This is a genomic window from Spirillospora sp. NPDC048823 (assembly GCF_043198445.1).
GTDB lineage: Bacteria > Actinomycetota > Actinomycetes > Streptosporangiales > Streptosporangiaceae > Spirillospora.
Genome location: NZ_JBICUT010000010.1, coordinates 109,933 through 225,275, shown reverse-complemented (window position 1 = coordinate 225,275; position 115,343 = coordinate 109,933). Strand labels below are relative to the sequence as shown.

At 71.5% G+C, this 115,343-nt stretch carries 91 protein-coding genes, 4 tRNA genes and 1 pseudogene (2 of these 96 only partly in view); 61 read left to right on the top strand and 35 right to left on the bottom strand.

Annotation, left to right across the window (positions count from 1 at the left end):
- Both nrfD and ACGFK0_RS23580 read right to left on the bottom strand, forming a co-directional pair.
- Positions 1 to 934 carry the 5' portion of an NrfD/PsrC family molybdoenzyme membrane anchor subunit gene (gene nrfD / locus ACGFK0_RS23585; protein WP_392908101.1) on the bottom strand. 110 nt of this gene lie to the left of the window's left edge, so the window shows 934 of its 1,044 coding nt (coding positions 1–934); the start codon lies at positions 932 to 934; the stop codon falls past the left edge of the window.
- Complete coding sequence (locus tag ACGFK0_RS23580; RefSeq protein WP_392908274.1) at positions 931 to 1,749, bottom strand: 4Fe-4S dicluster domain-containing protein; 819 nt, start codon at positions 1,747 to 1,749, stop codon at positions 931 to 933. Before ACGFK0_RS23580 ends, nrfD begins: the two co-directional genes overlap by 4 nt.
- Positions 1,750 to 1,935: 186 nt before the next feature.
- On the opposite strand from ACGFK0_RS23580, the gene ACGFK0_RS23575 reads away from it, so the two are divergent.
- On the top strand, positions 1,936 to 2,337 hold the full coding sequence (locus ACGFK0_RS23575) for a PaaI family thioesterase (protein WP_392908098.1): 402 nt from the start codon (positions 1,936 to 1,938) through the stop codon (positions 2,335 to 2,337).
- A gap of 17 nt (positions 2,338 to 2,354) precedes the next feature.
- On the opposite strand, the gene ACGFK0_RS23570 is transcribed toward ACGFK0_RS23575, so the two are convergent.
- Positions 2,355 to 3,497: an acyl-CoA dehydrogenase family protein gene (locus ACGFK0_RS23570; RefSeq protein ID WP_392908096.1), complete on the bottom strand. Its 1,143-nt coding sequence runs from the start codon at positions 3,495 to 3,497 to the stop codon at positions 2,355 to 2,357.
- Between the two features lie 86 nt (positions 3,498 to 3,583).
- Between ACGFK0_RS23570 and ACGFK0_RS23565 the strand changes: the two genes are divergently transcribed.
- Positions 3,584 to 4,219, top strand: a complete 636-nt coding sequence (locus ACGFK0_RS23565) for a TetR/AcrR family transcriptional regulator (RefSeq protein ID WP_392908094.1) — start codon at positions 3,584 to 3,586, stop codon at positions 4,217 to 4,219.
- Here ACGFK0_RS23565 and ACGFK0_RS23560 read toward each other — a convergent pair.
- The 4 genes from ACGFK0_RS23560 to ACGFK0_RS23545 are packed head-to-tail and all read right to left on the bottom strand — an operon-like array spanning position 4,216 to position 8,104.
- The gene (locus ACGFK0_RS23560; protein WP_392908092.1) at positions 4,216 to 4,815 is read right to left on the bottom strand and encodes an ATP/GTP-binding protein; all 600 of its coding nucleotides are present in this window, start codon (positions 4,813 to 4,815) and stop codon (positions 4,216 to 4,218) included. The genes ACGFK0_RS23565 and ACGFK0_RS23560 overlap by 4 nt on opposite strands.
- Positions 4,796 to 5,170 carry a DUF742 domain-containing protein gene (locus tag ACGFK0_RS23555; protein ID WP_392908090.1) on the bottom strand — a complete coding sequence of 125 codons (375 nt, stop codon included), beginning with the start codon at positions 5,168 to 5,170 and terminating at the stop codon, positions 4,796 to 4,798. The genes ACGFK0_RS23560 and ACGFK0_RS23555 overlap by 20 nt, the downstream gene beginning before the upstream one ends.
- Before the next feature lie 7 nt (positions 5,171 to 5,177).
- Positions 5,178 to 5,621 carry a roadblock/LC7 domain-containing protein gene (locus tag ACGFK0_RS23550; RefSeq protein WP_392908088.1) on the bottom strand — a complete coding sequence of 148 codons (444 nt, stop codon included), beginning with the start codon at positions 5,619 to 5,621 and terminating at the stop codon, positions 5,178 to 5,180.
- Positions 5,618 to 8,104, bottom strand: coding sequence for a nitrate- and nitrite sensing domain-containing protein (locus tag ACGFK0_RS23545; protein ID WP_392908086.1), 2,487 nt, complete (start codon positions 8,102 to 8,104; stop codon positions 5,618 to 5,620). The genes ACGFK0_RS23550 and ACGFK0_RS23545 overlap by 4 nt, the downstream gene beginning before the upstream one ends.
- A 436-nt stretch (positions 8,105 to 8,540) precedes the next feature.
- On the opposite strand from ACGFK0_RS23545, the gene ACGFK0_RS23540 reads away from it, so the two are divergent.
- A complete protein-coding gene (locus ACGFK0_RS23540; RefSeq protein ID WP_392908084.1) occupies positions 8,541 to 10,055 on the top strand; it encodes a M20/M25/M40 family metallo-hydrolase in 1,515 nt (504 codons plus the stop codon).
- An 83-nt stretch (positions 10,056 to 10,138) separates the two neighbouring features.
- Here the strand turns inward: ACGFK0_RS23540 and ACGFK0_RS23535 are convergent, their stop codons facing one another.
- Entirely contained in the window at positions 10,139 to 10,978 is an 840-nt protein-coding gene (locus ACGFK0_RS23535) for an LLM class F420-dependent oxidoreductase (protein ID WP_392908082.1), read from the bottom strand.
- Positions 10,979 to 11,041: 63 nt separating this feature from the next.
- Here ACGFK0_RS23535 and polA point away from each other — a divergent pair, with 63 nt between their 5' ends.
- The 4 genes from polA (at position 11,042) to ACGFK0_RS23515 (ending at position 18,844) form a co-directional block, all read left to right on the top strand.
- On the top strand, positions 11,042 to 13,690 hold the full coding sequence (gene polA, locus ACGFK0_RS23530) for a DNA polymerase I (RefSeq protein ID WP_392908080.1): 2,649 nt from the start codon (positions 11,042 to 11,044) through the stop codon (positions 13,688 to 13,690).
- Between the two features lie 56 nt (positions 13,691 to 13,746).
- Complete coding sequence (locus tag ACGFK0_RS23525) at positions 13,747 to 14,238, top strand: inorganic diphosphatase (RefSeq protein WP_392908078.1); 492 nt, start codon at positions 13,747 to 13,749, stop codon at positions 14,236 to 14,238.
- Positions 14,239 to 14,305: 67 nt separating this feature from the next.
- A complete protein-coding gene (locus ACGFK0_RS23520) occupies positions 14,306 to 15,859 on the top strand; it encodes an FAD-dependent monooxygenase (RefSeq protein ID WP_392908076.1) in 1,554 nt (517 codons plus the stop codon).
- A gap of 138 nt (positions 15,860 to 15,997) precedes the next feature.
- Entirely contained in the window at positions 15,998 to 18,844 is a 2,847-nt protein-coding gene (locus tag ACGFK0_RS23515; RefSeq protein WP_392908073.1) for a hypothetical protein, read from the top strand.
- Positions 18,845 to 18,851: 7 nt separating this feature from the next.
- On the opposite strand, the gene ACGFK0_RS23510 is transcribed toward ACGFK0_RS23515, so the two are convergent.
- The 4 genes from ACGFK0_RS23510 to ACGFK0_RS23495 all read right to left on the bottom strand — a co-directional run bounded on the left by ACGFK0_RS23510 (position 18,852) and on the right by ACGFK0_RS23495 (position 24,605).
- Positions 18,852 to 20,516: an ArnT family glycosyltransferase gene (locus ACGFK0_RS23510; protein ID WP_392908071.1), complete on the bottom strand. Its 1,665-nt coding sequence runs from the start codon at positions 20,514 to 20,516 to the stop codon at positions 18,852 to 18,854.
- A 108-nt stretch (positions 20,517 to 20,624) separates the two neighbouring features.
- Positions 20,625 to 21,857, bottom strand: coding sequence for a beta-1,3-glucanase family protein (locus tag ACGFK0_RS23505; RefSeq protein WP_392908068.1), 1,233 nt, complete (start codon positions 21,855 to 21,857; stop codon positions 20,625 to 20,627).
- 106 nt (positions 21,858 to 21,963) lie between these two features.
- Complete coding sequence (locus ACGFK0_RS23500) at positions 21,964 to 23,661, bottom strand: sulfatase-like hydrolase/transferase (RefSeq protein ID WP_392908066.1); 1,698 nt, start codon at positions 23,659 to 23,661, stop codon at positions 21,964 to 21,966.
- Between the two features lie 101 nt (positions 23,662 to 23,762).
- Positions 23,763 to 24,605 carry an NAD-dependent epimerase/dehydratase family protein gene (locus ACGFK0_RS23495; RefSeq protein ID WP_392908064.1) on the bottom strand — a complete coding sequence of 281 codons (843 nt, stop codon included), beginning with the start codon at positions 24,603 to 24,605 and terminating at the stop codon, positions 23,763 to 23,765.
- A 185-nt stretch (positions 24,606 to 24,790) separates the two neighbouring features.
- Here ACGFK0_RS23495 and ACGFK0_RS23490 point away from each other — a divergent pair, with 185 nt between their 5' ends.
- From ACGFK0_RS23490 to ACGFK0_RS23430, 13 genes are all read left to right on the top strand, one after another.
- Entirely contained in the window at positions 24,791 to 25,252 is a 462-nt protein-coding gene (locus ACGFK0_RS23490; RefSeq protein WP_392908062.1) for an ArsR/SmtB family transcription factor, read from the top strand.
- An 80-nt stretch (positions 25,253 to 25,332) separates the two neighbouring features.
- On the top strand, positions 25,333 to 25,818 hold the full coding sequence (locus tag ACGFK0_RS23485; protein ID WP_392908060.1) for an NADH-quinone oxidoreductase subunit B family protein: 486 nt from the start codon (positions 25,333 to 25,335) through the stop codon (positions 25,816 to 25,818).
- A complete protein-coding gene (locus ACGFK0_RS23480) occupies positions 25,815 to 27,869 on the top strand; it encodes a proton-conducting transporter membrane subunit (protein ID WP_392908058.1) in 2,055 nt (684 codons plus the stop codon). Before ACGFK0_RS23485 ends, ACGFK0_RS23480 begins: the two co-directional genes overlap by 4 nt.
- On the top strand, positions 27,866 to 28,816 hold the full coding sequence (locus tag ACGFK0_RS23475; protein ID WP_392908055.1) for a respiratory chain complex I subunit 1 family protein: 951 nt from the start codon (positions 27,866 to 27,868) through the stop codon (positions 28,814 to 28,816). The genes ACGFK0_RS23480 and ACGFK0_RS23475 overlap by 4 nt, the downstream gene beginning before the upstream one ends.
- Positions 28,813 to 29,472: a hypothetical protein gene (locus ACGFK0_RS23470; RefSeq protein WP_392908053.1), complete on the top strand. Its 660-nt coding sequence runs from the start codon at positions 28,813 to 28,815 to the stop codon at positions 29,470 to 29,472. The genes ACGFK0_RS23475 and ACGFK0_RS23470 overlap by 4 nt, the downstream gene beginning before the upstream one ends.
- Positions 29,472 to 30,959, top strand: a complete 1,488-nt coding sequence (locus ACGFK0_RS23465) for a proton-conducting transporter membrane subunit (protein ID WP_392908050.1) — start codon at positions 29,472 to 29,474, stop codon at positions 30,957 to 30,959. Before ACGFK0_RS23470 ends, ACGFK0_RS23465 begins: the two co-directional genes overlap by 1 nt.
- Positions 30,960 to 30,972: 13 nt before the next feature.
- The gene (locus ACGFK0_RS23460) at positions 30,973 to 32,499 is read left to right on the top strand and encodes an NADH-quinone oxidoreductase subunit C (protein WP_392908048.1); all 1,527 of its coding nucleotides are present in this window, start codon (positions 30,973 to 30,975) and stop codon (positions 32,497 to 32,499) included.
- A gap of 38 nt (positions 32,500 to 32,537) precedes the next feature.
- On the top strand, positions 32,538 to 33,065 hold the full coding sequence (gene uraD, locus ACGFK0_RS23455) for a 2-oxo-4-hydroxy-4-carboxy-5-ureidoimidazoline decarboxylase (protein ID WP_392908045.1): 528 nt from the start codon (positions 32,538 to 32,540) through the stop codon (positions 33,063 to 33,065).
- Positions 33,066 to 33,103: 38 nt separating this feature from the next.
- Positions 33,104 to 34,006: a factor-independent urate hydroxylase gene (pucL, locus tag ACGFK0_RS23450; RefSeq protein ID WP_392908043.1), complete on the top strand. Its 903-nt coding sequence runs from the start codon at positions 33,104 to 33,106 to the stop codon at positions 34,004 to 34,006.
- A gap of 9 nt (positions 34,007 to 34,015) precedes the next feature.
- Entirely contained in the window at positions 34,016 to 35,158 is a 1,143-nt protein-coding gene (locus tag ACGFK0_RS23445; RefSeq protein ID WP_392908041.1) for a glycerate kinase, read from the top strand.
- Positions 35,155 to 36,495: an allantoinase AllB gene (gene allB, locus ACGFK0_RS23440; RefSeq protein WP_392908038.1), complete on the top strand. Its 1,341-nt coding sequence runs from the start codon at positions 35,155 to 35,157 to the stop codon at positions 36,493 to 36,495. The genes ACGFK0_RS23445 and allB overlap by 4 nt, the downstream gene beginning before the upstream one ends.
- Positions 36,492 to 37,628 carry an allantoicase gene (gene alc / locus ACGFK0_RS23435; RefSeq protein WP_392908036.1) on the top strand — a complete coding sequence of 379 codons (1,137 nt, stop codon included), beginning with the start codon at positions 36,492 to 36,494 and terminating at the stop codon, positions 37,626 to 37,628. The genes allB and alc overlap by 4 nt, the downstream gene beginning before the upstream one ends.
- 257 nt (positions 37,629 to 37,885) lie before the next feature.
- Positions 37,886 to 40,780 carry a M36 family metallopeptidase gene (locus tag ACGFK0_RS23430; RefSeq protein ID WP_392908033.1) on the top strand — a complete coding sequence of 965 codons (2,895 nt, stop codon included), beginning with the start codon at positions 37,886 to 37,888 and terminating at the stop codon, positions 40,778 to 40,780.
- Between the two features lie 137 nt (positions 40,781 to 40,917).
- Here the strand turns inward: ACGFK0_RS23430 and ACGFK0_RS23425 are convergent, their stop codons facing one another.
- A complete protein-coding gene (locus ACGFK0_RS23425; RefSeq protein WP_392908031.1) occupies positions 40,918 to 41,496 on the bottom strand; it encodes a class I SAM-dependent methyltransferase in 579 nt (192 codons plus the stop codon).
- Positions 41,497 to 41,578: 82 nt separating this feature from the next.
- Here ACGFK0_RS23425 and ACGFK0_RS23420 point away from each other — a divergent pair, with 82 nt between their 5' ends.
- Entirely contained in the window at positions 41,579 to 42,286 is a 708-nt protein-coding gene (locus ACGFK0_RS23420; protein ID WP_392908028.1) for an AraC family transcriptional regulator, read from the top strand.
- Positions 42,287 to 42,338: 52 nt separating this feature from the next.
- Here ACGFK0_RS23420 and ACGFK0_RS23415 read toward each other — a convergent pair whose 3' ends face one another.
- On the bottom strand, positions 42,339 to 42,920 hold the full coding sequence (locus tag ACGFK0_RS23415) for a DUF4303 domain-containing protein (protein ID WP_392908026.1): 582 nt from the start codon (positions 42,918 to 42,920) through the stop codon (positions 42,339 to 42,341).
- Between the two features lie 259 nt (positions 42,921 to 43,179).
- Here ACGFK0_RS23415 and ACGFK0_RS23410 point away from each other — a divergent pair, with 259 nt between their 5' ends.
- From ACGFK0_RS23410 to ACGFK0_RS23385, 6 genes are all read left to right on the top strand, one after another.
- Complete coding sequence (locus ACGFK0_RS23410; protein WP_392908024.1) at positions 43,180 to 44,286, top strand: DegT/DnrJ/EryC1/StrS family aminotransferase; 1,107 nt, start codon at positions 43,180 to 43,182, stop codon at positions 44,284 to 44,286.
- The gene (locus ACGFK0_RS23405; RefSeq protein WP_392908022.1) at positions 44,283 to 45,329 is read left to right on the top strand and encodes a Gfo/Idh/MocA family protein; all 1,047 of its coding nucleotides are present in this window, start codon (positions 44,283 to 44,285) and stop codon (positions 45,327 to 45,329) included. Before ACGFK0_RS23410 ends, ACGFK0_RS23405 begins: the two co-directional genes overlap by 4 nt.
- A 127-nt stretch (positions 45,330 to 45,456) precedes the next feature.
- Entirely contained in the window at positions 45,457 to 46,755 is a 1,299-nt protein-coding gene (locus ACGFK0_RS23400; protein ID WP_392908020.1) for a nucleotide sugar dehydrogenase, read from the top strand.
- Complete coding sequence (locus tag ACGFK0_RS23395; protein WP_392908018.1) at positions 46,755 to 48,485, top strand: glycosyltransferase; 1,731 nt, start codon at positions 46,755 to 46,757, stop codon at positions 48,483 to 48,485. The genes ACGFK0_RS23400 and ACGFK0_RS23395 overlap by 1 nt, the downstream gene beginning before the upstream one ends.
- 5 nt (positions 48,486 to 48,490) lie before the next feature.
- Positions 48,491 to 49,918 carry a glycosyltransferase gene (locus ACGFK0_RS23390; RefSeq protein WP_392908016.1) on the top strand — a complete coding sequence of 476 codons (1,428 nt, stop codon included), beginning with the start codon at positions 48,491 to 48,493 and terminating at the stop codon, positions 49,916 to 49,918.
- The gene (locus ACGFK0_RS23385) at positions 49,915 to 50,475 is read left to right on the top strand and encodes a hypothetical protein (RefSeq protein ID WP_392908013.1); all 561 of its coding nucleotides are present in this window, start codon (positions 49,915 to 49,917) and stop codon (positions 50,473 to 50,475) included. The genes ACGFK0_RS23390 and ACGFK0_RS23385 overlap by 4 nt, the downstream gene beginning before the upstream one ends.
- 21 nt (positions 50,476 to 50,496) lie before the next feature.
- Here ACGFK0_RS23385 and ACGFK0_RS23380 read toward each other — a convergent pair.
- The 3 genes from ACGFK0_RS23380 to ACGFK0_RS23370 form a co-directional block, all read right to left on the bottom strand.
- A tRNA-Val gene (locus tag ACGFK0_RS23380) sits at positions 50,497 to 50,571 on the bottom strand.
- A 31-nt stretch (positions 50,572 to 50,602) separates the two neighbouring features.
- Positions 50,603 to 50,673: transfer RNA gene (locus ACGFK0_RS23375), tRNA-Cys, on the bottom strand.
- Between the two features lie 40 nt (positions 50,674 to 50,713).
- Positions 50,714 to 50,785: transfer RNA gene (locus tag ACGFK0_RS23370), tRNA-Gly, on the bottom strand.
- Between the two features lie 124 nt (positions 50,786 to 50,909).
- Here ACGFK0_RS23370 and ACGFK0_RS23365 point away from each other — a divergent pair.
- The 9 genes from ACGFK0_RS23365 to ACGFK0_RS23325 all read left to right on the top strand — a co-directional run bounded on the left by ACGFK0_RS23365 (position 50,910) and on the right by ACGFK0_RS23325 (position 61,757).
- Positions 50,910 to 51,614 carry an ArsR/SmtB family transcription factor gene (locus ACGFK0_RS23365; protein WP_392908011.1) on the top strand — a complete coding sequence of 235 codons (705 nt, stop codon included), beginning with the start codon at positions 50,910 to 50,912 and terminating at the stop codon, positions 51,612 to 51,614.
- Complete coding sequence (locus ACGFK0_RS23360; protein WP_392908008.1) at positions 51,611 to 52,627, top strand: chorismate-binding protein; 1,017 nt, start codon at positions 51,611 to 51,613, stop codon at positions 52,625 to 52,627. Before ACGFK0_RS23365 ends, ACGFK0_RS23360 begins: the two co-directional genes overlap by 4 nt.
- Before the next feature lie 7 nt (positions 52,628 to 52,634).
- Positions 52,635 to 53,414 (top strand): aminotransferase class IV, encoded by a 780-nt coding sequence (locus tag ACGFK0_RS23355; RefSeq protein ID WP_392908271.1) that lies wholly within the window; start codon positions 52,635 to 52,637, stop codon positions 53,412 to 53,414.
- 78 nt (positions 53,415 to 53,492) lie between these two features.
- A complete protein-coding gene (locus tag ACGFK0_RS23350; protein ID WP_392908006.1) occupies positions 53,493 to 54,920 on the top strand; it encodes an extracellular solute-binding protein in 1,428 nt (475 codons plus the stop codon).
- Positions 54,892 to 55,854 carry a carbohydrate ABC transporter permease gene (locus ACGFK0_RS23345; RefSeq protein WP_392908003.1) on the top strand — a complete coding sequence of 321 codons (963 nt, stop codon included), beginning with the start codon at positions 54,892 to 54,894 and terminating at the stop codon, positions 55,852 to 55,854. Before ACGFK0_RS23350 ends, ACGFK0_RS23345 begins: the two co-directional genes overlap by 29 nt.
- The gene (locus ACGFK0_RS23340) at positions 55,851 to 56,678 is read left to right on the top strand and encodes a carbohydrate ABC transporter permease (RefSeq protein WP_392908001.1); all 828 of its coding nucleotides are present in this window, start codon (positions 55,851 to 55,853) and stop codon (positions 56,676 to 56,678) included. Before ACGFK0_RS23345 ends, ACGFK0_RS23340 begins: the two co-directional genes overlap by 4 nt.
- Entirely contained in the window at positions 56,678 to 57,793 is a 1,116-nt protein-coding gene (locus tag ACGFK0_RS23335) for an ABC transporter ATP-binding protein (protein WP_392907998.1), read from the top strand. The genes ACGFK0_RS23340 and ACGFK0_RS23335 overlap by 1 nt, the downstream gene beginning before the upstream one ends.
- The gene (locus tag ACGFK0_RS23330; protein WP_392907995.1) at positions 57,790 to 58,986 is read left to right on the top strand and encodes a CehA/McbA family metallohydrolase; all 1,197 of its coding nucleotides are present in this window, start codon (positions 57,790 to 57,792) and stop codon (positions 58,984 to 58,986) included. Before ACGFK0_RS23335 ends, ACGFK0_RS23330 begins: the two co-directional genes overlap by 4 nt.
- Entirely contained in the window at positions 58,977 to 61,757 is a 2,781-nt protein-coding gene (locus tag ACGFK0_RS23325) for an alpha-mannosidase (RefSeq protein WP_392907992.1), read from the top strand. Before ACGFK0_RS23330 ends, ACGFK0_RS23325 begins: the two co-directional genes overlap by 10 nt.
- A 5-nt stretch (positions 61,758 to 61,762) precedes the next feature.
- Here the strand turns inward: ACGFK0_RS23325 and ppgK are convergent, their stop codons facing one another.
- Positions 61,763 to 62,536, bottom strand: a complete 774-nt coding sequence (ppgK, locus tag ACGFK0_RS23320) for a polyphosphate--glucose phosphotransferase (RefSeq protein ID WP_392907990.1) — start codon at positions 62,534 to 62,536, stop codon at positions 61,763 to 61,765.
- A gap of 76 nt (positions 62,537 to 62,612) precedes the next feature.
- Positions 62,613 to 62,822, bottom strand: a complete 210-nt coding sequence (locus ACGFK0_RS23315; RefSeq protein ID WP_392907988.1) for a DMT family transporter — start codon at positions 62,820 to 62,822, stop codon at positions 62,613 to 62,615.
- Positions 62,823 to 63,007: 185 nt separating this feature from the next.
- Here ACGFK0_RS23315 and sthA point away from each other — a divergent pair, with 185 nt between their 5' ends.
- A complete protein-coding gene (gene sthA, locus ACGFK0_RS23310; protein WP_392907986.1) occupies positions 63,008 to 64,411 on the top strand; it encodes a Si-specific NAD(P)(+) transhydrogenase in 1,404 nt (467 codons plus the stop codon).
- A 1-nt stretch (position 64,412) separates the two neighbouring features.
- Here the strand turns inward: sthA and ACGFK0_RS23305 are convergent, their stop codons facing one another.
- Positions 64,413 to 64,826 (bottom strand): SsgA family sporulation/cell division regulator, encoded by a 414-nt coding sequence (locus ACGFK0_RS23305; protein ID WP_392907983.1) that lies wholly within the window; start codon positions 64,824 to 64,826, stop codon positions 64,413 to 64,415.
- Positions 64,827 to 65,099: 273 nt separating this feature from the next.
- On the opposite strand from ACGFK0_RS23305, the gene ACGFK0_RS23300 reads away from it, so the two are divergent.
- The 5 genes from ACGFK0_RS23300 to pglX all read left to right on the top strand — a co-directional run bounded on the left by ACGFK0_RS23300 (position 65,100) and on the right by pglX (position 75,322).
- Positions 65,100 to 65,525, top strand: coding sequence for a TIGR02611 family protein (locus ACGFK0_RS23300; protein ID WP_392907980.1), 426 nt, complete (start codon positions 65,100 to 65,102; stop codon positions 65,523 to 65,525).
- A gap of 61 nt (positions 65,526 to 65,586) precedes the next feature.
- A tRNA-Val gene (locus tag ACGFK0_RS23295) sits at positions 65,587 to 65,658 on the top strand.
- A gap of 113 nt (positions 65,659 to 65,771) precedes the next feature.
- Positions 65,772 to 66,482 carry a hypothetical protein gene (locus ACGFK0_RS23290; RefSeq protein WP_392907977.1) on the top strand — a complete coding sequence of 237 codons (711 nt, stop codon included), beginning with the start codon at positions 65,772 to 65,774 and terminating at the stop codon, positions 66,480 to 66,482.
- A 726-nt stretch (positions 66,483 to 67,208) separates the two neighbouring features.
- Positions 67,209 to 71,636 carry a BREX system serine/threonine kinase PglW gene (gene pglW / locus ACGFK0_RS23285; RefSeq protein ID WP_392907975.1) on the top strand — a complete coding sequence of 1,476 codons (4,428 nt, stop codon included), beginning with the start codon at positions 67,209 to 67,211 and terminating at the stop codon, positions 71,634 to 71,636.
- A gap of 59 nt (positions 71,637 to 71,695) precedes the next feature.
- Complete coding sequence (pglX, locus tag ACGFK0_RS23280; RefSeq protein ID WP_392907973.1) at positions 71,696 to 75,322, top strand: BREX-2 system adenine-specific DNA-methyltransferase PglX; 3,627 nt, start codon at positions 71,696 to 71,698, stop codon at positions 75,320 to 75,322.
- A 71-nt stretch (positions 75,323 to 75,393) separates the two neighbouring features.
- Here pglX and ACGFK0_RS23275 read toward each other — a convergent pair whose 3' ends face one another.
- Together ACGFK0_RS23275 and ACGFK0_RS23270 are read right to left on the bottom strand one after the other, a co-directional pair.
- A complete protein-coding gene (locus ACGFK0_RS23275) occupies positions 75,394 to 75,969 on the bottom strand; it encodes a hypothetical protein (protein WP_392907971.1) in 576 nt (191 codons plus the stop codon).
- The gene (locus ACGFK0_RS23270; protein ID WP_392907969.1) at positions 75,963 to 76,220 is read right to left on the bottom strand and encodes a hypothetical protein; all 258 of its coding nucleotides are present in this window, start codon (positions 76,218 to 76,220) and stop codon (positions 75,963 to 75,965) included. Before ACGFK0_RS23270 ends, ACGFK0_RS23275 begins: the two co-directional genes overlap by 7 nt.
- Positions 76,221 to 76,284: 64 nt before the next feature.
- On the opposite strand from ACGFK0_RS23270, the gene ACGFK0_RS23265 reads away from it, so the two are divergent.
- Entirely contained in the window at positions 76,285 to 77,205 is a 921-nt protein-coding gene (locus ACGFK0_RS23265) for a Scr1 family TA system antitoxin-like transcriptional regulator (protein ID WP_392907967.1), read from the top strand.
- Positions 77,192 to 77,482: a DUF397 domain-containing protein gene (locus tag ACGFK0_RS23260; RefSeq protein WP_392907964.1), complete on the top strand. Its 291-nt coding sequence runs from the start codon at positions 77,192 to 77,194 to the stop codon at positions 77,480 to 77,482. Before ACGFK0_RS23265 ends, ACGFK0_RS23260 begins: the two co-directional genes overlap by 14 nt.
- Here ACGFK0_RS23260 and ACGFK0_RS23255 read toward each other — a convergent pair.
- The 3 genes from ACGFK0_RS23255 to ACGFK0_RS23245 all read right to left on the bottom strand — a co-directional run bounded on the left by ACGFK0_RS23255 (position 77,442) and on the right by ACGFK0_RS23245 (position 81,700).
- A complete protein-coding gene (locus ACGFK0_RS23255; protein WP_392907961.1) occupies positions 77,442 to 79,556 on the bottom strand; it encodes a hypothetical protein in 2,115 nt (704 codons plus the stop codon). The genes ACGFK0_RS23260 and ACGFK0_RS23255 overlap by 41 nt on opposite strands.
- Before the next feature lie 616 nt (positions 79,557 to 80,172).
- Positions 80,173 to 81,198, bottom strand: a complete 1,026-nt coding sequence (locus ACGFK0_RS23250; RefSeq protein WP_392907959.1) for a hypothetical protein — start codon at positions 81,196 to 81,198, stop codon at positions 80,173 to 80,175.
- Between the two features lie 49 nt (positions 81,199 to 81,247).
- Positions 81,248 to 81,700, bottom strand: coding sequence for a hypothetical protein (locus ACGFK0_RS23245; RefSeq protein WP_392907957.1), 453 nt, complete (start codon positions 81,698 to 81,700; stop codon positions 81,248 to 81,250).
- A 168-nt stretch (positions 81,701 to 81,868) separates the two neighbouring features.
- On the opposite strand from ACGFK0_RS23245, the gene ACGFK0_RS23240 reads away from it, so the two are divergent.
- The 8 genes from ACGFK0_RS23240 to ACGFK0_RS23205 all read left to right on the top strand — a co-directional run bounded on the left by ACGFK0_RS23240 (position 81,869) and on the right by ACGFK0_RS23205 (position 96,969).
- Positions 81,869 to 82,240, top strand: coding sequence for a recombinase family protein (locus tag ACGFK0_RS23240; protein WP_392907955.1), 372 nt, complete (start codon positions 81,869 to 81,871; stop codon positions 82,238 to 82,240).
- Positions 82,203 to 82,334: a helix-turn-helix domain-containing protein gene (locus ACGFK0_RS23235; RefSeq protein WP_392908269.1), complete on the top strand. Its 132-nt coding sequence runs from the start codon at positions 82,203 to 82,205 to the stop codon at positions 82,332 to 82,334. Before ACGFK0_RS23240 ends, ACGFK0_RS23235 begins: the two co-directional genes overlap by 38 nt.
- Before the next feature lie 211 nt (positions 82,335 to 82,545).
- Positions 82,546 to 86,394: a PglY protein gene (locus ACGFK0_RS23230; RefSeq protein WP_392907952.1), complete on the top strand. Its 3,849-nt coding sequence runs from the start codon at positions 82,546 to 82,548 to the stop codon at positions 86,392 to 86,394.
- A complete protein-coding gene (gene pglZ / locus ACGFK0_RS23225) occupies positions 86,391 to 89,201 on the top strand; it encodes a BREX-2 system phosphatase PglZ (protein WP_392907949.1) in 2,811 nt (936 codons plus the stop codon). Before ACGFK0_RS23230 ends, pglZ begins: the two co-directional genes overlap by 4 nt.
- The gene (brxD, locus tag ACGFK0_RS23220) at positions 89,198 to 90,544 is read left to right on the top strand and encodes a BREX system ATP-binding protein BrxD (protein WP_392907946.1); all 1,347 of its coding nucleotides are present in this window, start codon (positions 89,198 to 89,200) and stop codon (positions 90,542 to 90,544) included. Before pglZ ends, brxD begins: the two co-directional genes overlap by 4 nt.
- Positions 90,541 to 92,634, top strand: coding sequence for a DEAD/DEAH box helicase (locus ACGFK0_RS23215; protein ID WP_392907944.1), 2,094 nt, complete (start codon positions 90,541 to 90,543; stop codon positions 92,632 to 92,634). The genes brxD and ACGFK0_RS23215 overlap by 4 nt, the downstream gene beginning before the upstream one ends.
- A 253-nt stretch (positions 92,635 to 92,887) precedes the next feature.
- A complete protein-coding gene (locus ACGFK0_RS23210) occupies positions 92,888 to 93,277 on the top strand; it encodes a hypothetical protein (protein ID WP_392907941.1) in 390 nt (129 codons plus the stop codon).
- Entirely contained in the window at positions 93,274 to 96,969 is a 3,696-nt protein-coding gene (locus tag ACGFK0_RS23205) for an AAA domain-containing protein (RefSeq protein WP_392907939.1), read from the top strand. The genes ACGFK0_RS23210 and ACGFK0_RS23205 overlap by 4 nt, the downstream gene beginning before the upstream one ends.
- 280 nt (positions 96,970 to 97,249) lie before the next feature.
- Here the strand turns inward: ACGFK0_RS23205 and ACGFK0_RS23200 are convergent, their stop codons facing one another.
- The 3 genes from ACGFK0_RS23200 to ACGFK0_RS23190 are packed head-to-tail and all read right to left on the bottom strand — an operon-like array spanning position 97,250 to position 101,138.
- Positions 97,250 to 99,262, bottom strand: a complete 2,013-nt coding sequence (locus ACGFK0_RS23200; protein ID WP_392907937.1) for a hypothetical protein — start codon at positions 99,260 to 99,262, stop codon at positions 97,250 to 97,252.
- A complete protein-coding gene (locus ACGFK0_RS23195; RefSeq protein ID WP_392907935.1) occupies positions 99,259 to 100,407 on the bottom strand; it encodes a 5'-methylthioadenosine/S-adenosylhomocysteine nucleosidase in 1,149 nt (382 codons plus the stop codon). Before ACGFK0_RS23195 ends, ACGFK0_RS23200 begins: the two co-directional genes overlap by 4 nt.
- Entirely contained in the window at positions 100,404 to 101,138 is a 735-nt protein-coding gene (locus tag ACGFK0_RS23190; protein ID WP_392907933.1) for an NUDIX domain-containing protein, read from the bottom strand. Before ACGFK0_RS23190 ends, ACGFK0_RS23195 begins: the two co-directional genes overlap by 4 nt.
- 198 nt (positions 101,139 to 101,336) lie before the next feature.
- On the opposite strand from ACGFK0_RS23190, the gene ACGFK0_RS23185 reads away from it, so the two are divergent.
- Positions 101,337 to 101,666 carry a hypothetical protein gene (locus ACGFK0_RS23185; protein WP_392908281.1) on the top strand — a complete coding sequence of 110 codons (330 nt, stop codon included), beginning with the start codon at positions 101,337 to 101,339 and terminating at the stop codon, positions 101,664 to 101,666.
- Here ACGFK0_RS23185 and ACGFK0_RS23180 read toward each other — a convergent pair.
- The 4 genes from ACGFK0_RS23180 to ACGFK0_RS23165 form a co-directional block, all read right to left on the bottom strand.
- Entirely contained in the window at positions 101,549 to 101,914 is a 366-nt protein-coding gene (locus ACGFK0_RS23180; protein ID WP_392907930.1) for a trehalase-like domain-containing protein, read from the bottom strand. The genes ACGFK0_RS23185 and ACGFK0_RS23180 overlap by 118 nt on opposite strands.
- Positions 101,915 to 102,323: 409 nt before the next feature.
- Positions 102,324 to 102,815: a DUF3592 domain-containing protein gene (locus ACGFK0_RS23175; protein ID WP_392907927.1), complete on the bottom strand. Its 492-nt coding sequence runs from the start codon at positions 102,813 to 102,815 to the stop codon at positions 102,324 to 102,326.
- Positions 102,816 to 103,042: 227 nt separating this feature from the next.
- Positions 103,043 to 103,573 (bottom strand): PH domain-containing protein, encoded by a 531-nt coding sequence (locus ACGFK0_RS23170; RefSeq protein WP_392907925.1) that lies wholly within the window; start codon positions 103,571 to 103,573, stop codon positions 103,043 to 103,045.
- Between the two features lie 268 nt (positions 103,574 to 103,841).
- Positions 103,842 to 104,690, bottom strand: coding sequence for a universal stress protein (locus ACGFK0_RS23165; RefSeq protein ID WP_392907922.1), 849 nt, complete (start codon positions 104,688 to 104,690; stop codon positions 103,842 to 103,844).
- A 257-nt stretch (positions 104,691 to 104,947) separates the two neighbouring features.
- Here ACGFK0_RS23165 and ACGFK0_RS23160 point away from each other — a divergent pair, with 257 nt between their 5' ends.
- From ACGFK0_RS23160 to ACGFK0_RS23150, 3 genes are all read left to right on the top strand, one after another.
- Complete coding sequence (locus ACGFK0_RS23160; protein ID WP_392907920.1) at positions 104,948 to 105,658, top strand: DUF4389 domain-containing protein; 711 nt, start codon at positions 104,948 to 104,950, stop codon at positions 105,656 to 105,658.
- Positions 105,659 to 105,869: 211 nt separating this feature from the next.
- On the top strand, positions 105,870 to 106,700 hold the full coding sequence (locus tag ACGFK0_RS23155; protein ID WP_392907917.1) for a universal stress protein: 831 nt from the start codon (positions 105,870 to 105,872) through the stop codon (positions 106,698 to 106,700).
- A 20-nt stretch (positions 106,701 to 106,720) separates the two neighbouring features.
- Positions 106,721 to 107,587 carry a universal stress protein gene (locus ACGFK0_RS23150; protein WP_392907915.1) on the top strand — a complete coding sequence of 289 codons (867 nt, stop codon included), beginning with the start codon at positions 106,721 to 106,723 and terminating at the stop codon, positions 107,585 to 107,587.
- A gap of 144 nt (positions 107,588 to 107,731) precedes the next feature.
- Here the strand turns inward: ACGFK0_RS23150 and ACGFK0_RS23145 are convergent, their stop codons facing one another.
- Complete coding sequence (locus tag ACGFK0_RS23145) at positions 107,732 to 108,148, bottom strand: Hsp20/alpha crystallin family protein (protein WP_392907912.1); 417 nt, start codon at positions 108,146 to 108,148, stop codon at positions 107,732 to 107,734.
- A 295-nt stretch (positions 108,149 to 108,443) separates the two neighbouring features.
- Here ACGFK0_RS23145 and ACGFK0_RS23140 point away from each other — a divergent pair, with 295 nt between their 5' ends.
- From ACGFK0_RS23140 to ACGFK0_RS23130, 3 genes and pseudogenes are all read left to right on the top strand, one after another.
- Entirely contained in the window at positions 108,444 to 109,319 is an 876-nt protein-coding gene (locus tag ACGFK0_RS23140) for a universal stress protein (RefSeq protein WP_392907910.1), read from the top strand.
- A gap of 150 nt (positions 109,320 to 109,469) precedes the next feature.
- A pseudogene (locus ACGFK0_RS23135) lies at positions 109,470 to 109,889 on the top strand (putative PEP-binding protein); the annotation flags it as partial.
- A 190-nt stretch (positions 109,890 to 110,079) separates the two neighbouring features.
- On the top strand, positions 110,080 to 112,770 hold the full coding sequence (locus ACGFK0_RS23130) for a cation-translocating P-type ATPase (protein WP_392907908.1): 2,691 nt from the start codon (positions 110,080 to 110,082) through the stop codon (positions 112,768 to 112,770).
- A gap of 51 nt (positions 112,771 to 112,821) precedes the next feature.
- Here ACGFK0_RS23130 and ACGFK0_RS23125 read toward each other — a convergent pair whose 3' ends face one another.
- Positions 112,822 to 113,214: an STAS domain-containing protein gene (locus ACGFK0_RS23125; protein ID WP_392907905.1), complete on the bottom strand. Its 393-nt coding sequence runs from the start codon at positions 113,212 to 113,214 to the stop codon at positions 112,822 to 112,824.
- 165 nt (positions 113,215 to 113,379) lie between these two features.
- Positions 113,380 to 113,676, bottom strand: a complete 297-nt coding sequence (locus ACGFK0_RS23120) for an SHOCT domain-containing protein (RefSeq protein ID WP_392907903.1) — start codon at positions 113,674 to 113,676, stop codon at positions 113,380 to 113,382.
- A 286-nt stretch (positions 113,677 to 113,962) separates the two neighbouring features.
- Between ACGFK0_RS23120 and ACGFK0_RS23115 the strand changes: the two genes are divergently transcribed.
- On the top strand, positions 113,963 to 114,526 hold the full coding sequence (locus tag ACGFK0_RS23115; protein WP_392907901.1) for a hypothetical protein: 564 nt from the start codon (positions 113,963 to 113,965) through the stop codon (positions 114,524 to 114,526).
- 82 nt (positions 114,527 to 114,608) lie between these two features.
- Positions 114,609 to 115,343, top strand: partial view of a universal stress protein gene (locus tag ACGFK0_RS23110; RefSeq protein WP_392907898.1) — the 5' portion only. It continues 120 nt past the right edge of the window; 735 of the gene's 855 nt are visible here — the first part of the coding sequence; the start codon lies at positions 114,609 to 114,611; its stop codon lies off the right edge, out of view.

The following is a 115,343-nucleotide window of genomic DNA, read 5'->3' as shown; positions in this document are numbered from 1 at the left end:
AGGCCGAGCCCGCCAGGAGCGCCGCCCCGCTGAGCGCCGCCACCGCGCGGCTGCGCCCGCCGAGCAGGGCGCCCCCGGCGGCGCCCGCGGCCGACAGGATCTCTCCCGCGCGCACCAACCTGCCGGCCCTGCCCTCCTTGTACGGCTCGGCGACCACGCCGGCTCGACGCTCCATCACCTTCGCCGCAGCCAGTTCGAGGGCCGTGCCGAGCACCGCCGCACTGCGCATCGGCGCCGTCTCGCGGACCGGGGAGGTGATCAGCGCCATCCCGGACGCGGCGGCCGCGGACGAGCCCACGAACACCATCGGCAGCTCGCGGTGGACGTCGTGCCAGGCGGGCACGGCCGTGTCGGCGGCCAGTGCCGCGGTGTAGGCGGCGACGGCCGGTCCCAGTGCGGCGGCGCCCGCCGTCGCGGTCCCGCCGAGGCGCGGGAACAGCCCGGTCACGTCCAGGACGGCCGCCGCGCCCGCGGCCGGCCCGTAGGCCGCCAGCAGCCAGGAGCCCATGCTCATCGGCGAGGTGGGCTTCATGACGCGCAGCATGTTGGCGAACCGGGCGGGCCGCCCGAGATCGTGGATCAGCGCGGCCGTGGACCCGCCGATGGCCAGCAGCGACGAGACCTTCAGCGCCCGTGCGGCGCCGGGACGCCCGGTGAGCTGCGCGCCGGCGGCCAGCACCGAACCGGCGCCGGCCAGCCCGCCGAGGAAGAAGTACCCGGCGATGTCGTAGGCCTTCCAGACGGGCGGGTTCAGGATGGGCAGGCCGTAGTAGGAGGTGAACTCCGCCTCCGGCACCATCGCCTTCTCGCCCCGGCGCTTGCGGCGCCTCCCGTCCCGGCCGGGCAGGCCCTTGCCGATCTCCGCCTCGCGGCCCGGCCGCTGCCCGCGCATGCCCTCCTTGCCGACACCGCTTTCGTCGCGAGGGTCGCTCATCGCCCGCCTCCGTTGCGGCCGTGGACGGTGAAGACGGCGGCGAGACCGCCGAGCAGCGTGGCGGCCGCCACGCCCGCGTGCTTCCAGATGGACGGCAGGTCGCGGGTGGTGACGACGGGGTCCGGCGGCAGCCCGTACACCTCCGGCTCGTCCAGGAGGAGGAAGAACGCGCCGTCGCCGCCGACGCCGTCGTCCGGGTCGTGCCCGTACAGGCGCGCGTCCTCCACGCCGATGTCGTGGAGCTGCTCGACGCGCAGGGCGGCGCGCTCGCGCAACTCGTCGAGCGGCCCGTACTGGATGGAGTCCGTCGGGCACGCCTTGGCGCACGCCGGTTCCTGCCCCACGCCGATCCGGTCGTAGCACATCGTGCACTTCCAGGCCCGGCCGTCGTCCTTGCGCTGGTCGATGACGCCGTAGGGGCAGGCGGGAATGCAGTAGCCGCACCCGTTGCAGATGTCCTCCTGGACGACGACGGTGCCGAACTCCGTGCGGAACAGCGAACCGGTCGGGCAGACGTCCAGGCAGGCGGCGTGCGTGCAGTGCTTGCACACGTCGGACGCCATCAGCCAGCGCATGTCCGTGGCACCGCCGCCCGTGGCGCCGCCGTGGTCGACGCCGGCCTCGGCGTTCCCCATGGGCTTGTCCTGCTCGATGAACGCGACGTGCCGCCAGGTGTCGGCGCCGAGGCCCTGCGTGTTGTCGTAGGACATGCCGGTGAACTCCAGGCCGTCCTCGGGAATGGCGTTCCATTCCTTGCAGGCCACCTCGCACGCCTTGCAGCCGATGCAGACGGACGTGTCGGTGAAGAAGCCCATCCTGGGGGGCGGGTCGGTGTAGCCCGCGTTCGCCGCGACATCGGGCTCCGCCCCCGCCAGCAGGTTCCGTCCGACCAGGCTGCTCATTCCGCGACCTCCATATCCCGGGGCGCTGGCCACCTTCCCGGGCAGCCGGGCTCTACACCCTCGTTGACGCCGATTTCGGGGGCTGGATAGCTTCTGGGGATGACGGTTGAACGGGTCGGTTACGCGGGTCCGCTGGACAAGACGCTCGGTCTCCTGGTGGTCGAGGCGTCCGAACAGGAGGTCGTGGCCGAACTGGAGGTCACCGACAAGCTCATGCAGGCGTACGGCATCGTCCACGGCGGTGTGTACTGCGCGATCACCGAGACGGTGTGCAGCATGGGTGCCGCGCTCACGGTCGGGCTCGGCAGCCAGGTCGTCGGCGTCAGCAACCACACCCGGTTCATCCGGGCCGTGCGCGAGGGCCGGCTGACCGCCCGCGCCCGTCCGGTCGACCGGGTGGACGACCATGTGACCTGGCAGTCGACGATCACCGACGAGAAGGGCCGCGTGGTCGCCGAGGGCACGGTCAACCTGCTGAAGCTCACCCCGCCCGAAGGCTGAGGGGGACTCGCGGCCGGTCAGCGGGCCAGATGGCGCGAGATCACCAGCCGCTGGATCTGGTTGGTGCCCTCGAAGATCTGCATCACCTTCGCCTCGCGCATGAACCGCTCGGCGGGGAAGTCGCGGGTGTAGCCGGCGCCGCCGAGGACCTGGACGGCGTCCGTGGTCACCTTCATCGCGTTGTCGGTGGCGACCAGCTTGGCGATCGACGCCTCCCGGCCGTAGGGGCGGCCCGCGTCCTTCAGGCGCGCCGCCGACAGGTACGTCGCGCGGGCCGACTCGACGGCGGCGGCCATGTCGGCCAGCACGAACGCCAGGCCCTGGTGGTCGATGATCGCCTTGCCGAACGCCTCGCGCTCCTTGGCGTAGGCGACGGCGGTGTCGAGCGCGCCCTGGGAGAGCCCGGTGGCGACCGCGGCGATGCCGAGGCGGCCGGCGTCGAGACCCGCGAGCGCGATCGACAGGCCCTGGCCCTCGCCGCCGATCAGGTTGCCGGCCGGGACGCGCGCGTCCTCGAAGCGGACGGTCGCGGTCGTCGACCCCATCAGGCCCATCTTGTCCTCGGGCTCGTCGAACTCCAGCCCGGCCGTGCCCGCGGGGACGTGGAAGCACGAGATGCCGCGGGCGCCGTCGTCGGACGTGCGGGCCATGACGGTGTAGAAGTCGGCCTTGCCGCCGTGGGTCGTCCACGCCTTGGCGCCGTTCAGGACGTAGGAGTCGCCGTCCCGGACGGCCCTGGCCCGCATCGCCGCCGGATCGGACCCGGCGTGCGCCTCCGACAGGCAGTACGCGCCGAGGCGCTCGCCGGACAGCATGTCCGGGAGCCACCGGGCGCGCTGCCCGTCCGTCCCGTAGGCGAACAGCGGGAAGCACGACAGCGCGTGGACGCTGACGCCGACGCCGACGCTCGCCCACGCCGCGCCGATCTCCTCAAGGACCTGGAGGTAGATCTCATACGGCTGGCCGCCGCCGCCGAACTCCTCCGGGTACGGCAGCGTGAGCAGCCCCGCCCGGCCCAGCGTCGCGAACACCTCGCGGGGGAACGTCCCGGTGCGCTCGGCGCCGGCGGCCCGCGGCTCCAGCTCCTTCGCCGCGATCTCGCGGGTGAGTGCGATGAGGTCCTCGGACTCGGGTGTGGGCAGGTGCCGGGTGGCGGGCATGGGCGGACTCCTTTCGGCACGCTCACCGTACCAACGGCAGTACTGGCGAACCGATTCTGGTACTGCGTTTTGGTACCGTCTCGGGCATGACCTCGCTGGACGGCGCCCGCGCCACGCCCGCCGCACGGGCCTCCCGCGCCATGCGGCGGCGCGACGTACTCGTCGGCCGCCTCATCGACGTCTTCCTCGACCGCGGCTTCGCCGAGCTGAGCGTCGCGGAGCTGGCCGCCGCCCTGCGCTGCTCGAAGAGCACCCTCTACTCCGTCGCGGCGAGCCGGGAGCAGATCATCGTGACCGTCGTCCGCGCGTTCTTCCGCCGCGCCACCGAGCGGGTGGAGGCCGCCCTCGACGCGGTCACGCGGGCGGGCGCCGACCCGCGCGACCGCGTCGGCGCCTACCTGCGTGCGATCTCCGGCGAACTGGCGCCCGCGTCGCCCGCCTTCTTCGCCGACCTGGACGCCTTCGCCCCCGCCCGCGAGATCTACAAGCGGAACACCGGGTTCGCCGTCCGGCGCGTGCAGGGACTCGTCCGCGAGGCGGCGCCCGGCACCGGCGCCGGGACCGACGCCGCGTTCGTCGGCGCCGTCGCGGGCCAGGTCATGGAGTCCATCCACCGCGGCGAGATCAAGGCGCAGACCGGCCTGGACGACTCCGCCGCCTACGCCGCGCTCGCGTCCCTGATCGTCGCCCGGATGGCCGCCGGCCAGACCGCGCCGGGCTAGACCTTCGACGCCTGCAGCGCGTGCTCGACGAGCGCGACGAGCGCGCCCTTCGCCATGACGGGGTCGCGCACGTCGCAGAGCATGACGGGGACCTCGGGGTCGACGTCGAGGGCGTCGCGGATCTCCTCGACGGTGTAGGCGCGGGCGCCGTCGAACCTGTTCGCGGCGATGACGAACGGGATCTCCCGCTGCTCGAAGAAGTCGATGGACGCGAAGCTCGTGGTGAGCCGGCGGGTGTCGACCAGGACGATCGCGCCGATCGCGCCGTAGGCGATCTGGTCCCACATGAACCAGAACCGCTCCTGGCCGGGCGTCCCGAACAGGTACAGCCGGACACCGCCGGAGAACGTCAGCCGGCCGAAGTCCATGGCGACGGTCGTGGTCGTCTTGCCTTCCACGCCGCCGAGGTCGTCCACGCCGACGGAGGCGTCGGTGAGCGTCTCCTCCGTGCGCAGCGGGTGGACCTCGCTCACCGTGCCGACCAGCGTCGTCTTGCCGACGCCGAAGCCGCCGGCCACCAGGACCTTCAGCGTGTGCAGAGGGATGTCGTCGTCCGCGTCTCGCGGCGGGACGGTCTTAGAGGCGGCGAAGTTCATCGAGCACTCTCATCAGTATGCGGGGGTCGGGGCGTTCGGACGGCCGGTCCTGGTCCGACTCCTCGATCAGGCCGTATTCGCGCAGATCCGCCAGCAGGATCTGCACCACCCGGAACGGCAGGTCGGCCTTCGAGGCCAGGTCGGCGGGGGTGGACGGCCGCCCGCACATCTCAAGGAGCATCCGGTGCTCACGGGACAGCCACACCCGGTCGCCCGGGGTCCGCCCGGTCGCGACGAGGATCGCCACCAGGTCGACGACGGGACCGCGGGCGCGAGTGCGCCCGCGGGTGACCGCGTACGGCCGGACGACCGGGCCGGCGTCCCGCCCGATCCAGCGCTCTCTCGGAGTCTCCACCGTCGGCTCAGCCCGAGGCACCCGAATGCAGCGAGGGGTCCTGCGCGTCGTCCGGGGTCCGGGGCGACGCGCTGAGCTGCCGGCGCACCCGCTTGATCAGCATGGTGGTCTCGTAGGCGACCAGCCCGGCGTTGCCTCCGGCGTCGCTCAGCACCGCCAGGCAGCTGCCGCTGCCGGCGGGGATGATGAAGAACAGCATGCCGTCCAGTTCGACGACGGTCTGCCGCACCTGCTTGGCCTCGAAGTGCTCGCGCGCCCCGTTGGCCAGGCTGTGGAAGCCGGACGACAGTGCCGCCAGGAACTCCGAGTCCTTGCGGGTGACGCCCTTCGACGCGCCCATGACCAGCCCGTCCCGGGACAGCAGGACGGCCTGGTGGACCTCGCCGACCCGTTCCACCAGGTCGTCGAGCAGCCAGTCGAGCTCGCCCGTGGCGTGGCTCTGCCCCATCATGAGTCCCCCCATTCGTCGCGTGGATCGAGATCGCCCGGTTCGTCGTCGGCGTTCCTGCCGCGCAGCCAACCCGACTGTAGTGAGGCCATCAGGTCGCGGCTGAACTCCGGACTGGGCTCGTCGAAGTCGTCGTCGGCCCCCCGGGATGATTCGGCGTTCCGCCGTGCGGGACGCTTGCGCAGCTGAGGTGCCAGGTGGGCACGGCGTACCCGGCGCGGGAGCCTGCCGGTGATCTCGCTGTCCTCGATGCCGCCCGCCTCCGGATCCTCGCCGGACCGGCGGCCGCGGCCGCCGGCGAGCGCATCGCCCGGCTGCGCCGGGTCGTAGGCGGGGCCGGGGCTGAGAACAGGGCCCGGGTCCAGAACAGGGCCCGGGTCGAAAACGCGGCCCGGGTCGAGAACGGGTCCCGGCGGCGGCTCGCCGGACGGTGCGGGCGGCTGGTCGGCGGCCGGGAGCGCCGGGCGGGCCGGGCGGGCCGGGCGGCCGAGCGGCGGCGGGGATCCGGCCGCGGCCGCCGCCCCGACCGGCTGCTGCGTGCCGGCGCCGAGGCCGCGGGAGGAATGCCAGTCGTCGCTCAGGACGACCAGGGAGTGCGGGACGAGGACGATCGCGGTGGTGCCGCCGTACGGCGACGGCTGCAGCGAGACCTTGATGTCGTGCCGGGCGGCCAGCCGCGCGACGACGAACAGGCCGAGACGTTCGGTGTCGACCAGGTCGAACTCCACCGCGCTGGCCAGCCGCCGGTTCAGCTCGTCCCGTTCCTGCGTGTTGAGCCCGAGGCCCCGGTCGACCACCTCCACGGCCAGTCCGTTGGCGACGGTCTCGACCTTGACGGTGACCTCGGTGGCGGGCGGCGAGAACATCGTCGCGTTCTCGATCAGCTCGGCCAGCAGATGGATGACGTCGGCGACCACGCCGCCGGAGACCGCGGCCGACGACTCCCCGGTCAGCTCCACCCGGGTGTAGTCCTCCACCTCCGCGATCGCCGCGCGCACCACGTCCTCGGCCGCGACCGGATGGTCCCAGGCCCGGACGGTCGGCGAGCCGGACAGGATGACCAGGCCCTCGGCGTGCCGCCGCATGCGGGTGGTCAGGTGGTCGAGGCGGAACAGGTCGTCGAGCTCCTCGGGGCTGGAGGCGCGCCGCTCCATCTGGTCCAGCAGCCGCAGCTGCCGGTGCAGGAGCGACTGGCTGCGCCACGACAGGTTGACGAAGACCCGGTTGATGCTCGCGCGCAGGTCCGCCTCACCGATCGCGGTGCTGATGGCCGTCCGCTGGACGGTGTCGAACGCCTCGCTGACCAGGGCCACCTCGCGGGTCCTTCCGGCCGCCGGGCCGGGCGTCTCCGCCTCCAGGTCCACGCGCTCGCCGCGCCGCAGCCGCTCGACGACGCGGGGCAGCCGGTCGTTCGCCAGCTCCTGCGCCGACCGCTGCAGGCTCCTGAGCTCGTGGGCGTGCCTGCGGGCGAACAGCAGCGACAGCGCGATGGACGCGATCACGGCCAGCAGCCCGAGGCCGCCCGCCAGGTAGACCCGCAGCATGATCCGCTGGGCGGCGGGCTCGACCTCGTCGTGCTGGATGACTTCGCCGGCCTTGTAGGTCGTGCCGAGCCATATCTGCCCGGCCGCCTTGACGGCGGCCTGCCACCGCTGCGGGTCGGGGGTCCTGCCCTGCTGCACGACGCCGTTCTCCAGGGCGACGTAGGAGGCGAGGGCGGGGGAGTTCACCAGGCCGCTCATGGTCCGCGCGACCTCGCCGCCGATCCCGGTCTGGCCGAGGTCGAACAGCTCCGCGCGGGTGCCCGCCCACTGGGCGAACGCGGCCCGGCCGCCGGACTTCAGCCGGTTGCCGCGCAGGCTCGTCAGCAGCAAATCCTCGCGCAGCATGAAGTCGCGCGACCAGTACATGTACAGGATGCCGCTGGTCTGCTGGTAGACCTCGATGTCGCCGATGCTCACCAGCGTGCTGAGCAGCCGGACGACGTTGTCGAAGACCTCGCTGTAGGTGTTGATGGTCTCCAGCGCCGAGACGTTCCGGGAGGTGATCTGGGACCGGATGCTGGCCAGCTGGTCGAACTGGTTGCCGACGTTCCGGGTGCGCTGCATCGCCTCGGCGGTTCTGTTCTCCGCGGCCTCGGGGGAGAACGCCGACTTGCGGAAGAGGGCCACCGCACGGTCGGTCTTGGCGGCCTGCGCCTGGAACTTCTGCGTGTTCGCGGGGGACGGCGCCGTCAGCGCGGCGATCCCGGCGGCACGTTCCTCCTGCAGCGCCTGCATGGCGAGGTTGGACGGCTGGCCGACCCGGTCGTGGTTCCCGGCGTACTGGATCCGCTCCAGCGCGTCGCTCAGCGCCGGGACGGCCGAGAACGACCACAGGGACACGAGCGACACCAGCGGGATCGCCAGGAGCAGTGCGATCCTTCGTCCGATCGGGCTCGTCCGGGGGCGTCTCCGGGATCGATGCACCTGTTCGGGACTCGACAACAGCCCACTCCTGATCGTCGGCGGCCACCTGGTAGGGGTCACGAAGCATACTCAGGCCGTTTTGTCCGGGGCCAGTGGTCTCACCTGCTGGAACTCGGGCGCGCCGGGTGTGCCGCGGCTCTCGGCGCCCTGGCCGGCGGGTGCCGTGTGCCCGCGTGCCCCTTCTCGCCGTTCCCGCAGGTCACGGCGTCCGCAGGGGCGGCCATTCCGGCGCTGACCTTGGAGAACGCGTTTCCGTGGTGCCGTCATGATCGACACTAACGGTGGTGGCGAAGGGAACGGACGGTGATCGCGATACGGATGCTGATCTTGTAAATACGGGTTCCGAATGAGACCAATATTGGCCGTTTTGATGCCGAGTCGTGTCTTGTTGCGTGAATTGACGCGTGTCAGGCTTCGGGTTGCTTCGTCCCCCCCACAAAACGGAGACCAAGTCATGCGCAGAACCGCGCTAGCAGCCCTCACCGGGCTGTCACTCGCCGCCACCACCCTGGCCGCGGTACCGGCCCAGGCCGCCGCACCGGCGCACTCCCAACTGGCCCGCCTGGTCAAGCTCAAGAACGTCCGCCACCACCAGCTGAACCTGCAGAAGATCGCCGACGCCAACGGCGGCAACCGGGCCGCCGGGCTCCCGGGCAACGAGATCACCGTCAAGTACATCGCGAACCAGCTCGAACGGGCCGGATACGACCCGACCGTCCAGAAGTTCACGTTCGACTTCTGGCAGGAAATGTCGGAGCCGGTCTTCGAGCAGACCGCACCCGGGCAGAAGACGTTCCAGCCCGGCACCGACTTCGCGACCATGCAGTACTCCGGCGCCGGCGACGTCACCGCCGCCGCGACCCCCGTCGACCCGGGCGCCACCGGGGTCGGCAGCGGCTGCGAGGCCGACGACTTCGCCGGCTTCCCCGCGGGGCACATCGCGCTGATCCAGCGCGGCGGCTGCTTCTTCTCCCTCAAGACCGACCACGCCATCGCCGCCGGCGCCGCCGCCGTCGCCATCTACCAGCTCCCCGACCAGCCGGGACCGGTCGCCGGCACGCTGACCAAGCCGTACGGCATCCCGGTCATCGGCCCGACCAGCGCCGTCGGGACGGCGCTCGTCCAGCAGGCGCAGGACGGCGGAGTGACGCTGCGCGTCAAGACCGACACCTTCACCGAGGAGCGCGGGGCGGCCAACGTCATCGCCGACACCCGCCGCGGCAAGACCGACAACGTCGTGGTCGTCGGCGCGCACAACGACAGCGTCATCGACGGGCCCGGCATCAACGACAACGGCTCGGGCACGGCGGCGCTGCTGGAGATGGCCAAGCAGATCCACAAGCTCGGGCCCAAGCTCCGCAACACGGTGCGGTTCGCGTTCTGGGGCGCCGAGGAGGAGGGCCTGCTCGGCTCCAACCACTACGTGGCCAACCTCCCGGAGGAGGAGCGGGACAAGATCGCGCTGAACCTCAACTTCGACATGATCGGCTCTCCGAACTTCGTCCGGTTCGTCTACGACGGCGACAACAGCGAGGGCCAGAACCCCGTCGAGTCACCCGCAGGGTCCGGCGCGATCGAGAAGGCGTTCAACGACTACTTCGCCAAGCGCGGGCTCGCCACCGACCCGTCGCCGTTCAACGGGCGGTCGGACTACAGCGCCTTCATCGACGCGGGCATCCCCGCCGGCGGGCTGTTCACCGGCGCCGAGGGCATCAAGACGCCCGAGCAGGCGCAGGTGTACGGCGGAACCGCGGGCGAGGCGTACGACCCGTGCTATCACGCGGTCTGCGACCGCTACGGCAACGTCGACCCCCGCGGCCTCGACCAGATGACCGACGGCGCGGCGGCGGTCACCCAGAAGTTCGCCTACAGCACCCTGACCGTCAACGGCAACGAACTCGCCAGAAGGCAGGCGTCGGCCGGCAAGCGCGCCGTGCCGGACATGATCGGCCACTTCGCGACGAAGTAGCGGTCCCAGCCGTTCGACCGGGGGACGCGTCCGCGACCGGGCGCGTCCCCCGCCGTTTCCCCGCGCCTCCCCCCGTTGCGGGGTCAGCGCGGGGAGAGCGTCTCGGTGATCGTCCGCAGCGCGGGACGAGGGTCTGCGCCCTGCTCGGTCAGCACCTGGACGGCGACGTGGTCGGCACCGGCGTCCAGGTGGCCGCTCAGCCGCGCCGCCACCGCCGCCGGATCCCCGTGCGCGACCAGCGCGTCCAGGAGCGCGTCGCTGCCGTCCCCGGCGACGTCCTCGTCGGTGAAGCCGAGCCGCTTGAAACTGGCGACGTAGTTCGTCAGCCGGAAGTAGAAGCCGATCTTCTCCCTGGCCAGCGCGCGGGCGCGCTCGGGGTCGGTGTCGAGCACCACCTTCTGGTCCGGAGCGAGGATCGGGCCGTCGCCGAGCGTCTCCCGTGCCCGGCGCGTGTGCTCGGGCGTGGTCAGGTACGGGTGCGCACCCCCGGCGCGTTCCGCCGACAGCCGCAGCACCTTCGGCCCCAGCGCGGCCAGCACCCGCCTGCCCACCGGAACGTCCGCCGCGTCGAGCCGGTCCAGATACGCCAGGATCGTCTCGTACGGGCTGCGGTACTCCTGCGTCGCCTCCGGATGGCCGATGCCGACGCCGAGCAGGAACCGGCCGCCGTACGCGTCGTCGAGCCGGTGGTACGACGCCGCGACCTCATCGGCGGGCGTGGTCCACATGTTCACGATGCCGGTCGCGATCACGATGCGGTCGGTGGCGGCGAGGAGCCGCTCGGCGACCTTCAGGTCCCCGCGCGGCGAACCGCCGATCCAGATGGTGCCGTAGCCGAGGTCCTCGACGTCCTTGGCCAGCTCGGGGCCGAGTTCGCTCCACGGGCGCCAGATCCCCAGCCTGCCCAGATCGATCTTCGTCATGTCGCCCCCAACACGTCGTCCGGCTGTTTCATGCCACCTTCCCCCGGTGCCAGGATGGGATGCATGACCGACCGGCCCCGCCTTCTTCTCCTGGACGGCCACTCGCTGGCCTACCGGGCGTTCTACGCGCTGCCGGTCGAGAACTTCAGCACCACCGCCGGGCAGCCCACCAACGCCGTGTACGGGTTCGCGAACATGCTGGCCAACGCGCTGCGCGACGAGCGTCCGACGCACGCCGCGGTCGCGTTCGACGTGTCGCGGCGGACGTTCCGGACGGAGGCGTTCCCCGAGTACAAGGCCACCCGGTCACGGTCGCCGGACGAGTTCGGCAGCCAGCTGAGGATCCTGGACGAGCTCCTCGCCGCGATGAACATGCCGGTGCTGCGGGCGCCCGGCTACGAGGCCGACGACGTCATCGCGTCCCTCACCGCCAGGGCCGAGGCGGACGGCCTCCAGGTGCTCATCATCACCGGCGACCGGGACGTCCTCCAGCTCGTCAGCGACGACGTCACCGTCCTGTACTTCTACCGGACGGCCTCGGAGATGATCCGGTACACGCCTGATGCGGTGCGGGAGAAGTACGGCCTGACCCCGGCGCAGTACCCCGACTTCGCGGCGCTGCGCGGCGACCCGTCCGACAACCTGCCGAGCATCCCGGGCATCGGGGAGAAGACCGCCGCGAAGTGGGTCCGCGAGTTCGGCTCCCTCGACGCTCTGCTGGACCGGTCCGGCGAGGTGAAGGGGAAGGCGGGCGAGAAGCTGCGCGCCGCGCTCGACTCGGTGCGGCTCAACCGGCGGCTGACCGAACTCGTCCGCGACCTGGACCTGCCGGTGGAGATCGGGGACCTGCGGCGGCGGCCCTACGACCTGTCCGCGTTCACGTCCCTGCTGGACGAGCTGGAGTTCCGCAACGCCAGCCTCCGGCAGCGCCTGTTCGCCGCCGACCCGGGCGGCGGCCGCGCGCCGGACACCGGGCCGGCCGGGTCGGCCGGGCCCGAGCCGATCAGGGGCCGTGAGCTGGGGCCGGACGAGCTGGCGGGCTGGCTCCGGTCCCACGCGGCCGGCACGGTCGGGCTGGCCGCCGACCACACCTGGGTCCGCGGCGCGGGCGACGTCACCCGGATCGCGCTGGCCACCGGCGAGAGGCATGCGGCCTCGTTCGAACCGTCCGGCCTCACCGAGGACGACGAGCGCGCCTTCACGGAATGGCTGGCCGACCCCGGCCGTCCCAAGGCGCTGCACGACGTGAAGTCGCTGCTGCGCGTGTTCGGTGAGCGCGGCTGGCGGCTCGCCGGGATCGCCGCCGACACCGCGATGGCCGCCTACCTCCTGCTGCCCGGCCTGGCCGCCTACGGCATCGCCGACCTGGCGGGGCGTCACCTCGGGCGCCGTCCGCCCGCCGACGGGGCGGCCGGGCTGATGCTGAGCGCGCGCGCCGTCCTCGACCTGGCGGGCAGGTTCGCCGCCGACCTCGCCTCCACGGGCATGGACGAGGTCCTCCGCGACGTCGAGCTGCCGCTGTCGGGCCTGCTCGCCAGAGCGGAACGTGCCGGAGTCCATGTCGACGCCGGCCTCCTGCACGAGCTGGAACGCCACTTCGCCGACGCGATGGAACGCGCGGCCGGCGAGGCCGCCGACATCGCCGGGCGCCGCTTCAACCCTGGCTCGACCAAGCAGCTCCAGGAAGTCCTGTTCGGCGAGCTGGGCCTGCCCAGGACCAAGAAGATCAAGTCCGGGTACTCCACCGACCTCGACGCGCTGACCTGGCTCGCCACCCAGACCGACAACGGCCTGCCGCAGGTCCTGCTCCATCACCGCGACCAGGCGCGGCTGCGCGCCACCGTGGCCGGGCTGATCAGGGAGATCGGCGCGGACGGCCGGATCCACACCACGTTCCAGCAGACCGTCGCCGCCACCGGCCGCCTCACCTCCACCGAGCCGAACCTCCAGGTCATCCCCGTCCGGACCGAGGAGGGGCGGCGCATCCGCCGCGCGTTCCTGCCCGGCGGCGGCTTCGAGTCGCTGATGACGGCCGACTACGGCCAGCTCGAACTGCGCGTCATGGCGCACCTGTCGCAGGACCCCACGCTCGTCGCCGCGTTCGAATCCGGCGAGGACCTGCACACCACGATGGCCGCACAGGTGTTCGGGGTCGCCCCGGAGGCCGTCACCCCCGACATGCGCCGCAAGATCAAGGCGATGTCGTACGGGCTGGCGTACGGCCTGTCGGCGTTCGGCCTGGCCAAGCAGCTCGGCGTCCCGATGGCGGAGGCGCGTCCGCTGATGGACGCCTACTTCGAGCGGCTCGGCGGCGTCCGCGACTACCTCGACCACGTCGTCGCCGAGGCCCGCGTCACCGGCTACACCCGCACGGTCCTCGGCCGCCGCCGCTACCTGCCGCACCTGACCAGCGACAACCGGCAGCGCCGCGAGACCGCCGAGCGGATGGCGCTGAACGCCCCCGTGCAGGGCTCCGCCGCCGACATCGTCAAGATCGCGATGCTGCGGGTGGACGAGGCGCTGACCGGCGCCGGGCTCGCCAGCCGCCTGCTGCTCCAGGTCCACGACGAGATCGTCCTGGAGGTCGCGCCGGGCGAACGTGACAGGGTGGAGGATCTTGTCCGCACCCACATGACGACCGCGTACCCGCTCTCCGTCGGACTGGAGGTCGCCATCGGCACCGGCCCCGACTGGAACGCCGCCGCCCACTGAACCGCCGCCCGATGAACCACCCGACAGCGGATATGAAGATGCACGGGGAGGCATGCATGGAGATCGAGATGATCGTCGAGATCCCCAGGGGATCGCGCAACAAGTACGAGATGGACCACCGGCTCGGCCGCATCCGGCTGGACCGGATGCTGTTCACCTCGACCCAGTACCCGGTCGACTACGGCTACATCCCGGACACGGTCGCCGAGGACGGCGACCCGCTGGACGCGATGGTGCTGCTGGACGAACCCACCTTTCCCGGCTGCCAGATCACCGTCCGCAGCCTCGGGGTGTTCTGGATGCACGACGAGGGCGGCCCCGACGCGAAGATCCTCTGCGTCCCGTCCAAGGACGTCCGCTACGCCGAACTCCGCGACCTGGACGACGTGCACGAGCACATCCGCAACGAGATCGCCCATTTCTTCGACATCTACAAGAACCTGGAGCCGAACAAGAGCTCCGACGTGCGCGGCTGGCAGGACCGCCAGATCGCCGACCAGACCATCTCCCAGGCCGCCGAACGGGCACGGACCAAGACGACGCCCTGACCGCGGCCACGGCCGCGCCCGGCGTGGCCGCCTTTACGGCGGCGGCCGGGAGGCGCACCATTTTCAGGTGAGCTCCCGGAGCGTGATGGAGCCGGTCGTCATCGTCGGCGCCGGGCCGGTCGGTCTGGTCACGGCGCTGCTGCTGGCGCGGCACGGCGTGCCCAGCGTGGTGCTGGAGGCCGCCGCCCGGCGTGATCCGTCCGGGTCCAGGGCCATCTGCTTCCAGCGCGACGTCCTGGACGTCCTCGACCGGGCCGGCTGCGCCGAGCAGCTGATCGCCCGCGGCGTGACGTGGACGACCGGCCGGACCTACTACCGCGGGGATGAGCTGTTCTCGGTCACCTTCCCCGGCGCCGGGCGCGGCGCCGTCCCGCCCTGGATCAACATCTCCCAGGCGGAGGTGGAGCGGCACCTGCGCGAACTCGCCCTCGCCGAGCCGTTGGTCGATCTGCGGTACGGGCATCCCGTCAGCGGGCTCCACCAGGACGGGCGAGGTGTCGAGGCCGACGCGGGCGTCACCGTCCGGGGCAGCCATCTGGTGGGCGCGGACGGCGGGCACAGCGCCGTCCGGCGGCTGCTCGGCATCGGCTTCCCCGGGCGCACGTTCGCCGACAGGTTCCTCATCTGCGACATCCGGGCCGAGCTGCCGTTCCCGAGCGAGCGGCGGTTCCACTTCGACCCCGAGTGGAATCCCGGCCGGCAGGTCCTCGTCCACCAGTGCCCGGACGGCATCTGGCGGATCGACTGGCAGGTCCCCGCCGACCACGACCTCGACACCGAACGCGCCTCCGGGGCCCTGGACGCGCGGATCCGGAAGATCGTCGGGGACGTCCCGTACGAGATCGTGTGGGCGACCGTGTACCGGTTCCACGAGCGGCGCGCGGCGACGTTCGCCTCCGGCCGCGCGTTCCTCGCCGGGGACGCCGCCCACCTGTACGCCCCGTTCGGCGCCCGCGGGCTCAACTCGGGCCTCCAGGACGCGGAGAACCTCGCGTGGAAGCTCGCGTTCGTCCGGCACGGCCTGGCGCCCGAGGGGCTGCTCGCGTCCTACGACACCGAGCGCCGCGCCGCGGCGGGGGAGAACCTCCGCGTCACCACGCGGACGATGGAGTTCCTCGTCCCGCAGACGCCCGCGCAGCGCACCCACCGGCTGGAGTCCCTGGAGCGGGCGCGGACGCACCCGGAACCCCGCACGATCATCGACTCGGGCAAGCTCGCCGAACCGTTCTGGTACCTGGACTCGCCGCTGACCACCCCGTCCGGCCCGGTGGACGACTTCCCGCTCGAACCGGGGGCCGCCCGCCCGCCCGTGCCCGGAACCCTCTGCCCGGACGGCCCGTGCGCCGTCTCCGGCGAGACCACCCGCCTGCGCCGCCTGTTCGGAACCGGCTTCGTCGTCCTGACGGCGCGACGCCGCGCGCTGGAACCGGAGACCGACGTCCCCCATGAGATACGCGCCTTGGACGACATCGACGTGGACGGGGTCCTGCGGACCACCCTGCAGGCCGGCCCGGACACCGTTCACGTCGTCCGCCCGGACGGCCATCTCGCCGCCGTCCTCCCGTCCTGCGACCCCGCGACGCTGACCGACGCCCTCGACCGCGCCTGCGGCCGCCCCTAGCCCGTCAGGACCACCGCCTGCGATGACGACAGGACGGGGAAAACGGATCGCCGCTTACGGGTACGGGAGCGCATGCGGGCCGGGGTGATCGCCGAAACCCCGTTGGCCCGGGGCGGTCCGGCGGGGATCATGGGGCGGGTGAAGATCCGGCTTGCGTGGGGTGTGGTGGCCTCGGGCCTGTGCGCCTGGGCCGCCCGGCCGCCGGGTCCGGCCCGGCTGCCGGATGAGGCGGACGCCCGTCCCGGGGAGGCCGTCGCCCTGGGGCCCGAGGAGGCCTCCGGGGAGGACGTCGCGCACGCCGTCGCGGAACTGGGCCGGCTCGTCGGGGCCGGGGGAGTGGTCGCGGCGGGAGCGGGCGTCGATCTCGGGGCGGGGTTCCGGTCCGCGCGGCTGGACGGGGCGCGCGGGGACCAGCGGGACGCGGTCCTGGCGGCACTGCGGGCCGTGGGCCTGCGCGAGGCGGGCCAGCTGGGGGACCGGGCGGGATTCCTGGTGGCTCTGTTCGGGCCCGCGGTCACACGACGGGTGGGCGCGGCGGCCGGGCGGGCCGTGGAGGACGGACGGTGGGCGGCGCTGCATCTGGCGGTGGCGGCCAGCGACGTCCTGGGGCCCGAGCAGCTGGAGCGGGTCCTCGCGCTGGAGGCGCCCGAGGGCGTCGACATCGTCCCCGGCGGCCTGCCCTCGGTGCTCGGGGAGCATCTGCGGCAGGTGTTCGAGCCGGTCCCGCGGCCCCGGAGGCTCGACCTGATCCTGGACCTGTGGGAACGGGTCCTGGAACACCATGCGGGGGTGGCGCGGCGGAAGCGGCGGCTGGGGACGCAGGGCCGCCGGGACCGGGTCGCCGATCTGCGTGAGCGGCGCCGTCACTACGAGGACGAATGGATCCTCAACCTGCTGCGGACGTCCCTGGGCATCGTGAGGGACCCGTCGCTCGCGGAGGCCGCGCGCTGGAAGCCGGACGAGCGGTACTGGAGCGACCGGCTTCAGGTGATCGTCCAGGACGCGCTCGGCGCGACGGCGCTGCTGCGGACCGCGACGGCGGTCGCCGACCACGGGCTGCAGGACGGCCTGGACCGTTCGGCGGCCCTCATCGGCGCCGCGGCGGCGCAGGTGAACGACATGACCGCGGCGCAATCGGCGCGCCGCGTGCCGGGGCTCACCGGCATCCCGGCGCGCCCGGCCGCCCACGTCCGCGACATCCACCGCAGGCTCTCCGGCGGCGCCCCGAGGGACGCCAGGTTCGCCGCCCACCTCAGGCCCCGACTGACGTCCGCCCGCGACTACGCCCTCGTGATCATCGAGGACGTCGAGCGGCTGCTGGACGAGATGCGCGGCGTCCGTGACGAGATGCTTCGCGAGTGGGGGGCGACCGGGCTGCGGGACTGGCGCGAGGCCGTGGGATACGAGCGCCCTCCGGGCGAGTGGGCCGGCATTCCGCCCTGGTCGGGCCCCCTGCTGGGCGACACCGCGCCGCTCCACGAGCGCCTCACCGCCACCGAAGAACCGGCCGCTGTGGAAAAGGTCGGCGACCTGCTGTGGTACGCGGATCTGCTCGACGCGCTCGCACGCCTGCACGGGCACGACCGGGCGCAGGGCGTGCCCGGCTTCGGGGCGCCCTGGCTCGACCACGACCCGGAACCGGTCGTCGAACCGCTGGCGCCCCGCCTCGACTCGATCACGCTGGCGGTCTCGGGCGCCGCCCAGCTCGCCGCGCTCGGCGGCGTCCCGCCGCGCGGCGCCCGGACCTGGTCCGCCCTCACCGGCGGGCTGATGTCGGGCACCGCCATCGCCGAGGCGCTGACCGGCGGCTTCGCCGTCCCCGCGCCGCTGCTCGCATGGGACGGCAAGGCCGTCCCGGGCGCCGGGGTCAGGGTGAAGGTCGCGCGCGGCGCACGCGATCTGGCGGAATGGGCCGACCACATGGGCAACTGCATCGCCGGCCCGGCCTATCTCGACGACGCCCGCAAGGGCCGCACCGGCCTCCTCGGCTTCTACGGCAAGCACGGGCTGCTCGTCGTCAACGCCGAACTGGCCCCGCTGCGGCCCGCCTCGCGGGGATGGCGGATCAGCGAGATCGCGGCCAGGTTCAACGACGACCCGGACGAGGAGCTGGAGCGGCGGATTCGCGACTGGGTCGCCGCGATTCCCGGCACCCTCGAAGAGGAGCCCGCTCCTCCTCCCGACGAGCTTCCGCCCGCGCGGCCCGCCCGGCGCCGTGCCGCGCCCCGCCTCGTCGAGGACGCGGGCCCGGCGCTCGGGACGCTTGCGCGCCGGGCCTGGGAGGAGACGGCCCCCGGGGTCCTCGGCGTCTTCGCCGCCGTCGCCGCGACGCCGCCGGACGCCGCTCTCGTCCGGCTGCGCCGCCTGGGCGCCGCCCAGCTGGCCTCCGCCGTCCGGCGAGCGCTCGCCACGGAGCGGGCCGACCTGATCGAACTCTGGGCGGCGACCGGGAACCGTCCCCTCGAAACCGCGCTGGACGGCCTGGACCCGTCGCTCCGCGACCGCTTCGACCAGCTCCCGCTCCTGCTGGGCGAGCCGCCGCTCCCCAAGACGCTGCGCAGGCTCATCAAGGTCCCCGCCATCGCCGACGCCTACAACCTCGACCTGGCGGGACGCCGGACGCGCCGGGCGATCGGGCGGCTGGCCGTCCAGGACGACCCGGTCATCGCCCGCGCCCTCGCGCGGCGCGCGACCGAGCCGCTGCTCTGCGCGCTCATCGTCACCGTCAACTGCGACGCCTCCGGGATCGAGCCGGTGCCCGTGACGGCGCCGCGGAGGGTCAGGGTCCCCGGCTACCCGGCCACCACGCTCAAGGACGGGGACGGCCCGTGGCAGCGCGCCCTGCCCGCCGCCCGCGAACTCGGCGCCGACACCGCCGCCTTCTGGGACGGGATCGCCGGACACGGGCTGCGCGTCCCCGCGTCCTGGCTCGCCTCCGGCGGATGGACGGCGCTGTGGGCCCGTGCCCACGGTCACCGCCGCTGAGCCGCGCCTAGGGGCGGCGGAAGATGGTGATGGAGTGGCCGACCTCGCCGATCCGCTCGCTGGAGCGGATCAGCGGCACCAGCCGCGGGTCCTGCTTGGAGATCCAGCTGTTGGACACCACCAGAAGCCCGTGCACCTCGTCCGGGCGCGCGGTGCGCGGATCGGACGCGTGGACGCCGTAGTAGGCCGGGACGCCGCCGCCCTTGTAGACGAGCCAGACCCTCTCGCCCGGGTGGCGCTCGTGGAGCCGGTCGGCGAGCCGCCAGAGATCCTGCCCCCAGTCGACGTTGGAGTCGTGCAGGTGCAGGCGGGTCTTGGCGGGGCCGCCGAACGCCTCGTTCGAATAGGGCAGGTAGTACGGGAACGTCCGCAGCGAACTGACCGCCACGAACAACACGAGTCCACCGGCGGCGGCCCTGGCCCAGCGCCATCGCACGAGCGTCACTCCGGCTGCCGCCACCGCCAGGAACATCGGCATGAAGATGACGTACCGGATGCCGAAGTCGCGGGTGCCCGTCATCGCCGCCGCCAGCAGGACGGCCGTGGTGCCCAGCACGTACGGCGCGGCGGGCCGCAGCCGCGGCAGCGCCGTCATCGCCGCGATCCCCGCCGCCCACAGGGCGAGCGTCCCGAGCGGTGTCTTCACCAGCAGCGCGGCCGGAAGGTAGTACCAGCGAGTGCCCCGGTAGGCGTCTCCGAACAGGAATCCGCCCCATTGCAGGTCCTCGAAGCCGAACTGGAGGCGCATCCCGTCCCGGAAAGGCTCAGGGAACGGCATGAGGGCGACGGCGAGTCCCCGCAGCCCGTCCACGGCGGGGACGCCGGGGGGCGTCGTCCAGTGCAGCCGCGGATCGACGGCCAGGTAGGACGCCCACACGACGGCGACCGCCAGCGCGGCCACACCGGCCGCCGACGCCGCGGCGGCGCGCACGGAACGGCGCGACGACCACACCGACCCCGCCACCAGTGCCATCAGGACCGGCACGGCGGGAAGCGTGGACATCTTGGTGGCGAGGGCCGCGCCGAGTGCCAGCCCGGCCAGCGGCACATGGAGCCGGGGCCGCCCGCGCGCACGCCACGCCAGCCACGCCGATGTGACCAGAAGGCCGGCCGTGGGCACGTCCAGCGTCGCCAGGGAGCCGTGCGCGATGACGCCGGGCGAGAACGCGTACAGGGCGAGCGCCGTCACCCCGGCGGCCGGGCCGGCGAGGTCACGGGCGAAGGCGAACACGACCAGCCCGAACAGCAGCGTCACGAGGATGACCGGGATCCGCGCGGCCAGCAGCAGCCGCTGCGCGTCATTGCCCGACCCGTAGAGGAGGTGCCGCCCGGCCTGCGTCTGCGAGCCCGTGTAGGCGGCGTCGAAATGCGGGCCGGCGAGCACCGCTCCGGCGCCGATGAGCAGCTTGCCGAGCGGCGGATGCTCCGGGTTGTGGCGCAGGTCGTGTTCGAGGAGGTACTCGACGCCGGCCACCACGTAGACGGGTTCGTCGGAGGTCGGCGACTGCCGCACGGCCGTGGCGGCCATCGCGACGGCCATCTCGGCCAGCAGCGCCGCCACGACGAGCACGAGCAGCCACCGCCGGTGCCGGCGCAGCGCCCCGAAACGGCCCGCCGGCGTCTCGCGGGGAGACGCCGGCGGCCGTCCGGGCTCGGCGGACAGTGAGGTCACCGCATCACCCTCGCATGCTGTGGCTTCTCATCACGGCTCCCACCACGGCGTTTCACGAGGACGCCCTCACCACGGCGCCTTCACCACGGGGTCTTCACCACGGGGTCCTCACCACGGGGTCAGGCCGATCGCTGCGGAGGAGGGGGAGCCGTCGTGGACGAGGGACTCGAACCCGCCGACATCGTCGAACGCGAACCCGTAGGCCCTGCCGTCGACCATGTTCTCGTGGACGATCCGCGAATAGTGGTCGGTGACGTCCCGCGTGTAGAACTGCCCGGAGTCGTAGGTGGGCTGGGTGTGCAGGTGGCCGAGCGTCGAGCGGTGGAACGCCGCGCACAGCGTCCGCGCGATCGGGCCCACCACGGCGTCGTTGGGCGCGTGGAGCCTGCCGTCGCAGCCGAGCACGTCCTTCGTGCCGGGCTTCTCGAAGGAGGCCACGGTGGCGCCCGTGCCGTCGGTGAAGCGCATGACGTCGTCCGCGCCGGTCCGGCCGGTGAACCGCTTCTGCGGCTCGTGCTGGAATGGCACGACGGTCAGCGCGCGAGTCCTGTAGGTGTTCCATGCGCTGCTGATATAGCCGTCGAGATACGCGGGACTGAAAACACCGGCGTCGATGCCCTTCGCCGGAGAAAGGACGCGGAGCCGAAGGCCGTCCGAACGCGTCGTGATCAGACTGGTCCAGTCTCCGGCCTGGCCTTGTACGGCATTGAAGATTCGTTCACGTCCATTCGTGACGAGCACGCCGGTTCGCGTCGTCGAGCCCGCGCCGTTCGTCACCGCGACGGAATGCGGGATGCTGAACATGTCGACCTGGGAACTGTTGAGCCACAGCCCGTCGTCATTGTAGGTGAATTCGCTCCAGTCGAAGAGGACGTCGTGGTTGGGGTCGCCCGGATTCCACGGTGCCGGCTGCACGAGCCCGGTCGGCGTGAGGAAGAACCTGATCTTCTCCCCGAACGAGAAGTAGACGCGCCCGGAGAGTCCGCGCGGGATGCGGAGCGTCCTGGTCGCGCCGTCGGCCGGGCCGCTGATCGAGACGTCGGGGGCGGGGCTCGGCGGGATGGAACCCGCCGGCCACGGCGTGAACGTTCCGGACTCGTCGACGTATCCGAGCCTGCCCGTGTCGATGTCCGTTCCGACGATGTAAAGATGCACCTGGCCGGTGCGCCCGGATTCGTTGGCGACGTGCAGCGGCAGCACGTCTCGCACGGCGGCGCGCACCGGCGAGAACGGGGCGAGGACGAGGAGGCTCGCAATGACCGCGGCGAGCGGGCGGAATGCCTTTCCGGGACGGGACTTCCAGGGCGTGCGGGAATGCGGCCGTCGGGGTGGGTACGGCATGATGGCCTTTCCACAGGAGTTGGCGGGGAGGTGGGTCGGCACCTGCGGATGCTGATCAATTCTGATCAACACTGACCATTCCCGGGATGCCTTCCCGCCAATCCGGTCAGCCGCCGAAAGCCGTGAGGAACCGGTCGCGGAAGTCCTTCATCGGCCATACCGGACCGTTCTTCGCGGGCTTGAGACCGTCCTGCCAGCCCCAGCCGGAGATCCGTTCCAGGACGGCGTCGTCCTTGGCCACGACCGTGATCGGCACGTCGCGGCTCGCGCCCTGGCCGGTGAGGACCGGCGCGGGCTGGTGGTCGCCGAGGAAGACGAGCACGGTGTCCTCGTCGCCGAAGGTCTCCATGAACGAGACGAGGGCGTTCAGCGTGTACTCGACGGACTTGCGGTACTCGCCGCGGATTTCGTCGGGCGGCGGCCACGGCGCGTCGTAGCCCTTGCCCATGCCCTGGAAGACCGAGCCGTCGCCGACCTTGTCCCAAGGGACCATGCGGGGGATCGACGCCCACGGCGCGTGGCTCGACACGAGGGCCGTCTCCGCCATCACCGGGGCGTGGTCGTCCGCCGCGAGTTCGCTGCGCTGCAGGACCGACAGCGTGTACTGGTCGGGCATGGTGGCGAACGCGAAGCGCGGCCCCCGGTACCCGAGGTTGCGGTTGTCGTACACCTTGTCGTAGCCGTAGAACTCGCCCTCCGGCCAGGCCCGGGTGATGGCCGGCATGAGAGCGACCGTCCGCGAGCCGGCGCGGTGGAACGCGTGGTTGAGGGTGAAGCGGTCGCTGTTGACGAGGGTGCGGTAGCGCTGCTGGTTGTCGACCCGCAGGCCCGACAGCAGGGTCGCGTGCGCCAGCCAGCTGCCGCCGCCGGCCGTGGGGGAGGTGAGCCAGCCGCTGCGCGCGGAGAACCCGGCCTCGTCCAGGTGCCGTGTCCCGGCGTCCAGCACCGCGCCGACCTGCCGCGCGTACTCGGGGTGCTCGACCGCCGAACGCCCGTAGCTCTCCACGAACGCCAGGACGACGTCTTTGCCCCGCAGTCCGGTCAGCAGCTTGCCGGGGGGCGTGTCGCGGAAGGCGTCGACGGCGGCGGCCTCGGCGAACTCCTCCCCGTCGTTCAGGCTGGACCGCACCTGCACGGTGTGGTCGTAGGCGAGGACGGCGGTGCTCCGCGACGCGACCGGCACCCCGTCGACGAACTGGGCGCCCATTGCGGCGCACAGGAGCCAGACGGCGCCCAGCACGGCGGCCGAGCCGGCCGCCGTCCTGGTGTGGCGGGCGGCGACGCGGCCGAGCCGCAGCGCCGACAGCGACATGAGCGTGACCGCGGCGACGGCCAGCACGACCGCCAGGATCACGGCGCCGACCGCCCCGGCCCGCCCGGCCGACCCTTCGACGAACTCGATGGCGGGGCTGAGCAGCGGCCAGTCGAGGACGAGGTCGAAGGGCCGGAACATCACGGCCTCGAAACCGAGGTCCAGGACCTTCAGGACGAACAGGAGCCCCAGGACCGCCCCCGCCGCCCCGGCCACGTACCGTCTCGCCCTCGCCGGCACGGCGAGGATCAGAGCGACGCCCGCGATCCCCTCCAGCGGCACCCGCGCGAACGCCGCCGGGGTCAGCTTGGAGGACTCGGCCGGTGCGACGAGCGCGGCCGCCACGAACAGGAAGGCCGCGACGGTGACCGCCCGGCCCGCGGCCCGCCGCCATCTCCGCCGGCCGCCCGGTCCCGGGGCGGTCCCCGCGGCGGTCTCCGCGGCGCCGTCATCGTCTTTCACCCGCTCAAGGCGGCTATCGGTGGTCAGCACGTCCTCCCAGGCTCGGTCCCCCCGCCGCAGACGCGACACCCACTGCACGTGGATGGGGCGCCCACCGGTTCAACGCTCCCACCTGAGGGGCCGGGCGGCCATCACCCTCGCGCGGCGCCGTCGTCCCGGTGGGTGAAGGTGAAGCCCGCGGTGCGCAGTTTCGCGGAGGTGACGGGGACGGACGGGGTCTTGATCTCGCCGCGGTAGGTGAGCGCGGGCAGGTTCGCGGTCTCGCAGATCTCGCCGAAGGCCGCCGCGTTCGTCGGCGGGACGGTCTCGTCCGGGACGGCGTTGTACACGCCGGTCAGCTCGCGGGTCACGACGAAGTCGAGTGCGGCGGCCGCGTCCCGGTAGTCGATGCGGTACAGCAGGGCGTCCGCGGAGAAGGGGACGCTGCCGCCCAGGACGTCGTGCGCGAACTTCACCCGGGTCGGGTAGTCGATGTCGTCCGGGTGGCCGTAGACGTCGGGGATGCGCACCACGGCGCCGCGCGGTGAGGACAGCACGGCCTGCTCCGCGGCGACGAAGTTGCGCGGGGAGGCGTCGGTGTCGGCGGTGGTCGGGGCCTCCTCGTCGAGCAGGGCGCCGTCGCCCGCCCCGTACACCGAGGACGAGCTGGTGAACACCACGCGAGGGTGCGCGGCGACGGCCGTCCGGGCGCTCGCGGTGAGCGTGTCGGCGTATTCGGCGACGCGCTGGGCGGCGTCGAAGGAGCGCTGCAGCCGCGGGCTCACGGTCAGGACGACCGCGTCGGCGCCGTCGGCGGCGCGGGCGACGGCCTCCCGGTCGGCGCCGCGCAGGACGGCCACGCCGGAGCAGATCTGGCCGAGTTCGGCGACCCGGCCGGGCGAGGTGGTGGTGCCGACGACGTGGTGACCGGCGGACGTCCAGCGCCGGGCCAGCTCCGTGCCGATGTGGCCGCAGCCGATGATCAGATACCGCACGCGCGACCTCCATGGGGAAACAGCGTTTCCATAGTGTCATGGATCGCCCGCGGACGTCCGGCGGTGTTGCTAGAATTGGCAATTGCCAATGTAGTAAACCGATGATCGTCCAGCAGGGCGCCGGGTGTGGTTCGTTCAGTGCCACGGGCCGGCCGCTGCGGAAACCCTGTGAGGGGCCGCCCGCCGTGAGCACTCCGCTGTACCAGCTCAAGGCCGAGTTCTTCAAGACGCTGGGGCACCCGGCCCGGATCCGGGTACTGGAACTCCTGAGCGGACGCGACCACGCGGTCGCCGAGATGCTGCCGGAGGTCGGGATCGGGCCGGCGCACCTGTCCCAGCAGCTCGCCGTGCTGCGCCGCGCCGGGCTGGTCGTCTCCCGCAAGGAGGGAGCGACGGTCATCTACTCGCTGACCAGCCCCCAGGTCGCGGACCTTCTCGCCGTCGCGAGGTCGATCCTCACCGGGGTGCTGACCGGGCAGGCGGAGCTGCTGGACGACCTGCGCTCCGGAGGTGCGCCGGCGGGCGGGGAGCGCCCGCCCGGGGAGCGCGCCCGGCATCGAGCCGCGGCCGTCCCGCCTGGGACTCCATCCCCCTCACGGGACGGCCGCCACCCCTCCGGCCACCCTGTCCGACCCACACCTCATTGATTGCTAATATTGGCAATTGCGCAGGACACTAGCTTTCCGGCGCGGGTCACAGCTCTGCCGTCGCATGGTCGGGGAACCGGGTGAAGGATCTACTCCGCAAGATCATGAGGACCGGGCGGGTCGCCGAGGACGCGCCCGCCCGTCCCGAGGGCGCCGTGCCCGAGCGCGCGGCCGAACTGCGGGGATCGGTCCAGCTCCGCCATGTGGACGCCGGGTCGTGCAACGGCTGCGAGGTCGAGATCGCCTCGGCGTTCGGGCCCGTCCACGACGCCGAGCGGTACGGGGCGCGGCTGGTGGCCTCGCCCCGGCACGCCGACGCGCTGCTGGTGACCGGGCCGGTGACGCGCAACATGAAGGTGGCGCTCCGCCGCACCCACGAGGCGGTGCCGGAGCCGAAGGTCGTGGTGGCGCTGGGCGACTGCGCCCGCGGCTGCGGGGTGTTCGCGGGTGCGTACGGGGTGGCCGGTGCCGTGAACGACGTGGTCCCCGTCGACGTCGAGGTGCCGGGCTGCCCGCCGGAGCCGGAGGCGATCGTGGCCGCGCTGCGGGGGCTCACCGGCCGATGACGACTGTGACCGGTGCCGCGTTCACCGCGGCCCTGGGTCTTGGACTGCTCGCCGCCGCGGGGTCGCTGCTGCCGCGCCGGGTGCGCCCGGCCGCCGCCGGGGGCGGGACGGCCGCCGCGGGCGCCGCCGCGGTCGTGGCGGGCCTCGCGGCGATGGCGGGGCACCCCTGGGCGGTGTGGCTGCCGGACCTGCTGCCCCTGGCCGGCGTACGCCTGGCGGTCGACGCGCTGAGCGGGCTCTTCATCGCCGTCACCGGCGCCGTGGCCGTGTGCGCCGCCGTGTACGCGATCGGCTACACCCGTCCGGCCCGCGCCGGGGCGGGTGACGTGCCGGGCCTGGACGGCCGGGCGGTGCAGGCCATGCTGCCGCTGTTCGTGGTGGCGATGCTGCTGGTGCCCGCCGCGGCCAGCGTGAGCACGTTCCTGCTGGCGTGGGAGCTCATGGCGGTCACGTCGCTGCTGCTCGTGGTGGCCGAGCACCGGCGCCGTGCGTCGGTGGGCGAGGCCGGGCTGTGGTACGCGGTGATGACCCACCTGGGACTGGTCACGATCATGGCGGGCCTCGCCGGGTTCGCCGCCGCGTCGCACGACGAGTCCTTCGAGGGCATGCGGGCGGCGGCGGACGGACTGTCCCCGGCCGTGCGGAGCGCGGTGTTCGTGGCGACGCTGGCCGGGTTCGCCTCGAAGGCGGGCGTCGTGCCGCTGCACGTCTGGCTGCCGCGCGCCCATCCCGAGGCGCCCAGCCACGTGTCCGCGCTGATGAGCGCGGCGATGGTGAACATGGGCGTGTACGGGATCGTCCGGGTGGGGCTGGACCTGCTCGGCGGCGGACCCGCGTGGTGGTGGCTGGCGGTGCTGGCCGCCGGCGCCGTGTCGGCCCTGTACGGGGTTCTGCAGGCGGTGGTCGCCACCGACATGAAACGTCTGCTGGCGTATTCGACCTGCGAGAACATGGGTCTCATCCTGATCGGCGTGGGCGCCGCGGGCCTGCTGTCGGTGTCCGGCGCCCGCACCATGGCGGCGCTCGCGCTCACCGCCGCGCTGCTGCACGTGGTCAACCACGCGGGCTTCAAGACGCTGCTGTTCCTCGCGGCCGGGTCCGTGCTGCACGCCACCGGCACCCGGGACCTGGACGCGCTGGGCGGCCTGCGCTCGCCGATGCCGGCCACGACCGCGCTGTTCGGAATCGGGGCGCTGATGGCGTCGGCCCTGCCGCCGGGCAGCGCCTTCGTCAGCGAATGGCTGCTGCTGCAGAGCCTCGTCCACGCACTGCCCGAGGGCGGGACGGTCGCCGCCGTCACCATGCCCGTCGCGGTGGCCGTGGTGGCGCTGTCGGCGGGGCTGGCGATCGCCGCGTTCGTCAAGGCGTTCGGTGTCGGGTTCCTGGCGCGTCCCCGCAGCGCCGCCGCCGAGCGCGCCCACGAGAGCCCCCCGGCGATGATCGCCGGGATGGTCCTCGCCGCGCTGGGCTGCGTCGCTGCCGCGCTGGCGCCGGGTCTGGTCGCCGGCGGCCTCGCACGGGCCGTCGGCGTCGCGGCGGCCGTGGCCGGACCGGCCGGCGGTACCGTCACGGGCCCGGTGACGCTCCGCCCGGCCGGGATGCCGAGCACCATGTCCCCCCTGCTGATCACCGTGGCGCTGCTGGCGGCGGTCGTCGTGCTGATGGCGGTGCTGCGGGCGGTCACGGCCCGCCGCGCCCGCCGCCGGGCCCGGCTGTGGGACTGCGGGGCCGGGCCGGCCTCGGCGCGGATGGAGTACACCGCGACGTCGTTCGCCGAGCCGCTGGTGCGGGTGTTCGACGACGTGCTCGCCCCCGAGACGGACCTGGACGTCACACCGGTCGAGGAGTCGGCGTACCTGGTCGACAGCGTCCGCTACCGGACGCGGGTCGGCGACCGGATCGAGCACCGGCTGTACCGGCCGGTGCTGGCGGCGGTCGACTGGATCGGGCGGGCGGCCCGGCCCCTGGCCAACGGCAGCGTCCACCGCTACGTCGGGTACGGCTTCTACGCCTTCACCGGCATGCTGATCCTGCTGGCGGTGACGAGATGAGCGCGGCCGGAGCCGCCGGGGCGGTCATCCAGGTGGCGCTGGTGGCGTTCGGTGCACCGCTGCTGGTCGGGGTGATGCGGCAGGTCCGGGCCCGCCTTGAGGGGCGGGCCGGCGCGGGCGTCGCGCAGCCGTGGCGGGACCTGCGCAAGCTGCTGCGCAAGGAGCCGATCACCCCGGACGGGACCGGCGTGCTGTTCCGCGCGGCGCCGCTGGTGCTGGCGGGCACGGCACTGGTCGTGAGCGCGGTGGTCCCGATCGTGACCACGGCCTCGCCGCTGGACGGGACGGCCGACCTGTTCGCGGTGACCGCGCTGCTGGCGCTCGGCACCGTGTTCCTCGCGCTCGCGGGCCTGGACACCGCCACCGCGTTCGGCGGCATGGGCGCCAGCCGCGAGATGGTCGTGCTGGCGCTGGTGGAGCCGACGATCCTGCTGTCGGTGTTCGCGCTGTCGGCGCGGGTCGGCTCGACCAACCTCGGGTCGATCGTCACCACCACCCTGCACGAGCCGCAACTCGTGATCTCCCCGGTGAGCCTGCTCGCGGCGGTCGCGCTGGCCGTGGTCACCATCGCCGAGACCGGCCGGATCCCGGTGGACAACCCGTCCACCCACCTTGAGCTGACGATGATCCACGAGGCGATGGTGCTGGAGTACTCCGGGCCGGACCTGGCCCTGGTCGAATGGGCGTCGGCGATGCGGCTGACGGTCCTGCTCGGCCTGTTTGCCAACCTCTTCGCGCCGTGGGGGATCGCCGGGACGTCGATGGCGATGCTGCCCGTCGCGGTGGCGGCGTTCAGCGCGAAGGTCGTCGTCCTGGGCGGCCTGCTCGCCGCCGGTGAGGTGTTCATGGCGAAACTGCGGATGTTCCGCGTTCCCGAGCTGCTGGCCGGGTCGTTCCTGCTGGCGCTGCTGGCCGTCGCCGCGTCCTTCTTCCTGGCGGCCCCATGAGCGAGACCCTCTACGTCCAGCTCCTCGACGTGTCCTGCAGCGCGCTGCTGCTGGCGGGCGTCCTGGCGCTGTGGCGGCGCGACCTGGCGGCCATCGTGCGGCTGTTCGCCGTCCAGGGGGCGGCCCTGGCCGCGCTGGTCGCCGTGCTCGGGCTGCACGAGGGCCACGCGGGGACGATCGCGCTGGCCGCGGGGATCGCCGTCCTGCGCGGCGCCGTCCTGCCGCTGATGCTGCGCCGGGCGATGCGGGCCGGCGGCGCGTTCCGGGAGACCGAGCCGCTGGTGAACGTGGCGTCCTCGCTGGTCGCCGCCGCGCTGCTGGCGCTGCTGTCGTTCGCCGTGATGCGCCCGGTGGTCGCGCTGTCGCCGTCCCCGGCCACCCGCGCCGTCCCGGTGGCGCTCACGGTGGTGCTGCTCGGCTTCTTCGTCCTGGTCACCCGGCGCCGCGCGCTGTCCCAGGTGGCGGGTTTCCTGATGATGGACAACGGCATCACCGCCGTCGCGTTCCTCACCACCTCGGGCGTGCCGCTCATCGTGGAGCTCGGAGTGTCCCTGGACGTGCTGCTCGCGGTCCTGGTGCTGCAGATCCTCACCGCCCGCATCCGCGCCGCGTTCGGCGACAGCGACCTGGACGACCTGCGGGAGCTGCACGACTGATGACGACGACCCTGTTGATCGCCCCCGTCGCCGTGCCCGCCCTGGCCGCCTGCGGCTACGCCGTGTTCGGCTGGCGGCGCGGCACGGCCTGGCTGGCCCCCGCCGCGGCCGCGGGCGTGCTCGCCGCCGCGGTGTTGCTGGCGGTGCCGGCCGCCGGCCGTCCCCGGACCGGCCTCGGCGGGCTCCTGCGCGCCGACGCCCTCACCGCCTACATGCTGATCGTGATCGGCGCCGTGGCGCTGCTGGCGATGCTCGCGAGCCCGTCGTATCTGGCCGCCGAGCGCGCGGCGGGCCACGCCACCTCCGCCGACACGCGCCGGTACGGCGTGCTGACGCAGGGGTTCGTGGCCGCGATGGCGCTGGCCGTGCTGGCCGCCAGCCTCGGCGTGCTGTGGGTGGCGGTCGAGGCCACCACGATCGTGACGGCGTTCCTGGTCGGGCACCGCCGCACCCGCAACGCCACCGAGGCGGCCTGGAAGTACGTGGTGATCTGCTCGGCCGGGATCGGGCTGGCGCTGCTCGGCATCGTCCTGCTGCACTTCGCGGCCCGGCACGCGCACGTCCCGTCGTCGGGCGCGCTGGACTGGGTCCGGCTGGCCGAGCACGCCGCCGACCTGGACCCCGGCGTCACCCGGATCGCGGTGGCGCTGCTGATCATCGGGTTCGGCGCCAAGGCCGGGCTCGCGCCGCTGCACGCCTGGCTGCCCGACGCGCACAGCCAGGCGCCCGCACCGGTCTCCGCGCTGATGTCGGGCGTGCTGCTGTCGGTGGCCCTCTACGCCGTCCTGCGCGTGAAGGTGATCGCCGACATCGCGCTCGGCACCGGCTTCGCCCGGACGCTGCTCCTGATCGTCGCGCTGGCCTCGATCGCGGTGGCCGCCGCGATGCTGCTCGGCCAGCGCGACCTCAAACGGATGCTCGCCTACTCCAGCATCGAGCACATGGGCCTGCTGGCCCTCGGCACCGCGATCGGCACCCGCCTGGCCATGGGCGCGGTGCTGCTGCACATCCTCGGTCACGGGCTGGCCAAGTCGGTCTCGTTCCTCGCCGCCGGACGCATCCACCAGGCCCTGGGCACAAGCCGCATCGACGCCGTCCGCGCACTGGGCGGCCGGGCCCCGGTGCTCGCCGCCGCCCTGGGCGCCGGGCTGCTGGCCCTGCTCGGGTTCCCGCCGTTCACCCTGTTCGCCGGTGAGATCGCCATGGTGCGCGCGGGGTTCTCCGCCGGGCTCGGCTGGGCGGTGACGATCGCCCTGGTCCTGACGCTCCTCATCGTGGCCGCCGTCTCCGCGCGGATGGCCGGGATGCTGCTCGGCTCCCGCCCGGACGGACCCGGAGCGGCCACCATCCAGGCCGGCCTGCGGCCGCCGGCCGCGCTCACCGCGGCGCTGGTCGCCGGCCTCGCCGCCTGCGCCGTCATCGGCGTCACCGCATGGCCGCTGCGGACGCTGCTGGACGCCGCCGCCGAAATCCTCACGGCCTTCTGAAGGGGGTGTCCCGATGAGTACCGAAGACCGGCCCGCGGGCGACCGGCCCGCCGGCCCGCACCGCACGATCACCGACATCGACGCCGGTGCGCTCCCGGCACGGGCGGCCGCGCTCCTGGACGACGGACACCGGCTCGCGCTGGCCGCCGCCCACCACGACCCCGACGCGCTCCGGATCGTGTACCTGTTCACCGCCGCGTCCCCGGACCGCCGCACCGAACTGCACGTCCGGCTGGACCCGGACGCCCCGGCCGTGCCGAGCCTGGCCGCGACCAGCTTCCCCGCCGGACGGTTCGAGCGGGAGATGCGCGACCTGTACGGGATCGTCCCCGAGAACCATCCGCTGCCGCGCCGCCTCGTCCGGCACCACCACTGGCCCCGCGGCTGGTACCCGATGCGCGCCGACGCCGGTCCCGCGCCGGAGTTCGGCGACCCGGAGGGGCCCTACCCGTTCGTCAGCGTCGAGGGCCCCGGCGTGTACGAGATCCCGGTCGGGCCCGTTCACGCGGGGATGATCGAACCCGGTCACTTCCGGTTCTCGGTCGTCGGCGAGAGCATTCTCAAGCTGAAGGCACGGCTGTGGTTCGTGCACAAGGGCCTGGAGAAGCTGTTCCACGGCCGCGCCGCCGCCGACGCGGTGCCGCTCGCGGAACGCGTCAGCGGCGACACCACCGTCGGGCACACCCTCGCGTTCTGCATGGCCGTCGAGGAGGCCACCGGCGTCGAGGTCTCCCCGGGCGCGCGGCGGATGCGGGCGCTGCTCCTGGAACTCGAACGCCTCTACAACCACGTCACCGACCTGGGCGCCCTGTGCAACGACGTGGGCCACTCCATCCTCAACTCCCAGTTCGGCCGCATCCGCGAGCACCTGCTGCGCCTCAACCGCGAGGTCACCGGCCACCGCCTCCTGCGCGGCGGAGTCGTGCTGGGCGGCGCAGCCCTGCGCGCCGTCCCCGCCCCCGCCCGGCTGGCCGCCATCGCCGAGGACGCCGCCGAACTCGCCGCCCTGGCCCTCTCCCACACCGTGGTCGCCGACCGCTTCACCGGCACCGCGGAGCTGCCCGCCCAGGCCGCCCGCGATCTGGGCGCCCTCGGCTACGTCGCCCGCGCGAGCGGCATCGGCGCCGACGCCCGCCGCGACCACCCGTTCACCGACCTGCGGCCCGCCTTCAGCGTCGCCACCCGGGCCACCGGCGACGTACTGGCCCGCTTCCAGGTCCGCGTCCAGGAGATCGCCGTCTCCGCCGCGATCGTGAAGGACCTGGCGTACGGAATGTCCCCGGGCGTCGTCACCTACTGGCCGCCGCTGGCCCCGCTGGACGGCCCCGTGTCCGGCGTCGGCGTCGTCGAGGGCTGGCGCGGCACCATCGTCCACCGCGTCGAGCTGGCCCGGGACGGCTCGATCACCCGCACCAAGATCGTCGACCCGTCCTTCTTCAACTGGCCGGCCCTGCCCGTCGCCCTGACCGGCACGATCGTTCCCGACTTCCCCCTCGTCAACAAGAGCTTCAACCTCTCCTACGCCGGCAACGACCTCTGACCGGCGACGACGGCCGCGACGGCGGCTAGCCTGCCTGCATGACATCCCGGGCGGAGCTCCCCGAGGAGGCCACCGGCCTCCGCCGGTTCAACACGCTGCCGGACGCGCAGGCACGCGAGTCGCTCCTGGCCTGCCTCGATGTACCCGCGTGGGCGGACGCCCTGCTGTCGGCCCGTCCCTACACCGATCTGGACGCGCTTCTCGAACGCGCCGACATGGCCGCCCGGAAGCTCGCCCCCCGCGAGATCGACCGGGCTCTGGCGGCGCACCCGCGGATCGGGGAACGGCCCGCCGGAACCGGGACCCGGGCCCGCTGGTCACGCGGTGAGCAGTCCGGGGTGGGCGACGACGCCGGTGTCCTCGCCGACCTCGCCGAGGCCAACCGCCGCTACGAGGAACGCTTCGGCCGCGTGTTCCTCATCTGCGCCACCGGCCTGGACGCCGGGCAGGTCCTCGACGCCGCCCGCGCCCGTCTCGGCAACGACGACGAGACCGAGCGGCGGGTCGTCGCCGGGGAACTCCGCAAGATCGCCCTGCTGCGCCTGCGGAAGGCCGTCGGCTCATGAGCCCCTTCGCCCACGCCACCTACCGAGGGAGCTGATCCATGGGCATCGTCCTGGGCCCCAACCAGTACGGCAAGGCGCAGAACCGGGTCTTCCGCGTCCACCGCGAGACCGCCCGGCACGAGATACGCGACCTCAACGTGTCGACCTTGCTGCGCGGCGACTTCACCGCGGCGCACGACACCGGCGACCAGTCCGGCGTGCTGCCGACCGACACCCAGAAGAACACCGTGTTCTCCTTCGCCAAGCGGGGCATCGGCGCGATCGAGGAGTTCGGCCTGACCCTCGCCGACCACTTCGTCGCGCAGGTCCCCGCCGCCGACGGCGCCCGCATCGAGATCGAGGAGTACGCCTGGGACCGCATCCCGGCCGGGAGCGGGGGCCATGACCACTCGTTCGTCCGGCGCGGCGGGGAGACCCGCACCACGGTCGTCACGGTCGCGGGCCAGGGCGCCGCCCGGCGGGCCTGGGTCGTGTCCGGCCTCCGGGACCTCGTCATCGCCAAGACCACCGGCTCGGAGTTCTCCGGTTTCCTGAAAGACGAGTACACCACCCTCGCCGAGACCACCGACCGCGTCCTCGCCACGTCGCTGGTGGCCCGGTGGCGCTACGCCGGCACGGACGCCGACTTCGACGAAAGCCACTCCGCGATCCGCTCGGTGCTGCTGGAGCGGTTCGCCGAGGTGCACAGCCTCGCCCTGCAGCAGTCGCTGTACGCCATGGGCAGCGCCGTGCTCGAACGGCGCCCGGAGGTCGCCGAGATCCGCTTCTCCGCGCCGAACAGACATCATTTCGAGGTCGACCTGTCACCGTTCGGCCTGGACAATGCGGGCGAGGTGTTCATCGCGGCCGACCGGCCGTACGGCCTCATCGAGGCCACCGTGACCCGCGACGACGCGCCGGACGCCGGCCAGGCCTGGCTCGGCGTCCCCGGATTCTGCTGAGGAACCGCCATGAGCCATGTCGTCGTCGCCCCTGACAAGTTCAAGGGCAGCCTGTCCGCCCGGCGGGTCGCCGGGCACGTCGCGGCCGGCCTGCGCCGGGCCGCCCCCGGCCTGGACGTCGTCGAACTGCCCGTGGCCGACGGCGGCGACGGGACCGTCGACGCCGCGCTGTCCGCGGGTTTCCGGAGCGTGCCGGTGACCGCCGAAGGCCCCACCGGCGAACCGGTCACCACCGCGTTCGCGCTGCGCGGCGGCGTCGCCGTCGTCGAGATGGCGGGCGTCTCCGGCCTTTCCCTGCTGCCCGGCGGCCGGCTCGACCCCCTCGGCGCCGGCAGCCACGGCACCGGGCAGGTCGTGCGGGCGGCGCTGGACGCCGGAGCGCACACGGTCGTCCTCGGCCTCGGCGGCAGCGCGTCCACCGACGGCGGCGCCGGCCTCGCGCAGGCTCTCGGCGCCGGCGTCCGGCGCGGCGACGGCCGCGACGTCGAACGCGGCGGAGCGGGCCTGCTCGACGTCGCGGAGGTCGATCTGCGCGGCCTGCACCCAAGGATCGCCGAGACCGAGTTCATCGTGGCCTGCGACGTCGACAACCCCCTGCTGGGCCCGCGGGGCGCGGCTGCGGTCTACGGCCCGCAGAAAGGGGCCGGCCCCGGCGACGTCGCCGTCCTCGACCGCGCGCTGGCCCGCTGGGCCGCGCAGGTGGCCCGCGCCACCGGCACGGACCACTCGGCGACCCCGGGGGCGGGCGCCGCGGGAGGGGCGGGGTTCGCGGCGCTGGCCCTGCTGAACGCGACACCGCGGCCCGGCATCGACATCGTCCTCGAACTCGTCGGCTACGCGGAACGGCTCCCCGGAGCCAGGCTCGTGATCACCGGTGAGGGCTCGCTGGACGAGCAGACCCTCAGCGGCAAGGCCCCCGCCGGCGTCGCCGCGGCCGCCGCGCGGGCCGGTGTCCCCGTGGCCGCCGTCGCCGGGCGCGCGACCCTGACCGCGCCCGACCTCGCCACGGCGGGGATCTCCCGCGTCTACACCCTCACCGACCTCGAACCCGACGTGCGGCGCAGCATGGCCGAGGCCGGCCCGCTGCTGGAACGGCTGGCCGCGCGGCTCGCCGCGGACCTCGGCCTCGCCCGCCCCGGAGGCGGCACATGACGGAACTCGACCTCCTCATCCGCGCCCCGCGCGTGATCACCGGCTCCGGCGAGGCGCCCCGCTGCGTCGGGGTGAGGGACGGGGCGATCGCCGCGATCGAGCCGCCGGGCTCGGCGCTCCGGGCGTCCCGCGTCGTGGAACTCCGCGACGACGAGGTCCTGCTGCCGGGCCTGGTCGACACCCACGTCCACGTCAACGACCCCGGCCGCACCGAATGGGAGGGGTTCGCCACCGCGACCCGCGCGGCGGCCGCCGGCGGCATCACCACGATCGTCGACATGCCGCTGAACAGCATCCCGCCGACGGTGAACGCCGGCGCACTCGGCATCAAGCGCGAGACGGCCGCGACACAGGCCTGGGTGGATGTCGGATTCTGGGGCGGCGCCGTCCCCGGCAACCTGCCGGACCTGCGGAAACTGCACGACGCGGGCGTGTTCGGCTTCAAGGCCTTCCTGCTGCACTCGGGCGTCGAGGAGTTCCCGTCCCTCACCGGCGACGAACTTCGCCGGGCGATGCGGGCACTGCGCGACTTCGACGCGCTGATGATCGTCCACGCCGAGGACTCCCGCGCCATTGACCGGGCGCCCGCCGCGCACGGCGCCGGCTACCGCGACTTCCTGGCGTCCCGCCCCCGAGGCGCGGAGAACCTCGCGATCGCCCAGGTCATCGGGCTGGCACGGTCGACCGGCGCGCGTGCGCACATCCTGCACCTGTCCAGTTCGGACGCCCTCCCGATGATCCGCTCGGCCAAGCGGGACGGCGTCCGGATCACCGTGGAGACCTGCCCCCACTACCTGACGTTCGCGGCGGAGCAGATCGCCGACGGCGCCACCCAGTTCAAGTGCTGCCCGCCCATCCGGGAGGCCCGCAACCGCGAACTGCTGTGGCAGGGCCTCGCCGACGCGACGATCGACATGGTCGTCTCCGACCACTCACCCTGCACACCCGAGCTGAAACGTCTCGACACCGGCGACTTCGGTGAGGCCTGGGGCGGCATCGCCTCCCTCCAGGTCGTCCTGCCCGCCGTGTGGACCGAGGCCCGCCGCCGCGGCCACTCGCTCGCCGACGTCGTGCGCTGGACGGCCGAGCATCCCGCGCGGCAGACCGGCCTCCGCCGCAAGGGACGGATCGCCCTGGGCCACCAGGCCGACTTCTGCGTCTTCGCCCCCGACGACGCCTTCACCGTGGACGTCCGGCGCCTGCACCATCGGAACCGGATCTCCCCCTATGACGGCCGCCCGCTGACCGGCACCGTGCGCGCCACCTGGCTGCGCGGCGCGCAGGTCGACATCGCCGGGGAGCCGCGCGGCCGGCTCCTGACGAGAGGAGAGGCATGACGTCCGGCGCCACCGGCTTCACCGCCCTGCCCGACCTCGCCTGCCGGGACCTCGCCGCCGGTGTCGTCTTCGCCAGCGACGAGTTCTTCGCCGAGCGCGAGAACCTCATCAAACCGGGACCCGCCGCCTTCTCCGCCGAGGACTTCGGGCACAAGGGCAAGACCTACGACGGCTGGGAGACGCGCCGCCGCCGGGAACCGGGCTCGGGCGGCGACCACGCGATCGTGCGCCTCGGCGTACCCGGCGTGGTCAGGGGCGTCGTCATCGACACCGCCTGGTTCAAGGGCAACTACCCGCCGCTGGCCTCCGTGGAGGCGACCGGCGTCGAGGGCTACCCCTCACCCGACGAGTTGCATCAGGCGACATGGGTGACACTCGTTGACAGATCACCGATCAAGGGCGACGCGGAGAACCCGTTCCCGGTCACCGACCCCCACCGCTTCACCCACGTCCGGCTCACCATCTACCCCGACGGCGGCGTGGCGCGATTCCGCGTCCACGGCGAGCCGGTACCCGACCCCCGCCTCATGGACGGCACGGTCGACCTGGCGGCCCTGGAGTCCGGCGGCGACGTCGTGGACTGCTCCGACATGTTCTACAGCTCACCGCGCAACATCCTCCTGCCGGGACGGTCACGGCTCATGGGCGACGGCTGGGAGAACGCCCGCCGCCGCGACGACGGAAACGACCACGTCACCGTCGCGCTGGCCGGCCGCGCCCACGTCCACCGCGTCGAAATCGACACGTCCTACTACGTGGGCAACGCCCCCGGCTGGGCCTCCCTCACGGGCATCGACGCCCGGACCGACGCCCGCGTGGACCTCCTCCCGAAGACCCGCCTGCAGCCCGACACCCGCCATCACCTCCGCTCGGCGACCACGGCCCCGGTGACCCACGTCCGCCTGGACGTCTACCCGGACGGCGGCATAGCCCGCCTGCGCGTACACGGCACCCTGACCCCCGAAAGCCGCGCCGCCGCGACCGCCCGTTTCCTGAACATCCTTCCCGGCGACCACGCCGCGGCGATCCTCACCGACGCGGGCCTCCCCGCATCCGAGGCCAGGTCCCTCCTCGCCACCCGCCCCACGGCCCTCCCCGCCGACCTCCTGGATCGCATCCTCCGGAGCCCCTGAGGCGGCCCATGAAGGCCTGCCGGCACCGGCACCGCCGCGGCGGCCGCCCGGCTGACTTCTCGCCCTTCCAGCCGTGTGGTCACCGCATCCATGTGAAGCGGTCACTGTCAACGGCGAGAATCGCCTCCCGCTCATGCGTCCTTCGTGTCTCATATCGCCATAGTTGCGGTCCTGGTGTGGTGCTTGTCTCGTGAAGCGGCCGGGTGATCATCCGGCCGTCCCCCCACGGGTCGTCCGCCCGCCTCCAGGAGGCAAAGGTGCCCAGGACACGCTGGATCGCCGCGACCGCGCTCGCGGTCACCGGAACACTCCTCACATCGGGACTCACGGTCCCCGGGCAAGCCGAGACACGAACTCCCCGCTCCCAGCCCCCGGGCGAACACGTCGAACTGCCCGACAAGGACGCCCGCACCGGCCGCCTGGCGCCCACCACCCGGCAGCGGGGCGCGGCCCGCGGCGTGACCGTGCGCTGGAACAAGCTCGGCACCCCCGCATCGGTGACCGGAAGCGGCCCCCTGGCCGCAGGTCTCGCCGGCGACCCCGAGAAGGCCGCACGCGCCTACCTGACCGGCCATCGGGAACTGTTCGGCCTGGACGCCGACGCCGTGGCCGGCCTTGAGAAGGTCGCCGTCAACCCCATCGGCGAGGGCGCCGCCGTGCTGCTGCGCCAGCGCTTCGGCGACCTGCCCGCCGGCCACGACGGACTGGTGGCGGTCGGCGTGACCGGCGGCAAGGTCGTCTCGGTCACCTCGACCCTGTCCCGTGACGACGGGCCCCCGGCGCCCGCCACGCTCTCGAAGGACGACGCGGTGGCCGCCGCCGGGCGCGACGCGGGCATCGCCGCCACCGCCGGCGACATCCGCAGGGTGCGGCTCGTCGCGGTCCCCACCGCCGGGGGTGTCCGCAGCGCCTACCAGGTCGTCCTCATGGACTCCTCCGGCGGCGAGCCCAAGGCGGTCACGTCCCACGTCGACGCCCGCTCCGGTGCGGTGCTCGTGCGGGAGAACCTCGTCGATCACGACAGCGACGACCCGCGCTGGTCGGTCTTCCCGGCCACCCCGCCCGGCGATTACTCGTCCCGTGACACCCGCCAGACCTGGTGCTTCGTCCCCGCGGCGGGATGCCGCATGGTCGTGGGCGGCGACCCCTCCAGCGGGCTGCCGTGGGACGCCGATCCCGCGACCGGCGCGTCCACGACCACCAGCTTGGGCAACGCGGCCCGGACGTACGAGAACCGCGCGAGCGACGACCCCTTCAGCGTCGGCACCCGCACCGGCGCGTCCAAGCCGGACCGCAACTACACCTACCCCTGGGCCAACCAGTGGTACACGAGCAAGTGCGACCCGGCGACGCTGGACAGCCCGCAGGAGGCCGACGTCGAAGCGGCCATGTCCAACCTGTTCGTCCAGCACAACCGCATGCACGACTGGTCCTACCGGCTCGGGTTCACCGAGTCGGCCTGGAACATGCAGGTCGACAACGGCGACCGCGGCGGCCTGGGCGGCGACCCGGAGCAGGGCAACGCCCAGGCCGGCGCCAGGTTCCCCGCCGTCCGCGACAACGCGAACCAGATCACGCCGCCCGACGGCGTCGCCGCCATCACCAACATGTACCTGTGGCAGCCGATCGCGGGCGCGTTCTACCCGCCGTGCGTCGACGGCGACTTCGACATGACCGTCATCGGCCACGAGTACGGCCACGCCATCTCCGGCCGCATGGTCGCCGGGCCGGACGCCGGATGGAACGGGCCGCAGGCGGGGGCCATGAACGAGAGCACGTCCGACCTGCTGGCCATGGAGTACCTCAGCGAGTACGGGCTGCGCTCTCCCGGCCGGACGCCGTACGTCATCGGCGGATACGTCACCGGAGAACCGCGCGCAGGAATCCGCAACTACGACATGAGCCGGAGCCCCCTCAACTATGGCGATCTCGGCTATGACCTGACCGGCGCCCAGGTCCACGCCGACGGTGAGATCTGGACCGCCACCCAGTTCGACCTGCGCCGGGCTTTCGTCCGGCGGTACGGCGACGGCAACACGGCACTGCAGCGCAAGTGCGCCGACGGGAAGGTGCCGGTGGACAGGTGCCCGGGGAACAGGCGGTGGATGCAGCTGTCGTTCGACGCGCTCCTTCTCATGGCCACCGGAGCGGTCAGCTACGTCGACCACCGCAACGCCCTCCTGGCCGCCGACGCCATCCGCTTCGGCGGCAAGAACCAGGCGCTGATGTGGAAGGTCTTCGCCCAGCACGGCCTGGGCGCGACCGCCGCCAGCGACGGCCCCGCCGACGCCGACCCCACGCCGAGCTTCGCCTCTCCGCTCTCGCGCAACGCCGGCGTCACGCTCGAACCCCGCGGCGACGCCGAGGACGCGAAGGTCCGGCTGTACGTGGGCGACTACGAGGCCCGCGCGGTCCCGGTGGCCGACACCGACCCGGCGACCCCGCTCGGTGCCACCTTCGCCATCGCACCCGGCCGCTACTCCTTCGTCGCGGTGGGCGAGGGCGTCGGCCACAAGAAGTTCACCGCCACGATCAGAGCATCACGGCGCACCCTGCCGGTCGCGATGCACCGCAACCAGGCCGCGGCCGCCAACGGAGCCACCGCCACCGGCGACGGCCTGTCGCACCGGGCGCTGCTGGACGAGACCGAGGCGACCAACTGGCAGTCGGTCGAGGCCCCGGTCGCCGGCCGCCAGGTGACCGTCGACCTGGCCGGCGACCGCCCGGTCAGGATCGGCCGGGTCCAGGTGAGCGCGATGCTGCGCCCCACGGTGGCCGAAGACCCGGAAGGCCCCGACACGTCACAGAACCGTTTCACCGCCCTGCGCGCCTTCCGGCTGCTGGCCTGTAACGCCACGAAGGCCGACTGCTCGCAGAACACCTCGTACCGCACCGTCTACACCAGCCCGGACGACGCCTTCCCCGCCGACCGGCCGCGACCCACGGCACCCGACATCGCCCTGCGCTCCTTCGACACACGGGACTTCACCGCGACGCACCTGCGGTTCCAGGTGGTCTCCAGCCAGTGCACCGGCTCCCCGGCGTACGCGGGCGAGCAGGACAACGACCCGCGCTCCGGCACCGACTGCACCACGGCCTCTCCCCGGGCCGGCATAGTCCGCGCCGCCGAACTCCAGGCCTTCGCCCGATAACCGGAGCGGCCGGACGGTGCCGCCCCGCCGGTGTGGCGGCGGGGCGGCACCGGTCACCGTGGTGTCACCGGTTCCTGTCCTCGACCGGCTCCGCCGGCGCCGCCCACCGCCCACCGCCCGGCCCCGCCGCCGGCCGGTCAGGCCGGCTTGAAGGCCCGGACCGCCCACGCGCGGTCGGGGACGACGCGTACCCCGACGCGGTCGAAACCGGCCCGGTACAAGCGCGCCTCCAACGTCGCCGGGTCGACCGGGTTGTAGATGTCGTCCTCGTGGAAGGCAGCCAGCTCATCGTTGGCGACGCTGTCGCTGGCGATGAACACCCCGCCCGGCCGCAGCACACGGCACACCTCGGTGAACAACCGGTCCTGACCGGCCGCGTCGGGGACGTGGTGCAGCATCGTGAAGCACGCGGCGCCGCTGAAGCGCCCGGCCTCGAACGGCATCGCGGTGGCGTCGCCGTGCACGACCGTCACGCGAGCAGGGTCGGTACGTGCCGACAGGGCGTCCGCCAGGTCTGCATCGAGTTCGATCGCCGTCAGCCGTTGAATCCGCGCAAGGAGCAGATCGGTCGTCAGCCCCGGACCCGGGCCGACTTCGATGGCGTCGTCACCGAGATCACTCGGCTCGGCGCCCTTGAACGCGAAGGGGAAGATCAGGTCTCGCAGGACGTTGCGCCAGTCATCGGTCGCCAGGAGGGCGAGGTGATTCTTGTTCACCGGCACCACGGTAGGTCCGGCCGGTGGTGTCCACAACGGCGTAGCATGACGACTCATGTCGCGAACAAGACAGTCTGCCGTCGTGGCCGTCCGAGCGAATATGCTGCGCGACGGGGCGCGCTTCCCCACCCACACGCACCCCTTCCACCAATTCGCCTGGGCATCCCGTGGCGTCCTGACGCTGGGAGCGGCCGGACGGACGTGGGTGCTGCCGCGCGCCCGTGGTCTGTGGATTCCCGCCGGGGTCGACCACGATGTCCTTGCCAGCGCGCCGGTCAACATGGTCAGCCTCTACCTCGATCCGGGCACGTGCCCGATCGGGTTCTGCGAGCCGACCGTCATCGACACCTCCGGGCTGCTCGGGCAGCTCATCGAGTACCTCGCCACCGATCTGCGTCCGGATGCCCGGGCCCGCGCCGAAGCCGTCATGTTCGACCTGGTGTCGCCACTGCCCGCCGCCACCGTCCACGTGCCCGCCCCCGTCGACGACCGCGCCCGCCGCGTCGCCGGCCTGCTCGCCCGCGACCCAGCCGACCAGCGCACACTCGTCCAGTGGGGCCGGACGGTCGGGGCGAGCGGCCGTACCCTCGCCCGCGCCTTCAAGCACGACACCGACATGACGTTCGCGACGTGGCGCACCCATCTGCGCATCGCCGCCTCCCTGTCCCGCCTGGCCGCGGGAGCACCGATCCACCAGGTCGCGTCCGAGGTCGGCTACTCCACACCCTCGGCCTTCGTCGCCGCCTTCCGCCGCACCGTCGGCACCACGCCGGGCCACTACTTCGACTGAACGCACAGGCCGGCGCAGCCCGGCTCCACCGGCGGGCGTCCGCGAGGCGTGGTCAGTCCTGGCCGGAGAAGAACGCCCGTGCCGCCGTGACAAGGGCCGGGCTCGCATGGCCGGCGTTGAGCACGTCGATGCTGTGCACGGTGGGCCGCATGTCGCCGTCGGTGTCGGTGACGAACAGCACGGGCCGCCACCCGGGGTTGATCGCGGTGATGGCGGCGGCGACCCGAACGTCTCCCAGGGCGCGGACGAGCATGGCGCGTGCGTGCGTCCTCCACTGCGCATGGTCGTGCGCGGCGTCCTTGGCGTCCGCCAGTTCCCGGCTGCGCGTGACCAGCGAACCGGCATCGCCCGCCGGGACGCCGCCGTCGCCGGTCCGCCACTCGTCCGGCCACCACCGGCAGTACTCGGTCCAGTCGAGGTCGTCCCCTTCGCCGGAGTCGGCGAGCAGAACGGCCAGGGCTTCCTCGGTGTGGGCGGTGAGGCGGACGGTCATCACGTCGCCGTCGGTGGTGAGAGCGACGACGTAGAGCCGCTCGGCCGCTCTGGCCCCGAGCATCGGGTCGAGGGCGGAGACGATGGAGAGCGAGATCCGCTCCTGCAGCGCCGAAAGGCCGGACACGCGATCATCGCCCACCCGGGCAAGCCAACCACACCGCCGGTGCGTGGACGCGGGCCGGTCGCGGCGCGCGTCACCGGAGCCGTCCCGCCGGAGCCGTCTCGCCGGGGCGGTGCGGTCGGGGCGTGAGGATTAATGCGTATGCAGAGGGTATGCCCCCGGCGACGTTCGGTGACCGTGTCGATGTGGTGCGAGGTCGGGTCCGCTGTGTGCGGACGCGCGGTCTGCCGGATGTGCAGGGACGTCGTGCACGGTCGCGGCCGATAGGAGTCTGCTCATGCCCGTGGAAGCCGAAGAGCCGATCCCCGCGGCGAGTCCCGTGATCGGCGATGCGGAGATCGAGGCGGCGGTGCGCGTGCTGCGCGGCGGACGGGTCGTGCAGGGGCCGGAGGTCGCCGCGTTCGAGGAGGAGTTCGCCGGGCTGGTCGCCGGGCGGCACTGCGTAGCGGTCAACTCGGGGACGTCCGCGCTGCATCTGGCGCTGCTGGCGCTGGGCGTCGGCCCGGGGGACGAGGTGATCGTGCCGTCGTTCACGTTCGCGGCCACCGCCAACGTCGTGCGGCTGGTGGGCGCCGAGCCCGTGTTCGCCGACATCGAGGCGGGTTCGTTCTGCCTCGATCCGGACGCCGCCGCGGCGGCGGTAGGGCCGCGTACGGCGGCGATCATGCCCGTCCATCTGTACGGGCATCCGGCGGCGATGGACCGGCTCGTCCCCCTCGCCGGCAGGCACGGTCTCGCGGTCGTGGAGGACGCGGCGCAGGCGCATGCCGCCGCGCTGCACGGCACCCCGGCGGGCGCCCTGGGCACGGCCGGCTGCTTCAGCTTCTACCCGACCAAGAACATGCACGCCCTGGAGGGCGGCATGGTCACCACGGCGGACGCGGAGACCGCGCGGAAGGTGCGGCTGCTGCGCAATCAGGGCATGGAGCAGCGGTACGCGAACGAGGTCGTCGGCCTGAACGCCCGGCTGACGGACGTGGCCGCGGCCGTCGGACGCGAGCAGTTGAAGCGGCTCGCGGATTGGACGGAGCGGCGGCGCGCCAACGCCGCGTTCCTGGACGCGAAGATCACCGGTGCGGTGCCGCCGCCGGTCGCGGCCGGTGCGCGTCACGTCTACCACCAGTACACGGTCCGGGTCCGCGGCCGGGACGGGGTGCGGCGGCATCTGGACGAGCGGGGTGTGGGCACCGCCGTCTACTATCCGGCGCCCGTTCACCGGCTCGCGCCGTTCCTGCGGGACGGGCGGCCGGATCCGCGCTGGGACCTGCCCGAGACCGATCGCGCGGCGGCGGAGGTGCTGTCGCTGCCGGTGCATCCCGGCCTCACCGGGCAGGAGCTGATCCGGGTGGTGGACGCGGTGAACGAGTGCGGAGGGGTTCCGTGACCGCGCTGCGCGCGGGCCTGGTCGGGCTGGGGGCGATGGGCCGCAACCACGCCCGGGTGCTGTCCGAGCTGGACGGCGTGGAGCTGGCCGGGGTCACGGACCCGGCCGGGCGGCCGGAGTTCGCCCCGCACGGGGTGCCGCTGCTGGGCTCGCTGGACGAGCTGCTCGCGCTCGGCATCGACTACGCGGTGGTGGCGTGCCCGACGGCGTCGCACCAGGAGGTCGGGCTGCGGCTGGCCGAGGCCGGTGTGGCCGCGCTGATCGAGAAGCCGCTGGCGGACTCGGTCGCGGCGGCGGAGCGGCTGACGACGGCGTTCGAATCGCGGGGCCTGGTCGCGGGCGTCGGGCACATCGAGCGGTACAACCCGGCGTTGCAGAGCCTGCGGGCCCGGCTGGAGGCGGGGGAGCTGGGCGAGGTTTTCCAGGTGGTCACGCGCCGGCAGGGCCCGTTCCCGCACCGGATCGCCGACGTCGGGGTCGTCAAGGATCTCGCCACGCACGACATCGACCTGACCGCGTGGGTCACCGGCCAGGACTACGTGTCGATCTCCGCGCACACGGTGGCGCGCAGTGGGCGCCCGCACGAGGACATGGTCGCCGCCGTCGGCCGTCTCGCGGACGACTCGATGGTGAGCCACCTGGTGAACTGGCTGAGCCCGCTCAAGGAGCGCACCACGGTCGTCACCGGGGAGCGCGGCTGCTGCGTGGCCGACACCCTCACCGCCGACCTGACGTTCTACGCGAACGGCGAGTTCGGCACCCAGTGGGAGGCGCTGCGGACGTTCGTCGGCGTCTCGCAGGGCGACATGATCCGATACGCGATCCCGAAGCCGGAGCCGCTGCTGACCGAGCACGAGCGGTTCAGGGACGCCGTCCGCGCGGGCACCGGAGCGGCGGGCGGCATCGCGGGCGGTCCCGCCGGGGACATCGTGACACTGCGGCAGGGGCTGCGCACCGTGCAGGTTTCGGCGGCCGTACTGGAGTCGGCGAAGGTCGGCGGGACGGTCTCGCTGCAGGACGGGGAGGTGCTGAGTGCCGGCTGACCGCGAACCGTCCTGCCGGCGGCTCCGCGGAGGAGTGCCGCCGGTGATCGAGACACGTCCGGTGCGTCCGGGCCGGGCCGTCGTCCAGCGGGTCCGGCGCGCGACGTCCCTTGGAGGTAAGTAGCACATGCGGATCTGCGTGGTCGCGCTCGGGAAGATCGGTCTTCCGCTGGCGGTCCAGTTCGCCCGCAAGGGCCACCGCGTGATCGGCGCCGACGTGGACGAACGCGTCGTCGCCGACGTCAACGCCGCCCGCGAGCCGTTCCCCGGCGAGGCCGACCTCGGCCTCCACCTCGGCGAGGCGGTCCGCGCGGGGCTGCTGACGGCCACGACCGACACGGCGGCGGCCGTCGCCGAGTCCGACGCCGTCGTCGTGGTCGTCCCGCTGTTCGTGGACGGGGACGGCACACCCGACTTCGGCTGGATGGACGCCGCCACCCGGTCGATCGCGGCGGGACTGCGCCCCGGGACGCTGGTCAGCTACGAGACGACACTCCCGGTCGGCACCACCCGCGACCGCTGGGCCCCGATGCTGGCGGAGGGCTCCGGCCTGACCGCCGGCACCGGCTTCCACCTGGTGTTCAGCCCCGAACGGGTGCTGACCGGCCGGGTCTTCGCCGACCTGCGCCGCTACCCCAAGCTCGTCGGCGGCATCGACGACGCGTCCGCCGCGCGCGGCGTGGAGTTCTACGAACAGGTCCTCGACTTCGACGACCGCCCGGACCTGGACCGGCCCAACGGCGTCTGGGACCTCGGCTCCGCGGAGGCCGCCGAACTCGCCAAGCTCGCCGAGACCACCTACCGCGACGTCAACATCGGCCTGGCCAACCAGTTCGCCCGCTACGCCGACACCGTCGGAGTGGACGTCACCAAGGTGATCGAGGCGTGCAACACCCAGCCCTACAGCCACATCCACCGGCCCGGCATCGCCGTCGGCGGACACTGCATCCCGGTGTATCCGCGGATGTACCTGTGGAACGACCCGGACGCGACCGTCGTCCGCGCCGCCCGCGACGCCAACACCGCGATGCCCGACTACGCCGTCGGCCTCCTCACCGGCGCCTACGGCGACCTCACGGGCGCACCCGTGCTCGTCCTGGGCGCGGCCTACCGGGGCGGCGTCAAGGAGACCGCCTTCTCCGGCGTCTTCCCCACCGTCCAAGCGCTGCGCGCACGCGGCGCCGTCCCCTACGTCTCCGACCCGATGTACACCGCGCAGGAACTGGAAGCCCTCGGCCTGCCGCCACACCGCGGCGAACCGGTGACCGCCGCGATCGTCCAAGCCGACCACACCGCCTACCGCGACCTGGCACCCGACGACCTGCCCGGCGTCAAGGCCCTCGTCGACGGCCGCCGCGTCACCGACCCGGCCCGCTGGACCGGCGTGGAACACGTCGTCATCGGCGCCCCGGACGGGGAGGGGTGATGACCGCACGTCCGGATGAGCGGCGCCCGCACCCCGCTGATCCACTCGGGCCGGACGGCCGCAGCGCCGCGGTCGGCCGCGCATTCCACGTCCGGGACGCGGGCGGTCCCGGCCGACCACGACCGGAGGGCCGCATGCTGACCGAAGGCAAGCCGACCGAAGGCAAGCGCACCGAAGGCAAGCCGGCCGACGGGGAGCCGGTCCCCGTCGGGTCGCGCGGCCGCATCGTCATGCTCGTCGACAACGACGTCGAGCGCGACTCCCGGGTGCAGAAGGCGGCGGCGTCCGCAGCCGCCGCCGGCTGGGAGGTGCACCTCCTCGGCTGCGTCCTGGCCAGGAGGGGCCGATCCTGGATGCTGAGCGGTGCCCGTGTGCGTCTCCTTCCGCTGCGGCACACGCTCCGCCGGAACAGGCACGGCATCGTCCGCGCCACACTGCGCCGTCCGCTCGCGTACGCGCACCCGAGCGTGGCGGCCTACCGGCGCCGGCTCGTCCAGTCCAGGCGGTCCGACCTCGCCGCGAGCCGGATCGCGCCCGGGGGCGGCCCGGTGCGCAAGGCGTGGCTGCTGGCGCGCCGGGCCGCGGCGAGGGTCCAGGTCCGCTGGGTCGCGGTGCGCGTGCACCGGACGGAGTCGCTCGCGGCGGCCCGCAACGACCCGCTCTCGCCCCTGGAGCGGTGCGCGATCAGGTTCTGGCAGGCGCTCCTCGGCGACCGCGCCTGGCGCGTCCTCGACCGCAACCTGTGGGACTGGGACGGCGCGTACCGGCACGTCGTCGACGAGCTCGAGCCCGACATCATCCACGCCAACGACTTCCGGATGCTCGGGGTCGGGGCGCGCGCCGCGCGGCGGGCGCACGCCCGGGGGCGGGAGACGAAACTCGTGTGGGACGTGCACGAATTCCTGCCGGGGATCAAGCCGTGGGGCGGCGCCGGGCCGGGCTGGCTGCCCGCCATGTGCGCGCACGAGCGCGAGTACGCCGGCGCGGCCGACGCGGTGGTGACCGTCTCGGACGCCCTCGCCGACCGGCTCGTCGAGCGCCACGGCCTGCGGCGCCGGCCGGCCGTCGTGCTCAACGCCCCGCTCACGAGGGGCGGGACGGGCCGCACCGAACCCGTCCCGGACCTGCGGGAGCTGTGCGAGGCCGGCCCGGACGCGCAGATCGCCGTCTACAGCGGCAGGGCCTCCGTGCAGCGCGGCCTGGACGTCATGATCGAGGCGCTTCCGCGGCTGCCTCGGCTGCACGTCGCCCTCGTCGTCTCCACGGTCCGGTCCGAGTACCTGCGTGGCCTGCGCGCCCGCGCGATCGAACTCGGCGTCGCCGACCGGGTCCACATGCTGCCGTACGTGCCGTACAACCAGGTCGTCCCCTTCCTGGCGGCGGCCGACATCGGCGTCATCCCGATCCACCACTGGCCCAACCACGAGATCGCGCTGATCACCAAGTTCTTCGAGTACTCGCACGCGCGGCTGCCGATCGTCGTCAGCGACGTGCAGGCGATGGGCGCCATGGTGAAGGCCACCGGGCAGGGCGAGGTCTTCCGCGCGGAGGACCTCGACGACTACGTGCGGGCGGTCGAGGCGGTGCGGGGCGACCCGCAGCGCTACCGCGCCGTGTACGACGACCGGCCCGACCTGCTGCGCGAGTGGTCGTGGGAGGCGCAGGCCGAGGTTCTGGACGGTGTCTACAGCCGCCTGCTGCCCGCACCGGCCGGCCACACCGGAGGATGATCCTGATGACCGAGCGCCGCCCGCGCCTGCTGTACCTCGCCTTCTACTTTCCGCCGTCCCGCGCCAGCGGGGTGTTCCGTCCCCGGGCGACCGCCAACCGGCTGGCCGAACTGGGCTGGGACGTCACGGTCTTCGCGGCGCCGCTGCCGTTCCTGTACGGCACGCTCGGCTCGGTCGACGACAAGCTGATGGAGACGATCGACCCGCGGATCACCCTGGTGCGGCCCCACCTGAACCGGTTCGTCTGGCAGACGGATCTGCGCGAGTACAGCCCGTTCCGGGCGGCGTTCCCGCAGCTCGCCCAATCGCTGTACACGTGGGGGCAGAAGCACGTCTTCCCCGAGCAGTACGCGTCCTGGGCGCGTGCCGCAGTCCGGCGGGCGGTGCGGATGCAGGCGCGGAGCAAGTTCGACGTGGTCCTCGCGACGGGGAACCCGTTCGCCTCGTTCGCCGCCGCGTGGCTCTTCCACAAGCTGACCCGCACCCCCTACGTCCTCGACTACCGGGACTCCTGGACTCTCGACCAGTTCAGCGAGGAGCCGAGGTTCGAGGACGGGCATCCCGCCTGGCGCTGGGAGCGCCGCGTGCTGGAGTCCGCGGCGAACGCGCTTTTCGTCAACGACGCCCAGCGGTCCTGGCACGCCGATCGCTACCCGCGGGCGGCCGGCCGCATGATGACGGTCCTGAACGGGTGGGACGCCGACACCCTCCCCGAGACCACCGAGCCGCCGCCGGCCGCCCGCGCGGGGACGGGCGGGCACGCGCCCCGGTTCTCCTTCGTCGGCACGATCACCGACCAGCAGCCCATCGAGGAGCTGGTCGAGGGGTTCGCCCGCGCCCGCGAGCACTCCGACCTGGTGCGTGCCGAACTCGGCTTCCACGGATACTTCGGGTTCTTCAAGGGCGCCGAGACCGTGCTCCGGCGACGTTTCGCCGCCGGACCCGGACCCGGACCCGGAACCGGAACCGGAACCGGAACCGGGGACGGCGATGGCCGGGTGCTCGCTCCCGGGGTGCGCTATCGCGGGCCGGTGTCGAAGACCGACCTCGTCGACGTCTACCGGGACTCCGACGTCCTGGTGTTCCTGAACGGCGGTGGCCGCTACGTCACGTCCGGGAAGATCTTCGAGTACATGGCGGCGGGACGGCCCATCGTGTCGGTCCACGCGCCCGGGTCGGCGGCCGAGGAGCTGCTGCGGGACCATCCGCTGTGGTTCAACCCGGGCGGGCTCGACCCCGCGGACATCGCCGTCTCGATGGTCGAGGCCGCGAAGGCCGCGGCCGGCCTGACCGAACGGCAGGTCGGGGAGGCCCGCGCCTACGCGGACCGCTTCGAACGGAACCGCACGCTGGAGCCGCTGGTGCGGCGGCTGGCCGAACTGGCCGATCGCGGGCGCTCCGCGGACGGCTGCTCACGCCGGGAGACGACGTGAACGGTGCGCAGGCCCCGCGGGTGCTGGTCGTGGCGATGGACCCCGGCCTGACCATGGACCCCAAGCCGAACGTGAAGCCCCTCCGCCAGTACCGGCGGATCATCGGGCTGGCCGGGCACTTCGCGGCCGAGGAGGGAGCGCGGGTCGAGCTGCTGACCGCCGGATCGGACGACTGGGACGAGCTGGACGACCGGGTCCGCCTGCACCGGCTCGACCGCGCCGAGGCCAGGCATCCGCTGCCCTGGCTGGAGCACGCACTGGTCGTGAGGATGCCGCGGATCGTCGTGCGGCCGGTCGCGCGGCTGGACCGCGCGCGGACCACGGCCTCCCGCCGCGTCCACCGGTGGCTCTTCGTGCCGTTCTACCGGCATGTCCGGCCGCTCCTGCTGGCCCGTATCGCGCGGCGGCGCGTCCTGCGCGACATCGACCCGGCCAGGCTCACCCGCGTCGTCGTGATGGACCGGACCTCGGTGCCGTTCGCCCGGTGGCTGGCCCGCCGGAATCCCGGCCTCGTCGTGACGACGCGGCAGGACAGGAGCCTGGACGCCAAGCCCTGACCGGCCTGACCCGAGGTCATGTGGTGGGCGATACTGGGATTGAACCAGTGGCCTCTACCGTGTCAAGGTAGCGCTCTCCCACTGAGCTAATCGCCCGTCCGCGGCCTCCGGGGGAGGTGCGGTGTTGAGGTGGAGACGGGATTTGAACCCGTGTACACGGCTTTGCAGGCCGTTGCCTCGCCTCTCGGCCACTCCACCAGAAGGAGACCTTCTGGGTCATAGCCGAAAGGCCCCTCAGAGCGGAAGACGGGATTTGAACCCGCGACCCTCACCTTGGCAAGGTGATGCTCTACCCCTGAGCCACTTCCGCGTGCGCCCTGCGGCGACGGGGAAACCTTAGCGCGTCCGGGGCGGTTACCCAAACCGGGTTTCCGCGGCGGCGCGGCGGGACGCTTCGGCGGCGGTCGAAGTGCGGGGCGCTTAGAGTCGGGTGCATGGGCGCGGAGTATGTCCTGGATGTGGACTTTGTACCGGTCGCGGCGCTGCTGGCGGATCGGGCGCGGGCGGCGATGCTGACCGCGCTGCTGGACGGGCGGCCGCTCGCGGCGGGGGAGCTGGCGCGGACGGCGGGCGTGAGCGCGCAGACGGCGAGCGCGCATCTGGGCCGGCTCCTGGACGGCGGCCTCGTCACGGTCGTCAAGCAGGGGCGGCACCGGTACTACCGCCTGCGGGGGAGTGAGATCGCGCAGGTCATCGAGGCGTTGTCGCGGATCAGCCCGCCGGTCGAGGTGCGCAGCCTGAGGCAGTCGAGGGACGCCCGCCGGCTGCACGAGGCGCGGACGTGTTACGACCATCTGGCCGGCGAGGCCGGGGTGGCCCTGTTCGCGGCGCTGGTCGGCGGGGGGCTCATCGAGTCCGGCGGGCAGGACGCCTACGAGGTGACCGCGAAGGGTGAGGAGCGGCTGGAGGCGCTCGGCCTGGATGTCGCGGACCTGCGGAGGGCGCGGCGCCGGTTCGCCTGGCAGTGCCTCGACTGGACGGAGCGGCGCCCGCATCTGAACGGTGCGCTCGCGGCGGCGCTGACGGATCGGATGATCGAACTGGGCTGGTTCGAGCGGGGGACGACGCGGCGGGCCCTCCTGGTGACCGAGGCGGGGTACGCGGGCCTCGCGGATTCGTTCGGATGCGTGCTGGCGTGAACTTCGCATACGCCGGTGGTCTGCTGGCCACCGGTCTCCTGGACGTGACCAGTGACCCGGGGGCGCTGGATTCACGGGGCTGGTGGGCCGTGGTGGTGACCTATGAGGGGAAGGTCACGTGTGCCCGGTTCGAGAGTGTGAGACCGGCACCGCATCCGGGGGGTGTGTGGGCCGGGACAGGGGAGTGGAGCACGTCGCTGGACGAGGCCGCCTATGTGGCCGGTGTGGAGCGGATCCGGAGCGAGATCGCGGACGGTGTCGTCTACCAGGCCAACCTGTGCAGGATCTTGTCGGCGAGGCTTCCCGGCGGCGCGAGCATCGCCGGCTTGGGTGAAAGGCTCGCCACGGGGAATCCCGCGCCGTATGCGATGACGATCCGACTTCCCGGGCTGGAGGTCGCGTGCGCCTCGCCCGAGCTGTACCTGGCCCGGGACGGGGACGTGGTCGAGTCGCGTCCGATCAAGGGGACCGGGCGGACGGCGGCCGACCTGCTGCCCAAGGACGAGGCCGAGAACGTGATGATCGTCGACCTCGTGCGGAACGATCTGGGGCGGGTCGCCCAGGTCGGGTCGGTGGAGGTACCGGGCCTGTGCGAGGTGGAGGAGCATCCCGGGCTCGTCCACCTGGTGTCGACCGTCCGGGCGCGGGTCGGCCGGGGAGGGTGGCCCGAGTTGCTCACCGCGACGTTTCCTCCCGGTTCGGTCACCGGCGCCCCGAAGTCGAGTGCGCTGAAGCTGCTGGAAGAACTCGAACCCGTCCCCCGGGGGCCGTACTGTGGGGCCATCGGCTGGGTGGACGCGGACTCCCGGCGCGGCTCCCTCGCGGTGGGCATCCGGAGTTTCTGGGCGGAGGGCGGCCTGCTCCGGTTCGGCACCGGCGCAGGCATCACCTGGGCGTCCGATCCGCTCCGCGAGTGGCGTGAGACCGAGCTGAAGGCGGCTCGGCTTTTGGAGGTGGCTTCCGGTGACGGAGCAGGCCAGGATCTGGCTGAACGGGGAACTGCTCGACCCTGAGCGGGCGATGGTGTCGGTCTTCGACCACGGCATGCTCGTCGGTGACGGGATCTTCGAGACGGTGAAGGCGGCGAACGGGGAGCCGTTCGCGCTGACCCGCCATCTGCGGCGGCTGGCCCGCTCGGCGGCGGGTCTCGGCCTGCCCGAACCCGATCACGACGTCCTCGCCCAGGGGACGCTGGAGGTGCTGGCCGCGGCGCCGAAGTGGCCGCTGGCGCGCATCCGCATCACCTACACCAGCGGCCCTGGCCCGCTCGGCTCGGCCCGCGGCGACGCCGGGCCGACCGTGTCGATCATCGTGGGGCCGCAGGACCCGTTCCCGGCGACGGCGGACGTGACGGTCGTGCCGTGGCCGCGCAACGAGCGGGGCGCGCTGTCCGGCCTCAAGACCACGTCGTACGCGGAGAACGCCCTCGCCCTCGCCTACGCCAAGGAGCGCGGCGGCGGCGAGGCCGTCTTCGGCAACACCGCCGGGAACCTGTGCGAGGGGACGGGGAGCAACATCTTCGTCGTCCTGGGCGGCCGGCTCGTCACGCCGCCGCTGTCGTCCGGCTGCCTGGCCGGGGTGACGCGCGCGCTGACGCTGGAGTGGTGCGGCGGCGAGGAGGAGGACCTCGCGCTGGACGACCTGTACCGGGCGGACGAGGCGTTCCTGACGTCCACGACGCGGGACGTCCAGCCGATCCGCGCCGTGGACGGGACGGTCCTCCCGGCCGCGCCGGGCCCGATCACGGCGAAGGCGATGGAGGCGTTCGCGGCCCGTTCCGCCGAGCTGATGGACCCCTGACAGAAAATGATCTCCGGGGTCTTTACGTGATCGAATTCTTCGTTCACGTTGAGGGTGACGCTTGTAGGAGGTCACCCCATGGGCTCATCCAGTAGGGACTTCTCCAGGAGGCGGATCGGCGCGGCCGTCGCGCTCGTGTCGGCGGGCGCGATGCTCGCCGGGTGCGGCGGCGGCGGGTCCCCGGCGGATCCCGACCGGAACAAGGACGCCGAGAGCTTCTCCCTGACGATCACCCGGAACGCGATCGAGGGCGGCAAGAACACCGAAGAGGCGGAGTGGATCACCAAGACGGTGATCCCGGGGTTCGTCGCCGCGCAGAAGGCGAAGGGCGTCACCGCGAAGGTGACGTTCCGCGGTCAGGGCGTGGACGACGAGGCGTACAAGACGAAGCTGGCGCTCGACCTGAAGTCGAAGTCGGGCGCCGACATCATGGACGTCGACGGCATCTGGGTCGGCGAGTTCGCGCAGGCCGGCTACATCAGGCCGCTGCCGGAGGTCGTGGGCTCCCCGGCCACCGCCTGGGACGGCTGGACGCAGATTCCTGGAGCGGTCCAGAAACTGGCGACGTTCGAGGACCGGCGGTACGGGATCCCGCCCGCGACCGACGGCCGGCTCCTGTTCTACAACAAGAGGCTGTTCGAGCGGGCCGGTCTCCCCGCCGACTGGCAGCCCGAGAGCTGGCCGAACATCATCGCGGCGGCGCAGGCGCTCAAGAGGCTCCCGGGCGTGACGCCGATCCAGCTGAACGCGGGCACCGCGATGGGCGAGGCGACCACCATGCAGGGCGTGCTGCCGATGCTGGCCGGCGCGGGCGCCGAGATCTACGCGGACGGCAAGTGGACGGGCGGCGGCCCGGCCCTCACGAAGGTCCTCGACCTGTACGCGCAGATCTACGGCGGCGACGGCCTCGGCGACCCGAAGCTCCAGCAGGAGGCCAAGGGGCGCGACAAGTCGTTCGAGGAGTTCGCCGCCGGGAAGATCGGGATCCTGGCGGAGGGCGACTACTTCTGGCGCGACGTCATCAATCCCGAGACCGGCGTCGCGAAGATGAAGACCCGCGACCAGGACGTCGGCTACGCGCTGATTCCCGCGATCGCCCCGGGCAGGGGCGTGCGCGGGCAGTCGTTCGTGAGCATGTCGGGCGGCTCGGTGACCGTGCTGAACCCGAACACCGACTATCCGCAGCAGGCGTTCGAGCTGCTGGCCTTCATGAACTCCCCTGAGATGATCAAGGCGCGGACGGCCGGGACGCCCGAGATCACGTCCCGCGCGGACGTGAACAAGGAGATCCTCGCCGGCGACCCGTTCCTGACGTTCGTGTCGGAGAAGGTGCTGCCCGTCACGTCCTACCGTCCGGGCCTCGCGGTGTATCCGCAGGTGTCGACGGCGCTGCAGGAGGCCACGGCCGCCGTGGTGTCGGGCAGGAGACCGGCGGAGGCCGCCGCCGAGTACACGGGGAAGCTCGAAGGGGTCGTCGGTGGCGCCGCCAACGTCGCCCCGCGCTGACGTCCCGCCACGCCGCGCCGGCCCGTCCACGCCGTCCGCCCCGGACGACGCGGCAGGGCTGGGACGGGGGCGTGCCGCCGCGTTCGTCGCGCCGGCGCTGGTGCTCGTCGCGGTGTTCCTCGTGTTCCCCGCGCTCTGGACGCTGTACCTGGGCGCGACCGACTACCGGCTCACGGGCATCGCGGCGAGCGATCCGCGGTTCGTCGGCGTGGACAACTACGCCGGCGTGCTCACCGACGAGGACTTCCACCGGTCGCTGTGGCTGACGCTGCAGTTCGTCGTCGGGTCGGCGGTGATCGGGCAGACCGTCCTGGGGTTCACGATCGCGTGGGTGCTGCGCGACCGGTCGGGGCCGGTGCGGCGCCTGGTCGAGGGGCTGGTCCTGCTCGCGTGGATCCTGCCGTCCTCGGTCATCGCGTTCCTGTGGATCGCCCTGCTCGACCGTGACGGCGGCACGCTCAACGCGCTCCTCGGCACGCCCGGCACGGCATGGCTGCTCGACCATCCCATGGCGTGCATCATCGTGTTCAACGTCTGGCGCGGGACGGCGTTCTCGATGATGCTCTACGGCGCCGCGCTCGGAAACGTTCCACCGTCCCATCTGGAGACCGCGCGCCTCGCCGGCGCCTCGACGTTGCAGACGCTGCGGGACGCGGTGTTCCCGCGCATCCGCGGGCATGTCCTGACGAGCCTCCTGCTGATCAGCCTGTGGACGTTCAACGACTTCACCCCGTTCCTGATCACGGCGGGCGGCCCGGACGGACGCTCGGAGATCATGTCGGTGTACGTGTACCGGGCGGCGCTCGGCGACGGCCGGCTCGGGTTCGGCGCCGCGATCTCCCTGATCATGATCCTGATCAACCTGGCGATCGCGCTGCTCTACCTGCGCGCGCTGCGCGCCCGCAACCGCCCGCCCGAGGAGGCGGCCGCGTGAACGAGACCGTGCGGGAGGTGCTGCGCAGGATCGGGCTGGCCACGTTCGTCTCGGCCGTCCTCGGCTTCTTCGCGCTGCCGCTGCTCTGGCTGGCCTTCGCGCCGTTCGACGCGAACCCGGGCATCTCGGCGTCGCTGCCCGAGTTCACCCTGGACAACTTCAGGGTCCTGATGGACAACCCGTACGCGCTCGCGTCGCTCCGCAACTCGGTGCTGCTCGCCGCCGGGACGGCCGCGTTCGTGGTGACGGCCGCGGCGCTCGCGGCGTACGCGCTGAGCCGCGTCCGCGTGCCCGGACGGGACGCGCTCCTCTACGTCCTGCTCCTGCTGTCGTCCATCATCACCGGGACGGCCGCGATGGTGCCGATCTTCCTGCTGGCCTTCAACCTGAACCTGATCGACTCGCGGCTCGGCGTGATCCTGGTGCTGACCGGCGGGCTGCTCCCGGCGGCGATCTTCCTGCTGAAGGACTTCACCGACGCCACGCCCACGTCCTACGAGGAGGCGGCGCGGGTGTTCGGGGCGTCGCCGCTGCAGATCCTGCGGCACGTCGTCGTCCCCGTCATCCGGCCGGGCCTCGCCACCGTCACGGTGTGGACGGTCGCGCAGGTGTGGGGCGACTTCCTGATGCCGTTCCTCCTGCTGCGCGACCCGGACAAGGCCCCCGCCTCGGTGATCATGTACACGTTCTACACCGAGGGCGGCCAGCCGGACCTGGCCCTGATCTCCACGTTCTCGCTGCTGTACGCCCTGCCGGTCGTGCTCATGTACCTGTTCGTGAGCCGCCGGTACGGCTTCCGCTTCCACGGAGGGATCAAGCGCTGATGGCGGCCATCACGATCCGGGAGCTGACGAAGGTCTATCCGGGCGGTGTGCGCGCCCTGGACGCCCTCGACCTCGACGTGGCGGACGGCGAGTTCTTCGCGCTGCTCGGCCCGTCCGGCTGCGGGAAGACGACGCTGCTGCGCACCGTCGCGGGCCTGGAGACGGCGACCGGCGGCACGATCGGTCTCGGACGCAGGGACGTGACGCGCCTTGCGCCGGGGCGGCGCGACGTCGGCATGGTCTTCCAGGACTACGCGCTCTTCCCGCACATGACCGTCCTGGACAACATCGCCTACCCGCTGCGCATCAAGAGGCGGCCCCGCGCCTTCAGGAACCGGGACGCATCCGAGGCCGCCCGGCAGTTGGGGCTCGAAGGGCTGGAGCGGCGCCGCCCGGGGGAGCTGTCGGGCGGGCAGCAGCAGCGTGTCGCCCTGGCCCGCGCCCTGCTTGCCGGGCCGGAGATCCTTCTGCTGGACGAGCCGCTGTCCAATCTCGACGCGCGGCTCAGGCTGGAGGCCCGGACGTTCCTCAAACGGTTCCAGTTCCGTCTAGGCGTCACCACGGTGTTCGTCACTCACGACCAAGCGGAGGCGCTCGCCCTGGCCGACCGGATCGCGGTCATGGAGGACGGGCGCATCCGCCAGATCGGCACGCCGGTCGAGGTGTTCCGGCGTCCGGCGAACCTGTTCGTGGCGTCGTTCATCGGCTCGACGCCGATGAACCTCCTGCCCGGGACCGTCCAGGGCGGGTGCGTCGCGGTCGCGGGGGCCGAACTGCCCGTCCCGGAGGAGGCGCGGGGCCGGGTCGCCGATGGCGAGCCCGTCGTGTGCGGCGTGCGCCCCGAGTACATGAACTATGGGCAGGAACCGGTGGACGGGGCGTTCCGCGGGACCGTGTCGGTCGTGGAGCACCTGGGCGGGTCGTCGCTGGTGACGCTGGACGTGGAAGGGGAGCCGGTGTCCGTCGTGGTGGGGGAGGACTTCGACGTCCCGCACGGCGCCGAGGGATGGGCGCTGCCCCGTCCTGAACGGGTACTCCTCTACCGTGACGGCGAGCTGGTGACGGGATCGGAGCGGACGAGCGCGCCGCTGACCAAGGACGGGGAACCCGCATGACGGTGCATCGGGGCCGGTGGAGCCTGGAGGACCGCCTGGAACAGGGGCTCCGCGAACTGCCCTTCGACGTCCCGCCCGGAACGGCGTCGGTCACGGTGGAACTGGCCTACGACGGAGGTGTCATCGACCTGGGCTGCCACGGCCCGGACGGGTTCCGCGGCTGGTCCGGAGGGGCGCGCAGCCGGTACACGGTGAGCGCCGAGTGGGCGACGCCCGGGTACCTGCCGGGGGAACTCGAACCGGGCACCTGGCACGTCTGGCTCGGCCTGCACCGGATACCACCGGACGGCGTCCCGTACGAGGTGACGGTCACCACGTCGGGAACGCCCGCGGCCCCTCCCGCCGGCCCGCTCCCACCCCGCCCGGAACGCCCGCCGCGCCGGGACCTCCCCGCCCCGGACGGGATGCGGTGGCTCGCCGGCGACCTGCACTCCCACACCGTCCACAGCGACGGGACGCTCACCGTTCACGAACTGGCGTGCCTCGCCGCGTCGTCCGGGCTGGACTTCCTCGCCGTGACCGATCACAACACCGTCAGCCACCACCCCGAACTCCCCGCCGCCGCCGCGCACGCCGGGGTCGTCCTGCTGCCCGGCCAGGAGGTCACCACCGACCTCGGGCACGCCAACGTGTTCGGCGACACCGGCTGGGTCGACTTCCGGCGTCCGAGCGCCGACTGGGCCGCGTTCGCCGGCGCCCGCGGCGGGCTGATGTCGATCAACCATCCGCTGAGCGGCGACTGCGCCTGGCGCCACCCCCTGCCGGAAGTGCACCGGCCCCGGTTCGCCGAGATCTGGCATCCGTCCTGGTGGGACCGGCGCTGGGGTGCCCCGCTGGCCTGGGCGGACCTGTGGCGGCCCGGCGGCGTCGTCCCGCTCGGCGGCAGCGACTTCCACGACCCGGCGCAGCACCGGGGCCTCGGCGAGCCCGTCACCTGGGTCCTCGCGGAGGGGGACGACGTGCTCGGCGCGCTCGCGGCAGGCCGGACATCGGTCTCCGCCGCCCCCGGCGCGCCCGTCCTGCTCCGCGCCGGGGACGAGCTGATCGCGATCGGCGCGGACGGAGCCGTTCTCGTCCGCCCCGGCGGGAGACGCACCGCCGTCCGGGGGGACCATGTCCGGATGGCGGCGGACGGTACGGGAATGCACCGCCTGGAGACCCACGAGAACGAGGTGATCGCACTGTGCGGGTGAACACGGGCCGGGGGAACACGGGCCGGGGGAACACGGGCCGGGGGAACACGGGCCGGGCGGAGGAGCCCGGCCGGATCGTCGTCGTCCCCCACACCCACTGGGACCGTGAGTGGTACCTGCCGTTCCAGCGTTTCCGGCTCCGGCTGGTGTCGCTGCTCGACGGCGTCATCGGCGGCATGGAGGCCGACCCGCGCTGGCACTTCACGCTGGACGGGCAGATGGCCGCCGTCGACGACTATCTGGAGATCCGGCCCGAACGGCGCGAACGGGTCGCCGCGCTCGTCCGGGAGGGCCGCCTCGCCGTCGGGCCCTGGCAGATCCTCCACGACGAGTTCCTGTGCTCAGGGGAGAACATCGTCCGGAACCTGGAGCTCGGGATGCGGCGCGCCGAGGAGCTGGGCGCCACGATGATGGTCGGCTACCTGCCCGACCAGTTCGGGCATTGCGCGCAGACGCCGCAGATCCTGAAGCTCGCGGGGATCGAGCACGCGTGCGTATGGCGCGGCGTCCCCGGCGAGGTCCGCGCCAGTGCGTTCGCGTGGGAGGCGCCGGACGGGACGGCGATCCGCACGCAGTACCTTCCCGAGGGCGGCTACGGCAACGCGGCGTCGATGTTCGAGGAGTTCGCGGACGGCGCGTCGCTGCTGCCGGGCCGCGCCGCCGGGTTCGCCGAGTCGATGGGCCGCTGGTATCCGCGCGGCGGCCCGCTGCTGGCCATGTACGGCGCCGACCACACCGCGCCCGCCCCCGACCTCGCCGACCGGGTCGCCGAAGCCGGGCTCGGCATGCGCCTGGACACCCTCGCCGGCTACTTCGCGGAACAGGACCCGTCCGTGGACGGCCTGCCGCGCGTCCGCGGCGAGCTGCGGTCGCACGCCCGCGCCAACATCCTGCCCGGCGTGCTCTCCGCCCGCGTCCGGCTCAAGCAGATGATGGGACGCGCCGAGCGGCTCGTCGAACGGTACGCCGAGCCGCTGACCGCCCTGTGGTACGCGGGCGACGCGCAGATGTTCCTCGACCTTGCGTGGCGGCGGCTGATCGAGGTGAGCTGCCACGACTCGGTCACCGGCTGCGGCAGCGACGAGACCGCCGAGCAGGTCGCGGCGCGCATGGCGGAGGCCGAGCAGCTCGGCCGCGCCGTCTGCGACCTCGTCACCGCCGAACGCGCCGCCTCCGTGCCGCTCGGCTCCCACCTGGTGTTCAACCCGTCCCCGGCGCCCCGCACCGGCCTGGTCACGCTGGACGTCCCGTCCGACGGCGAACCCGGCCTGGTGACGGGCGACGGGCGGCCGGTGCCCGCCCAGACCCTGGAGATCGCGCCGACCGTCCTGGACGACGCCGTCCACCCGGCCTCCCGGCTCCCGATCGTGCTGGAGCGGGTGTACGGCCGGGTCCTGTTCGGGCAGGAGATCCGCGACTGGTCGGTGTCGCGGGAGGACCGCACGCTCACCTTCCACGTGACGTCCCGCGCCGGCGTCCCGTTCGACATCGGCGACGTGCGGGAGGCCCTGCGCGATGCGGACGGGGACTGGCGCGTCCGCATCCTGGCCGACCCGCGCCGCACCGTCGCCGCGCTCGTGGACGTGCCCGCACTGGGCCTGACCACCGTCCAACCCGTGCAGGCGCCCGGCGGTGCACCGGACTCCGCCCCGGTCAGGGCCGAGGGGAACGTCCTCGACAACGGCCTGCTGCGCGCGCAGGTGCACGACGACGGCACGCTCGGGCTGCGCACACCGTCCGGCCACGTCGTCGAGGGCGTCGGCCGGATCGTCGACGGCGGCGACCTCGGCGACTCCTACAACCACGCCCCGCCCGCCGCCGACCGGCTCGTCGGGGACCCCCTGTCCGTGGACGTCGAACCCGTCTGGAGGGGGCCGCTCCTCGCCGCCTACGACATCGTCCGGACGTACCGGTGGCCCGCCTCGGGAGACGTGCCCGGCGACGCCCGCTCGGCCGCCGAGGAGGACGTGACCGTCACCACCCGCGCCGAACTGCGCGCGGGCGAGCCGTTCCTGCGGTTGCGCGTCACGTTCGACAACCGCTGCGAGGACCACCGCGTCCGGCTGCACATGCCGCTGCCGCGCCGGGCCGGCGCGTCGTTCGCCGAAGGGCAGTTCGCGGTCACCGAGCGGGGCCTGACGGCCGAGGGCGGATTCGGGGAGCGCCCCGTCCCCACGTTCCCCGCGTCCGGGTTCGTCGCCGCCGGCGGGCTCGCCGTCCTGCTCGACCACGTCACCGAGTACGAGATCGTCGACGGCGGGCGGGAGATGGCGCTCACCCTGCTGCGCTCCATCGGCTACCTGTCGCGGGACCGCAACGCCTACCGCGACCAGCCCGCCGGGCCGCAGATCCCGACCCCGCAGGCCCAGTGCCGCGGCGAGCGGACCGCCGAACTGGCGGTCATGCCCTGTGACGGCGGGCGTCCCGGCACCGACGTCCTGCAGGCCGCCGAGGCGTACCGGCACGACTTCCTCACCGGCGCCGGATACGGTCACGCCACCGTGCCCGCCCCGCCGTCCCGGGAGGGCGTCGCGATCACGGGCGACGGCGTGGCCATGACCTCGCTGCGGACCCGCGACGGCTGGATCGAGACCCGGATGGCCGCCCAGCACGCCGAACCGGCCACGGCCGTCCTGCACGGCCCGTTCACCGAGGCCACCCGCGTCGACCTGCGCGGACGTCCAGGCATACCCCTGGACGTCCACGACGGCACGGCCACGCTGGCGCTACGACCCGGGGAGATCGCGACCGTCCGGCTCAGAAAATCCTGAACCCCTCAGCGCGCGGCCTCGGCGGTCTCCACCGGATGCGCGGCGGCCGCCGCCATCGCCGCGCCCACGATGCCCGCGTTGTTCACCAGCCGCGCCGGGACGATCTCCGCCCGCACCCCCTTGATCAGCGGGACGAAGTGCTCGGACCGCTTGCTCACCCCGCCGCCCACGATGATCAGCGACGGGGAGATCAGCGCCTCCAGGTGCGCCATGTACTCGCTGAGCCGCCTGGCCCACTTCTCCCAGCTGAGCCCCTCCTCGTCGCGCGCCTTCGCCGACGCCCGCACCTCGGCGTCCTTGCCGCCGATCTGGATGTGCCCGAACTCGGTGTTCGGGACGAGGACCCCGTCGGTGAACAGGGCGCTGCCGATGCCCGTCCCCAGCGTGAGCAGGACGACGGTGCCGCGGCGGCCGCGTCCCGCGCCGAGCCGCATCTCCGCGACCCCCGCGGCGTCGGCGTCGTTGAGCAGCGTGATCTCCCGTCCGGTCACGTCCGCGAGCAGGGACGCCGCGTCCGTCCCGAGCCAGCGCCTGGACACGTTCGCCGCCGACATGGCCACGCCGTCGATGACCACACCGGGGTAGGTGACGCCGACCGGGCCGTCCCAGCCGAAGTGCTCCACGACCTCGGCGACGACCTTCGCGACCGCCTTCGGCTTCGACGGCCGCGGCGTGCCGACCCGGAACCGGTCGCGGGTGAACGAACCGTCCGAAAGGTCGACCGGCGCCCCCTTGATCCCCGAGCCGCCGATGTCGATACCCAGCATCTCCTTGGTCATGACCCCACTCTGCCCCAACCCGGCGGCCCTCAGACGCCACCCTCGGCCGTCCCTCCTCGTGCCGGCTCTCCTCGCGTCAGCTCTCCACGGCCTGCAGGCCGATCACGCCGATGACGATGAGCGCCAGGCAGAGCAGCCGGGCCGGCGACGTGCCCTCGTTGAAGAACAGCGCCACCGACAGGCCGATGAAGGTGGGCCAGAATCTCGTGAACCCGTCCGGCTGCTTGAGCGCGACCGCCCACACCAGCTCCATCATCGAGGCGATCAGCAGGAACACCCAGGCCATCACGCCGTGTACCCCCCGTCCACCGCGATCGACGCACCGGTCACGAAGGCGCCGCCGGGGCCCGCCAGATGTGCGGGCCCGGACACGCTCACCGAAGGCCTGCTCATCCGTCTGCCCGGATGAATAGTGATTCATCCAGCTGAATCCCTTATCCCGACCACGGCCGTGCCGTCAGACTGGGGGACGTGACTGACTACGATCTTCTCGTCCTCGGCTCCGGCCCCGGTGGGCAGCGCGCGGCCATCGCCGCGGCCAAGCTGGGCCGCAAGGTCGCCATCGTGGACCGCCGCGACATGATCGGCGGCGTCTGCATCAACACCGGGACGATCCCGTCCAAGACGCTCCGCGAGGCCGTCCTCTACCTCACCGGCCTCAACCAGCGCGAGCTGTACGGCCAGAGCTACCGGGTCAAGGACGACATCACGGTCACCGACCTCGGCATGCGGACCCGGCACGTCATCGGCCGCGAAACCGACGTCGTCCGCAGCCAGCTCGCCCGCAACCGCGTCACCGTGCTGCCCGGCAGAGGCCGGTTCCTGGAGCCCAACACCATCGGGATCTCCAGCGTCGGCGACCGCGAGCAGAAGGTCACCGCCGACCGCATCGTGATCGCGACCGGCACCCGCCCCGCGCGCCCCGACACCGTCGACTTCGACGACCGGACGATCATCGACTCCGACGGCATCATCAACATGGACCGCATTCCCGAGACCATGGTCGTCGTCGGCGCCGGCGTCATCGGCATCGAGTACGCCTCGATGTTCGCCGCCCTCGGCACCAAGGTCACTGTCGTCGAACGCCGCGAGCGGATGCTGGACTTCTGCGACCTGGAGATAATCGAGGCGCTCAAATACCACCTGCGCGACCTGGCCGTCACGTTCCGGTTCCGCGAGACCGTCGCGTCCGTCGAACGGATGCAGAACGGCGCGATCACCGTCCTGGAGAGCGGCAAGCGCATCCCCGCCGACACCGTCATGTACTCCGCGGGCCGGTACGGCATGACCGACGACCTCTGCCTGGACGCCGCCGGCCTGTCCGCCGACAACCGCGGCCGCATCAAGGTGGATGACGCCTACCGCACCGAGGTCCCGCACATCTACGCCGTCGGCGACGTGATCGGCTTCCCGTCCCTCGCCGCCACGTCCATGGAACAGGGCCGGCTGGCCGCCCACGACGCCTGCGGCGAGCCCGTCTCCGAGATCCACGAGACCCAGCCCATCGGCATCTACACGATCCCCGAGATCAGCTTCGTCGGCCGCACCGAGGACGCCCTCACCGAGGCCAAGGTCCCCTTCGAAGTGGGAGTGTCCCGGTACCGCGAACTGGCCCGCGGCCAGATCATCGGCGACTCCTACGGGATGCTGAAACTCCTAGTCTCCCCCGACGACCGCCGCCTTCTCGGCGTCCACGTCTTCGGCACCGGCGCCACCGAACTCGTCCACATCGGCCAGACCGTCATGGGCTGCGGCGGCACCGTCGACTACCTGGTCAACGCGGTCTTCAACTACCCCACGCTGGCCGAGTCCTACAAGGTCGCCGCCCTGGACGCGATGAACAAGATGCGCCACATCGCCCGCCTCTCCGAATGACCTACGACGGCCAGAGAAGATTCTCGAGCTCCGCGTCGATGTCGATGAACTCGCTCTCCTCACCCGCGGGCACGGCCTGGTAGGTGCGGTGCAGGAAGTCGGCCAGCGGCGACAGCGGCACCTCGAACAGCGCGTCACCGAACGGGGACGACAGCGAGATGTGGAGAGTGCCGTCGTCGGCGCCCGGCCAGACCTCCACGTCCCCGTCCCCGACCTTGCGCACGATGCCGACCGTCAGGAGCTCACGAGCGAAGATCCACTCCACCGGCTCGTCGTCGCCCACATAGAACGCCATCCGGATCGCGTACGGGTCGTCGGCCGCGTACTCCAGCCCGGCGAGCAGGGGCACGGTCGTGCGGTCGGGGACGACGAGACGAAGGCCCAGCTCTGCTGAGACGGTGGTGCTGCTGTTCATGGCCATTCCCTCTAACGTCGGTCCCGCTGGCTCGCGGGCGGCCGGTGAGTGGTTCCCTCTACCCGGACATCCCCGCGATCTATGACGCCTAACTGCCTGATCTCGGCCGAACATTCCGGCGTCCCCGGCGTTTGTGATCCATCTCACCGTAGCAAAACGAGCGTCTGACCTGCGCAAAAGCGAATCTTTCGGGCCTCAGTGCCCCCCATGTGGGGGGATCGGCGCGGTAATCTACCGTCTCGGGCGGCCGATCTACTGGCTTGGGGTAAAACCGTGACGATCAAACAGGAAACAGAAGCCCGTCCGGAGGGGCCGGGCCGTCGCCACCGCTTCCGCGAGCGCGTCCGGCGCAACCCGCTCCTGAACACCGCCTGGCGAGCGGGCGTCTTCACCATCGGCTCGACCGTCCTCATCGGCGGCCTGATCATGATGGTCACCCCCGGCCCCGGCCTGGTCGGCATCGTCGTCGGCCTCGCCATCCTCGCCACCGAGTTCGCCTGGGCCCAGCGAGCCCTCCACCGCGCCAAGACCGCCGCCGACCGCGCCAAGGAAAAGGCCTTCGACCCCCGCAAGCGCCGCCGCAACCTCATCCTCGGCGCCGCGACCACCATCCTCGTGGCCGCCGGCCTGGGCGCCTACCTCGCCCTCTACGGCCTCGAGCTTCCCTGGAACATCGAGGACCCCACCTTCTGGACCTGACGCCTGCGCGAGGCGGCCCCAACATGCGCTAGAGTTTCCGACGTCGGACCCAGGTCCGCAAGGGCGATTAGCTCAGTGGGAGAGCGCTTCGTTCACACCGAAGAGGCCACTGGTTCGAACCCAGTATCGCCCACCCAGGTCATCAGCCACTTCCGTTAGCGGAGGTGGCTGGTCTGCGTCCCCCCGCCTGACCAACTGCCTGACACACCCCCCGACGCCCCGGGAAGCTTGAAAGGTTCATTCACGGTGGGAAACCCTGCGACGCTGCTAGCGGAGATGTTGGCTCAGTGGGATGTTCCGGGTGGTTACACCGCAGAGCGTCAGCGTGGCGACCTCAACGCTTTGAGCGTTGAGTTCTGGAAGAAGCATGCGCATGCGGTCGAGCTGCTGCGCGAGGTCGAGAGGGAAATCTCGGCGCTCGAAGCAATCGGCCGTAACGTCACGTCGCTTCGGGCTGCTGTCCCGCACTGGTACCGAGCGGTCTTCGCCGTGTCGACTCCATGGGGGACGAACAACCAGGTAGTGAGGCGTGTTATCGATCCTCGCGACCTTGCTCAATTGCAGGTACTGGGGCAGTGGATCGATGATCGTGAAGCGGCACCCGCCATGCTAGCGGACGAGATTGAGGCAATCTCGAATTCACTAGTCGAAGCCACAAGCCTTGTTAATGAATCGGACACGCTCCCTGCAGTGTCCAAAGGCTACCTATTGGCGCTCATTAATGAGGCGCAGACATATCTTTCGAGCATCGAAGAATACGGAACGGTGCAGGTTCGAAAGGTGACGTTCGAGCTTAGTGGTGCAATGTTCTCCTGTGCGGCATCATTCCAAGAGCAGGAAGAACAACGGCGCTGGGGAGCGGCTGCTTGGGGCATTATGGGTCGTGTAGGTGGTGTGGCGGGGTTGGCTGCTATAGGCGGAGTTGCCGGAGAAGTTGCCAAAACCATCGTTAGTTGATTAGGGGGAGACCACGTCAGCGTGTGGTCTCCCCCTAACGGCGACGGGGAACAACTGCTCTCACGGGCACGAGACGGGGGCGGTGCCGCCCGGTCGAGGAGGTTACCTGCGGACCCGAGTCGCCTGCCGGTCGGACTGGAACCGCTCGTGGGCCGGAAGCCGGGCTGGGGCGTGACACTGCCCGCCAAGGCATCCCGCGCCACCGCTGCTGCATCGGGCACTACGCCCCCGGATTCTGGATCGCGCCCGATCCGGCTTCTGACCGCGACCGCATTGTTGCTGCGACGAAATCCTTAGGATTCCCATTTCTTGCCCTGCGCTCAGAACCAGTGCGGTACCGGCGGTCGGCTCGCCACGCTGTCGGGCAGAGACTCCGAGTCAGGAAACAGCTAACCCGTGAATCCAGCCTCGCTCTTTCGGTCGCAGCGGCGGGTGATCTGCGCTGGCCAGGTGTGCTCAAAGACAGCGAACTCTAGCCCGGCGCCGCCCGAATGCCCTTGACTGAATGGCTGGTCGACTCAGGGTTCCGCGCCGGTCCGGTGTCGGTCCAAGGCTCCGGTGCAGGCGGACGTCTGGGGGCGCGTGGGGGATTACGGGGCGTGGGTGGCCGGTATCTGACACGGGCGCGGGCCGAAAACGCCCCAGGGCAGGGGTGGGGCGTCGGTAGGATCTAGGCTCGCCCAGGCACGGCGGGCGGGCGTGGGCAGTGCGGGGAACGGAGGGGTGATGGCGGGGTCCTCCAGGCCGGTTCCGAGGCCGCCGAGGCCCGTCCAGCGGTGGTTCCAGGAGCGGCCCTCCGACTACGCCTGGGAGCAGGAGGGGCTCGACCATGTCAAGGCGCTGTTGCCGAACGTGGAGCCGTACCGGGCGTGGGCGCTGTTCTCGTTCGTCGCCCCGTCGGGCCGGGTGCACGAGTGCGACCTGTTCGTGGCGGCGCCCGGCGGGCTGTACCTCGTCGAGCTGAAGGGGCATCCGGGACGTGTCGCCAACAACGGGGCGACGTGGAGGTTCCAGGGCCCCGACCGGCCGAGGACGCTCCGCAACCCGCTCCCGCTGACCGACTGGAAGTCCAAGGAGCTGAAGGAACGGCTGATCTGGGCCGCAAAGGACCTGGGGTTCTTCAGCGTCCGGGTCCCGCGGATCGAGCCCGCGGTGTTCCTGTCCGCCCCCGACCTCGTGTCGGAGCTGGACGAGGTCCAGCGCACGCGGGTGTACGGACGCGACGACCGGGAGACGGGCCTCGCCCGCATCTGGACCGACCTGCTGGGACGCCCGCCGGAGCGGGAGCACCGGAGGGTCGCCGAGGACTTCTCCAAGCGGCTGCCGCAGATGCTGGACCGGATCGGCATCACCCACTCCACGGCGCATCTGCGGTTCGGGGACGAGTGGCGCATGCAGCCGAGCGTGCTGGAGGCCGGGCCGAGGTGGGAGGACCGGCTGGCCGAGCGGCACGACATGGTGCACGAGGAGGGCCGCGTCCGGATCTACCTGGTGAACCGGCAGGCGACCGACGAGGCGCGACGGACGGTCGACCGGGCGGCGCGCCGCGAGTACCAGGTGCTGCAGGGCATCAACCATCCGGGCATCGCGCAGGCCGTGCAGATCCGAGAGCACCAGGGCGGCTCGGCGATCCTGTTCCGCCACGACCACCGTGACCTGCGCCTGGACTCCTATCTGGACGTGCACGGGGCGTCGCTGACGCCGGAGACGCGGCTGGCGCTGGTGCGGCAGCTCGCCGAGGCGGTCCGGTACGCGCACAACCGGTCGCTGTACCACCGGGCGCTGTCGGCGCGGTCGGTGTACGTGTCGGCGCGCGACGACGGGTCCCGCCCGGTGCTGCGCATCATCGACTGGCAGACGGCGGCGCGCGACTTCGACACCGCCACCCCGATGACGATCGGCCAGTCCACCCTGGACGCCGAACTGGTCGACGAGGCGGCGCTGGTCTACCTGGCGCCCGAGTTCGACCAGCCCTACCCCGACCCGGTGGACCTGGACGTATTCGGCGTCGGCGCCATCGCCTACCTGATCCTCACCGGGCGGCCGCCCGCCCCCGACCGCGCCACCCTGATCGATTCGCTCCGCGACGCGGGCGGGCTGCATCCGTACGGGGTCGCGGACGGTCTCGGCGACCGGCTCGACCGCCTCGTCTTCGAGGCCACGCAGGGCGTCCCGGCGAACCGGCTGGAGTCGGCGGACCGCTTCCTGGCGGAGCTGGACGCCGCCGAGCAGGACGCCGCGGTCCCCGAGGACGCCCTCACCGGCGGCTGGGAGGGCACCGACCCGCTGACCGCGATGCCGGGCCAGATCGTGGACGGCGACACCGAGGGGCTGTGGCGCGCCGAGCGGGTCCTCGGCTCCGGCGCGACGTCACGGGCGCTGCTGGTGCGCCGCGACACCGACGACGAGGACGGCGCCCAGAACGGTCACGGCCAAGCCCCGGAGCGGGTCCTCAAGGTGGCCCTGGACGAGGCGAAGGCGGGCCGGCTGGCCGCGGAGGCGGAGGCCCTCGCCAAGGTCGGCGGCGGCGCGATCGTGCGGCTGCTGGGCGGCCCCCGGCAGCTCGCCGACCGCACCGTCCTGGACCTGGAGTTCGCCGGTGACCGCACCCTCGCCGCCGTCCTGCACGACGACGGCAAGCTCACCTACCACCAGCTCGAACGGTTCGGCCGTGACCTGTTCCGCGCGCTGGACCAGCTCGTCGCCAAGGGGGTGCGGCACCGCGACCTGAAGCCGGAGAACTTCGGGGTGCTGCGGCGCGCGGACCGCACGTGGGAGCTGAAGCTGCTCGACTTCTCCCTCACCGACGTGTCGGACCGCGACCCGACGGCGGGCACCCGCGGCTACCTCGACCCGTTCCTGGGCACGCCGAGCCGCCCCGATTTCGACGACCACGCCGAGCGGTACGCGGCGGCGGTGACGCTGCATGAGATGGCGTCGGGGGAGCGGCCGAGGTGGGGCGACGAGCGCTCCGACCCCCGCACGGGCGACGACCCGTACCCGTACCTGTCGGCGGAGCTGTTCGAGCCGGCGCTGCGCGACGGGCTCACCGCGTTCTTCCGGCGCGCCCTGCACCGGGACGTGTCGGAGCGGTTCGACACGTTCGCGCAGATGGAGGCCGCCTGGCAGGACGTCTTCCGCAGGGCGGACGCGACGGCCCCGGCGACGACGCAGGAGACCCTCGCCGGCGGCGACGCCGAGCCGGGGCTCGGGCCGGAGGAGCTGAAGGCCGCCCGGGACATCGCGGCGGACGCGGCGACCACGGAGACCCCGCTGATCGCGGCGGGGCTGTCGCCGCGCGCGGTGGCGGTCGCGGCGGGCTTCAACGCCACGACGGTCGGGCAGCTCCTGGACGTCCCGCAGTACCAGATCGCCAAGGCGCGCGGCGCGGGCGCGATCGCGAAGAAGGAGCTGAACCGGCGGCACCGGCAATGGACCGCGGCGCTGCGCCCGCACTCCCGCCCGGGACGGGAGCCGGGGGACGAGGCGGTCGCCGGCCCGTCGGCCGCGGCACCGGCGGGGGAGCAGCGCGCCGGGACGCGCGTGGACGACCTCGCGGCGATGCTCGTCCCCGCCGACGAGCGCCGAGGCTCCCGCAAGGGGGAGACGCTGCGGCGGCTGCTCGGCCTCCCCGACGCGGACGGTTCCGTCCCGGACGAGCCGTGGCCGACGCAGAGCACCGTCGCGAAGGCGGCGGGCATCACGCAGGCGACGGTGTCGCGGCACCACAAGGAGGCCATCGAGCGGTGGGCGGCGGCCGCGCGGCTGGCGCCCGTCCGCGACGAGGTGGTGAACCTGGTGCGCAACCTTGGCGGCATCGCGACCGCCGCCGAGCTGGCGGACCTGCTGCGCGTCCGGCACGGCGCGGCCGACGCGCCGCCGGAGGTGACCGCGGCCCGGTCGCTGGCCGTCGTCCGCGCCGCCGTGGAGGCGGAGGCGTTCACCGGCGGGGACGGCGACGACGGCCGCGAACCCCGCCTGGACCGGGTCCGGCGGGGGCGGCATGTCCTGGTCGCGCTGGAGTCGCTGCCGGGCACCGAGGATCCGACGCCCGCCGAGCTGTCCGACTACGCCGCCGCGCTCGGCGCCCGCGCGGACGAGCTGGCGCGGCAGGACCCGCTGCCCGGCGGCGCCGAGGTGATCCGCGCCCTGCGCGACGTCGACCCGCCGGACGGCATGGCGCCGCTGTCGGACACCCGCCTGGTCCGCCTCGCCTCCGGTGTCGCCGAGGACGCGCTGGCCTCCCCGACGCTCCAGCTCTACCCGCGCGGCCTGGACCTGGCGCGGGCGCTGCGGCTGTCGCAGGCCGGCGCGGGCGTCCGCCACCCGCAGGGCGTCGCGCTGCGTGACCTGATGACGAAGGTCAGCGCCCGGTTCCCCGACCTGGACGCCTACACGCCCCCGCCCACGTACGTGGACGTTGAGGACGCGCTGGCGGAGGCGGGGTTCCCGCTGGTGTACGACCAGGCCGCCGAGCGGTTCTTCCCTCCGGCGCCGGTGCGGCCCCGGACGCCGTCCAGCAGCACCACCGCGACCCGCCTCGGCGCCGGGCTCGGCGCCCCCGGCGAGGGCCCGGCCGACATCGCGGACGCCAGGCTCGCCGAGGCCGCCCGCCAGGGCGGGTTCCTCGCGCTGACGGTCCACCTGAAGCGGGCCGCGGGCGTCGCGGACGCGATCGCCGCCGCGTACCCGGTCGTGGCGGTGAACTTCGCGGACGTGTTCCTCGCCGAGTTCCGCGCGCTGGCCGAGGAGCACGGCGCCGACTGGGGTCAGGTGCTCCGCGCGGACGAGCGTTTCACCCGCACCGGGCAGTTGCCGGGCGGGCTCCGCTCGTTCGTCGTCCGCGTCCTGGACCGCACCGGGCGGCGGCTCCTCGACCGCGCCGCCCCGCCCCGGACGGTGCTGTTCGTCCACAACGCGGGCCTGCTCGCCCGGTACTTCGACATCGGCGGGCACGACCTGCTGACGGGCCTGCAGAACTCGGCGCGCCGCGCGTCGGACGTCCCGCACGGGCTGTGGCTGCTGTGCCCGTCGGAGGCGCCGCGCACCACCCCGAACCTCGACGGCCGGACGGTCGAGGCGATCGGCACCAACGAGTGGACCGTTCTGGACAAGGCTTTTGTCGCCCGCCTGCGCGGCGGCCAGGCCGCTTGACCGGCCGGCAGCACGACCCGTACACAAGACCGCACGACCGAGCGAGGGGACTGTAACGAGTGAGCGTGGACAAGGCGGCCCTGCTGAAGGACCTCCGCAAGCAGGTCACCGCACTTGAGGACGACCTGCGCGCCTACACCGAGCCGGGGCAGCGGTTCCACGCCAAGCTCAAGGGCGAGTACGACCGCGCCCGCGACGCCCAGCGCACCGCATTGGGGTTCGGGCAGTGGCGGGACGACCGCGTCACCCAGGCCGCCGTCGCCTGGATCCTCGCGACCGTGTTCGTGCGGTTCTGCGAAGACAACGACCTCATCGCCGAGCCGTGGATCGCCGGCCCCGGCGACCGCCTCGCCGAGGCCGATGAGCGTCACCAGCAGTTCTTCCGCGAACACCCGGACAAGAACGACCGGGACTGGCTGATCGCCGCCTTCGACCACCTCGCCGCCACGAACGAGACCGTCGCGGGCCTGTTCGACCGCGACCACAACCCGCTGTGGGAAATGGAGCCGTCCTACGAGCAGGCGGCGGAGCTGCTGAAGTTCTGGCGCCGCCTCGACCCGGACGGCCGGATCGTCCACGACTTCACGGATAAAGAGGACCTGGACACCCGCTTCCTCGGCGACCTCTACCAGGACCTCTCCGACCACGCAAAGAAGACGTACGCGCTCCTCCAGACCCCCGAGTTCGTTGAGGAGTTCATCCTCGACCTCACGCTCGAACCGGCCGTCGAGGAGTTCGGACTCGAACCGCCCTGGAAGCACAAGCCCGCCGGATGGCCCGGCGACGAGCCCGTGGTGCATGGGCTCCGCACCATCGACCCGGCCTGCGGCTCCGGCCACTTCCTCCTCGGCATCTTCCGGCGCCTCCTGGACAAGTGGGAGGCCCACGCCCCGGGCCTCGACCGCTGGACGCGCATCCGCCGCGTGCTGGAATCCGTCCACGGCTGCGACAAGAACCCCTTCGCCGCCGAGATCGCCCGCTTCCGGCTGCTCGTCGCCGCCCTCCACGCCGCAGGCGAAACCCGCCTCGACACCGCCCCGGCTTTCCCCATCAACGTGGCGGTAGGCGACTCCCTCCTCCACGGCCGAGGCGCCGAAATCGAGACGGGAATGCTCTTCGGTAGCGACGAGCAGTTCACTTATGCCACGGAGGACGTGAAGGAGTACGCGAAGCGCTGCGACCTGCTCGGCGTGGAGTCCTACCACGTGGTCGTCGCCAACCCGCCCTACATCGTCGCGAAGGACAAGCAGGAGAACGAGAACTACCGCGCCTACAGCGCCGCCTCCGGTAGGTACGCGCTTTCTGTTCCATTTGCGCAACGAATATTCGAGTTGGCTATCCGTGTCGGTGGGGCTGATCGTGCAGCCGGTTTCACTGGTCAGATAACGGCCAACTCATTTATGAAGCGCGAGTTTGGAAAACTTCTTGTTTCTTGGCTTTACGAGCAGGTCGATCTGACCCATGTCATCGATACGTCAGGTGCATACATTCCCGGCCATGGAACTCCCACGATTATCCTGGCTGGACGTAACCGTACTGCCCTGACAAGTGACCCTGTCCGGGCCGTTTTGGGTATCCGTGGTGAACCCGTCCAACCCGCAAACGCCGCTGAGGGTGCCGTTTGGGTCGCCATTACTCGGCAGTACCGTCAGCCGGGTAGCGAATCTGATTGGGTTGCCGTGAGCGATATTGCTCGCCAAGATTTCGCAGCTCATCCCTGGACGCTAAGTGGTGGCGGTGCGCGTGAGGTAGCTGATCAAATGGCAGCCGGAAAGGCAACTCTCGCTCAAGAAATAGAATTGCCCATTGGGCGAGCAGTGCGAGTTGGTGCGGATGAGGCCTATGTTCGCCCGACAAGATTTCCATTGCAGAGGAGGATCGATCCACGTCATGCTAGGCTACTAATGGTGGGTGAAGTAGTGCGTGACTGGAGCTCCCACCCTCAAGAATGCATCATCTATCCCTATGGTACACACGTGGTCCTCCCCACGTTGGAGAAGGAGCTTTTCCCGTGGAGGACAGTTCTTGCTGCTCGTCGAACCTTTCACGGGGACATGGCTGATGCGAAACTCCAATGGTTTGACTACATGCAACACACCTCGTCGGCCTACAGGACGCTAACGTCGATTGTGTATGCCGAAGTTGCCACCCACAATCATTTCGTGCTTGACCGAGGTGGGCGAGTTTTCAAGCAAACCTCTCCGGTTATCAAACTTCCAGAGGGGGCGCGAGAAGAGGATTATCTCGCACTGCTGGGATTGTTGAACTCCTCTGCGGCATGTTTCTGGCTGAAGCAAGTCAGTCACAATAAGGGTGGCCAGGGAGTGAATGAGGGGTTTAAGTCCCAAGAATGGGAGCGCTTTTATCAGTTCGGTGCAGCAAAAATACAGCGACTTCCGTTGCCGGCGGAGTATCTGACGCATCTAGTGATTGCACTTGATGAGCTGGGTACGAAAAAGGTCCTCAATCTAGAGCAAGATTACGTTCCGACACGCTCAAGCCTCGATCATTCGGGTGCCGTGAGCCTTTCGAAGAAGCAACGAATGGTTGCGTTGCAGGAGGAGTTGGACTGGAAATTCTACGGCTCCTATGGCCTGCTCAGCGCGGAGGACGTGGCACGAGCCACGATGCCGGACGTCGAGACCTTGCCAGAGGTGCAGTTGGGGGAGCGGGCGTTCGAGATCGTTATGGCGCGACGCCTGACAAGTGGTGACCGCGATGAGTGGTTCGTTCGTCACGGATCCAAGCCGGTTGCGGAGATTCCGGAGAGGTGGCCGGAGGAGTATCGGGGGGTGGTGCAGGCTCGCATCGACCTGATCGAGAAGCTGCCCAGGGGTATTGGGCTGATCGAGCGGCCGGAGTACAAGCGGCGGTGGGCGACCGAACCTTGGGAGAAGAAGGAGAAGGTTGCGCTCCGCAACTGGATTCTCGATCGGTGTGAGCGTGAGGATCTCTGGTTCGGGCTGCGTGATGGGTTCAAGCAGCCGCGCACGCTGACGGTTAACCAGCTTGCGGACCAGTTCAAGGATGACGCGGACATGCAGAGCGTGGGCGCCCTGTATGCGTCCGACCACATGAAGAAGCGTGATCTTCCGTTGGCGAAGGTGCTGGCCGAGGTCATTGCGGACGAGCACGTGCCGTATCTCGCTGCGCTCCGCTACAAGGACACCGGCCTGCGCAAGCGTGAGGAGTGGGAGCACGTCTGGGAACTTCAACGCGAGGAGGACCGGACGGGGAAGCGGCTCGACATCGCGGTCCCTCCGAAGTATGCGCCGAAGGACTTCCAGAAGAACTCGTACTGGTCGCAGCGCGGGAAGCTGGACGTGCCGAAGGAGCGGTTCATCTCGTATCCCGGGGCGAGCCCGGACGCGGATGACACCTTGCTCCTCGGGTGGGCCGGCTGGGATCACAAGGATCAGGCGCAGGCCCTCGCCAACCTCGTCAACGACCGGGCCGAGGTCGGGGCCTGGGGTGTGGAGAAGCTGACGCCGTTGCTGGCCGGGCTGCTTGAGGTGCTGCCGTGGGTGAAGCAGTGGCACGGCGAGGAGGACCCCGAGTGGGGCGGCGTTCCGGCCGAGGAATTCGAGGCGTTCCTCAACGAGCAACTCGCTCGATACGAGCTGTCGGAGCAGGATCTCAACAAGTGGCGTCCGGCCGCTAAGACGCGAGGACGTAAGAAGGCGTGACGCGTCCCTGACGTGTGGAAGCCGCGCGGCGGGGAGCCGGGGGCGTCTCCCGGCCGCGCGGCGGCTTGCGGTCACCTCTCCGGGCGGGCCTCGAGGACGGCCTGGACGAGGTCGTCAGGGTCGGCTGCGTTGACGATCTGCCATTGCGTCCCTCCGGGGATCAGTGCCCACCACTCCTTGGTGGAGAGACCCCACCAGCAGATGACGCCAGCGAAACGCTCTTGCAGCTTGGCGACGGTCACCGCTTGAGCCGGGTCCGGAGCGCTCGGGATGTCAGGGCACGTCACGTCGATCGCTGTCTCCCGGTGTGTCCGGGCGGCGAGCACGGCGGTGACGAACGGGATGAGGATGCGGGTGATCCTCGCGGCGGCGAGGCCGGGCCGATTGTATGGCGCGAGATTCTCTCCCGTGCTCGACTGGTACCACCACGTACGAGACGTCGATTCGTGGACGAGGCTGACGCTTTCCCCGAAATGGGGCACAGCGGGATCGAATACCCGGAGAAGCGGGTGCGGCCCGTCGTAGCGGCGGAGGGTTTGCCAGCCCTCGCGGATAACTTCCGTTGAGAGCCTGTCGAGATGGGTCGTTACAGAGGAAGTGGGGGACGACCCAGCGCGATCCTGCGATACGTTCCATCGCTTTACCATCGGTCCCACCTACTGCGCTGCCCCGTGGTGCGCTTGGTTACGCGACTGAGTTCGATGGTCAGTGCCTTACGTAGCTCTTCTGCGCTGTTGCGTACAACGGTCGGCTCTATGCCGGCCTTGGGGTCGTGCAGAGTGGCGACCCAGTCGCCGAGCTTTCCGTCGTAGCGCGTCGCACGCCAGATTCGATGTCCCTGGAAGTCTTGGCGGAGCTGGGCCAGCGCCTGGTCAGCGGGGTTGACGGACGTGTTCATGATCGTTTAACTTTCCTGCTGGATTTCTCTCCGTAATGACTCCCCATCTTTGTGTGATCGGGTTATGGTCTGGAAGGGAAAGAAGCCCAACAAAAGAAGCCTTGGATGGGCGGTTGGAAAGTCGCCCCACTTTCGGATCTTGGAGGTCCTTATGCCTCGCCGTCCTCGTGACCCCGGCACCCCGTCCTCTCCCGTCGAGTACTTCGGTGTCGAGTTGCGTGCCTATCGCGAGGCGGCCGGTATGTCCCGTCCACAACTTGCCCAAAAGCTCGGATACACGCCCCAGTGGATCGGTCAGGTCGAGGCGGGTCAAAACGGACCATCTGACAAATTTGCCATAGACTGCGATACGTGCTTCGCGACCAACGGGACGTTCTACCGCCTATGGGGGTGGATCCAAGAACTCGGCAAACTTCAGGTTCTCCCTCCTGGGTTCCGTCCCTATGCCGAGGCAGAAGGCGACGCGTCCTACGTCAAGGCGTTCGCGCCGTTGCTCGTGCCTGGGCTACTGCAGACACCTGAGTACGCACGGGCAGTGCTGGAGGTAGGTCAGCGGGCCGAGAAACTCGAGGAGTTGCTCACAGTACGGCTGGAGAGGCAGGTGTTGTTGACGCGGGCCGATTCCCCGCTGTTCCTCTTCGTCCTGGGTGAGTACGTCGTCCGGAGGCTTGTAGGAAGTCGCGAGGTGATGTGCGGGCAACTCGAACACCTCTTGACCATGGCAAGCGAACCGCACATCACACTCCAGATCGTCCGAGACGATGCTCCCGTCTATCAAGCGAGCGGATTCGTGCTCCTGGAGTTCGAGGAACGCTCCCAAATGTGTTACATGGACAGCGGTGGTGGTTACGGCCCTCTACTGGAGAGCCCTCGCGACGTGAACGAGCGTGCCGTAGCCTTCGATCAAGTGCGATCTGCTGCACTACCAGCTGGCGACTCCGTGCGGTTCGTTCGTGCGGTCATGGAGGGGTATGAGCGTGGTTAACCTGTCGTCCTGCATCTGGCGCAAGAGCAGTCGCAGCGACTCATCGGGTGCGGAGTGCGTCGAGGTCGCATCGGTTCCGGTTGAGTGGCAGAAGAGCAGCTACAGCACTAATACCGGTGACCAGTGTGTCGAGGTGGCGGACTTGGTGGCGGCGGTGGCGGTGCGGGATTCGAAGGACCCGGACGGGCCGAAGCTGGTCTTCGGGCCGGGTGCGTGGCAGGCGTTCGCGGGCCGCGTCAAGGGCGGGCACCTCGACTTGAGCTGGCCAGAGCGGTGAACGCCTTGCCTATCTCGTGGTGGGCGCCGAGTTCGGTCTGCGCGTCGATGGCGTCGGCGGCGGCATCGAGAGCGCGGGACGGGTCGGTCCAGGCGAGCAGCTCGGCCCGGTTGGTCTTGATGTCGGCCTGGCCGATGATGGCGCCCGCCCGCGCGTAGAGCTCGGCGGCCGCCTCCAGGGACCGGGCGGACGCGTCGAGGTCGAACCCGAACCGGTATCCGAGATGCTGGAGGCGGACCACGTCGCCGCGCAGCACCAGGTCGTCGTCCGGGGCGTCGGCGAGTATCTGCTGGGTGATGGACAGCGCGTCCCCGAACCGGCCCTGGCACATGTCGAGGTCCGCCATGCAGAAACCCGCCCGCAGGCGGACAGGACCGGAGTGGTGATCCCACACCTGACGGAAGAGGCGCTGCGCTTCACCGGTCGCACCGGCGATGCGGCGGCCGTGCGCGCCCGCCAGGGCGAGGCGCGCGCCCGGCGCGCAATCCAGCGGCCAGTCGATGGCCGGGGTGAGCCGTATGGCGGCCTCTGCGTCCCCGAGAAGGACGGCCGACTCGGCCTCCAGGCAGAGTGCCGTCTGGGCGAGGTCCGGGTCGCCGGAACCCGCGTCCAGGAAGTCGCGCAGGTCCTGCGTCACCCCGTCGACGCCTTGCTTGCCGCCGTGTGACATGGCCTGGTCCGCATACGCGAGGATGCCCGCGCCGTCGAGGTCGCCCGCGTGCAGACCGCAGTAGGCGGCCTCGCGGACGGCACGGGCGCGGGTGGCGACGCCGTCCTCGGCCGTGTGGTCGCCGCCGACGCGGGAGTCCCAGACGTGCCGGAGCGAGGCATGGACGTCCCGGACGGTGTCCTGGGACAGCCTGGCATGCAGTGCAGCGCGCATGAGCTGGTGAAGTCGGCGGCCGTGGGCGCCGGCCGGGTAGACGAACGAGTAGGCGGTCAGCGACTCCCAGGCCACCCGGTGCCGGGGCAGGTCGAAGGCGTCCGCCACGGCCTGGAAGATCTCATAGTCGAAGATCCGGGCGACGCTCAGCAGTTCGAGCGTGCGGATCTCGTCGGGGGCTACGTGGGCCAGGAAGCGTTGCAGGATCTCCTCGGAGGAGACCGCCGCCGCCTGCCTGGCCGTCGTGCGGGTGTCCACGGCCAGGTGAAGGTAGAAGGGCACGCCCTGGCTGGCGGTCGCGATCGCCTGGCGTGCGACGTGGTCGGTGATGCCGCCGTCCGCCAGCAGCTCCAGCCGGGCCGGCATCGGCAGGCCGTCCACGCGCTGGTGGTGGATCGCCTCGTTCCAGGCGGGGTCGTGCGCCGCCCAGGAGAGTGGTTCGCGGCTGGCCATGACGACCAAGCCCCTATCGAGCTGGGCGATAAGGTCGCGGAGCCAGACGTCCTGGGTCAACGCGTGGCCCGACGGCGCCGGGGCGGGGACGAGCGCCTCATAGGCGTCCACGAAGATGATGTAGGGCCGGTCGGAGCCGTCCCGCAGGTCCTCGGCGAAAAGGTAGGTGACGGCGTCGGCGAGTTCGGCGTTGGTGAGGTCGTCCAGCTGCCTGAGCGTGTCGTCGGACTTGATCCGCTGCCGCTGCCTCCTCCCGCTCGTGGCCTTGCCGAGCAGGCGCAGCAGACCCACGCCGGTGCCGAACACGGGGACGCCGGCCGCGCCGTCGAGGATCTGGGAAAGTGCTTCGCTCTCGTCCACGAACGGGAGTTCCTTGCTGGACAGCCGCAGGTGCGGATGGAGGCGCTGCCACAGGACGGCGTAGGCGATGTCGAAACGGTCGAAACGCACCCCCTGGCGGCCGAGTTCGACGCGCAGGACCGCCAGGGCGTCCTCCTGCTGCCGCATCGCGGGCACCTGCAGGTCGATCGTCGCGGTCCGGTGCGTCTCGGCGCTGCGCTGCTTGAGTTCCTGCAAGAGGCGGGACTTGCCGATGCCGCCGACCCCGACCACGTTGAACACGCACGGTGAGCCCAGCCGGGTTCCTAAGAGCTCGGCGAACGCGGCCATCACCGCCTCCCTGTCCACAAACGGACGGTGCAGCGCGGCCACCCGCCGGAAACGAGGTTCGAGGGGCATGAACGTCTCTCCCGAGGGGTACCGGTGGTTTCTTCCCATCCGCCGCGCTCTGGACGGCAACGAGTTCCGCACCGACCATAACGGGGCCCGGCGGACAGTGCATGGCGCGAGCGTGGTCGATGCGTTCCGCAGGACGCCCGAGGGGGTGGACTTTGGTCGCGCCCACGGACGAGCACACCGATCGAGGGCGTTCGCGGCCCCGGAGCGCCCCATCTGGCGATTCCTCGCGTCCCCCCTTGGTCGGCCCTGGTTCTCGCGCTCCGCCGTTCCCGCCGGGGCCGGGGGAGCCATCCCCCGGTTGCGTCAGCCGCAGGTCAGGGCCACCAGCCTTTGAGGTAGCGGTGAGGTAGCCGCCGCCGTCCAGGGATCAGTGGAGTCGATCCAGGCGCGTTACCTGAGCGCGCTCGGCGTCGTCGGGCGCCCGGTCGGTGCGGTTGATCCGTCGGAGTTCCCGGACCGGATCACCGAGTTGGCGTGGAACGACCTGGCGGCGAGGTGCCGCTGCCGCCCGCCGCGGCGATGACCAAGGACGGTCGGGTGCGTCGCTACCCGACCGTCCTTGCGAAAGATCGAGGGTTTGGGTGCGGGCCCGCAGCCCGCTGTCATTGCGACTCGGTTATCCGCCGCTGGTCTGGGTCGCTTCCGCGAGTGCCGCGGTCCGCTTGGCCACCTGTTTTTTCAAGGGGGCGAGGGTAGCGGTGTGCTTCGCAATCGCGGCCTTCTGGTAGCCCTTCTCGATAGCGGTCAAGGTGGGAACGTACTCCACGTGTTTCTGGCAGGCGACGTCGGCGACTGCTGTCTCGATCTCTGCTTTCGCTACGGGCTGATTGAGATCGAAGGCGGCAGCGGCCTTCAGCGGACTGGTGTAGCGGTCATGGCCCTTGTCGGTCATGCACTGCCGCCATGCGTCGTTCGCCTTGAGTGCCCTGGAATCCTGAACGGTCTTAAGGAAAGCCTTCTGGTTCAGCTCTGCTGCGATCTGATTGGCCTTCGCCACCTGCCGTGTCTGGGAGGTGAACAGCAGCTTGCGATCGGTCTGGCCAGCGCATCCCCCAGGCGGAATCGCTTTGCCGTGGTAGTCGCCGGGTGAGTCCTTCTGCGCCTGCGTATCGGGCATCTTTCCCACGGAAGCCGAGGCCGACGGCTTCCGGGTTCCGGTGAACACCCGGTACTTGTCCGGCGACATCGCCATTGGTGAGCTGTCGGACTCGTCACCGCTGTCAGCGGACCCTGTGGTCGGCTGCGGGGGCAGATGGTAGCCGAATCTGCTCGCGGCGACCGGGTCGCTGATTCCGTAGCGGCGGCTGCTGTTGACGGCGAACGACGCGGCGATGACCTCCGCCCGGTCAGTGTAGTGCGGAAGATAGGAAAGCCCGAACGCCTTCATGCAGTTGCGGTTCATGATGTTCCGCTGGTTGTGGAGCTGTGCCTGCTGGGCTCCACTGAGGTGATAGACGTCCAGCGGCATCGCGCTGCTGCGGACCGACGGTGTGTAGATCGTGGTGGTGGTGGGCTGCTCGGAGGAGCCTGCTGAGGCGGGGGTATCCGCCCCTGCCACGACGAAAGCGGCCGCTAGTGCGGTCGCGGCCGCGGTGCCGCCTCCGGCGATCAGAACTGCACGTCGCGACATCATGTTCGGCAAGGCTTCTCCTTTGTTGTCGCAGGGGATGGGGCTCGGCGGCGGTGGCCTGTCAGCACAGGTTGCCTCTCGACGTGGACGCCTCGTTGTTCCTGATGTAGCCGTTGAGGTTCCCCCATGAGCCTCCGCTGACCCAGTTGAAGTTGCCCGTGTAGTTCGGGTAGACCCAGACTGTCATGCCCTTGCAGTCGATGGCGGCCATCGACGCTGCGTTGTTGCGGATGTAGGTGTTCCACCCGGCGCAACTGCCGTCCCCACCTTGCGAGCAGTGGGCGAAGGTCCATTGACCGAGGTTGGGTGCTCTGTAGTTAAAGCTCCACACCGCATTGTTGCTTCCGAACCATGCGTTGGGGCTGTAGAAGATGCAGTAGGTCCCTCCTCCCTTGCATTGCGCGCCAGAGCCGGCTGTGACATTCCAGCCGGTAGCTTCCGCCGGAGTCGCCAGTGACGCTAAGGCCGTGAAGCCCGCCGCAGAAGCCACTGCCACGGACGTCAGTCGGGTCATGTTCTTGATCCATTGACGAAGCAAGCGACTCCACTCCCTTCGATCGGGGATATGCGGATGAACGCATACTTGACATCGCTACATGAGAGCGGGGACAGATGAGGCGATGCACGTAGGACCCGTGGCCCTGCATAGCGTTATCGCCAAATCACCCTTCGAGGGCTCTCCATGCTCGCTGTGGCGCTCATCGGTCTCGTCCGAGTCGGCACCGATAAGCAGAAGACCCAGAGGCAGCGCAGCGCCCTCGACCCGATCTGCCTGAAGGTGTTCGAGGAGCAGGCCAACGGGAAGCCCGCCGCCGAGGACCGGCCAGCGTTGCTGGACGCGCTGTCCCACATCCGCGACGGCGACATGCTGACCGTCCAGGAGGTCGACCGCCTCGGCCGCAACCTCCTCGAAGGGTTGATCGTCTTCAACGACCTGTTCCAGCGTGGTATCCGGCCTGGAGGTGGCCCGCCGGCGCGGCCGACTCGGCGGGCGGCCTCCGGTGGTCGACGACGACATGCGGGCCATGATCCTGGCCCGCCGCCGACGTGGTGAATCCATACGCACCATCGCGGCGGGGGTCAGGGTGTCGGTCGGCGTCGTTCACAAGACCCTGACCGAAGCCGAACGGGAACAGCGACGGCGCTGATCACGAAGGTCCCGGTGTGGCCGTGGTTCCCCCGGGCGGGCTGTTCTCGGCGGTCGCCGTGTTCCTTGTCATGGGGAACGCCGAGCATGGGGACGGCGAAGTGGTGCGAAAGCGCGAATGCGGTGGAGGCGGCGCCTCCGGGCCCCGCGCGGGACTATCTTTGGGGCCGCGGCAGGGGTGTGCGCGCAGGTGTGGCGAGGGGAGTCGACGGGTGGCGGAGCGGGCGGCGGAACTGTACCTGCGGGACGTCCTGGACATCCCCGAAGAGGTCCTCGCCGGTGACTACAAGGTCGAGCTGACCGGCGGGTTCGACGAGGCCGAGCAGCGCATCGACGAGTACGTCGTCACCGGGCAGCTCCGGCAGGCGTTCGGCGAGTCGCTGAACCTGGTGAAGGCGTCGGTGCGGTCCGGCACGTCGAACGCCGCCTACCTGCACGGGTCGTTCGGCTCCGGCAAGAGCCACTTCATGACCGTGCTGCACGCGCTGCTGGAGAGCCATCCGGCGGCGCGGCGCAAGGCGGAGTTCCAGGAGCTCGTCGCCGAGCACGACGACTGGCTGCGCGACCAGAAGTTCATGATGGTGCCGTTCCACCTGGTGGGCGTCACCGACCTGGACTCGGCGATCCTCGGCGGCTACGCGGCCGAGGCGCGGCGGCTCGGCCTGCCCAGCCCGCCCGTCCACCGGTCCGACGCCATGCTGCGGGACGCGCGCAGGCAGCGCGGCTTCCTCGCCGACGACGCCAGGTTCGCCCAATGGCTCGGCGGCTCCGCGCCCGCCCCGGCGGACCCCGACGACGACCTGCCCAACCTCGACCTGGGCGGCGCGTCCGGTCCCTCATGGAGCAGCGGCGACCTCGACCGCGCGTTCGACGCGCCGCCCGGCGACCCGCTGCGCACCGCCCTGGAGTCGGCGCTGCTCGACGGCCCGTTCTCCACCTACGCCTACGGCGCGCGCGGTGCGGCCGAGACCTACCTGCCGCTGGAGAACGGCCTGGCGGTGATGAGCCGGCACGCCCGCCAGCACGGCTACACCGGGCTGATCCTTTTCCTGGACGAGCTGATCCTGTGGCTCCAGGCGCACATGTCCAACCAGGAGAAGGTGAACAACGAGGTCAGCAAGCTGGTCAAGCTGATCGAGTCCGGGGACAGCGACCGCCCGGTGCCGATCGTGTCGTTCATCTCCCGGCAGCGGAACCTGTCCCAGCTCGTCGGCGAGGACGTCGTCGGCGCCGACGTCAAGAACCTCGAGGCGGCGGTGCAGTACCTCGCCGGGCGGTTCAAGGTCGTCAACCTGGAGGACCGCAACCTCCCCGAGATCATCAAGAAGCGGATCCTGCGCCCGAAGGCGGGCATGGAGACCGCCCTGGACGAGGCGTTCGCGAAGGTCGAGTCCTACAACGCGGCCGTCAAGGACGCGCTGCTGGACGCGCACGGCGCCACCCAGGCCGACTGGAACGACTTCCGTGACGTCTACCCCCTGTCGCCGGCGCTGCTGAACGTGCTCGTCGCCCTGTCGGGGGCGCTCCAGCGGGAACGCACCGGCCTGAAACTGCTCAACACGATGCTGTCGCGGCGGCGCGACGACCTGCGGCTCGGCGACCTCATCCCGCTCGGCGACCTGTGGGACGTCCTCGGCCACGACGTCGGCGAGGCGTTCACCGACCACCTCAAGCAGGAGGCCGACACCGCCCGGCACTTCCACGCCAAGGTCCGCGCGCACCTGCGGGAGAAGTACGGCTCCGAAGACCACAAGGACTTCCGCGCCGACGAACGGATCGTCAAGACGCTGATCCTGTCCGCGCTGGCGCCCGACGTGTCCGCGCTCAGCCGCCTCACCGGAGCCCGGCTCGCCGCCCTCAACCAGGGCTCCATCCAGTCGCGGCTGACCACGCCCGGCAGCGTCGTCGGCAACCGGCTGCGCGAGCTGATCGCCGCCGGGTTCGGCGAGATCCGCGCCGACGGCGACCGCGACCCGGTGTTCACCCTGCACCTGTCCGACCTGGACGTCGAGCCGCTGCTGGAGCAGGTCGGCGAGCAGGACAACCTCGGCGCCCGCCGCATCTGGGTGAAGAACCGGCTGTGGGAGCTGCTCGGCGTCACCGACACCGGCGCGTTCGTCTCCGAACGCGACATCGTGTGGCGGGGCAGCAGGCGCACGGTCGAGCTCGTCTTCGAGAACGTCCGCGACCCGGCCGCCCTGCCCGACGACCAGTTCAGGCCGTCGGTGGAGGGACGCATCCGGTTCGTCGTCGACTACCCCTTCGACGTGCCCGGCAAGTATCCGAGCGACGACGCCGGGCGGGTCGACGAGCTGCGCCGGGGCGGCTTCGAGGCCGACACGCTCGTCTGGCTGCCCGACCACCTGTCCACGCAGAAGGCCGCCCAGCTCGGGCGGCTGCTGAAGATTCGGTACCTGCTGGAACGCGACCGGCTCGACGACTACGCCTCGCACCTGGCCTCCGACCAGCGCATCCGCATCCGCCACCAGTTGCAGGCCCAGGCCGACAACCTCGCATCCCAGCTCACCGCCCTACTGCAGCAGCTCTACGGCATCTCCGGCGGCGACGACGGCAACGTGGCCGCCGAGGTCCACGACGGGCAGCACATCCTGTCGCTGCGGCCCGGCCACGACCGGCCGCGGCTCCAGGGCGGCGCCGGGTTCGAGTACAACATGCTGGCGCTGGCCGACGGCCTGTACTCCCGCATCTACCCCAAGCACCCCGACCTCGACCTGACGCACACGCGCAAGGCCGTCACCGTCGGGGAGCTCAAGACCGTCCTCGCCTGGATCACCAAGGCGATGGAGGACCGCTCCGGCCGCACCGTCGTCGACCGCGACAAGCTCGGCCTGCTCAAGCGGATCGTGCACCCCCTGGAACTCGGCGAGGTCCACGACGGGCCGCTGAACGTGTCCTTCGAATGGCGGCGGCGGATCGACCAGCTCGCCGTCCGCAACGGCCGGGCCGGCGGCGACTACCCCGTCGAGGAGATCCGCCAGTGGATCGCCGAGTACGGCTGGACCGGCCTCGACAAGCCCGTCTCCAACCTCATCATCGCCGTCTACGCGCTCCTCGCCGACCGCGACTGGGTGCTCAACGGGGGCAGGCCCGAGCAGTTCCCCGGCCTGGAGGCGGTCGGGAGCGGCTGGGCCCTGCGGGACCAGCCCAAACCGTCCGAGCAGCAGTACGCCGCGGCGCGGTCGCGTGCCGCCGCCGTCTTCGGCGTCCACGTCCCCGAGACCCTGTCCGGGCGCAACGTCCGCAACCTGGCCGAGCAGATCCGGGAGCAGACGCGGGACCTGGAGGCGCCCGTCAACGACGTGCGCAGGGCCCTGGAGGCCCACGCCACGGTCCTCGGCATCCCGGACCCTGGCACGCCGCGGCGCCGCACCGCCCGGCACGCCGCCGACCTGCTGGCCCGGCTGTCGGCCGTCCGCGACCAGAACACCCCCCTCGTCCAGGCGCTCGCGGACGCCGACTACGACGTCACCGACCAGGTGCTCGGATCCGCGCTGGTCTCCGCCCCGGCCGTGCTCCGCGCCCTCGACGCGGTCCAGTGGAACGTGCTGGAAGGCGTCGCCGGGTTCGCCGGAGGCGGCGACTCCATCAGCGGGCGGGCCGAACGGCTCGTCCGGGACCTCGCCGAGGCCGCGCGGGCCGACGAGTTCGTCCAGAGCCTTCCGCCCGTGCTGGAGGCGGCGAGCGAACAGGCCGTCGCACTGCTCACCGAGGCGACCCGCCGGCCGATCGTCGATCCCCAGCCGCCCGGTCCGACGGGCGAGCCGGGTGCGGGCGCAGGCGAGGGTGCGGGCGCAGGCGGGGGTGCGGGCCAGGTCAGCCTGACCGACCACGGCGACCCGGCCGTCTCGTCCGGATCCGATGCCGGCGTCCGCGACCACGGGCGCCGCCGCATCGAACCTGCGCGGCTCGAACAGACCCTCGAACAGGCCGTCGCGGGCATCGCCGCTGAGATCCGGGCGTTCGCCGAGGCCAACCCGGGCGTGCCCGTCGACATCGCCTGGCGGCCCGCCGACGGCACCGGCGCGGGGACCGGCGAATGAGCACGCCCCCCCTGATCGACCGGCGGGTGCTGGAGGCGCTGCTCGACATCGAACTGCCCAGGCGCGGCGCCGGAGACACCGCCCGGCTCGTCGTCGTCCACGGCCGGTACCGGGACGGCGCGCCCGCCGAGTTCGGCATCCGGTTCGGGGAGCGGCAGCGCCGCGTCCGGGTGAGCGACCAGACGTCCGTCCTCGGCATCGTCGACGCGTGGGAGCGCCACACGGCCGGGTCGGGCGACGGCTCCGACGCCATCCTCGTCATCACCACCGGGGTCGACGACCATCAGCTCGGCGCCGACCTGCGGGCCCACGCACTCGGCCGCCGGGCGCTCAGCGTCGACCGCGCGGAGATCGTCAAGCAGCGGTTCGGCGCCGCCGACCTCGACCCGCGCATCCGCCAGGAACCCTGGCTGATCGACGCGCTGCTGGACGCCGAACCTGCCGACGGCTGGCGCGTCCACCCCGCGGGGGAGCCATGGCGGCGCAGCGGGGGATCGGTGCTGACCCGGGACACCGCCGTCCGCGCACTGGTCGGGGCGCGGCTTGAGCCGTCCGGTGCGCTGCCCGGCGGCGGGGACGCCTCCGGGTACCGCGACCTGGACGTCGACTCGCTGCTCGCCTGGTCCCGCGTTCCGGGTGCGGCCCTGCGCTTCGCCGAACTGGCGGCCGACGAGCGGGCGGGCATCACTGCGTGGCTGCGGCGATACGTCGGGGACGCCGCCGCCGTCCTGCTCGCGCTCGTCGAGTCGGGCAAGGGCGAGGACGCGATGGCCCTCGGCGTCGTGGCCTCCGTACTCACCGACGCGGCGCGGACGCCCGACGCGGCGCTCGCGATCGGCGGCCTCTTCGCCGGCGTCACCCACGACACCGCCGACCTGCGGGCGTTCGCGTCCGCCGTCCAGGGCACCCTCGCCCGCTGGATCGGCGAAGCCGGGTCCGAACGGCGCGGGCACGAGACCGCGCGCGAGCGGGTCATGGCGGTGCTCGACCGCGCCGACGACCTCGCCCGCGCCGCGGGACTCGGGCAGGCCGCGGCGGAGCATCCCTTCCTGCCGTCCGGACTGGACGGGCGACTGCGCGCCTTCGCCTCCGCGCTCACCGAATCGCCGCGGGCCGCGGGCGAGGCGCTGAACGCCGTCCTGGACCACCGGCTGGCCGACCTGTTCGCCGACCGCTGCGGCGTCGCGGTGATGGCCGCCCGCCTGCGCCGGTGGCTCGACGCGCCCGGCTCCTCCGGCGTCGGCCCTTCAGTCGTCGGCTCCGTGGCCGGCGGTGTGGCCGGGCAGATGCGCGACGGGGGATGGGTCGACCGGGCGCTCACCGTGCTGTGGGGCGGCGACCCGGGCAACGATCCCGTACTCGGCCGCGCCTACCGGGACACCTACGAGAGCGCGGTGCGGCGCCGGGCGTCGCTCGACGAGGCGTTCGCCGCCCGGCTCGAAGACTGGGCAGCCGCCGCGGCCGCCGAAGCCCCCGGCGGGGCGCTCCTCGCGGAATCGGTGCTGGAGGAGATCGTGCTGCCGCTGGCCCGCGAGGCGGCGCCGCTCGTGCTCGTCCTCGACGGCATGAGCGCCTCCGTCGCCGCGCAACTCGGCGAGGAACTCGCCCGCGGCGGGCGATGGCTGGAGATCACCGCCGTGCCCGGCGCGCGGCGCGGCGCCGTCTCGATGATCCCCTCGGTGACGCGGGTGAGTCGCGCGTCCCTGCTCTGCGGGGCCGCGACGTCCGGTGGGCAGACCTCCGAGAGCGCGGGCTTCGCCGACTTCTGGAAACGCCGCCGCAGGGAGGCCGCGCTGTTCCACAAGGCCGCCATCGCGGGCGGGCCCGGACAGCGGCTCGCCCAGCCGCTGCTCGACGCGCTGGCGGGCGACGCCGTCGTCGGCGCCGTCCTCAACACCATCGACGACGCCCTCGACCACGACCGGGAAGGCGACCGGACGGGGTGGCGGACGTCCGACATCACCTTCCTGACCGACCTGCTGAACGCCGCCCGCGACTACAAGCGTCCCGTCGTGCTCGTCTCCGACCACGGGCACGTCCTCGAACGCGGCGGAAGGGAACCGGCACCGGCGCCCGATGCCGGGTCGGCGCGCTGGCGGACCGGCGAGCCGGGCGACGGCGAGATCGAACTGGCCGGGCCCCGGGTGCTGGAGGGCGGCGGCCGGGTCGTCGTCCCCTGGCGCGAGGACATCCGGTACACCCCGCGCAAGGCCGGCTACCACGGCGGCGCGAGCCTCGCCGAGATGACCGTTCCCGTGCTCGTCTTCATCCCGTCCGCCGACCTGGTGCCCAAGGGCTGGTCGATCCTGCCGCCGGAGCAGACCGTCCCCCGGTGGTGGACGGGGCGGGACGAGCCCGAGACCGCGGCGCCCGAGCCTCCCGCGCGGGCCGTCCCACGGCCGGGGACGCGGACCGCGCCGACGCAGAAGGAGGCGCTCTTCACGGTGGGGGAGGCCGCTCCCGCCCCGGCGGCCCCCGCCGCGCCCGACACCCTCGGAACCCGCGTCACCCGCTCACCCGTGTACGCGGGGCAGCGCAAGTACTTGCGCAAGGCCCCCGACGGCCGGCAGGTCGCCGCAATCATCGACGCCCTCGCCGACGCCGGGGGCCGCCTGTCGTCCGCCGCCGTCGGGGCCGCCGCGGCCGCGGCCGGGGGACGGGCCCCGCGCAACGCCGACCTGTTCATCACCGCCCTGCAACGCCTGCTCAACGTTGAGGGCTACCCAGTCCTCGGGCTGATCGACTCCGGCGCCACCGTCACACTGGAGACGGCACTGCTGCGCGAACAGTTCGGGGTGGACGAGTGACGGACGCACGGGCAACGGACGCACGGGCACCTGACACACGGGCGCAGGTCAGCGCCGTCCGCCGCCGGGAGGTCATCGACGCCCTGCGGCGCGGCACCGTCCCGCGCGCCGGGCTCGACCTGTTCGCCGTCGGCCTGGACCGGTTCGCGGGCGCGCTGGACGAGGACATCGCCGCCGTCGGCAAGGGCGGCTCGGCGTTCCGCGCCATCCGCGGCGAGTACGGCTCCGGCAAGACGTTCTTCGCCCGCTGGCTGGGGGAGCGCGCCAAACGCGCGGGGCTGGCCGTCGCCGAGATCCAGATCTCCGAGACCGAGACGCCGCTGCACCGGCTCGAAACCGTCTACCGGCGCCTCACCGAGCGGCTCACCACCGCCAGCCACCCCGCCGGGGCGCTGCGTCCGGTCATCGACCTGTGGTTCTACACCCTCGAAGAGGAAGTTCTCGACGCCGGTCAGGCCGCAGAGGACGACGCCGAAGGGCTCGCCCGCGCCGTCGACGTGCTGATGGAGCAGCGCCTCGCCGCCGTCGCCCGCACCACCCCCGCGTTCGCCGCCGCGTTGCGCGGCTACCGCAAGGCGTCCGAAACCGGCGACACCGCCACCGCCGAGGCGCTGATCGCCTGGCTCGGCGGGCAGAAATCGGTGGCCGCCGCGGCTGTGCGGCACGTCGCCGGCGTCCGCGGCGACCTCGACCACTACGGCGCGCTCGGCTTCCTCCAAGGGCTTCTCACCGTGCTGCGCGACTGCGGCCACCCCGGGCTGCTGGTCGTCCTCGACGAGATCGAGACGTTGCAGCGTGTGCGGAGCGACGTCCGTGAGAAGGGGCTGAACGCGCTGCGGCAACTGCTGGACGAGATCGACGGCGGCCGGTTCCCCGGACTGTTCCTCGTCATCACCGGCACCCCGGCGTTCTTCGACGGCCGCCAGGGCGTCCAGCGGCTCGCGCCGCTCGCCCAGCGTCTCGCCACCGACTTCACCACCGACGCCCGGTTCGACTCGCCTCGTGCCGTGCAGCTCCGCCTTACCGGCTTCGACCTGCCCAAGCTGGAGGAACTGGGGCGCGGCGTCCGTGACCTGTACGCCGCCGGGAGCACCGAGATCACCGCCCGCGTCGACGACGCCTACATCGCCGACCTCGCCGCCGCCGTCACCGGCGGCCTCGGCGGCAAGGTCGGCGTGGCGCCCCGCGTCTTCCTGCGCAAGCTCGTCGCCGACGTCCTCGACCGCGTCGCGGAGTTCCCCGACTTCGACCCGCGCCGCGACTACGCCCTCACGCTCTCTGCGGCGGAACTGACCGAGACCGAACGCAACGCCGCCGGGGACGTGCCCCTGGACCTGCCGTGACCGCGCCCGCCGACCGGCTCTCGCCGGTGCTTGTGCACCACATCGTCAACACCCTCGGCTGGCGGTCGCTGCGGCCGTTGCAGGAACGCGCCATCGGGCCGGTGCTCGACGGCGACGACGCCGTCCTGCTCGCCCCCACCGCGGGCGGCAAGACCGAGGCCGCGGCGTTCCCGCTGCTGTCGGCGATGGACGGAGGCGGCTGGACCGGCCTTTCGGTGCTGTACGTGTGCCCGTTGAAGGCCCTGCTCAACAACCTGCTGCCGCGCCTGGAGACCTACGCGGGCTGGGTCGGCCGCCGCGCCGCCCTCTGGCACGGAGACGTCCCCGCGACGGCCCGCCGCCGCATTCTCACCGACCCCCCGGACATCCTGCTCACCACCCCCGAATCGCTGGAGGCGATGCTGCTCAGCGTGAAGGTCGACCAGCACCGGCTCTTCGCCGACCTTCGCGCGATCGTCGTCGACGAGGTCCACGCCTTCGCCGGAGACGACCGCGGATGGCACCTCCTCGCCGTCCTCGAACGCCTGACGCGCCTGGCGGGGCGTCCCATCCAGCGCATCGGGCTGTCGGCCACGGTCGGCAACCCGGACGAGCTTCTGGCCTGGCTTCAGGGCACCAACCGCGGACCGGCACGCGTCGTCGCACCCGAAACGCCGACCGTCCAGGACAATGCCGTCGAACTGGACTATGTCGGCTCCGTCCCGAACGCCGCCACCGTCATCGCCTCCCTCCACCGGGGCGAGAAACGCCTCGTCTTCTGCGACTCCCGCCAGCTCGTCGAGGAACTCGGCGCCGCACTGCACGCCCGCGGCGTCACCACCTTCCTGTCGCACGCCTCCCTCTCACTCGACGAGCGGCGCCGCGCCGAGGAGGCGTTCGCCGACGCCCGCGACTGCGTCATCGTCTCGACCAGCACCCTCGAACTCGGCATCGACGTCGGCGACCTCGACCGCGTCATCCAGATCAACGCCCCGCCCACGGTCGCCGCGTTCCTGCAACGCCTCGGCCGGACCGGACGGCGACCGGGCACCACGCGCAACTGCCTCTTCCTGACCCTCGACCAGGACTCCCTCCTGTCCGCGGCCGCCCTGACGCTGCTGTGGAGCCGCGGATACGTCGAACCGGTCCAGGCGCCCCCGGAACCGCGTCACATCGTCGCCCAGCAGTTCCTCGCCCTCTGCCTGCAAGAGCACAAGGTCGGGAACCGCCTGTGGGCCGAACACTGGAACGGCCTGGCGCCGTTCGACCGCAGCGCCGAACCGATCGTCCGCCACCTCGTCCAACACGGATACGTCGAGCAGGACGGCGAGTACCTGTTCATCGGCCCCGCCGCCGAGGAGAAGTTCGGCCGCCGCCACTTCATGGACATGACCGCCGTCTTCACCGCGCCGCCGGAGTTCACCGTCCTGTCCGGCCGCCAGGAGATCGGCCGGACCGACCCAATGCTCCTCACCGAGCGCGTCGAGGGACCCCGCGTCCTGCTCCTGGCCGGGCGCAGCTGGCAGGTCACCTGGGTCGACTGGAAACGCCGCCGCTGCTACGTCGAACCGTCCGACCGCCCCGGAAAGGCCCGCTGGTACGGCACTGCGTTCAGCGGGTCCAGCTTCGCCCTCACCCGCGCCTGCCGGGACGTCCTCCTCGGCGCCGACCCGCCCGTCACCATGACCGAACGGGCCGTCCGCTACCTCGCCAAGACCCGCGACGCCGCCACCTCCACCGTGCACCCCGGCGGCACCGTCATCACCCGCGACGGCGACGACGTCCGCTGGTGGAACTGGGCCGGCTACAAGGCCAACGCCGTCCTGGTCGCCACCCTCTCCGGCCTGACCGACGAGAAGCAGCGGTTCGAGGACGAGTGGGTACGCCTGCGCCCCGACCTCACCCGCGACATGTGGAAAGCCGGAACCGCCGACGCCGCCGACCGGCTCTGCCTCCCCGACATCGACGAACGCGCCCTGCGCGGCCTCAAGTTCAACGAGGCCCTCCCCACCCGCCTCGCCACCGCCACCCTCGCCGCCCGCCTCGCCGACCTGGACGCCGCCCTGACCGCCCTCACCGACCCCGTCCGCTTCACCGCCGAGCCAGGATGACCGAGGGGGCACTGACGACGCATCCGGCGGGTGTCCGTCCGCAGAATTGTTCTTACGACAATCTGATCGCCGATGCGGGATTCGGGGAGCTGACAGACCGGTCATGGACGCGTATCTGCGCCTGTTGCCCATCCAGTGAGCGCTGACCGAATGTGGCCACTGTCAATGTTGTGAAGTGCGCATATGTAAAGAAGCTGTTGCGGAAGGGTGGCCTTGATCGGATGGGTTTGAGCAGCACAGGGGAGCGCACTGGATGGATCAGCAGGAGTGGCGCCTGAAGGTACTGGCGGGCGATGACGTGCTCCAACAGGAACGGCTTACCCGTGAGCTGTACAGTGATCTGCTGGAAGTCGACGGAATCGATGTCGGATACGCCGATCGGCCTTCTTCGGGTCTCCCCGGCAGCAAAGGCGGGCTCACAGGTGAACTGGTGCTATGGGCGACGGTCGCCGCGTCAAGTGCGCAGACGACGAAAGTGCTGGTCACGTTGATCCGAGAATGGAGTTCGCGGGAGCGTCATCGGAAGATCGAGATCTCTTACGGTGATGACTCTATCACCATTACTGGCCGTCCAGATCAAGCGCAGGAACGGCTCGTCGGCGAATTTCTCGACAGGGTTGACGGTGGGGACCGTGCGCAATGAGCCGATGGAAGCGCCGCAGAGCGCTGCTGATCGGTAATGGGACGTACGACGACGGGAGGTTCGCTCCGCTTCCGTCCGTTCGTGCCGACCTCTGGCAACTTCAGCAGGTTCTTGAGCACCGCAGCATCGGAGCGTTCCAGCCGGTGCGATCAGTCGCCGATCTCACCGCCGACGACATGCGCCACGAGATCGCCGAGTTCCTTGACGACTGCGGCGACGACGAACTTGCGCTGCTGTACGTCTCCGGACACGGCATGCGGCTCGCCCAGTCGTCCGGTGAGTTCCATTTCATCGCCAAGGACACCGATGTCAGTCACATCGCCGAGACGGCGGTGAGCGCGGGATTCGTCAACGAGTTGCTTGAACTGTGCGTCGCCCCGCAGAAGGTCGTCATGATCGACTGTTGTCGCAGCGGTGGCTTCGCGGTGGGCCTGCGCACCAGTGACGGGCCGCGGCCCGGTGCGGCCAAATCCGGCGAGGAGGCACTCCTCACCAGCCGTGGTGTGTACGTGCTGTCATCGTCCAGGGCGGGCCAGGATTCCTACGCACCGATAGGGGACGGCGATGACGCCATCCCCTCGATTTTCACCGGGCAGATCGTCGAGGCGCTACGCACGGGAAGGGCCGGGAAGGACGGCAGCGGAGAGGTCTCGATCGTGGACCTCTTTCACCACGTCAACCGGCGGATGAGGGCCGACGGGCCGAATCAGATCCCCGTGGCATCGTCCCTCGGCGTCGATGACCGCATCATCATCGCCAATTGCCCGCAAGGGCCGGCACCGCAGCTGGTACCGCTGTCCCGCGGGCCTCTTGCGGAAACGGCGACACCATTGTCGGGTATCGAGGCCGGGCACCCGGTGCGCCACAAGGCCGCGGCACAACCCACCTGGGCCGGCCTGCTGGCTTACTACCGAGACTGCGTCATGGCGGACGAGAGCGTCCCTGAAGCCATGTCCGTCGATGACCACGGAGAAGTGTACGTCTGCCTGCCTGGCACCGAACGTCTCCTCTCCGGAGACCTCGACGACGACCACTGCATCGCTATGCCCCCACATGCGGCGAAGCTCGTCCAGCAGGCCATCGAGCAGGAAAACGAACTGTGGGCGGGCTATCCGGCGGTGGTGACGCAGGGGGAACGGAACGGCAGGAGCGCCGGTTTCACGCCGCTGCTCGTGCGCGCGGTCGAGCCCGTCCACGTGGACGGGGAGATACGGCTGCGGCCGTGCGGTCCTGTAGTGCCGCACCCGGGGCTGGCCGCCGAACGGCTCGGCGAGGAGGCCGCCGACCTCGTGGCGACCTACCAGCCGACGTGGCATGCAGGGCAGCACGACCGGATGGTGGTCGACATCGCCCATCTGCTGCGCGAGGAATACGCGTTGCCCGCCGTCCAGGAGATCGTGCCCGACCGGCTCACCGACCGGATCGAAGTCGACACTCCGGTGGACGGGGCGCGCAACACCGCCGTGCTCTACGCCGTTCCCCAGAATCTCGGCGCCACGGCCAAGCTCCTCAAGGACCTTGAGCACATCGAGCGGAGATCCGGGGAGATCAGGGTCACGGCGCTTGCGGCGCTCTCTCCGGAACCGGCGGAGCGGGCCCGGCCCGCACCAGATCGTCGACCGCAGGACGTGCGTCTGGTCACCCCTCTGCCGGCCAATGAGCCGCAGTCGCAGATCCTGCGCTCGGCGATGTCCCAGCGCCTCACCGTCGCGACCGGCCCGCCCGGCACGGGAAAGAGTCAACTCGTCGCCAACCTTGTCGCCACCGCCGTAGCCGCCGGGGAGAATGTCCTGGTCGCCTCCACCAACAACCAGGCGGTGGACGAGGTGTGCGGGCGCTGTGAGCGGCTGGTGCCGGGCAGTATCGTCCGTACGGGTTCGCGTCGTTACCGGGAAGCAGAGGCCGCCGCACTCGAAGCCTTGAGAACGGTGCAGGCACCCGCGTCCAACCCACAGACCGCCCAGGCCCGGCTCGACGCCGCCCGCGATCGACTGCGTGCGGCCCGGCTGGAACTCGACCGGGTCGCGTCGCTGGAGCGGGCCCTCTGCGAGGCCGGGGAGGCCCGCGATGAGCATGCCGCTGAACTCCGATCATCCGTGGCCGAACTTCTCGGACTCCTTCGAGACCACGGCGCACCGGACACCGTGGCACGCAGGGCTGAACGTGCCGCCGGGGCCAAGGTGCTCGGCGAATGGCGCCGCAAGCGGCTGCTCCGCCGTCTGGGTGTTGGGGTCAACTCCTCTGGAACGGCCGGCACGTGCCGTGCGCTCGCCCGGTTCGAGCATGCCGACGCCGCCTGGCAGGCCGTGCTGCCCCAGGCTATGGACGGTCCGGACGATGACGCGCTCGCCACACGGCTCGCCACCGCTGAACGCGAGGTCGGGGAGACCGCGACCGCGCTGCTGGAAAGTACGGTGCGTTCGACCGCCAGGCGGCACCGCCATCTCATCACCGAACTGATACGGGCCCAAAGCACCGCGGGCAGCGACTGGGGCGTGCTGAAGAACGCGCTCGCGGCCGTACGCGGCTGGGCGGTGACCAGCCTGTCCGCACGGCGCTTCCCGCCCGAACCCGCACTCTTCGACCTCGTGATCATCGACGAGGCGAGCCAGTGCGCGATCCCGCACGTCCTGCCGCTCCTGTTCCGCGCCCGCCGGGCACTGGTGATCGGCGACGTCATGCAGCTGGCGCACGTATCGCGGCTCAACGCCGAACGCGACGCCGCTCTCCGGCGCGAGCACGGCCTGCGCCCCGAGTGGCTGGAGAAATACCGCCTCGGCTTCCGGCGCCACTCCGCCTTCCACGCCGCCGACGGGGCTTCTGGAGGCGCTCTCCTCCTCGACGAGCACTTCCGGTGTCACCCTCAGATCGCCGCATTCGTCAACGAACGCTTCTATGAAGGTGACCTGAACGTCCTGACCGACGTCCGCGGTCGCCCCACCCTGCCCGGACGCCCCGCGATGCTCTGGTCAGATGTTCAGGGGGAGGCGCAAGCCTCCGGCCGATCTTGGATTAATCCGGCAGAGATCGACAAGGTTCTCGCCTCGGTCCGCTACCTACTGGAGAAGCTGCCCGCCGACGCCACCGTCGGGGTCGTCACGCCGTTCAAGGCCCAGGCCGAGATGGTGCAACGGCGCCTGGGAACCGCTGACGGGCGCGTTCGTGTCGGCACGGTGCACACGTTCCAGGGCGGGGAACGTGACGTCATGATCTTCTCGCTGGTGGCCGGAGACGGCATGCGTCCGGGAACGATCCGCTGGATCCAGCGGCAGCTCAACCTGTGGAACGTCGCGATCACCCGGGCCCGGTCGCACTTGATCGTGGTCGGCGACGGGCAACTCTGGGAACGGCAGCGCGGCTTGGCGGCGGACCTGCGAGCCGCGGCCTCCGGCGCGTTCACAGCCGAGAGCCAGCCGCACTCGGAAGATCTTCAGGCGCGGCTCTTCAGATTCCTTTCGAGCCGGAACCCAGGCTCCGAAGTGGAACTCGGTGCCGTGGTCAACGGTCACCCGGCCGATGCGATGATCCGGACATCCGGCGAGGAGGTCCCTGTCATCCTGGATTCCAGTCCACCAAAAGGCACCGACGCTGCCCGGCATCTTCGCCTCATGCTGCGGCGTCGCGATTTACTCGACCCTGCCGAGAACGTCACTGCTCGACGCATTCCCGTATGGAACCTCTACGACGCCTGAACTTCGGCCGAGCGCTCTCCGGTGGCCAATTCGGCTCGCGGGAGCGCACCTCCTCTCTGAGGTCGGCGACCTGCTTGTGCGTGGCCGCGGCACTTTCCTGGGCCTCGTTGGACTTGCCTACGAACAAGGATGCCGACGTCGCGGTCACCACGCCCAGCAGAGCGGTCGCGGCCGTGAACACCGCGCCCGCGCGACCGCCTGGCCGCCCGGCGTGACTGGGGTGCAGATGCCCGTAGCCCACTGTCGCCACCGTGGTGGCCGCCCGCCCTCGCCACCCTTTTCACCACCGCTTGGACTGCGCCGGGTGAGGACCGGGCTCTGCCCAGTCGCCCAGTCGCTGGCGTTCACGCAGGATCCAGCGTTTGCCTTCCGCGGCGATTCCTTCCATGACGGTCAGGGTGTGGCGGAGGTTGGCGGCGTCCTGCGTCACTTCTGACACGACGCCACTCGGCTCGTCCTGGAGTTTCTCTGCTTCCGGGGCCATTGCCTCGACGTGGATCTCCTCACCGTTGACGAGGGTGAGCCTGAAGTCGTGTTCATCGTCGTCGGTCTGGCGTACCCGTACGGCGGCGACCGCCTCGTAGCGGTAGTTGGTGCGGTGCCGCTCGTGGAAGGTGCCCTTCGCAAAGTCGAGTTCGGCGTTGAGTTGCCGTACTCCGTCCGTGGTGAGGAGGAAGAGGAGCAGCTTGTAGCGCTCGTAGCGCCAGGGGCCTTTGCGTACGCGTGCGCTTCTGCCGGGGAAGGCGCGCGTCTCGATGAACGCGTGGGAGATCAGGCCGCTCATCGTCAACCGGTAGTGGCGTAGTGCCTCGTCCAGGAGCATCCTCCGGTCGCAGTCCAGCCAGGCTGCCATCTGGCGGTCGTCGGGTTTGTCGGCCAGCTTCGCCTTCCAGCGCTCGAAGGCCGCTTCGCAGTCCTTCAGCGTCCGTGCCTTCTCGGCGAGGTCGGCCGCATATCGTCTGTGTTCCAGGACGATGCGCAGCCAGGCGTGGGCGGCGATCAATCCGGCTGGCAGTGCGAAGGCGGCCGTGCGGACCGCGCTCAGCGGGTCGATCTGTACCGCGACCTTCAGCGTCCACGTGACCCCGGGGACGAGGAGGGCGACACCGAGGACCGTCAGCAGCATGGACACCGGGGGAGTGGCGAGTTCCTGCCGGTAATTCCACAGGGTGCCGTTCTCCCACCGTGTCCTGACGTCGCTGACCCGGTACCGGATCAGCCAGGAGATCCTTTCGACGCCGATCCGCTGCTCCCGGTAGACCTCCACGATTTCTTCGCGCAGGCACCTGCGGATCCCCGCCGTCTCGGCCAGCCACACGGACCTGCCGGTGTCACGTGGAACGTACCTGGCGAAGTAGTGGTCCAAGCGCCGACCCACCTTGTCGGCGAAGCCGCCGGAGGGGGCGCTTCGCGTACGTGCCCACGGCGCGTATTGCGCATCCTTCGCCCGGCGCCGCTCGATGCGGAAGCGCCACTCCACGCCGCCCCGTGCGGCGCAGTAGCCGCCACCGACGCTCAGCAGGTACGCAAGCAGAGCGACCGCCTGAAGTTCTCGCACCAGAAGGTAAGCGATGTGGATCGCCGCCGCGGTCAGAACAGCGGTCGACACCAAGGCTTGAACCCAGGTGCCGGTTGGGAGGTCCGGTGGTCGCGGCTCACGGACCCGCGGCCGGGCTGGTTTCGGTTCGAAGAACTTCCAGACACGGTCGGCTCTGCCGTTCGCCGTCTGTTTCTGCTGGGCGCTGTCCAGGGCGCGGCGCCACATCTGGTTCTCGAGTGGCCCGTCCAGGAACAGCTGCAGGTGCCGAAGGATCATGGAGCGCTGCGGGTCGGCAAGCCCGTCGAGGTCCTTGAGCAGGGGACGTAGGTCCTCGTCGGGTTGCTGCGCGGACTCCAGCAGCCGGCATAGGGTCCGCACTCCGTCCGCCCATGCGTCGTCACCGGTGGCGTTGCAGGTTCCCGGTGCCCGATGCAGCATTGTGAGGTGCTCCTGCGGCATCTCGTGCCGTGTCCGGCCGCTGACGAGGGCGAGCTGCCAGTGGAAGCAGACCCGGCTGCCGGTGAGACCGCCGTCCACGGCTCGGCCGATGAGCTCACGTGCTTTACCCGGTATTCCGCCGGCGAGCAGCCGGACGCCGATTTCGAGCATCTCCGCAGGCGATGCGCCTGCGGGGGTCTCGTAGACGTATACGTCGCCGTGCACGACTCCCGCCTGAACCCCGACGTAGGCGGAATCTCCGGCGTAGTTCGTCGTGGTGCCATTCGGTGCAGCGGTGGTGTCCTGCGCGGTCATGACAGGCCTTGGACCAGGGCGATGACGCTCGCCACTTCCGCGGAAAGGGCGGCCACGTCTCCGACCAGCCCGCGCACCTTCTTCAGGGCCAGCGTCACCGCACCGACGTCCTGCGGATCGGTCGTCTGCAGCGTCTCGCGGGCGGCGGCGAGTTCCGCCTCGGCCGCGCGGTAGGTGTCCTCATCCAAGTGTCCCGCCGTCCGCGCCTGCCGAAGCCGGACGGCGAGTTCGGTGATCGCCGCGGCGGGATCGGTGGGGGTTCCGTGCTCACCGGACACCCGGATGCCTCCGTGCACGTGCCCCGCCTGCACGACCACCCGTGCGTTGTCCTTGGCGACGTTGCGGATGGTGTCGCTCATCATCGGTGTCCCTTTCGTATCGGCTGGTTCGCGCGGTTGCGGTTCCTCGGCGGACAAGGTTTCGGCCAGTGCGGTGGTGAACGCCGCAGCGTTCGCCACCGCCCGTGCCTGCCAGTGCTCGCGGTCGGTGGTCTCCTTGGTGCCGTCGGCGTGGTCGCTGACGCCTCGGATCACGACCACCGGCAGGGACCTGTTTAGGTGCGCGGCCTGGGCCACGCCGGCGCCTTCCATCTCTATGGCGCGTGCGTCGTTGTAGTTGTGCCGGATCCAGTGCGCGTGCGGCGAAGTCGTCGAGTTCAGTACGACTTCGCCGGCTGCGATCGGCCCGAAGTGCACCGTGGGCTCCTGGTCATCGAGACCGTCCGCCCACGCGCGGTTGCGAGCCACATGCCGGGCGATCTGGTCGGCGCCGTGCGACACCTCCCAGACACGGGGGCGGCTCTTGAACCCGTCGTCCTCGCTCGTCCCCCCGTGGAAGGCGTAAATGTGGGTGGCCACCACCACGTCCCCGAGGGCGATGTCGGAGTGCAGGGCCCCGGCGACCCCTGCGAACAGCAGCGCCGCCGGGGAGAACTCGTTGATGGCGCGTTCGGCCAGTACCGCTGCGGACTGGTTGCCCTTCCCGACGAGGCCCAGTGCGATGCGCGCCCGGCCGTGCGCCAGTCGGCCGACCTCGAATCGGGTGCCCTGCGGGTGGCGATACAGGCGCGGCCTGTCCAGCTTCGCGCGGACGGACTCGTACTCCACGTCCAGCGCCGTGAGAACGACGATCGGATTGCCGCTCATTGTCCCGATCCCTTCATGATCGACGGTTCGGCCGGCCGGACCATCGGCGGATTCAGGGCCTTCTGCGGACCCGCCCTGAACAGCCGGGCGGGCCGCCCGGTCGTGCCCTTGCGTTCCGGGCCGGCCGCGACGATGAATCCGCTGGTCTTCTGGACCTTGCGATAGAAATTGCGGGGGTCGAGAGAGATCCCCCATACCGCCTCGTAGACGCGCTGGAGGTCGGTGATCGTGAACGTCGGGCCGCAGAACGCCGTGGCGAGCGCGGAGTGCTCGAGCTTCACGCGGGCGTTCTCGACGCCGTCCTCGACGATCCGCCGGTGGTCGAAGGCGAGCTCCAGGTCGCCGGACAGCACCTGATCCGCTCGCTGCCACCGGGCCCCGGCGGCGTCCGTTCCGGCAGCCGGTTCCGGGAGCCGCGGTGCGATCGCCAGAAAGGCGACCGACACCACACGTCCGCGCGGGTCCCGGCCAGGGGCACCGTAGACGCCCAGGTGTTCAAGGTGCAGCGTCTCGACGTCCATGTCGGCCTCCTCCGCCAGCTCGCGGTGGGCAGCGGCGGTGATGTCCTCCTCGGCGTGCTGCAGGAAGCCGCCGGGAAGCGCCAAAGCGCCCTTATAGGGCTCGATGCCGCGTTCGATCAGCAGCACATGAAGGAGAGACTCACGCAGCGTCAAGATCACCAGATCGACGGCGAGCATGACTTCGGGTGGAGTCCAGCGGTCCTCGGCCATGTGCTGACCCTAGCTTTTTGTCAGTCTGACAAAAAGTAGTTTCAGGATGCCGTCCTGGCCATCGCCTTGTCACCGGTTGGCAAGACCGTTGGCCGCAGACCGGCCTCACTTGCGCTTCGGCCGTGGCTGGTCTGCTCCTGGGCCCGCACCTCCCACGAAGAAGGTCCTCCGTGTGGTCGAGAGGGCACACTGGTGTGTATGGAGGGGCACAGTGGAGCGCCGTTCAGTTACACCGAGACCAGGCCGTACGAGGTGGCCGGGTCACTGAGTGAGCTGCAAGGGCCGGAGCATGGCGTCGTGGTGCTTCCGCTGGAACTGGCTTGGGGTGGGCGAACCGAGTTCGACCTCGATGACGACTACGATCGGTCGGCCGTTTACAAGATCGTGTTGGAGGAGGGCGGTGCGGAGCATCAGCGGCGCCTGATCAACGGTCGGCTGCTGGTGGAGCACTGGGACGAGATTCTTCCTGCGCGTCCGGTTCGAGCCCTGTGGGAACGGCGCTTCCCTCGGCTTCGGTATGCTGCCTGATGGGTCGGTACTACGTTCGTGCCCGGCAGGTACCGGCGCGCGACCGTGAAGGGCTCCGCCGGCTCCAGCAGGAAGCAGCCGCCCCGGGCCGGGTCCAGGACGGCGGCGAACACCGCCGGGGAGTCCAGATCCGGCGTTCCCAGCCATTCCACCGACCCGTCGGCGGAGACCAGCGCGGCGCTCCGCCCGTCCCCGATCACCGCGTAGTCGCGCAGCCGGACGTAGCCGTCGCTCCGGAAGACCGTCATGCGTCCGGACCGCCCGAGCCGTCACCGGCGAGGCCGGTGGCCTCGACGCACCCATGCTCCCACTCGGTCACGTTCCGTTACGTGCCCTGCCCTTTCCATATGACTCCACCGGCGGGGAACTCCGGCCCCTCGGAGCCGGGCGGCCGGCGAGATCGTGCAACCGCCCGCGCCGCGCTGAGCCGGCCCTGGACCGCCCGCGCGCCTTGACCGGCTTCGGTCAAGAACCCGATGGCGCTCTTCCTGACACCACCGCCGTCGCGGTATCGCCGACCCTGGGTCCCGCCTGACCTGCCCCCTTCCGCTAACCCCGCGGCGAAGAATGCCCGCTGTATCTTCCGCGACCATTGCAATGACCCGCCCAGCGTGCGGAGGTGTGTCGTTTGACGCGCGCAAAAGTTGGACCGGGCCCCTATGGGAGCAGGAAACGGATCACCTTGTTGGTGTGGCCGGTCAGGCGGCAGACACTGAGATAGGTGAACCCGAGTGCGAACGTGCCGAGCATGACCGGCTTCCAGAATCGATCGACGACGTTCCGGTCGGCTTTCGCAGCGTTGTCGTGGTCGCCTGGGACGTACCGGACCTTGACCCTGTCCCCCGGTTCCGGCAGCTTCCCCCAATCGTTCTGGTCGATCCTGACCTGAACGCTCTGGCCGTCGGCGGTGGTGAACCTCACCACCAGGTAGCCGCTTTTGTAGCCCTCATATACCTTGACGACCTGCGCGGATGTCTCCTCGCCTGCACGCATGCGGTCGATCTCGGCGATGAGGAAGCCCAGTGCGATGAAGCCGAAGAAGACGGCAGCGAACATGCAGCCGACGGCCTGGGTCCGTGACTTGTTCATGCGTCTTGGACGCGCAGTGGCCGCGCACGACCTCTTGTTCCGATGGCCGTCCTCGGTCACCGATCCGGCGCTACCGGCCGCCATCGGTTTCCGCGTGGTGGCGGCGCGTGGCCTTGGGCACGGTGCTCGGCCGGCTGTTCGGAGACGGCAAGGCCGGTCCCGGGCTTGGCGGGGGTCTCCGCGGCGCCGCTGACCGCCGCCGGGTTGCTGGTCATCGGCAGGACCGCCCCCGGCTGGATGGCCGACCTGCGGACCACGCAGCGGCGTCGGACTCCTGTCGGACGTGGTCATCCATGGTCGGCGGCGCCCGAGCCCGTCTGATGGCGGCGCTGCTCTTCGTCCACGGCCCGGTAGATCTTGGACTTCAGGCCCTCGGGGTCGGGGACGCGCTTGAGCCGGAGCATGCCGTGCTCGGAGGCGGACTGGATGTCAAGCGTCCCGTACCGCCAGATCCGCTCCCACAACGTCACCCGGAACGACACGTCGTTGACGCGGATCAGGGGGATGCTGTGCCCGGTCTTGGTCAAGAACCCGCTGCGCTTGTAGATGCGCCTTGTGGTGACGATGTAGATGGTGCCGCGCCACCGCAGCAGCGGGATCAGCCAGAACCACAGCGACAGGATCGCGGCGACGCCCAGGACCACGTAGTCGGCGATCCGTCCCCAATCCTCACCGGACGGGACGACCCACAGCAGCGCGCCGGCGACGATCCAGACCAGGCAGAGGATCACGAACTCGCCGATCAGCTCGGTCCAGTGCTGGCGCGTGGCATGGACCAGGGACTCGTCCTCGGCCAGATACCGGTCAGCAAAGCTCATGCCGCGCATCCTGGCACATCGCTCCGTTCAGGTATACGCGCATCCCTTGAATCGTCCGCAAGCGGGCGGCCTGCCGCTCCGCTCACTATCCGCGGCGATGGCGGCGAACCCGGACCACAGCCGTGTCGGAGTCGGCGGTGAGCTTGTCGACGTCGCCGTTGAATCGCTGCTGCCGCTTCGTCGTGCTCCACCGACCGGCCGAGCCTGCCGTAGGTGGAGTCGTACATCAACGGGTGTGGGATGCGGGGAAGAGAGCCGAGCCGCGCCGCTAGTGCGCGCCGGTGCGGTGGGCGATGATCGTTGTGCAGGGCGCGTGGCGGACGAGGTACTGGCTGACGGAGCCCAGCACCAGGCCGCGGACACCGCCTGCGCCGCGCGACCCGACGACCAGAATGCCGGCGTCCTGGGCGGCGTTCAGCAGTGCGCCGCGGGGTTTGTCGAAACTCGTCTCCACCCGGCACCGGACCGAAGGGTGAGCGGCGCCGAGCCGGCCGGTCTCCCGGTCGAGCCGGGATGCTTGCGCGTCGTCCGGGCCGGCGTCCGGTGCGAGGGCGCGTAGGACGATGAGCGGGGCGCCGTGCAGTTCGGCCTCCAGGTAGGCGACCCTGAGCGCCTCGTGCGCCAGATCGGAACCGTCGAACCCGGCCACGATGGGTCTCGCCGGCCGGTGTGCGAGGGGAGGTCGTGCGATCACGACCGGGGACAGCGCGTGCGCGGCGACACCGGCGCTCACCGAGCCCAGCAGGTGCCCGATCGTGCCGAGCCCGCGTGAGCCGGCGACGAGCAGGTCCGCCTGTGCGCTCGCGTGTCTCAGCTCGGTCACCGGGAATCCCCGGATGAGCAGAGTGCGCACCGGGACTCCGTGGTGCCGGCGGCGGGCCACGGCGACGGCGTCCCGGAGCATGCGGTTCGCCCGGCTGTGGAACAGGTCGGCGGTCAGCTCGTCGATGCCCGCGTCCCATGGGGGGCTCCACACGTGGCAGACGGTGACGGGGCAGTGCCGCAGCCGGGCCTCGGCGAGCGCCCAGCCGAGCGCGAAACGGGCGTCGTCGGAGTCGTCGTAGCCGACGAGCAGGCCGGGCTCGTTCCAGGGTCTGGTGTCATGGTCCGCTCTCATCGCGTGTCCGCCGTTCCGGTTCTGCTGGACGGATGTCCTCCGACTCCAATGTCTCCGCCGCCGGGACCTGTCTCCATCCCCGTTGGTCCGGCCGGGCCGGGGACCAACGTCCCTTCCTGCGAAGTGGCGGGACGTAGGTCCCGGGGGGTGCGGACGTATCCCTCTACACCCCGGCGGTCCGTGACGGTGACGGTGGGTGGAGGTGATGCCCCGCCGCCACTCGGGCCGCCGGGGCGATCGATCGCTGGGAGGCTGACATGGACGGTCGGCAGATGCCGGTCCGGGTGGACGGCCGGCTGGACGAGCCCCTGTCGCGGTGGCTGTGGCTGGTGAAATGGCTGCTGCTGATCCCGCATTACATCGCGCTGTTCTTCCTCGGGATCGCGTTCGCGGTGCTCACCGTGGTCGCGTTCTTCGCGATCCTGGTCACGGGCCGCTACCCCCGGCCGATCTTCGAGTTCAACCTCGGGGTGCTGCGCTGGGCGTGGCGGGTGGCCTTCTACGGGTACGCCGCGCTGGCGACCGACCAGTACCCGCCGTTCACGCTCAAGGACGTCCCCGGCCATCCCGCTCGCCTGGACATCGACTACCCCGAGGAGTTGTCGCGGGGGCTGGTGCTGGTGAAGTGGTGGCTGCTGGCGATCCCGCACCTTCTGGTGGTGTCGCTGTTCATGGGCGGCGGCATCAGCGGAGACGACCGGGGCTGGAACGCGCCCGGGCTGGTCGGTCTGCTGGTGCTCGTCGCCGCCGTCGCGCTGCTGTTCACCACGCGTTACCTGCGCGGCATCTTCGCTTTCGTGATGGGCATGAACCGCTGGGTGCTGCGGGTGGCCGGTTACGTCTTCCTGATGACCGACCGGTATCCGCCGTTCCGGCTGGACATGGGCGGCGCGGAGCCGGTGCCGGAGCCGGTTTCGGAGCCGGAGCCGGAGCCGGAGGGCACCGCGGTGACCGGGCGGGGACGTTAGGCCCCGTGTGCGAGCCGAACCGGTGAAGGAGCCGTGAGGCCGCAGCCCCCCGCGGGGCTGCGGCCTCCGCCGGCGTACACGGGTCCGTCCGCCGGGCGGGCGGGACGGTGACCGTCGTCCTCGGAGGGCGGGACCTTTGGCCGCGGACGGACGCGGGGCCGCGCCGTAGCGTCGGGAGTGAACTGATGGACGGCCCAGGGAGGGGCGACCGATGTCGGGTCCGATCGTGGTGGGAATTGACGGTTCCGCGCATGCCTGGCGGGCGCTGGACTGGGCGGCCGACCGTGCCGGCCGGCACAGTCTCCCGGTGTTGCTGGTGCACGGTTCCCGTGCCCTGGTGGACGAGGGGACGATTCCGCAGGATGCGCTGCACCGGCTGGTCGCCGAACGCGAGGACCTGCTCGTCGAGGCCCGCCAGTACGCGTTGAAGATCCAGCCGGGCCTCGATGTCCAGACGCGGCTGGTGCCGGCCGATCCGGGCCGGGCGCTGGTGGAGGAGAGCGAACGCGCGGACCTGGTGACGGTGGGTTCGCGTGGCCAGGGCGGATTCGAGGGGCTGCTGTTCGGCTCCGTCGGCCTGTACACCGCCGCGCATGCCCGCTGCCCGGTGCTGGTGGTGTCGCATTCGGCGCCGTACCCGACCGACGCGCCGGCGCAGATCGTGGTCGGGATCGAGGGCCAGGACGACGAGCGGGCCTTCATCGAGTGGGCGTTCGCCGAGGCCGCCTCGCGGGGCTCCAGGGTCCTCGCGCTGCACGCGGTGGGCGGGGAGTTCTCCCCGCGCCGCCGCGTGATCGAGGACCTGGAGTTGTCGGAGGCCCTGGCCGGATATCAGGAGCGGTATCCCGACGTCCAGGTCGACCGGCTGGTCTCGGACCGGACCGCGGCCCAGGCGCTGGTGGAGGCGTCCGAGAACTCGGCGCTGGTCGTGGTCGGTGCCCGCCGGCGGCGCGGTCCGCTGGCCGGCATGGCGCTGGGCCGGGTCAACCACACAGTGCTGCACCACGCGCGTTGCCCCGTGGTCGTCGTGCCCGGCAGTTGAAGGACCGAGAGGAGTTGACCATGTCCGATCCGATCGTTGTCGGTGCCGATGGCTCGGCGCCGTCGGAACGCGCCGTGGCGTGGGCGGCCGATGAGGCGGCTCGATACGGGCGCGACCTGATGATCGTGCACGCGGTGGAGAGATGGCCGTTCGACGTCCCGCTGAACACCGCGCCCGGGGAGGTCGGCTCGGTGTCCCGGGCGGGAGGTGAGGTGCTGGCGGGCGCCGAGCGGATCGCGCACGCCCGCCGTCCCGAGGTGCCGGTGAGTACCGAGTTGGTGTCCGGGCGCACCGTCCGGGCCCTGGCCGAACACTCCGGGAGGGCGTTCGAGCTGGTGGTGGGGCATCGCGGCCTCGGCGGTTTCGCCGGGCTCCTGCTGGGGTCGGTCGGGCTCGGGGTCGTCCGGAACGCCGCTCGCCCGGTGGTGCTGGTACGCGGCGAGCCGGCGGCCGAGCGGGCCGAGATCGCCGTGGGCGCCGGCCTGGAGGACGATTCCGCGACCCTGGAGTACGCGTTCCGGGCCGCGTCGGTGCGGAACGCCAGGCTTCGGGTCGTGCACGCCTGGCCGTTCCCGGAGGCGCTGGACGGCCCCGGAGCGGGAACCGACCTGCGGCGCATCCAGGAGCGGGCCCGGTGGCGCGTCATCGAGGCGCACGCGCCGATGCGCAAACGCTTCCCCGGCGTGGACGTCGTGGAGGACATCGTCCAGGACAACCCCGCCGCCGCCCTCGTCGCCGCGTCACGCGACGCCGACCTGGTGATCGCGGGCTCACATCCCCTTGAGAGGTCGCCGGTGCCGCGCAGCCACGCGGTGACGCACGCACTCATCCACCATGCGCACTGCCCTGTCGCGGTCGTCCCCGTCACGCCCGCGCAGGAGCGGTGACCGCAGAAGCGCGAAGGAGGCCCGGCCCGCCGGGCCTCCCTCCTCGTGATCTCGTGACCCTTCTTCGTGACCCTTCTTCTGGCGCGGACACAACAAAGGGCACCGGATCGATTGCTCGATTCGGTGCCCTTTTTTCTGGTGCGGTTACTTCTCGACGGTGATCCGCTTGGCCTCGGCCTTGGTGGCCTTGGGCATCGGCACGCGGACGGTGAGGATGCCCTTGTCGTAGGACGCCTTAATGTCGTCGATGTCGGTGTCGGACGGGAGGGTGAAGGACCGGGTGAAGGAGCCGTAGTGGAACTCCGACCGGTGGGCCTCCCTCTTCTCCTCGTGGCGTTCGGCGTGGATGCGCAGGACGCCTCCGGTGACGGTGATCTCCACGTCCTTGTCGGGGTCGATCCCCGGCAGCTCCGCGCGGATGACGTGGGCGTCGTCGTCGAGGTAGTTCTCGACCCGCATGGTCTGGCCGACCCCGGCGCGGAACATGGTGAACGGGGACTCGATCCAGTCGAACAGTTCCGGGAAGATGCCGCGTGTCTCGCGCCGCTCCAGTGCGCTCATGATGCCTCCCTCGGCTTGGGCCGGAGGTATCCGCCGGCGGGGAGCCATCGGTTCCCCTTCATCGCCGGCGGGGTGCCCACGTTCATGCTGCCTCCGGGGGAGAGCGGCTCCCACGGCCATGAGTCACACCCGGCCGGGACCAAAGTCCATCCGAGCCGGCCGGGTCAGGCGCCCGGCGTCGTCCCGCCGTGCCGGAGCGGGCTCCCAGGGCCGAAGGTCCACCGGATCGGCGGACCCACGCCTCTGAATACCGCGGCCGCGATCGGTGAGGCTCGGAAGTCAGGAGGTGACCTCGATGGACCGACGACCTGTCCTGGTGGGTTTCGACGCTTCACCGGCCGCCGAAAGGGCACTGCGCTGGGCGGCCGCCGAGGCGGCCCTGCGCGGCGTGCCCTTGCACATCTGTCACGCCTGGACCTGGCCTTATCCGCTGAGCCCGCAGGACGAGGATGCGCTGAAGATCGTTCGCAGCATGGCGGCTCTGGCGCTGGACGACGGCGTCCGGCTCGCGCGGGAGGCGGTCCCCGGCTTGGACGTCCGGCCGCTGCTGGCGAAGGGCAGACCACCCGGTGCGCTGCTGGACGCCTCGGCGGACGTGGCGCTGATCGTGATCGGCGCGCGGGGGGCGGGCGGTTTCGACAAGCTGCCGCTCGGCTCCACGGCCGTGCATGTCCCGGCGCACGCCGACCGTCCCGTGGTCGTCGTCCCCGCCCATGAGCCGGCGCACGGACCGAAGCGGATAGTCGTGGGCATCGATGGTTCTCCGGCGAGCGAGGCCGCGCTGCGGTTCGCCCTGCAGGAGGCCAGGCTCCGGGGCGCCACGGTCACGATGGTGTGCGCGTGGTGGGATCCCGCCGCGCTCCCCAGCCCCGACCGGCTGCCGTTCACCGACCCAGAGGCGATCAAGGAGCAGGCCAAGGCGCGGTTCGCCGCCGCTGTCACCCCGTGCCTGGCCGACTATCCCGATGTCGCGGTGGAGCGCAGGTTCGTCAGGGAACGCGCGCAGCGCGTCCTGGCCGACAACGCCCGGGACGCGATGTTGCTCGTGGTCGGCGACCGTGGGATCGGGTCGTCACCCAGAACCCTGCTCGGCGCGGTGACCAGGTCGGTGCTGCATGAGGCGCCGAGCCCGGTCGCGGTGGTCCATGAGCGTTACGCGGCAGGGGCCTGATCGTCGGGCGCAAGTCCTTCCAGCGGCCCAGGGACGAGGGAGTCGCGCTGATCAACGCGATCCAGGACGTCTACCTCGACGGCACCGTCACCGTCGCCTGAGCGAGCGTGCCGCGATCCCGCGGCGTCCAGGACGCCACACCCACGGGCGGCGCAGTTCTTCTCCTTCGGCACCAACGACCTCACCCAGACCACCTGGGGCTTCTCCCGGGACGACGTCGAAGGCGGGTTCTTCACCGTCTACCTGGACAAGGGCGTCTTCGGCACCTCGCCCTTCGAGACCCTGGACCGCGACGGCGTCGGCCGCCTGATCGAGATCGCCGCGGCGGAGGGCCGGGCCCGGCGGCCCGGCCTCGAACTGGGCGTCTGCGGTGAGCACGCCGGAGACCCGGCATCGGTGCGGTACTTCCACCGGGTGGGACTGGACTACGTCTCCTGCTCGCCGTTCCGGGTGCCGATCGCCCGCCTGGAGGCCGGCCGAGCCGCCGTCCTGGGGGGGCGGCCGAGCAGAGCACGGACGGTGATACGCGCTGAGGCCCGCACCCCCTCCACGTCGGGAAGACGGTGGTGAGGGCCAAAGAACCTGCAAAGGGGACTTTCGACACCGTGCCGCCTCGATGTCGCCTCGGCAGGCTGTAGGTGCTGGACACTCACGGCTGGAGGTCATCGATATGGTCGACTCCACACGATTCCCGGCGGAGCATCGGGACACGCCTCCCGGAAGCGGCTGGGACCCCTGCCCGCGCCGCCTCCGCTGAGCCATGTCGACCAGACGGCATCACACCCGCACCGCGACCGGCGCGGCCGAGACGGGCGCCGATCCGCGGGAGCCGCTCCCGCTGCTCCGCAAGGAACTGGGCACCGGCGACCAGGGCCTGTCGGGACGTGAGGCGGCCCGGCGGCTTGCCGTCTACGGGCCGAACCAGGTCCGGCGGCGCGAGAGACGTTCGCTCGCGCGCCTGCTGACCGCCCAGCTCGCGCATCCGCTGGCACTGCTGCTGTGGGGTGCGGGTGCGCTGGCGTTCGTCGCCGGAGTGCCTGTGCTGGGATGGGCGATCCTCGCCGTCATCCTGGTCAACGCCGTGTTCGCGCTGCTACAGGAGCATCAGGCGGAGCGGGCGGTGGAGGCGCTGGCGGCCTATCTGCCCGAGCGGGCTCACGTCATCCGGGACGGACGTGAGCAGGCGGTGGAGGCCGCCGGGCTCGTCCCGGGCGACCTCATCGTGCTGGCCGAGGGCGACAAGGTTCCCGCGGACGCTCGGCTGACGGACGGGGCGGTGGAGATCGACCTGTCGATGCTGACCGGTGAGTCGGCCCCGATCGAGCGGACGGCGGCCCCGGCGGAGCAGGACGCTCCGCTTCTGCGCGAACCGAACCTGGTGTTCTCCGGGACGACGTGTACCGGCGGCGAGGCGCGGGCGATCGTGTTCGCGACCGGCGGGCACACCGAACTCGGCCGCATCGCCGCGCTCAGCCAGCGCGCGCCACGCGGCGACAGCCCGCTGGAGGTCCAGGTCAAGAAGGTCGCCTGGCTGATCGCTGCGGTCGCTGTCGGCATGGGCGCGGTGTTCCTGCTGATCGGCGCGCTCGTCGGGCTGCCGCTGCGGGACGCGTTGATGTTCGCGATCGGGCTGCTGGTCGCCAACGTCCCCGAAGGCCTCCTGCCCACCATCACGCTCGCCCTGGCGGCCGGCGTACGCGTCCTGGCCCGCCAAGGCGCGGTGGTCAAACGGCTCAGCGCCGTCGAAACGCTCGGCTCCACCAACGTCATCTGCACCGACAAGACCGGCACGCTGACCCAGAACCGGATGCGCCTCCAGGCCCACTGGACCCCGCGGTCCGGGGCCGTCTCCGATGCGGCACCGCCCGCCGAGCTCGCGCGGGCGATGACCGAATGCACGACCGTGTCCCATGGCGAGGACGGCGGGCTGCAGGGCGACCCCACGGAGATCGCGCTGGTCGAGGGGGCCGGGCCGGACGTCGCGGTGCGGCTGGCGGCCCGGGACGACCGGCGCCGCGCGATCTTCCGGTTCGACGCGCGGCTGCGGCTGATGTCCGTCGTCGCCCAGCACGATGACCGCCTCTCCGTCTACGTCAAAGGCGCACCCGAGGCCGTGCTGGCCCGCACGTCCGGCGGTGACCACGACGCCGTCCTGGCCGTCGTCGCCGCACTCGCGCACCGGGGGCTGCGGGTTCTCGCCGTCGCCATCCGCGACCTGCCCTCCGGCGCCGACGTGCCGAGGCGCCGGGAGGACGCCGAGGCCGGGCTCCGCCTTGTCGGGCTGGTCGGCCTGTACGACCCGCCGCGTCCGCAGGTCGCCGACGCGGTCCGCCGCTGCCACGACGCAGGATTGCGCATTCACATCGTGACCGGGGACAACGGTGCCACGGCCGCCGCCGTCGCAGCGGAGGTGGGCATCGGTGTTCCCCGCATGCACGTGGTCGCCGAATCGGAGCGCATTCACGACCACGAACTGGACGAGCTGCTGACCGGCGACGCTGAGATCGTCTTCGCCCGCTCGTCCCCGGAGACCAAGCTCAAGGTCGCCGACGCGCTGCGGGCCCACGGTCAGGTGGTGGCGATGACCGGGGACGGCGCCAACGACGCGCCCGCCCTGCATCAAGCCCACATCGGCGTGGCGATGGGACGTTCGGGCACCGACGTGGCCCGCGAGGCGTCCACGATGGTGCTGACCGACGACAACTTCGCCACGATCGTCACCGCGATCGAGTCGGGGCGCCGCGTCTACGACAACGTCCGCAAGTTCATCCTGTACATCTTCGCCCACGCCGTCCCGGAGATCGTCCCGTTCCTGGTGTTCGCGCTCAGCGGCGGCCTCATCCCGCTGCCGCTCACCGTGCTGCAGATCCTCGCGATCGACCTCGGCACCGAGACCCTCCCCGCCCTCGCGCTCGGCCGCGAACCCGCCGAACCCGGCGCCATGAAGCGCCCGCCACGCCCGTCCTCCCAGGGGGTCATCTCCCGCGACATGCTGATCCGAGCCTGGGGCTACCTCGGGCTGGTGTCCGCCGTCCTGTCCCTGTCGGTGTTCTTCTACGTTCTGTGGCGCGCCGGCTGGCACCCGGGCGACCCCACCGGGAGCGGCTCCGCGCTGCACCAGGCTTACCTGACCGCGACCACCGCCACCTTCGCCGGGCTGGTCACCTGCCAGATCGGCACCGCGATGGCCGCCCGCACCGACCACGCCTCCCTCCGCCAAGTCGGCCTGACCAGCAACCCCCTCCTGCTCGCCGGCATCGCCTTCGAACTCCTCTTCGCCGCCGCCCTGATCTACCTGCCGCCTCTGCAGAACCTGTTCGGCACGGCCGCCCTGCCCTGGGACGTCCTGGCCATCATCGCCGCATTTCCGGTCATCGTCTGGGGCACCGACGAACTCCGCCGCTGGAGCCGGCGCCGCACTCGTTCCCACGGTCAGGTCAACGGGCCGTGACGAGCGGCTGCGTGGCCGGGACCCGGACTTCTAAGCGTGTGGGTTCGCCGCTCACCGGGCGAAAGCCGACCGCGTTCTCCCAGCCGGGAACGGTGGCCGCGCGGGGCGCATGAACCTCTTGTCGAGCCCGGTGAGGCGCAGGAGCCTCGCGATCTGCGGACGGGCACCGGTCAGTGTCACGGCACCGCCACGGCGCCGCGCCAGAGTGTCGGCGGCGACGATCGCGGCCAATCCTCGCGCGTCGCAGAAGGTCAGGGCGGACGCGTCGATCAGGACGTCCGGTCCGCGTTCGTCGATCACGCGGGCCAGTTCGATCCCGAAATCGGCGGCGGTCGCGATGTCGAGCTCCCCGGCGGCCGCCACACGTGTCAGACCGGTCCCCTCGTTCTTGACCGAAGTCGTGAGCTGAGCGGACGCGCGCTCCCGGACGGCAATGACGCGCATGGCGGTTCCTCCCCGTGGGCCTTGCTGGTGACACCAGGCTCTGCCGTCGTCCACCGCGTCGCCAGGGACCAACGTCCCAACGCGGGTGTCAATCCGTGCGACGTGTCGCCGCCGAGGTCGCGCACGACCTCGGCGGCGGTTCTGCGGTAGGGCGAGGATCCGTTGTCATCGAAGTTTGGCCAGGCGCTCGTCGTACTCCTCGGTCTCGATCTCGCCGCGCGCGTACCGCTCGGCGAGGGTCGCGCGGGCATGGTCGAGACCGGTTTCCGCGGGACGTGCCGCCTGCCGGCGATTTCGCTCCGTGGCCCCGGCGACCAGCCACGCCGCCATGCCGATCACGAGGACCCAGGTGAGTACCATCGCGGCCGCCCACAGCCACATCCAGCCGGACCAGCCGCCGTTGCCCATGTGTCCCCAGCCGTCGCCGGGAGCGGCGACCACCAGGGCGTATCCGATGTTCATGGCCACACCTCCTGTCACCCTCAGCCTGCGAACTCCGTCCGCGCGCCTCCAGGGTCGAAGGTCCCGCAGGTCGGCGGACCCAAGCCCCTGAACGCCGTGCCGGCGGGCGGCGAGGCTCGAAAGCCAGGGGAGTGGCAAGGCTCGTGGCCCTTTTGAGGTCGTCATCTCGCCGGACGTGGGGACCTTGGTCCCGTTGATCGTGTGCCGAGCGGACCTACTGCGCAGGTGGGCGGCGTAGTTGAGTCGTAGGTGAAGCGATCAACGATGCGATGGAAGGTGAGAGGCGATGGCACTCTCCGAGCACAAGACCCACATCGGGCGGGACACTTTCGTCCGGGTGGTGCGGCCCAGGCCGCTGACCGAGTCGCCTGCGGCGCGGTATGTGTGGGCGGCTGCGCGGCTGGCGCTGGGCTGGGTGTTCGCGTGGGCGTTCCTGGACAAGATGTTCGGTCTGGGCCACGAGACCCCCGCCGCCAAGGCGTGGGTCGACGGCGGCAGTCCCACCGAGGGGTTCCTGGCCAACAGCCCTGAGGGCCCGTTCGCGGGGTTCTACAACGACATCGCGGGGGCGGTGTGGGCGGACTGGCTGTTCATGCTGGGCCTGGCCGGCATCGGCGCCGCGCTCATCCTGGGCATCGGGATGCGGCTGGCCGCGGTGGCCGGCACGGCGCTGCTGGTGATGATGTGGACGGCGGTCCTGCCCCCGGCGAACAACCCGTTCATGGACGACCACCTGATCTACGCGATCGTCATCGTCGGGCTGGCCCTGGTCAGCGCCGGTGACACCCTGGGCCTGGGCCGCTGGTGGGGCGAGACCCGCCTGGTCAAGCGGCTCCCCGTTCTCAAGTGACCGACCGCGACCGCGGAAGGGCGCCCATCGGCCGGTGGGCGCCCGTGACCGTAGGGCCGGCAGAGCAGGACAGGAGGACGTCATGAGCGACGTGGACGTGGTCGTCGGTTACGACGGAACAAGCGAGAGTGAACGGGCTCTGCGGTGGGCGGCCCAGGAGGCCCGGCTGCGGCGGCTGCCGCTGACGGTCTGCCATGTCTGGCGGTGGCCGTTCCCCATCAGCCACATCGACCACGAGGGCGTGGCCATCGTCCGCAGGATGGGCGGTCACCTGCTCGATCAGGGTGTGGCGCTCGCCGGCGACCTGGCCCCCGGTCTGCGGGTGCGCAAGCGGCTGGAGAAGGGCAGCGTCTACGCCGCGCTGGTGCACCTGGGACGGGACGCCGACATGATCGTGGTCGGCTCCCATGCCCCCGACGAGCTGCCCGTGGGGTCGGCGGCGCTCCGGGTGCCGGCCCGGGCGGATCGTCCGGTCGTGGTCGTCCGGTCGGCCGCCACGCGGGACGGTCTCGTCGCGGTGGGCGTGGACGGTTCGGCGGGCTCCGACGCGGCGCTGGCCTTCGCCTTCGAGGAGGCGGCGCTGCGCGGCTGGCGGCTGCGGGCGGTGTACGGCTGCTGGGAGCCTGGAGCGGCTCCCGGCGGGGACCTTTCCCTGTTCGGTGACGAGGACAGGCTGCGCCATGTGTGCGGGGCCGTGCTGGAGCGGGCGGTCGCGCCGTGGCTGGTGAAGTACCCACACGTCCAGGCCACGACGTCGCTGGTGCTGAAGTCGCCGCGGGAGGCGCTGTTCGAGGCCGCGCAGGACGCCACCTTGATG

What these genes read in the sequence shown, in the direction of transcription:
- ACGFK0_RS23195 (WP_392907935.1), bottom strand. Translation starts at nt 100,407, where the DNA reads ATGAGCGGCAATCCGATCGTCGTTCTCACGGCGCTGGACGTGGAGTAC.
- ACGFK0_RS23235 (WP_392908269.1), top strand. Translation starts at nt 82,203, where the DNA reads ATGCGGGCCATGATCCTGGCCCGCCGCCGACGTGGTGAATCCATACGC.
- ACGFK0_RS23210 (WP_392907941.1), top strand. Translation starts at nt 92,888, where the DNA reads ATGGATCAGCAGGAGTGGCGCCTGAAGGTACTGGCGGGCGATGACGTG.
- ACGFK0_RS23575 (WP_392908098.1), top strand. Translation starts at nt 1,936, where the DNA reads ATGACGGTTGAACGGGTCGGTTACGCGGGTCCGCTGGACAAGACGCTC.
- ACGFK0_RS23165 (WP_392907922.1), bottom strand. Translation starts at nt 104,690, where the DNA reads ATGAGAGCGGACCATGACACCAGACCCTGGAACGAGCCCGGCCTGCTC.
- ACGFK0_RS23580 (WP_392908274.1), bottom strand. Translation starts at nt 1,749, where the DNA reads ATGGGCTTCTTCACCGACACGTCCGTCTGCATCGGCTGCAAGGCGTGC.
- ACGFK0_RS23480 (WP_392908058.1), top strand. Translation starts at nt 25,815, where the DNA reads ATGACGACTGTGACCGGTGCCGCGTTCACCGCGGCCCTGGGTCTTGGA.
- ACGFK0_RS23570 (WP_392908096.1), bottom strand. Translation starts at nt 3,497, where the DNA reads ATGCCCGCCACCCGGCACCTGCCCACACCCGAGTCCGAGGACCTCATC.
- ACGFK0_RS23125 (WP_392907905.1), bottom strand. Translation starts at nt 113,214, where the DNA reads ATGCGCGTCATTGCCGTCCGGGAGCGCGCGTCCGCTCAGCTCACGACT.
- ACGFK0_RS23475 (WP_392908055.1), top strand. Translation starts at nt 27,866, where the DNA reads ATGAGCGCGGCCGGAGCCGCCGGGGCGGTCATCCAGGTGGCGCTGGTG.
- ACGFK0_RS23255 (WP_392907961.1), bottom strand. Translation starts at nt 79,556, where the DNA reads ATGCCCCTCGAACCTCGTTTCCGGCGGGTGGCCGCGCTGCACCGTCCG.
- ACGFK0_RS23315 (WP_392907988.1), bottom strand. Translation starts at nt 62,822, where the DNA reads ATGGCCTGGGTGTTCCTGCTGATCGCCTCGATGATGGAGCTGGTGTGG.
- ACGFK0_RS23150 (WP_392907915.1), top strand. Translation starts at nt 106,721, where the DNA reads ATGTCCGATCCGATCGTTGTCGGTGCCGATGGCTCGGCGCCGTCGGAA.
- allB (WP_392908038.1), top strand. Translation starts at nt 35,155, where the DNA reads ATGACGGAACTCGACCTCCTCATCCGCGCCCCGCGCGTGATCACCGGC.
- ACGFK0_RS23550 (WP_392908088.1), bottom strand. Translation starts at nt 5,621, where the DNA reads ATGATGGGGCAGAGCCACGCCACGGGCGAGCTCGACTGGCTGCTCGAC.
- ACGFK0_RS23395 (WP_392908018.1), top strand. Translation starts at nt 46,755, where the DNA reads ATGACCGCACGTCCGGATGAGCGGCGCCCGCACCCCGCTGATCCACTC.
- ACGFK0_RS23270 (WP_392907969.1), bottom strand. Translation starts at nt 76,220, where the DNA reads ATGAACACGTCCGTCAACCCCGCTGACCAGGCGCTGGCCCAGCTCCGC.
- ACGFK0_RS23170 (WP_392907925.1), bottom strand. Translation starts at nt 103,573, where the DNA reads ATGAGCTTTGCTGACCGGTATCTGGCCGAGGACGAGTCCCTGGTCCAT.
- ACGFK0_RS23445 (WP_392908041.1), top strand. Translation starts at nt 34,016, where the DNA reads ATGAGCCATGTCGTCGTCGCCCCTGACAAGTTCAAGGGCAGCCTGTCC.
- ACGFK0_RS23470 (WP_392908053.1), top strand. Translation starts at nt 28,813, where the DNA reads ATGAGCGAGACCCTCTACGTCCAGCTCCTCGACGTGTCCTGCAGCGCG.
- ACGFK0_RS23335 (WP_392907998.1), top strand. Translation starts at nt 56,678, where the DNA reads ATGGCGGCCATCACGATCCGGGAGCTGACGAAGGTCTATCCGGGCGGT.
- ACGFK0_RS23120 (WP_392907903.1), bottom strand. Translation starts at nt 113,676, where the DNA reads ATGAACATCGGATACGCCCTGGTGGTCGCCGCTCCCGGCGACGGCTGG.
- ACGFK0_RS23265 (WP_392907967.1), top strand. Translation starts at nt 76,285, where the DNA reads ATGGTCTGGAAGGGAAAGAAGCCCAACAAAAGAAGCCTTGGATGGGCG.
- ACGFK0_RS23145 (WP_392907912.1), bottom strand. Translation starts at nt 108,148, where the DNA reads ATGAGCGCACTGGAGCGGCGCGAGACACGCGGCATCTTCCCGGAACTG.
- ACGFK0_RS23560 (WP_392908092.1), bottom strand. Translation starts at nt 4,815, where the DNA reads ATGAACTTCGCCGCCTCTAAGACCGTCCCGCCGCGAGACGCGGACGAC.
- ACGFK0_RS23190 (WP_392907933.1), bottom strand. Translation starts at nt 101,138, where the DNA reads ATGGCCGAGGACCGCTGGACTCCACCCGAAGTCATGCTCGCCGTCGAT.
- ACGFK0_RS23565 (WP_392908094.1), top strand. Translation starts at nt 3,584, where the DNA reads ATGACCTCGCTGGACGGCGCCCGCGCCACGCCCGCCGCACGGGCCTCC.
- ACGFK0_RS23505 (WP_392908068.1), bottom strand. Translation starts at nt 21,857, where the DNA reads ATGCCGTACCCACCCCGACGGCCGCATTCCCGCACGCCCTGGAAGTCC.
- ACGFK0_RS23205 (WP_392907939.1), top strand. Translation starts at nt 93,274, where the DNA reads ATGAGCCGATGGAAGCGCCGCAGAGCGCTGCTGATCGGTAATGGGACG.
- ACGFK0_RS23305 (WP_392907983.1), bottom strand. Translation starts at nt 64,826, where the DNA reads ATGAACAGCAGCACCACCGTCTCAGCAGAGCTGGGCCTTCGTCTCGTC.
- ACGFK0_RS23410 (WP_392908024.1), top strand. Translation starts at nt 43,180, where the DNA reads ATGCCCGTGGAAGCCGAAGAGCCGATCCCCGCGGCGAGTCCCGTGATC.
- ACGFK0_RS23365 (WP_392908011.1), top strand. Translation starts at nt 50,910, where the DNA reads ATGGGCGCGGAGTATGTCCTGGATGTGGACTTTGTACCGGTCGCGGCG.
- ACGFK0_RS23330 (WP_392907995.1), top strand. Translation starts at nt 57,790, where the DNA reads ATGACGGTGCATCGGGGCCGGTGGAGCCTGGAGGACCGCCTGGAACAG.
- ACGFK0_RS23130 (WP_392907908.1), top strand. Translation starts at nt 110,080, where the DNA reads ATGTCGACCAGACGGCATCACACCCGCACCGCGACCGGCGCGGCCGAG.
- ACGFK0_RS23525 (WP_392908078.1), top strand. Translation starts at nt 13,747, where the DNA reads ATGGAGATCGAGATGATCGTCGAGATCCCCAGGGGATCGCGCAACAAG.
- ACGFK0_RS23155 (WP_392907917.1), top strand. Translation starts at nt 105,870, where the DNA reads ATGTCGGGTCCGATCGTGGTGGGAATTGACGGTTCCGCGCATGCCTGG.
- polA (WP_392908080.1), top strand. Translation starts at nt 11,042, where the DNA reads ATGACCGACCGGCCCCGCCTTCTTCTCCTGGACGGCCACTCGCTGGCC.
- ACGFK0_RS23540 (WP_392908084.1), top strand. Translation starts at nt 8,541, where the DNA reads ATGCGCAGAACCGCGCTAGCAGCCCTCACCGGGCTGTCACTCGCCGCC.
- ACGFK0_RS23260 (WP_392907964.1), top strand. Translation starts at nt 77,192, where the DNA reads ATGAGCGTGGTTAACCTGTCGTCCTGCATCTGGCGCAAGAGCAGTCGC.
- ACGFK0_RS23185 (WP_392908281.1), top strand. Translation starts at nt 101,337, where the DNA reads ATGGAGGGGCACAGTGGAGCGCCGTTCAGTTACACCGAGACCAGGCCG.
- pglW (WP_392907975.1), top strand. Translation starts at nt 67,209, where the DNA reads ATGGCGGGGTCCTCCAGGCCGGTTCCGAGGCCGCCGAGGCCCGTCCAG.
- ACGFK0_RS23115 (WP_392907901.1), top strand. Translation starts at nt 113,963, where the DNA reads ATGGCACTCTCCGAGCACAAGACCCACATCGGGCGGGACACTTTCGTC.
- ACGFK0_RS23160 (WP_392907920.1), top strand. Translation starts at nt 104,948, where the DNA reads ATGGACGGTCGGCAGATGCCGGTCCGGGTGGACGGCCGGCTGGACGAG.
- alc (WP_392908036.1), top strand. Translation starts at nt 36,492, where the DNA reads ATGACGTCCGGCGCCACCGGCTTCACCGCCCTGCCCGACCTCGCCTGC.
- ACGFK0_RS23200 (WP_392907937.1), bottom strand. Translation starts at nt 99,262, where the DNA reads ATGACCGCGCAGGACACCACCGCTGCACCGAATGGCACCACGACGAAC.
- uraD (WP_392908045.1), top strand. Translation starts at nt 32,538, where the DNA reads ATGACATCCCGGGCGGAGCTCCCCGAGGAGGCCACCGGCCTCCGCCGG.
- ACGFK0_RS23275 (WP_392907971.1), bottom strand. Translation starts at nt 75,969, where the DNA reads ATGGTAAAGCGATGGAACGTATCGCAGGATCGCGCTGGGTCGTCCCCC.
- ACGFK0_RS23400 (WP_392908020.1), top strand. Translation starts at nt 45,457, where the DNA reads ATGCGGATCTGCGTGGTCGCGCTCGGGAAGATCGGTCTTCCGCTGGCG.
- ppgK (WP_392907990.1), bottom strand. Translation starts at nt 62,536, where the DNA reads ATGACCAAGGAGATGCTGGGTATCGACATCGGCGGCTCGGGGATCAAG.
- ACGFK0_RS23460 (WP_392908048.1), top strand. Translation starts at nt 30,973, where the DNA reads ATGAGTACCGAAGACCGGCCCGCGGGCGACCGGCCCGCCGGCCCGCAC.
- ACGFK0_RS23465 (WP_392908050.1), top strand. Translation starts at nt 29,472, where the DNA reads ATGACGACGACCCTGTTGATCGCCCCCGTCGCCGTGCCCGCCCTGGCC.
- ACGFK0_RS23240 (WP_392907955.1), top strand. Translation starts at nt 81,869, where the DNA reads ATGCTCGCTGTGGCGCTCATCGGTCTCGTCCGAGTCGGCACCGATAAG.
- pucL (WP_392908043.1), top strand. Translation starts at nt 33,104, where the DNA reads ATGGGCATCGTCCTGGGCCCCAACCAGTACGGCAAGGCGCAGAACCGG.
- ACGFK0_RS23390 (WP_392908016.1), top strand. Translation starts at nt 48,491, where the DNA reads ATGACCGAGCGCCGCCCGCGCCTGCTGTACCTCGCCTTCTACTTTCCG.
- pglZ (WP_392907949.1), top strand. Translation starts at nt 86,391, where the DNA reads ATGAGCACGCCCCCCCTGATCGACCGGCGGGTGCTGGAGGCGCTGCTC.
- ACGFK0_RS23140 (WP_392907910.1), top strand. Translation starts at nt 108,444, where the DNA reads ATGGACCGACGACCTGTCCTGGTGGGTTTCGACGCTTCACCGGCCGCC.
- ACGFK0_RS23180 (WP_392907930.1), bottom strand. Translation starts at nt 101,914, where the DNA reads ATGACGGTCTTCCGGAGCGACGGCTACGTCCGGCTGCGCGACTACGCG.
- ACGFK0_RS23535 (WP_392908082.1), bottom strand. Translation starts at nt 10,978, where the DNA reads ATGACGAAGATCGATCTGGGCAGGCTGGGGATCTGGCGCCCGTGGAGC.
- ACGFK0_RS23355 (WP_392908271.1), top strand. Translation starts at nt 52,635, where the DNA reads ATGGTGTCGGTCTTCGACCACGGCATGCTCGTCGGTGACGGGATCTTC.
- ACGFK0_RS23245 (WP_392907957.1), bottom strand. Translation starts at nt 81,700, where the DNA reads ATGACCCGACTGACGTCCGTGGCAGTGGCTTCTGCGGCGGGCTTCACG.
- ACGFK0_RS23350 (WP_392908006.1), top strand. Translation starts at nt 53,493, where the DNA reads ATGGGCTCATCCAGTAGGGACTTCTCCAGGAGGCGGATCGGCGCGGCC.